Source organism: Nocardia sp. Root136 (assembly GCF_001427185.1).
Classification (GTDB): Bacteria; Actinomycetota; Actinomycetes; order Mycobacteriales; family Mycobacteriaceae; genus Nocardia; species Nocardia salmonicida.
Window position 1 is genome coordinate 1 of record NZ_LMFE01000014.1, and the last position, 115343, is coordinate 115343.

General features: G+C 67.8%; 111 protein-coding genes (1 of these 111 running past the window's edge). 48 read left to right on the forward strand and 63 right to left on the reverse strand.

Annotated elements, in window-relative coordinates:
• Positions 1-440 precede the first annotated feature (440 nt).
• From tyrS to ASD42_RS32315, 7 genes are all read right to left on the reverse strand, one after another.
• Positions 441-1727 carry a tyrosine--tRNA ligase gene (tyrS, locus tag ASD42_RS32285; RefSeq protein ID WP_056824249.1) on the reverse strand — a complete coding sequence of 429 codons (1287 nt, stop codon included), beginning with the start codon at positions 1725-1727 and terminating at the stop codon, positions 441-443.
• Between the two features lie 28 nt (positions 1728-1755).
• The gene (locus tag ASD42_RS32290) at positions 1756-2604 is read right to left on the reverse strand and encodes an alpha/beta hydrolase (RefSeq protein ID WP_056824253.1); all 849 of its coding nucleotides are present in this window, start codon (positions 2602-2604) and stop codon (positions 1756-1758) included.
• Between the two features lie 204 nt (positions 2605-2808).
• Positions 2809-3231: a DoxX family protein gene (locus tag ASD42_RS32295; protein ID WP_056824812.1), complete on the reverse strand. Its 423-nt coding sequence runs from the start codon at positions 3229-3231 to the stop codon at positions 2809-2811.
• Positions 3232-3338: 107 nt separating this feature from the next.
• Entirely contained in the window at positions 3339-3953 is a 615-nt protein-coding gene (locus ASD42_RS32300; protein WP_056824815.1) for a DNA-3-methyladenine glycosylase, read from the reverse strand.
• Between the two features lie 74 nt (positions 3954-4027).
• Complete coding sequence (locus ASD42_RS32305; protein ID WP_056824256.1) at positions 4028-4906, reverse strand: RNA polymerase sigma-70 factor; 879 nt, start codon at positions 4904-4906, stop codon at positions 4028-4030.
• A gap of 14 nt (positions 4907-4920) precedes the next feature.
• Positions 4921-6099 carry an NAD(P)/FAD-dependent oxidoreductase gene (locus tag ASD42_RS32310; protein ID WP_056824259.1) on the reverse strand — a complete coding sequence of 393 codons (1179 nt, stop codon included), beginning with the start codon at positions 6097-6099 and terminating at the stop codon, positions 4921-4923.
• Positions 6100-6189: 90 nt separating this feature from the next.
• Complete coding sequence (locus tag ASD42_RS32315) at positions 6190-6747, reverse strand: TetR/AcrR family transcriptional regulator (RefSeq protein ID WP_056824261.1); 558 nt, start codon at positions 6745-6747, stop codon at positions 6190-6192.
• Positions 6748-6842: 95 nt separating this feature from the next.
• On the opposite strand from ASD42_RS32315, the gene ASD42_RS32320 reads away from it, so the two are divergent.
• From ASD42_RS32320 to ASD42_RS32340, 5 genes are all read left to right on the forward strand, one after another.
• A complete protein-coding gene (locus tag ASD42_RS32320; protein ID WP_056824266.1) occupies positions 6843-7733 on the forward strand; it encodes an oxidoreductase in 891 nt (296 codons plus the stop codon).
• A 91-nt stretch (positions 7734-7824) separates the two neighbouring features.
• On the forward strand, positions 7825-9336 hold the full coding sequence (locus ASD42_RS32325; RefSeq protein ID WP_056824270.1) for a multicopper oxidase family protein: 1512 nt from the start codon (positions 7825-7827) through the stop codon (positions 9334-9336).
• 72 nt (positions 9337-9408) lie between these two features.
• Positions 9409-10143 (forward strand): ABC transporter ATP-binding protein, encoded by a 735-nt coding sequence (locus ASD42_RS32330; protein WP_056824273.1) that lies wholly within the window; start codon positions 9409-9411, stop codon positions 10141-10143.
• Positions 10140-10901: an ABC transporter permease gene (locus ASD42_RS32335; RefSeq protein ID WP_056824277.1), complete on the forward strand. Its 762-nt coding sequence runs from the start codon at positions 10140-10142 to the stop codon at positions 10899-10901. Before ASD42_RS32330 ends, ASD42_RS32335 begins: the two co-directional genes overlap by 4 nt.
• Positions 10902-10936: 35 nt before the next feature.
• On the forward strand, positions 10937-11572 hold the full coding sequence (locus ASD42_RS32340) for a TetR/AcrR family transcriptional regulator (protein WP_056824279.1): 636 nt from the start codon (positions 10937-10939) through the stop codon (positions 11570-11572).
• An 89-nt stretch (positions 11573-11661) separates the two neighbouring features.
• Here the strand turns inward: ASD42_RS32340 and ASD42_RS32345 are convergent, their stop codons facing one another.
• From ASD42_RS32345 to ASD42_RS32355, 3 genes are read right to left on the reverse strand one after another with little or no spacing between them, the layout of a single operon-like run.
• Positions 11662-11886 carry a Trm112 family protein gene (locus tag ASD42_RS32345; RefSeq protein ID WP_056824282.1) on the reverse strand — a complete coding sequence of 75 codons (225 nt, stop codon included), beginning with the start codon at positions 11884-11886 and terminating at the stop codon, positions 11662-11664.
• A gap of 9 nt (positions 11887-11895) precedes the next feature.
• Positions 11896-12333, reverse strand: a complete 438-nt coding sequence (locus tag ASD42_RS32350; protein ID WP_056824284.1) for a GtrA family protein — start codon at positions 12331-12333, stop codon at positions 11896-11898.
• Complete coding sequence (locus tag ASD42_RS32355) at positions 12330-14573, reverse strand: hypothetical protein (RefSeq protein ID WP_056824288.1); 2244 nt, start codon at positions 14571-14573, stop codon at positions 12330-12332. Before ASD42_RS32355 ends, ASD42_RS32350 begins: the two co-directional genes overlap by 4 nt.
• Positions 14574-14833: 260 nt before the next feature.
• On the opposite strand from ASD42_RS32355, the gene ASD42_RS32360 reads away from it, so the two are divergent.
• A complete protein-coding gene (locus ASD42_RS32360; protein ID WP_200950555.1) occupies positions 14834-15874 on the forward strand; it encodes a glycosyltransferase in 1041 nt (346 codons plus the stop codon).
• Positions 15871-17007 carry a dTDP-4-amino-4,6-dideoxygalactose transaminase gene (rffA, locus tag ASD42_RS32365; RefSeq protein WP_056824291.1) on the forward strand — a complete coding sequence of 379 codons (1137 nt, stop codon included), beginning with the start codon at positions 15871-15873 and terminating at the stop codon, positions 17005-17007. Before ASD42_RS32360 ends, rffA begins: the two co-directional genes overlap by 4 nt.
• A gap of 90 nt (positions 17008-17097) precedes the next feature.
• Here rffA and ASD42_RS32370 read toward each other — a convergent pair whose 3' ends face one another.
• Positions 17098-20055: an AMP-binding protein gene (locus ASD42_RS32370; protein WP_056824294.1), complete on the reverse strand. Its 2958-nt coding sequence runs from the start codon at positions 20053-20055 to the stop codon at positions 17098-17100.
• 613 nt (positions 20056-20668) lie between these two features.
• On the opposite strand from ASD42_RS32370, the gene idi reads away from it, so the two are divergent.
• Both idi and ASD42_RS32380 read left to right on the forward strand, forming a co-directional pair.
• A complete protein-coding gene (gene idi, locus ASD42_RS32375; protein ID WP_235569911.1) occupies positions 20669-21229 on the forward strand; it encodes an isopentenyl-diphosphate Delta-isomerase in 561 nt (186 codons plus the stop codon).
• Between the two features lie 186 nt (positions 21230-21415).
• On the forward strand, positions 21416-21769 hold the full coding sequence (locus tag ASD42_RS32380) for a hypothetical protein (protein WP_056824299.1): 354 nt from the start codon (positions 21416-21418) through the stop codon (positions 21767-21769).
• A gap of 8 nt (positions 21770-21777) precedes the next feature.
• On the opposite strand, the gene ASD42_RS32385 is transcribed toward ASD42_RS32380, so the two are convergent.
• From ASD42_RS32385 to ASD42_RS32395, 3 genes are all read right to left on the reverse strand, one after another.
• The gene (locus ASD42_RS32385; protein WP_056824300.1) at positions 21778-22506 is read right to left on the reverse strand and encodes an aspartate/glutamate racemase family protein; all 729 of its coding nucleotides are present in this window, start codon (positions 22504-22506) and stop codon (positions 21778-21780) included.
• On the reverse strand, positions 22506-23993 hold the full coding sequence (locus tag ASD42_RS32390) for an NCS1 family nucleobase:cation symporter-1 (RefSeq protein ID WP_056824303.1): 1488 nt from the start codon (positions 23991-23993) through the stop codon (positions 22506-22508). Before ASD42_RS32390 ends, ASD42_RS32385 begins: the two co-directional genes overlap by 1 nt.
• Before the next feature lie 84 nt (positions 23994-24077).
• Entirely contained in the window at positions 24078-24800 is a 723-nt protein-coding gene (locus ASD42_RS32395; RefSeq protein ID WP_056824307.1) for a GntR family transcriptional regulator, read from the reverse strand.
• A gap of 106 nt (positions 24801-24906) precedes the next feature.
• Here ASD42_RS32395 and ASD42_RS32400 point away from each other — a divergent pair, with 106 nt between their 5' ends.
• Both ASD42_RS32400 and ilvA read left to right on the forward strand, forming a co-directional pair.
• Positions 24907-26085: a serine hydrolase domain-containing protein gene (locus ASD42_RS32400; protein ID WP_056824310.1), complete on the forward strand. Its 1179-nt coding sequence runs from the start codon at positions 24907-24909 to the stop codon at positions 26083-26085.
• Between the two features lie 60 nt (positions 26086-26145).
• Complete coding sequence (gene ilvA, locus ASD42_RS32405; RefSeq protein ID WP_056824312.1) at positions 26146-27369, forward strand: threonine ammonia-lyase; 1224 nt, start codon at positions 26146-26148, stop codon at positions 27367-27369.
• A gap of 41 nt (positions 27370-27410) precedes the next feature.
• Here ilvA and ASD42_RS32410 read toward each other — a convergent pair whose 3' ends face one another.
• Positions 27411-28034, reverse strand: coding sequence for a TetR-like C-terminal domain-containing protein (locus tag ASD42_RS32410; protein ID WP_056824315.1), 624 nt, complete (start codon positions 28032-28034; stop codon positions 27411-27413).
• Between the two features lie 49 nt (positions 28035-28083).
• Here ASD42_RS32410 and ASD42_RS32415 point away from each other — a divergent pair, with 49 nt between their 5' ends.
• Genes ASD42_RS32415 through ASD42_RS32425 form a run of 3 tightly spaced genes read left to right on the forward strand, consistent with a single transcriptional unit; the run spans position 28084 to position 32568 of the window.
• The gene (locus ASD42_RS32415; protein WP_056824317.1) at positions 28084-29199 is read left to right on the forward strand and encodes a hypothetical protein; all 1116 of its coding nucleotides are present in this window, start codon (positions 28084-28086) and stop codon (positions 29197-29199) included.
• 10 nt (positions 29200-29209) lie between these two features.
• Positions 29210-30202, forward strand: coding sequence for a TIGR03617 family F420-dependent LLM class oxidoreductase (locus ASD42_RS32420; RefSeq protein ID WP_056824319.1), 993 nt, complete (start codon positions 29210-29212; stop codon positions 30200-30202).
• Positions 30193-32568, forward strand: a complete 2376-nt coding sequence (locus ASD42_RS32425) for a PEP/pyruvate-binding domain-containing protein (protein WP_056824322.1) — start codon at positions 30193-30195, stop codon at positions 32566-32568. The genes ASD42_RS32420 and ASD42_RS32425 overlap by 10 nt, the downstream gene beginning before the upstream one ends.
• A 22-nt stretch (positions 32569-32590) precedes the next feature.
• Here ASD42_RS32425 and argH read toward each other — a convergent pair whose 3' ends face one another.
• Positions 32591-34009 carry an argininosuccinate lyase gene (gene argH, locus ASD42_RS32430; protein WP_056824324.1) on the reverse strand — a complete coding sequence of 473 codons (1419 nt, stop codon included), beginning with the start codon at positions 34007-34009 and terminating at the stop codon, positions 32591-32593.
• Positions 34010-34115: 106 nt separating this feature from the next.
• Positions 34116-35318: an argininosuccinate synthase gene (locus tag ASD42_RS32435; protein WP_056824327.1), complete on the reverse strand. Its 1203-nt coding sequence runs from the start codon at positions 35316-35318 to the stop codon at positions 34116-34118.
• A gap of 271 nt (positions 35319-35589) precedes the next feature.
• Here ASD42_RS32435 and ASD42_RS35025 point away from each other — a divergent pair, with 271 nt between their 5' ends.
• The 5 genes from ASD42_RS35025 (at position 35590) to ASD42_RS32440 (ending at position 36997) form a co-directional block, all read left to right on the forward strand.
• A complete protein-coding gene (locus ASD42_RS35025; protein ID WP_165610251.1) occupies positions 35590-35730 on the forward strand; it encodes a hypothetical protein in 141 nt (46 codons plus the stop codon).
• Between the two features lie 30 nt (positions 35731-35760).
• Complete coding sequence (locus tag ASD42_RS35660) at positions 35761-35892, forward strand: hypothetical protein (protein WP_255284563.1); 132 nt, start codon at positions 35761-35763, stop codon at positions 35890-35892.
• A gap of 62 nt (positions 35893-35954) precedes the next feature.
• Positions 35955-36110, forward strand: coding sequence for a hypothetical protein (locus ASD42_RS34720; protein ID WP_156677664.1), 156 nt, complete (start codon positions 35955-35957; stop codon positions 36108-36110).
• A gap of 66 nt (positions 36111-36176) precedes the next feature.
• Positions 36177-36350, forward strand: coding sequence for a hypothetical protein (locus ASD42_RS35555; RefSeq protein WP_235569912.1), 174 nt, complete (start codon positions 36177-36179; stop codon positions 36348-36350).
• Positions 36311-36997 carry an aldose epimerase family protein gene (locus tag ASD42_RS32440; RefSeq protein ID WP_235569913.1) on the forward strand — a complete coding sequence of 229 codons (687 nt, stop codon included), beginning with the start codon at positions 36311-36313 and terminating at the stop codon, positions 36995-36997. Before ASD42_RS35555 ends, ASD42_RS32440 begins: the two co-directional genes overlap by 40 nt.
• A gap of 53 nt (positions 36998-37050) precedes the next feature.
• On the opposite strand, the gene ASD42_RS32445 is transcribed toward ASD42_RS32440, so the two are convergent.
• Positions 37051-38466 (reverse strand): MFS transporter, encoded by a 1416-nt coding sequence (locus ASD42_RS32445; RefSeq protein ID WP_056824332.1) that lies wholly within the window; start codon positions 38464-38466, stop codon positions 37051-37053.
• Between the two features lie 126 nt (positions 38467-38592).
• Here ASD42_RS32445 and ASD42_RS32450 point away from each other — a divergent pair, with 126 nt between their 5' ends.
• On the forward strand, positions 38593-39156 hold the full coding sequence (locus tag ASD42_RS32450) for a TetR/AcrR family transcriptional regulator (RefSeq protein ID WP_235569914.1): 564 nt from the start codon (positions 38593-38595) through the stop codon (positions 39154-39156).
• Between the two features lie 6 nt (positions 39157-39162).
• On the opposite strand, the gene ASD42_RS32455 is transcribed toward ASD42_RS32450, so the two are convergent.
• From ASD42_RS32455 to ASD42_RS32490, 8 genes are all read right to left on the reverse strand, one after another.
• On the reverse strand, positions 39163-39666 hold the full coding sequence (locus tag ASD42_RS32455) for an arginine repressor (protein ID WP_056824335.1): 504 nt from the start codon (positions 39664-39666) through the stop codon (positions 39163-39165).
• 114 nt (positions 39667-39780) lie between these two features.
• Positions 39781-40713 (reverse strand): ornithine carbamoyltransferase, encoded by a 933-nt coding sequence (gene argF / locus ASD42_RS32460; protein ID WP_056824336.1) that lies wholly within the window; start codon positions 40711-40713, stop codon positions 39781-39783.
• Positions 40710-41912: an acetylornithine transaminase gene (locus tag ASD42_RS32465; protein ID WP_056824339.1), complete on the reverse strand. Its 1203-nt coding sequence runs from the start codon at positions 41910-41912 to the stop codon at positions 40710-40712. The genes argF and ASD42_RS32465 overlap by 4 nt, the downstream gene beginning before the upstream one ends.
• On the reverse strand, positions 41909-42823 hold the full coding sequence (gene argB, locus ASD42_RS32470) for an acetylglutamate kinase (protein ID WP_056824340.1): 915 nt from the start codon (positions 42821-42823) through the stop codon (positions 41909-41911). The genes ASD42_RS32465 and argB overlap by 4 nt, the downstream gene beginning before the upstream one ends.
• On the reverse strand, positions 42820-44046 hold the full coding sequence (argJ, locus tag ASD42_RS32475) for a bifunctional glutamate N-acetyltransferase/amino-acid acetyltransferase ArgJ (RefSeq protein WP_056824343.1): 1227 nt from the start codon (positions 44044-44046) through the stop codon (positions 42820-42822). Before argJ ends, argB begins: the two co-directional genes overlap by 4 nt.
• Positions 44043-45101 (reverse strand): N-acetyl-gamma-glutamyl-phosphate reductase, encoded by a 1059-nt coding sequence (gene argC, locus ASD42_RS32480; RefSeq protein ID WP_056824352.1) that lies wholly within the window; start codon positions 45099-45101, stop codon positions 44043-44045. Before argC ends, argJ begins: the two co-directional genes overlap by 4 nt.
• A 27-nt stretch (positions 45102-45128) precedes the next feature.
• Complete coding sequence (locus tag ASD42_RS32485; protein WP_056824355.1) at positions 45129-46352, reverse strand: cation:proton antiporter; 1224 nt, start codon at positions 46350-46352, stop codon at positions 45129-45131.
• Between the two features lie 94 nt (positions 46353-46446).
• Entirely contained in the window at positions 46447-46935 is a 489-nt protein-coding gene (locus ASD42_RS32490) for a pyridoxamine 5'-phosphate oxidase family protein (protein ID WP_056824358.1), read from the reverse strand.
• Positions 46936-46998: 63 nt separating this feature from the next.
• On the opposite strand from ASD42_RS32490, the gene ASD42_RS32495 reads away from it, so the two are divergent.
• Positions 46999-47985 carry a helix-turn-helix transcriptional regulator gene (locus ASD42_RS32495; RefSeq protein ID WP_056824361.1) on the forward strand — a complete coding sequence of 329 codons (987 nt, stop codon included), beginning with the start codon at positions 46999-47001 and terminating at the stop codon, positions 47983-47985.
• Here ASD42_RS32495 and ASD42_RS32500 read toward each other — a convergent pair.
• Positions 47980-48375, reverse strand: a complete 396-nt coding sequence (locus ASD42_RS32500; RefSeq protein WP_056824363.1) for a MerR family transcriptional regulator — start codon at positions 48373-48375, stop codon at positions 47980-47982. The two genes, ASD42_RS32495 and ASD42_RS32500, sit on opposite strands and share 6 nt — an antisense overlap.
• 47 nt (positions 48376-48422) lie before the next feature.
• On the opposite strand from ASD42_RS32500, the gene ASD42_RS32505 reads away from it, so the two are divergent.
• Positions 48423-49409 carry an MBL fold metallo-hydrolase gene (locus tag ASD42_RS32505; protein ID WP_056824367.1) on the forward strand — a complete coding sequence of 329 codons (987 nt, stop codon included), beginning with the start codon at positions 48423-48425 and terminating at the stop codon, positions 49407-49409.
• A 31-nt stretch (positions 49410-49440) separates the two neighbouring features.
• Here ASD42_RS32505 and ASD42_RS32510 read toward each other — a convergent pair whose 3' ends face one another.
• Positions 49441-50538: an FAD-dependent monooxygenase gene (locus ASD42_RS32510; RefSeq protein ID WP_056824370.1), complete on the reverse strand. Its 1098-nt coding sequence runs from the start codon at positions 50536-50538 to the stop codon at positions 49441-49443.
• 99 nt (positions 50539-50637) lie between these two features.
• Here ASD42_RS32510 and ASD42_RS32515 point away from each other — a divergent pair, with 99 nt between their 5' ends.
• A complete protein-coding gene (locus tag ASD42_RS32515; protein WP_056824373.1) occupies positions 50638-51186 on the forward strand; it encodes a TetR/AcrR family transcriptional regulator in 549 nt (182 codons plus the stop codon).
• A 78-nt stretch (positions 51187-51264) separates the two neighbouring features.
• On the opposite strand, the gene ASD42_RS32520 is transcribed toward ASD42_RS32515, so the two are convergent.
• The 4 genes from ASD42_RS32520 to ASD42_RS32535 are packed head-to-tail and all read right to left on the reverse strand — an operon-like array spanning position 51265 to position 56257.
• Positions 51265-52692, reverse strand: coding sequence for a GntP family permease (locus tag ASD42_RS32520; RefSeq protein ID WP_056824375.1), 1428 nt, complete (start codon positions 52690-52692; stop codon positions 51265-51267).
• An 11-nt stretch (positions 52693-52703) separates the two neighbouring features.
• Positions 52704-53345 (reverse strand): bifunctional 4-hydroxy-2-oxoglutarate aldolase/2-dehydro-3-deoxy-phosphogluconate aldolase, encoded by a 642-nt coding sequence (locus ASD42_RS32525; protein WP_084787393.1) that lies wholly within the window; start codon positions 53343-53345, stop codon positions 52704-52706.
• A complete protein-coding gene (locus ASD42_RS32530) occupies positions 53342-54955 on the reverse strand; it encodes an N-acyl-D-amino-acid deacylase family protein (RefSeq protein ID WP_056824825.1) in 1614 nt (537 codons plus the stop codon). Before ASD42_RS32530 ends, ASD42_RS32525 begins: the two co-directional genes overlap by 4 nt.
• 9 nt (positions 54956-54964) lie before the next feature.
• Positions 54965-56257 (reverse strand): amino acid deaminase, encoded by a 1293-nt coding sequence (locus ASD42_RS32535; protein WP_442938710.1) that lies wholly within the window; start codon positions 56255-56257, stop codon positions 54965-54967.
• A 158-nt stretch (positions 56258-56415) separates the two neighbouring features.
• Between ASD42_RS32535 and ASD42_RS32540 the strand changes: the two genes are divergently transcribed.
• From ASD42_RS32540 to ASD42_RS35030, 4 genes are all read left to right on the forward strand, one after another.
• A complete protein-coding gene (locus ASD42_RS32540) occupies positions 56416-57450 on the forward strand; it encodes a sugar kinase (protein WP_200950552.1) in 1035 nt (344 codons plus the stop codon).
• Positions 57447-58217: an IclR family transcriptional regulator gene (locus ASD42_RS32545; RefSeq protein ID WP_056824382.1), complete on the forward strand. Its 771-nt coding sequence runs from the start codon at positions 57447-57449 to the stop codon at positions 58215-58217. The genes ASD42_RS32540 and ASD42_RS32545 overlap by 4 nt, the downstream gene beginning before the upstream one ends.
• Before the next feature lie 5 nt (positions 58218-58222).
• On the forward strand, positions 58223-58630 hold the full coding sequence (locus tag ASD42_RS32550) for a RidA family protein (RefSeq protein ID WP_056824385.1): 408 nt from the start codon (positions 58223-58225) through the stop codon (positions 58628-58630).
• 105 nt (positions 58631-58735) lie between these two features.
• Positions 58736-58903, forward strand: coding sequence for a hypothetical protein (locus tag ASD42_RS35030; protein ID WP_165610252.1), 168 nt, complete (start codon positions 58736-58738; stop codon positions 58901-58903).
• 3 nt (positions 58904-58906) lie between these two features.
• On the opposite strand, the gene ppc is transcribed toward ASD42_RS35030, so the two are convergent.
• The 4 genes from ppc to ASD42_RS32570 all read right to left on the reverse strand — a co-directional run bounded on the left by ppc (position 58907) and on the right by ASD42_RS32570 (position 63921).
• Complete coding sequence (ppc, locus tag ASD42_RS32555) at positions 58907-61678, reverse strand: phosphoenolpyruvate carboxylase (RefSeq protein WP_056824386.1); 2772 nt, start codon at positions 61676-61678, stop codon at positions 58907-58909.
• Positions 61679-61744: 66 nt separating this feature from the next.
• Entirely contained in the window at positions 61745-62167 is a 423-nt protein-coding gene (locus ASD42_RS32560) for a VOC family protein (RefSeq protein WP_056824389.1), read from the reverse strand.
• A gap of 74 nt (positions 62168-62241) precedes the next feature.
• Positions 62242-62799 (reverse strand): sugar O-acetyltransferase, encoded by a 558-nt coding sequence (locus ASD42_RS32565; protein WP_056824392.1) that lies wholly within the window; start codon positions 62797-62799, stop codon positions 62242-62244.
• A 54-nt stretch (positions 62800-62853) separates the two neighbouring features.
• Positions 62854-63921: an ABC transporter substrate-binding protein gene (locus ASD42_RS32570; RefSeq protein ID WP_056824394.1), complete on the reverse strand. Its 1068-nt coding sequence runs from the start codon at positions 63919-63921 to the stop codon at positions 62854-62856.
• An 83-nt stretch (positions 63922-64004) separates the two neighbouring features.
• Here ASD42_RS32570 and ASD42_RS32575 point away from each other — a divergent pair, with 83 nt between their 5' ends.
• The 7 genes from ASD42_RS32575 to ASD42_RS32605 all read left to right on the forward strand — a co-directional run bounded on the left by ASD42_RS32575 (position 64005) and on the right by ASD42_RS32605 (position 71289).
• Positions 64005-65036 carry a FecCD family ABC transporter permease gene (locus ASD42_RS32575; protein ID WP_131816698.1) on the forward strand — a complete coding sequence of 344 codons (1032 nt, stop codon included), beginning with the start codon at positions 64005-64007 and terminating at the stop codon, positions 65034-65036.
• Positions 65033-66115, forward strand: a complete 1083-nt coding sequence (locus ASD42_RS32580) for a FecCD family ABC transporter permease (RefSeq protein ID WP_056824399.1) — start codon at positions 65033-65035, stop codon at positions 66113-66115. Before ASD42_RS32575 ends, ASD42_RS32580 begins: the two co-directional genes overlap by 4 nt.
• Positions 66115-66924, forward strand: coding sequence for an ABC transporter ATP-binding protein (locus ASD42_RS32585; protein ID WP_056824403.1), 810 nt, complete (start codon positions 66115-66117; stop codon positions 66922-66924). The genes ASD42_RS32580 and ASD42_RS32585 overlap by 1 nt, the downstream gene beginning before the upstream one ends.
• A 16-nt stretch (positions 66925-66940) precedes the next feature.
• Positions 66941-67582, forward strand: a complete 642-nt coding sequence (locus ASD42_RS32590; protein WP_056824405.1) for a TetR/AcrR family transcriptional regulator — start codon at positions 66941-66943, stop codon at positions 67580-67582.
• 79 nt (positions 67583-67661) lie between these two features.
• Positions 67662-69041: a lipase family protein gene (locus ASD42_RS32595; RefSeq protein WP_056824408.1), complete on the forward strand. Its 1380-nt coding sequence runs from the start codon at positions 67662-67664 to the stop codon at positions 69039-69041.
• Positions 69042-69136: 95 nt separating this feature from the next.
• Entirely contained in the window at positions 69137-69763 is a 627-nt protein-coding gene (locus ASD42_RS32600; protein ID WP_056824411.1) for a hypothetical protein, read from the forward strand.
• A gap of 56 nt (positions 69764-69819) precedes the next feature.
• On the forward strand, positions 69820-71289 hold the full coding sequence (locus ASD42_RS32605; protein ID WP_156677665.1) for a hypothetical protein: 1470 nt from the start codon (positions 69820-69822) through the stop codon (positions 71287-71289).
• Positions 71290-71307: 18 nt separating this feature from the next.
• On the opposite strand, the gene ASD42_RS32610 is transcribed toward ASD42_RS32605, so the two are convergent.
• From ASD42_RS32610 to pheS, 10 genes are all read right to left on the reverse strand, one after another.
• A complete protein-coding gene (locus ASD42_RS32610) occupies positions 71308-71874 on the reverse strand; it encodes a GTP-binding protein (RefSeq protein WP_056824418.1) in 567 nt (188 codons plus the stop codon).
• Between the two features lie 10 nt (positions 71875-71884).
• Entirely contained in the window at positions 71885-72325 is a 441-nt protein-coding gene (locus tag ASD42_RS32615) for a DUF742 domain-containing protein (protein ID WP_056824421.1), read from the reverse strand.
• Positions 72322-72750: a roadblock/LC7 domain-containing protein gene (locus tag ASD42_RS32620; protein WP_056824424.1), complete on the reverse strand. Its 429-nt coding sequence runs from the start codon at positions 72748-72750 to the stop codon at positions 72322-72324. Before ASD42_RS32620 ends, ASD42_RS32615 begins: the two co-directional genes overlap by 4 nt.
• Before the next feature lie 27 nt (positions 72751-72777).
• On the reverse strand, positions 72778-75576 hold the full coding sequence (locus tag ASD42_RS32625; RefSeq protein ID WP_056824427.1) for a sensor histidine kinase: 2799 nt from the start codon (positions 75574-75576) through the stop codon (positions 72778-72780).
• A gap of 376 nt (positions 75577-75952) precedes the next feature.
• Positions 75953-76978, reverse strand: coding sequence for a hypothetical protein (locus ASD42_RS32630; protein WP_056824431.1), 1026 nt, complete (start codon positions 76976-76978; stop codon positions 75953-75955).
• A gap of 45 nt (positions 76979-77023) precedes the next feature.
• Positions 77024-77524, reverse strand: coding sequence for a PspA/IM30 family protein (locus ASD42_RS32635; protein ID WP_056824434.1), 501 nt, complete (start codon positions 77522-77524; stop codon positions 77024-77026).
• Between the two features lie 39 nt (positions 77525-77563).
• Positions 77564-78322 (reverse strand): alpha/beta hydrolase, encoded by a 759-nt coding sequence (locus ASD42_RS32640; protein WP_235569916.1) that lies wholly within the window; start codon positions 78320-78322, stop codon positions 77564-77566.
• A complete protein-coding gene (locus ASD42_RS32645; protein WP_063893797.1) occupies positions 78319-79674 on the reverse strand; it encodes a TerD family protein in 1356 nt (451 codons plus the stop codon). The genes ASD42_RS32640 and ASD42_RS32645 overlap by 4 nt, the downstream gene beginning before the upstream one ends.
• A 131-nt stretch (positions 79675-79805) precedes the next feature.
• Positions 79806-82307, reverse strand: coding sequence for a phenylalanine--tRNA ligase subunit beta (gene pheT / locus ASD42_RS32650; protein ID WP_056824440.1), 2502 nt, complete (start codon positions 82305-82307; stop codon positions 79806-79808).
• 19 nt (positions 82308-82326) lie between these two features.
• A complete protein-coding gene (gene pheS, locus ASD42_RS32655; RefSeq protein ID WP_056824833.1) occupies positions 82327-83388 on the reverse strand; it encodes a phenylalanine--tRNA ligase subunit alpha in 1062 nt (353 codons plus the stop codon).
• A 900-nt stretch (positions 83389-84288) separates the two neighbouring features.
• Between pheS and ASD42_RS32660 the strand changes: the two genes are divergently transcribed.
• Positions 84289-84621 (forward strand): hypothetical protein, encoded by a 333-nt coding sequence (locus ASD42_RS32660; protein ID WP_200950553.1) that lies wholly within the window; start codon positions 84289-84291, stop codon positions 84619-84621.
• Here the strand turns inward: ASD42_RS32660 and ASD42_RS32665 are convergent.
• Positions 84600-86033 carry a DHA2 family efflux MFS transporter permease subunit gene (locus tag ASD42_RS32665; protein ID WP_056824443.1) on the reverse strand — a complete coding sequence of 478 codons (1434 nt, stop codon included), beginning with the start codon at positions 86031-86033 and terminating at the stop codon, positions 84600-84602. The genes ASD42_RS32660 and ASD42_RS32665 overlap by 22 nt on opposite strands.
• Before the next feature lie 102 nt (positions 86034-86135).
• Between ASD42_RS32665 and ASD42_RS32670 the strand changes: the two genes are divergently transcribed.
• Positions 86136-86708 (forward strand): TetR/AcrR family transcriptional regulator, encoded by a 573-nt coding sequence (locus ASD42_RS32670; RefSeq protein WP_056824445.1) that lies wholly within the window; start codon positions 86136-86138, stop codon positions 86706-86708.
• 39 nt (positions 86709-86747) lie between these two features.
• Here ASD42_RS32670 and ASD42_RS32675 read toward each other — a convergent pair whose 3' ends face one another.
• From ASD42_RS32675 to infC, 5 genes are all read right to left on the reverse strand, one after another.
• Positions 86748-87338, reverse strand: a complete 591-nt coding sequence (locus tag ASD42_RS32675; protein WP_056824448.1) for a DUF1707 SHOCT-like domain-containing protein — start codon at positions 87336-87338, stop codon at positions 86748-86750.
• A gap of 92 nt (positions 87339-87430) precedes the next feature.
• Positions 87431-88228 carry a TrmH family RNA methyltransferase gene (locus ASD42_RS32680; RefSeq protein ID WP_056824452.1) on the reverse strand — a complete coding sequence of 266 codons (798 nt, stop codon included), beginning with the start codon at positions 88226-88228 and terminating at the stop codon, positions 87431-87433.
• 35 nt (positions 88229-88263) lie between these two features.
• A complete protein-coding gene (gene rplT, locus ASD42_RS32685; RefSeq protein WP_019046423.1) occupies positions 88264-88650 on the reverse strand; it encodes a 50S ribosomal protein L20 in 387 nt (128 codons plus the stop codon).
• 115 nt (positions 88651-88765) lie between these two features.
• Positions 88766-88963, reverse strand: a complete 198-nt coding sequence (gene rpmI, locus ASD42_RS32690) for a 50S ribosomal protein L35 (RefSeq protein WP_056824456.1) — start codon at positions 88961-88963, stop codon at positions 88766-88768.
• Positions 88964-88992: 29 nt separating this feature from the next.
• A complete protein-coding gene (gene infC / locus ASD42_RS32695; protein ID WP_056824840.1) occupies positions 88993-89724 on the reverse strand; it encodes a translation initiation factor IF-3 in 732 nt (243 codons plus the stop codon).
• Positions 89725-90059: 335 nt separating this feature from the next.
• Between infC and ASD42_RS32700 the strand changes: the two genes are divergently transcribed.
• Positions 90060-90401, forward strand: coding sequence for a DUF1844 domain-containing protein (locus tag ASD42_RS32700; protein ID WP_056824843.1), 342 nt, complete (start codon positions 90060-90062; stop codon positions 90399-90401).
• 464 nt (positions 90402-90865) lie between these two features.
• Here the strand turns inward: ASD42_RS32700 and uvrA are convergent, their stop codons facing one another.
• Positions 90866-93856, reverse strand: a complete 2991-nt coding sequence (gene uvrA, locus ASD42_RS32705) for an excinuclease ABC subunit UvrA (protein ID WP_056824459.1) — start codon at positions 93854-93856, stop codon at positions 90866-90868.
• A gap of 320 nt (positions 93857-94176) precedes the next feature.
• Between uvrA and ASD42_RS32710 the strand changes: the two genes are divergently transcribed.
• Complete coding sequence (locus tag ASD42_RS32710; protein ID WP_056824462.1) at positions 94177-94809, forward strand: response regulator transcription factor; 633 nt, start codon at positions 94177-94179, stop codon at positions 94807-94809.
• Between the two features lie 4 nt (positions 94810-94813).
• On the opposite strand, the gene ASD42_RS32715 is transcribed toward ASD42_RS32710, so the two are convergent.
• On the reverse strand, positions 94814-95596 hold the full coding sequence (locus ASD42_RS32715; protein ID WP_056824467.1) for a sigma 54 modulation/S30EA ribosomal C-terminal domain-containing protein: 783 nt from the start codon (positions 95594-95596) through the stop codon (positions 94814-94816).
• 139 nt (positions 95597-95735) lie between these two features.
• On the opposite strand from ASD42_RS32715, the gene ASD42_RS32720 reads away from it, so the two are divergent.
• Positions 95736-97559 carry a sensor histidine kinase gene (locus tag ASD42_RS32720; protein WP_056824470.1) on the forward strand — a complete coding sequence of 608 codons (1824 nt, stop codon included), beginning with the start codon at positions 95736-95738 and terminating at the stop codon, positions 97557-97559.
• Between the two features lies 1 nt (position 97560).
• Here ASD42_RS32720 and ASD42_RS32725 read toward each other — a convergent pair whose 3' ends face one another.
• Positions 97561-98754 carry a beta-ketoacyl synthase N-terminal-like domain-containing protein gene (locus tag ASD42_RS32725; RefSeq protein ID WP_327154022.1) on the reverse strand — a complete coding sequence of 398 codons (1194 nt, stop codon included), beginning with the start codon at positions 98752-98754 and terminating at the stop codon, positions 97561-97563.
• 48 nt (positions 98755-98802) lie between these two features.
• Between ASD42_RS32725 and ASD42_RS32730 the strand changes: the two genes are divergently transcribed.
• The 3 genes from ASD42_RS32730 to ASD42_RS32740 are packed head-to-tail and all read left to right on the forward strand — an operon-like array spanning position 98803 to position 102858.
• Positions 98803-100179: a diguanylate cyclase domain-containing protein gene (locus tag ASD42_RS32730; protein ID WP_235569918.1), complete on the forward strand. Its 1377-nt coding sequence runs from the start codon at positions 98803-98805 to the stop codon at positions 100177-100179.
• Positions 100180-100192: 13 nt separating this feature from the next.
• Positions 100193-100528, forward strand: coding sequence for an antibiotic biosynthesis monooxygenase family protein (locus tag ASD42_RS32735; protein WP_056824476.1), 336 nt, complete (start codon positions 100193-100195; stop codon positions 100526-100528).
• 44 nt (positions 100529-100572) lie between these two features.
• On the forward strand, positions 100573-102858 hold the full coding sequence (locus ASD42_RS32740) for a HelD family protein (RefSeq protein ID WP_056824479.1): 2286 nt from the start codon (positions 100573-100575) through the stop codon (positions 102856-102858).
• A gap of 19 nt (positions 102859-102877) precedes the next feature.
• Here the strand turns inward: ASD42_RS32740 and ASD42_RS32745 are convergent, their stop codons facing one another.
• Positions 102878-103534, reverse strand: a complete 657-nt coding sequence (locus tag ASD42_RS32745; RefSeq protein WP_056824482.1) for a TetR/AcrR family transcriptional regulator — start codon at positions 103532-103534, stop codon at positions 102878-102880.
• A 66-nt stretch (positions 103535-103600) separates the two neighbouring features.
• On the opposite strand from ASD42_RS32745, the gene ASD42_RS32750 reads away from it, so the two are divergent.
• Complete coding sequence (locus ASD42_RS32750) at positions 103601-105037, forward strand: MFS transporter (RefSeq protein WP_056824486.1); 1437 nt, start codon at positions 103601-103603, stop codon at positions 105035-105037.
• A gap of 11 nt (positions 105038-105048) precedes the next feature.
• Entirely contained in the window at positions 105049-105429 is a 381-nt protein-coding gene (locus tag ASD42_RS32755; RefSeq protein ID WP_056824489.1) for a cupin domain-containing protein, read from the forward strand.
• A gap of 77 nt (positions 105430-105506) precedes the next feature.
• On the opposite strand, the gene ASD42_RS32760 is transcribed toward ASD42_RS32755, so the two are convergent.
• The 3 genes from ASD42_RS32760 to ASD42_RS32770 form a co-directional block, all read right to left on the reverse strand.
• Entirely contained in the window at positions 105507-105959 is a 453-nt protein-coding gene (locus ASD42_RS32760; protein WP_056824493.1) for a universal stress protein, read from the reverse strand.
• Between the two features lie 268 nt (positions 105960-106227).
• On the reverse strand, positions 106228-106659 hold the full coding sequence (locus ASD42_RS32765) for a hypothetical protein (protein ID WP_056824496.1): 432 nt from the start codon (positions 106657-106659) through the stop codon (positions 106228-106230).
• A 129-nt stretch (positions 106660-106788) separates the two neighbouring features.
• Positions 106789-107628 carry a helix-turn-helix domain-containing protein gene (locus ASD42_RS32770; RefSeq protein WP_056824499.1) on the reverse strand — a complete coding sequence of 280 codons (840 nt, stop codon included), beginning with the start codon at positions 107626-107628 and terminating at the stop codon, positions 106789-106791.
• A 62-nt stretch (positions 107629-107690) separates the two neighbouring features.
• Here ASD42_RS32770 and ASD42_RS32775 point away from each other — a divergent pair, with 62 nt between their 5' ends.
• A complete protein-coding gene (locus ASD42_RS32775; protein ID WP_056824502.1) occupies positions 107691-108158 on the forward strand; it encodes a VOC family protein in 468 nt (155 codons plus the stop codon).
• A gap of 33 nt (positions 108159-108191) precedes the next feature.
• Here the strand turns inward: ASD42_RS32775 and uvrB are convergent, their stop codons facing one another.
• On the reverse strand, positions 108192-110372 hold the full coding sequence (gene uvrB, locus ASD42_RS32780; protein WP_056824505.1) for an excinuclease ABC subunit UvrB: 2181 nt from the start codon (positions 110370-110372) through the stop codon (positions 108192-108194).
• A 372-nt stretch (positions 110373-110744) separates the two neighbouring features.
• Between uvrB and ASD42_RS32790 the strand changes: the two genes are divergently transcribed.
• Together ASD42_RS32790 and ASD42_RS32795 are read left to right on the forward strand one after the other, a co-directional pair.
• A complete protein-coding gene (locus tag ASD42_RS32790; RefSeq protein WP_056824849.1) occupies positions 110745-111365 on the forward strand; it encodes a DUF402 domain-containing protein in 621 nt (206 codons plus the stop codon).
• A 46-nt stretch (positions 111366-111411) separates the two neighbouring features.
• Positions 111412-111963 carry a DUF402 domain-containing protein gene (locus ASD42_RS32795; protein ID WP_056824512.1) on the forward strand — a complete coding sequence of 184 codons (552 nt, stop codon included), beginning with the start codon at positions 111412-111414 and terminating at the stop codon, positions 111961-111963.
• Between the two features lie 27 nt (positions 111964-111990).
• Here the strand turns inward: ASD42_RS32795 and ASD42_RS32800 are convergent, their stop codons facing one another.
• Positions 111991-112422 carry a hypothetical protein gene (locus ASD42_RS32800; protein WP_056824515.1) on the reverse strand — a complete coding sequence of 144 codons (432 nt, stop codon included), beginning with the start codon at positions 112420-112422 and terminating at the stop codon, positions 111991-111993.
• A 120-nt stretch (positions 112423-112542) separates the two neighbouring features.
• On the reverse strand, positions 112543-113745 hold the full coding sequence (coaE, locus tag ASD42_RS32805) for a dephospho-CoA kinase (RefSeq protein ID WP_056824517.1): 1203 nt from the start codon (positions 113743-113745) through the stop codon (positions 112543-112545).
• 149 nt (positions 113746-113894) lie between these two features.
• Between coaE and ASD42_RS32810 the strand changes: the two genes are divergently transcribed.
• Positions 113895-114110, forward strand: coding sequence for a hypothetical protein (locus ASD42_RS32810; RefSeq protein WP_056824852.1), 216 nt, complete (start codon positions 113895-113897; stop codon positions 114108-114110).
• 37 nt (positions 114111-114147) lie between these two features.
• Here the strand turns inward: ASD42_RS32810 and ASD42_RS32815 are convergent, their stop codons facing one another.
• Positions 114148-115343 carry the 3' portion of a phospholipase C gene (locus ASD42_RS32815; protein ID WP_056824520.1) on the reverse strand. It continues 346 nt past the right edge of the window, so only the last 1196 of its 1542 coding nucleotides appear in the window; its start codon lies off the right edge, out of view; the stop codon is at positions 114148-114150.

Genomic DNA, 115343 nt, shown 5'->3' on the forward strand with positions numbered 1-115343 from the left:
CCTCCCACGACCGGGGGGTACATGAAAGATTGGAACCAATAATAATTATTGGCACTGACATTCATCGACACACTATTGAGTTCTCAAAGAACACACGCACAAACAGAATAACCGGATCTTTCCGGATCTTCCGAAGGGCAACTGTTCCAGCCTAACCTCACGTCCAGACGATGTCAATCGTAAGCCTGGTCACAAGATCTTCAGCTCTGTCAGGCGCTTTCCCCGTACTACCGCGTTTTCCCTTGGCCCGCCAGCCTCTCGGGCTAGCGTCTCGGCTCCGGGTTGGTGTCCGTGTCGCTCTGACTTCCAATAAGTTACGCGCCGGATAACGCCGCGTCAAATCGCCTGGACAACACCGGATCTCCGCAGGTCACGGCGGTGCGCTCAGCCGCTGCGCCGGCCTGAATCACACGCATGTGACTCAGGCCTCCGCAACGACGTCAGGCTATCCGATGCACGCCCGCCATGTTCTTCTTTCCGCGCCGCAGCACCAGCCACTCACCGTGCAGGTAGTCGGCATCGGACGGAGTCCATTCGACGTCGCTCACCCGCTGGTTGTTCACCGACGCGCCGCCTTCGTTGACCACCCGGCGGGCCGCTCCCTTGCTCTCGCACAGGCCCGACGCGACGAGCAGGTCGACGATCGTGTTCGGTTCACCGGGCACGACCTCGGCCACCTTGCCGTCCACCGCGGTTTCGCGCAGCGCCGCACCGAGCGTGGACAGCGGAAGTTCACCCAGCTCACCGCGACCGAACAGCGCCCCGCTGGCCAGTTCCACCGCGCGGGTCTCGTCCGCGCCGTGCACCAACGTGGTCATCTCCGCGGCCAGGCGCTTCTGTGCCTCGCGGGCGAACGGACGTTCCACCGTCGCCTGCTCGAGTTCGTCGAGTTCTTCGCGACTCAGGAAGGTGAACCAGCGCAGGTAGCGCACGACGTCGGCGTCGGCGGTGTTCACGAAGTACTGGTACCAGGCGTAGGGGCTGGTCAGTTCGGGGTCGAGCCACAGGCTGCCGCCACCGGTGGACTTGCCGAACTTCTTGCCGTCGGCCGAGGTCACCAGCGGCACGGTGAGCGCGTGCACATGCGCGCCGTCGACTCGCCGGTTCAGCTCCACGCCGGCGATGATGTTGCCCCACTGATCGGAGCCACCGACCTGCAACGTGCAGCCGTGCTCGCGCCGCAACTGCAGGTAGTCGTTGGCCTGCAGCAGCATGTAGCTGAACTCGGTGTAGGAGATGCCGTCGCCTTCGAGCCGCCGCTTGACGGTGTCGCGGGCGAGCATGACGTTCACCGAGAAGTGCTTGCCGATATCGCGCAGGAAGTCGACGGTCGACAGCGGGCCCGTCCAGTCCATGTTGTTGACGATGACCGCCCCGGTCGGCGATTCGTCGAGGTCGACGAAACGCTCGAGCTGGCCCCTGATCCGCTGTGCCCACTCGGCCACGGTGTCGGTCGAGTTCATGGTGCGTTCGCCCACGTCACGCGGGTCGCCGATCATTCCGGTCGCGCCGCCGGCGAGCACGATCGGCCGATGCCCGGCCAGCTGGAAGCGCTTGAGCGCGAGCAGCGGGACGAGGTGGCCGGCGTGCAGGCTGGCGGCGGTCGGATCGAAGCCGGCATAGAGCGTCAGGGGTGCGGCGGCCGCGGCAGCGCGCAGCTCGTCCAGGTCGGTGGACTGCGCGATCAGGCCGCGCCAGGTCAGTTCGTCGAAGATGTCGCCGGTCACGCTGACCTATCTTTCCGCATGCGGTTCGTCAGTCGCGTGCGCGGGTGATCCAGGCGAGCAGATCCGCTTCGACCTCGTCGCGGTTGGTTTCGTTGAGGACTTCGTGGCGGGCGTCCGGGTAGACCTGATAGGTGAGGTCGTTCAGGCCCGCGCCGCGGTAACGCTGCACGAGCAGGTCGGACAGGCGCAGCTTGTTGTTGAGCGGGTCCTTCTCGCCCACCATCACATAGATCGGCAGGTCGGTGCGTACCGTGCTCGGGTTCGACAACCGAGTCTGGGCGTTGGCCGCGAGCAGACCCATATTGGTGTCGTCGATGGCGAAACCGCACCAGGGGTCGGCGTTGTAGGCGTCGACCTGGGCTTCGTCGCGGCTGATCCAGTCGGCCTCGGTGCGGGTGGGCTGGAATTCGGCGTTGAAGAATCCGATCAGGTCACCGCCGGCGGCCGCGATCTCGCCGAACAGCCCGTCGACGGCGGTCGTGCCGCTCAGGACGACCTCGTCGACGAGGTCGGAGTGGTCGAGGAGGTACTGCTGCACGGCGAACGAGCCGAGGCTGTGGCCGATCAGGGTGACGGGCAGGCCGGGGTGGCGTTCGCGCAGGATCTCGGTGAGCGCGACCTCGTCGGCGACGAGCAGGTTCCAGCCGTCGGGGCCGAGGTCACCGGGGACCGTGCCCATGCTGAGACCGTGGCCACGGTGATCGTCGGCGTAGACGGCGAATCCGAGGCCGGCGAGTCGTTCGGCGAGATGACCGTAACGGTCGGAGTGCTCGCCCATGCCGTGCGCGATCTGCACGACGCCACGCGGCTCGGCATCCGTGGGGAGCCAGCTCCGCACATGGATGGCGGTGCCGTCGATGCTGGGGAAAGTGAACACGGGCGCTCCTGCTCGTACGGTCTTTCGACGTGGTCTTCGATCGTCGCATTCCGGTCCGATTCGCCCAATTGGGTTCGCCGACGAGATCGGCGGGGTGATCTTGGCTCCGCGGCCGAAGCGCCTCGTCGGCCGACACTCCTCGGCACGCCGACGATCGCCGGAACCCCCCGGGCTCCGGCGATCGTCAGCGTGTCGAGTCGCAGATCAGCGCACCAGCGCGGTGATGGTGGCGCGACGTTCGTAGGCGATCCAGGCGAAGATCGCGGCGAGCACCAGCGGGAAGATTCCCATCGCGGGCTTGTCGGCGATGAAGGCCTGCGTCGCGGCGGCGAGCACGGTGAGCACGGACAGTCCGGCGGCGGCCAGACCACTGAGTCGCGGCACCATCAGGCCGATACCGCCCGCTACCTCGACGACTCCGATGAAGATCAGCAGCCCGAGGGGGATGGTCAGATTCTCGGGGGCGTTCTCCATCAAGGTGTTCGGGATGACGAGCTTCGGACCGCCCGAAGCGATGATGAAGAACAGGCCGAGCACTACCTGCAAGGTCCACAGGACGCGGTTGCGGATCTTGCCGGGCTGGTAGGCGGCGTCGGAGAAGTTCGCGGAAGGGGTTGCGGTGGTCATTTCGTGTCCTTCGGGTCGGTCGCGCTCGGTCGGTAGCGCGTTCACCAGATAAGACGGACCATCGCCCGCGAACTCATCGCTGTCGGCAAAGGATTTTCCGCACGCTGCTACGTCCTCGGTTCGGGCGCGCGTGGGCTGCGCCGATAGACCGAGACGGCGGGCGAGGCCGCAAGCCAGAACCGCCATGGCACCTCGGCCGCGACGCTGACCCCGACGCGCGGACCGGACGCGATATCTTCTTGTGGCACAGGTGGTTTCAGTTCGAGGTGCAGGGCGGAGAAGGGGTCGAACAGTTCGGTTCCGTAGTCGGACATGCTGACGCCGAGTGCGCTGCCGACATTGCCCGGCCCCCTCGCCAGATCGGTGTCCTTGCGGGCAGCGGGCCTGCGCTCGCGCGCGAGATCGATGCCGTCGACCACTTCTGCCGCTCGAACGAGCACCGCACCGGCCTCACCGTCGTAGCCACCGGTCACGTTCACACACAGGTGAATTCCGTACGAGCGATAGACGTAGAGCCGCCCGGCCGGGCCGAACATCACCGCGTTGCGCGCCGTGGGGCCCGGCCAGGAGTGCGCGGCCGGATCGGGCCACGGACCGTCGGGGTCGCTGCCGTAGGCCTCGACTTCCACGATGCGCAGCGCCACCGGACCCGACGTCAGGATGGCGCCGAGCAGCCGGTGCGCGGCGGCGGGCGGATCGACGGCCAGTTCCTGGGCGGACACGATCTTCATTCTCGCTCGCACCTCGGTGCCCCGTGGCGGCCGGGTCAGGCAACGGCGAACCGGCAAAGGATTTGTCAGCCGAGCAGGTCGGTGCCGCGATACAGACCTGCCAGTTTGCCGGGGTTGACCTGGAACCGCAGGTGCTGGATGTGGCCGTCGACCAGGTCGAAAGTGAAGGCGGCGCCGGGGTTTCCGGCGAAGGAGGCCAGTGCGCCGAGCTCGCCGTTGATGTCGGCCGCGGTGAGTTCGAAGCCCGCGGACGACGGTTTCGCGAGGACGCCGAGGATCCAGCGGGCGACATGGTCGGGACCGTGCAGCGGGCGGCGCGCGGCGGTGACCACGCCGCCGCCGTCGGACCAACACGTGACATCGGGGGCGAGCAGGTCCATCAGGGCGTTGAGGTCACCACCGGCGCAGGCTGCCATGAATTGTGCGGTGACCTGGGCGCGAGCGGTCTTGTCGGTATCGAATCGTGGGCGGCGCGACTGGACGTGGCTCTTCGCGCGGTGCGCGATCTGGCGCACACTAGCCTCGGGACGGTTCAAGGCTTCGGCGATTTCGGCATGCGAGTAGCCGAACACTTCGCGCAGCAGGAACACCGCGCGTTCGACGGGGGTGAGGGTTTCCAGCACGACGAGCATGGCGGTGGAGACGGTATCGGCCAATTCGGTGTCCTCGGCGATATCGGGCGATGTCAGCACCGGCTCGGGAAGCCAGGGGCCGACATAGCTTTCGCGGGTCGCGCGGGCGGAGGTGAGCCGGTTGAGCGAGAGATTGGTGACCGTGCGGACCAGGTAAGCCCTGGGGTGGGCGACCGCGGTGCGGTCGGTGTCGTTCCACTTGAGCCAGGTGTCCTGCAGGACGTCCTCGGCGTCGGTGACGGTGCCGAGCATGCGATAGGCCGTCGCGAACAACAGGCGACGGTGTTCGAGGAACGGATCCTGGTCGGCCACGGCGTCAACCTACTTCACGCGGCGGCGCGGGTTGCGCTACCGCCCTTGGACAATTGCACGTTCATGGTCATCTTCTTGCTGGCCTTGAAGGTCGGCACGGGGCTGCTGCTGACCATCTCCTTGTAGGTGCGCGCGGCCCAGCCGGTCAGGTAGAGGCGGCGTGGGCTGTCGTCGGCCTTGGTGAACTGGATGACCGCGTCGCGGCGGCCCAGGCTGACGGGCTGGTGGAAGTAGCCGAAACGGAACGGACGAATCCTCTTGCCGCGCAGTTCGGCGGCGATCACGTCGGCGGTGTAGGCGGCGGTGGGCAGCCCGCTCTGGCAGGTGCCGTGTACCCGACCCCAGGCCTGGCGGACGGCGGCGGCGTCACCGATCGCGTGAATCGTGGGGTGCGACACCGACTTCAGTGTGGGGTCGACGACGATCAGTCCACGCGAGTCGGTCTCGATGCCCGCCTCGGTGGCCAGCGGCGAGACCCGCACACCCGTGGTCCAGAGGATGAGGTCGGCGCCGATCACTGTGCCGTCTGCGAGCTCGACCGCGTCAGGCTGCACTTCGGCAACACGCACGCCGATCTCGCGGACGACGCCGAGCCGATCCAGTGTCTTGTTCAGATGCGTGCGGGCCTTGTCGCCCATCATCGCCCCCGGCTCGCCCGAGCTGATCAGCGTGACGCGCAGACCGGGGTGGCTTTCCGCGATCTCGGCGGCGGCTTCGATGCCGGTGAGACCGCCACCGCAGACGGCGACGGAACCGCCCTCGGCCGCGAGAGTGGCCAGCTCGCCTGCGAATTCGTGGGCTCGGCGCGGGTCGTCGAGGGTCATGGCGTGCTCGGCGACGCCGGGCACGAGAGTCGTCTCGGCGGTGCTGCCGAGGGCGTAGACCAGTTCGTCGTAGGCGAGTTCGCCGGCGCCGTCGACCTGGACGCGCTGGGCGGCGGGGTCGATCGCGGTGACCCGGCCCTGGACGAATTCGATGCCGGTACCGTCGAGGATTTCCGGGATGTCGTGATGCGCGAGTTCCTGACCCGCGGCGATCTGGTGCATCCGCAGCCGCTCGGTGAAGCGGGCCGACGGGTTGACCAGCGTGATCGCCACATCCAGCTTCCTGGTACGCCGCGCCAGGCGGATCGCGGCCAGCATGCCGGTGTAGCCGGCGCCGAGAACAACGATGCGGTGCGTGGTGGTGGTCATTGCGGTGCTCCTTGTCGATGGGATGTGCATAGGACAAGTGAGCCGCGACCAACGTGACAGGCTTTTATGTGACCTGCATCACATCACTCTTTACGGCGGCGTGAGCGCCCTTCGCATCAGAATCAGCCACCGCCGCCGCTCCGCCTCCGGCATCGGCTCGACCGGCGCGGCACTCAGCAGCAGTACGACATCATCGGCGGTGACGTCGGGATACAACGCGCCGTCACCATGCGCCGCGGCGACCAACCGCTCGACTGCCGCCCGGCCGCGCCGCTGGATCTCACGCAACGACTCGTCGGCGACTCCCGTGACGGCGAGCCGGAACAGCCGCTCCTGGCGCAGGTCGATCACGACGCGTCGAAACAGTGCGACGAGCGCGTCGAGGCCCGAACTCGTGCCGTTCTCGACAGCTTCGAGTACGGCATCCAATGACTCGCCGACACCGTCGACAAGATCGGCAGCGATTGCCTCGATCAGGTCCTTCTTGGCCGGGAAGTGCCGATACAGGGTGCCGACCGCGACGTCCGCCGCCGCGGCAATCTGATCCATGCCGACCTCGGGCCCGCGCGCGGCGACGAGTTCGCGTGCGGCGGTGAGGATCGCCTGACGATTACGCAGCGCGTCCACGCGCAGGGGTTGACCGTTCATCTCGCCGCCATCCTCGCAGATCCAGTCTTGCGAATAACATGAACCACTGGTTCACTTTAACCTGAACCAGGCATTCACCTTTAGGAGTGAGTCGATTGAACAGATGGACCGAAGCAGATATCCCTGATCTGACCGGCAGAGTCGCCGTCGTCACCGGCGCCAATACCGGCCTCGGCTTCGAAACGGCTCGCGCGCTTGCCGAACACGGCGCCCGCGTCGTCCTGGCGTGCCGCGACCGGAGCCGGGCCGAGGACGCGGCCCGGCGAATTACCGAGCGGTCACCCGGAACCTCGATCGACTGCGTTGAACTCGATCTGGCCGACCTGTCTTCGGTCCGCGCCGCGGCCGCGACGATCCGCAGCCGATTCGACCGTATCGATCTGTTGATCAACAACGCGGGCGTCACGGGGTTGACCGGTCGCACCGAGGACGGGTTCGAGATCCAGTTCGGCATCAATCATCTGGGCCATTTCGCCCTCACCGGGCTGCTCATCGACCGCATCGTCGCGGCTGCCGCGGCGCGAGTCGTCACCGTCAGCAGCATCGGCCACCGGTTCGGCCGGATCGACGCCGCCGACCCGGCCGCAACGACCGGAAATTCCTATGCCAAGTCGAAACTGGCGAACCTGATGTTCACCTACGAACTCGACCGCAGGCTCGCGGGCACCCCGGCCGAAGCGCTCGCCGCCCATCCTGGTGGCGCCAGCACCGAGGTCTTCCGCTACTCGCCCGCCGCGTTCCGGCTACCGAATCTGGCGATCGCTCGTCTGTTCGGCCGCACGCCCGCCATGGGCGCGCTGCCGACGCTGCGCGCCGCCACCGATCCTGCCGCGTCGGGCGGCCAATACTACGGCCCGTCAGGTCTTTTCGAGATCGGCGGATTCCCGGGACAGGCCGAGGCCGCCGAGCGTGCGCACCAGCGCGACAGCCAGGCTCGGTTGTGGGCGGTATCCGAAGAACTGACCGGCGTCGCATTCGAAACCTGAACCGACCTCGGCCACTCGGGGGTAGTTCCCAGGGTGAAGATGGGGGCGCTTCCCGATGTGCGGCGAGGGTCCGGATTCCTATCGTCGGAGCATGTCTTCTCGTGCTCGCCCGCGACGCATTCTGCTCGGTGTCGCCGTTGTCGCCCTCGCCCTGATCACCGCGATCGCAGGCGCGGTGAGCTGGACGTGGGCCTCCGCCGATATCTCCACCGTGGGGACGACAGAATTCACTCGGCCACTGGTCATTCCACCGCTGGCCGAGTCGACCGTCGACGCCGACGGCACCCGGACGTTCTCGCTCGATATGCAATCCGGGACAACCACCTTCGAGCCCGGCCGCGCCACCGAGACCTGGGGTTTCAACGGCAGCTATCTCGGCCCGACACTGCGCGCGGCCCGCGGCGAGCGCGTGCGGGTCCAGGTGCGCAACCAGTTGCCCGAGGCCTCGACAGTGCACTGGCACGGCATGCATCTACCCGCCGCCATGGACGGCGGACCGCACCAGATGGTCGATCCCGGCGCGTCGTGGACGCCGGAATGGACTGTCGCCCAACCTGCTTCGACCCTCTGGTACCACCCACACCCACACGGCGCGACCGAGGATCACGTGCGCCGCGGCCTGGCGGGGATGTTCCTGATCGACGACGTGCCGAGCGCGGAGCTGCCGCTGCCGAGCACCTACGGCATCGACGACATCCCGGTGATCGTGCAGGACATGCGCCTGCGCGGCCGCCGCCTCGACGGCGCGCACGCGATCTTCCGCGATACCGGGTTCCTCGGCGATCGCACCATGGTCAACGGCACCCTGTCTCCCTATCAGGAGGTCGGCGACGAATCGGTGCGGCTGCGCCTGCTCAATGCCTCGACCGCGCGGATCTACACCTTCGCCTTCGACGACGCCCGCCCGTTCGCCACGATCGGCTCCGACGGCGGCCTGCTCGAACAGCCCGTCACGCTGGATCGCATCCGTCTCTCCCCCGGTGAACGCGCGGAGATCGTGGTTCGGATGTCGCCCGGCGAACGCACCGTGTTGCGGAGCGAGAAGCTCGAGGCGGGCCTCGGCTTCTGGTCGAACCGGTTCTCCGGTGGCGACGACACCTTCGATGTCCTCGAACTGCGCGCCGCCGCCACCTTGCGGCCCTCCCCCGCGCTGCCGGATGCCCTGGTGCCGCCGTCGATTCCCGACGGCGCGGACTCGGTCGTGCAACGTCGATTCGACCTCACCCTCGGCGGCATCAACGGCGAGCGCATGGACATGAGCCGCATCGACACCACCGTCACCCGGGGCACCACCGAGACCTGGGTCGTGCACAACATCGACGGGATGGCACACAACTTTCACGTCCACGATGTGCAGTTCCGGGTGCTCGCCTACGACGGCGCCCCGCCCCCACCCGAGCTGACCGGCCCCAAGGACACGATTTTCCTGCCACCGAATACGGCCGCGACCCTGGCTCTGCGCTTCGACGGACCGGCCGATCCGACGACGCCGTACATGTATCACTGCCACCTCCTGTGGCACGAAGATGTCGGAATGATGGGCCAGTTCACGGTCGTCGAACCTGGTCAGCAGGCCGAAACACCCCCGGGACACGCCCACTGACCTTGCCACATCGACACCGTCGCGCTAAATTCATCACGTAGTGAATTCAACACTCGATGAATTGAGGCGACCATGTCGCACACCGCACCGCCACCGATGGTCGTCCAGGTCGCGGGCCTGACCGTTCAGCGCGGAAAACGTCCCGTCCTCCGCGGCCTGACCCTGGACATCCCGCGCGGCTCGATCACCGGCTTGCTCGGTCCTTCCGGCTGCGGGAAGACCACCCTGCTGCGCAGCATCGTGGGAACGCAGCTGGTGGAGTCGGGCACTGTCACCGTGCTCGGGGAGCCCGCGGGCAGCGCTGGGTTACGTCGTCGGGTCGGCTATGTCACCCAGGCGCCGAGCATCTACGCCGACATCAGCGTCCGCGACAACGTGGCCTACTACGCCGCGCTCTACGGGCGCGGCCGGGACGACACCGAATCCGCGCTCGGCGCAGTCGGTTTGGCCGATCACGCCGATCAGCTCGGCGATCAGCTCTCGGGCGGGCAGAAGACCAGGGCGTCGCTGGCGTGCGCGCTCGTCGGCAAGCCCGAGCTGCTCGTACTCGACGAACCGACGGTGGGCCTGGATCCGGTGTTGCGCGTGGAGTTGTGGAAGCAGTTCCGCGAATTGGCCGCGGCGGGAACGACTTTGCTGGTGTCGAGTCATGTGATGGACGAGGCCGAACACTGCGACAAGCTGCTGCTGATGCGCGACGGCGAACTGCTGGCCCAGCTCAGCCCCGACGAACTGCGCGAGCGCACCGACGAACAGAACCTCGAGGCCGCTTTCCTGACCTTGATCACGATGGGAGAGCACCGATGACCACCCTGCGCCCCTACACCGCGACCACCGGCCGGATTCTGCGACAACTGCGCAACGATCACCGCACCGTGGCGATGATCCTGGTGGTTCCCGCCCTGCTCATGACGCTGTTGTACTTCATCTATCAGGACGCGCCGCGCGCGCCGCACTCCCCGCTCACGATGTTCGACCGGGTGGGTATCACCATGCTCGGGATCCTGCCGTTCATCGTGATGTTCCTGATCACCGCGATCGCGATGCAGCGCGAACGCACATCGGGCACCCTCGAACGGCTGCTCACCACTCCCCTGAGCAAGCTCGATCTGCTCGCCGGGTACGGCAGCGCGTTCTCCCTGGCCGCGGGCGCACAGGCCGCGGTCGCCTGCGTGGTCGCGTTCTGGCTGCTCGGGCTCGATGCCGCGGGCAGCCCCGGTTGGGTCATGCTGATCGCGATGGTCGACGCGGTCTGCGGGGTCGGGCTCGGACTGCTGGCGAGCGCCTTCGCGCGCACCGAGTTCCAGGCCGTGCAGTTCATGCCGGTGATCGTCGCGCCGCAGATCTTCCTGTGCGGGCTGTTGGTTCCGCGCGACCGGCTACCCGAATGGCTGGAGGCGATCAGCAATGTGATGCCGTTGAGTTACGCGGTGGACGCGCTGCAGCAGGTGTCGGTGCACGCCGAGCCGACGGCCGCGATGTGGCGCGATACCGCCGTCGTCGCCGGGTTCGCGGTGGTGGCACTCGGCCTCGCCGCGGCTACTCTGCGTCGACGCACCCCCTAGCGACCGAGGCCAGGCAACGACGAGAGGAGCACCCCATGAGTGACGGCGAATCCGGTTCCGGCACAGCGAAATCCGGTCGCACGGGGCGCAGGCCGGGCAATGCCGACACCAGGCTGGCGATTCTCGACGCGGCGCGGGTGCGGTTCGCGGGCACCGGGTTCGACAAGACATCCATCCGCGCGATCGCGGCCGATGCCGATGTCGACCCGGCCCTGGTGCATCACTATTTCGGCAACAAGCAGCAACTGTTCGCCGCCGCGGTGGACTTCCCGGTCGACCCGGACACGACGCTGCTCGCGGTCGACGCCGCACCGCTCGACGAGCTCGGGCAGACGATCGTGCGCGCGGTCGTCACGGTGTGGGACTCCCCCGCCGGACCTGGCATCGTCGCCATGGTGCGCAGCATTTTCGCGGGCGGCGATCAGAATCTCGCACGCTCGTTCCTGCTCCAGGTGGTGCTGGAACGGGTCCGCGTGCGCATCGCGACCCCAGCTGACGACGGACGCGCCAGAGTCTCGCTGGCCGCGGCCCAGATGGTGGGGGTGCTGACCGCCCGCAAGATCATCGCACTGGAACCGCTGGCCTCGATGCCGATCGATCTCGTGGTCGATGCTGTCGGCCCGGTTATCCAGCGCTATCTGACAGGCGATATCGACACCGGCAGTTGGTGAAACAGCGCGAGCTCACCGTCACCTCGCCGACCGCCGGAGTCCACGACCGCAGCATCGCCGCGTAGTGGGGCGGCTACCGGATGGGCCGGTCAGGATTCGGCGACGAAGAATTCATGTTCGGCGGCGGTGACGTCGCGGGCCTCGTCGATCAGCAGCACCGGGATGCCGTTGTCGATCGGGTAGGCCCGACGCAGCCGGGGGTTGTAGAGCACACTCACATCGGCTTCGGTGCGCACCAGCTGCAGCGGGCCCTTGTCCTGGGGGCAGGCCAGCAGGCCGAGCAGGGTTGCGTCGATGGTGGATTCGTGCGCCATGTGCCTAACCTACCGCGCCCGTCGGAACGAGATGTAGCGGTGTCCGAAGAAGCTGAGCACCGCGACCAGACCCATGACGATCACCGAGGCCGGCGCGGCGGGGAACCCGAGGCCGGTGACCGCCAGTTCCACCAGGATCACGTTGAGCAGCAGACCACCCAGGTTCACCCCGCAGAAGGCCAGAAAGTCCCGGGCGAGGTGGCCCTGCACGCGAAACACCAGGGTGCGGTGCAGGACGAAGGCCACGATCGTGCTCACCGCGTACGCGGCGACGACGGCCAGACCGGGCCTGCCGTCGCCGAGCACGTGCAGCCAGAACACGACGAGTGCCATGCCGAGCAGGGTGTTGAACCCGCCGACGATCGCGAACGCCAGCTCCTGCCGTTTCACGACGCGCAGCAGCGGACCCGGTGTCTCGAGCACGCCGCCCGCCGCCTCGACAGTCATCGCACCGCGTCCGCGAGCGCGGTGTCGTCGTCGGCGATCGACTCCGCCGCCGGGGCCTGCTGCTCCTGCTCGTCGTCGGGCTTGCGGCCACGCACATACAGCCACTGGAACACCGCGAGGCCGAGCAGTCCGAGGCCGATCGCGGCGCCGCCGATCTTCCAGCCCGGCGGACGCCAGGTCAGCTCGAGGTCGCCGTTGCGGGTCCCGGCCGGGATGTCGACGGCGACGAAACTCTTCGCGACGACCTTGAACGGGATGTCCTTGCCGTCGAGGCTCACCCGGTATCCCGGCCAGCCCAGACGCGCGAACACCACACGCCCGCCTGTCTCGGAGCTCACGGTGACGCGGCTGGTCGTATCGCTTTCCGAGGTCGAGACCGCGGTGGCGTTCTCGACCGCCGAGATCCGGCCGTTGCGGGTGGAGATCAGCCCGTCCTCGCGTTCGAGGACCGAGATGTAGTTCTCGTGGCCGGGGTAGTCGACCCACTTCCAGCCCGCCGGGGCCGGTTCCGTGCGCGCGGCCGGGTAGAGCGCGCGTTGCAGCACCACTCGGTCGATGTTCATCAGATCGACAACCGTTTTGCCCGTCGACGGCTCGACCGCGAACGCGCGGCGGTAGGCGTCGGGGCACACGCTGGTGTCCCAGCGCATGCAGAGCATGTCGCCGAACCAGAAGTGGCCGTTGGGGGTGTACCCGCTGACGTAGGTGCGCTCGATGTCCTTGGCGTAGTTGCCGAACACCAGCGAGCCGTAGGCGCCGTCGAGGGTGCGCTCCCCCGGCTGGATCAGTGCGCGATCGCCCAGCTGCAGCGTGGTCCCCGCGAATTCGGGGAACGCCGCGCGCGCCGCGGCCCGATCGCTGGGCAGATTCCAGCTCATCGGCGTCGGCTGCGCCCGCTCCACCTGGACGTAGGCGATCGGCGACACCGCGATGATCGCGAGCGCGACGGCCGCCGAGATCCCCTTGTTCACCGCCAGCCACACCAGCGCGGCCCCGAGCGCGGCAATGGCCAGCGCGGCGATCACATGCGCGATCCAGTTGTGTGGGTCGGCCGAGAACGACCGCACCCACAGCAAGCCGATCAGTACTGCCGCCGCGATCCCCCGCGCACGCCAGTCCTTGAACGTCGCGAACCGCCCGAGCAGCACGCACACCAGCAGCAGCAGACCGAGCGCCACCATCGGCAGCACCCGGGCGGGCCAGCGCAGCGGGCCGATCGTGCCGGGGCCTGCCGTCCACATCAGCGCCGCGATCGCGAACAGCGCGATCCCGCTGAGCTCGCGCCAGGCCGCGCGCGCCTTGCCCCAGTCGATGAAGGCCAGTGCCGGAATCAGGAACCAGGCGATGTAGACCACCGGCAGCGGCTGCACGTAACCCCACCACGAGGTGAAGGCGGGCAGCGTCGAGGGCAGGCTCGCGTTCAGTGATTCCGACCAGGGCACGGTGAGGAACTGGTCGTTGTTGATCTGGGCGGTGCCACGCCAGGTGACCTTCGCCGACAGCATGCTGGGCAGATACGTGGCCGCTCCCGCCAGCGCCGCCAGCCCTGCCACGGTCAGCAGTTTCAGCGACGGACGCCAGGTCCGCTGGTAGATCAGCTCACCGATCGCGACCGCGCCGATCATCAGACCGGCTTCGACCGCCGGGAAGATGTACTGCACCGAGATCGCCAGGTAGAGGTAGACGAACACCGGGATCGGACCGCCGCGACCGCGCGAGTACCGAACCCCCGACGCCCACGCGTGCACCATCCACGCGGTGCCGGTGAACGCCGTCATCCAGCTGGCCTCGTCGAAGAACAGCAGCCACCCGGTGAACGAGATCGAGACGCCGGCCAGCGCCGCCCACTGCACACGCGAGCCGTAGGCCAGGCAGATCCGGTAGACACCGAGGCCGAGGATGATCGCGAAGATCAACTTCACCACGGTCGCGTACAGCACCAGATTGTCGACCGAGGGCGCGATCAGATCGATCAGCAGCTGCGGCGGATTCAGCAGCCCGGCTTCCTCGATCGCGTAGTTTCCGGCCATCCAGTGCTCGGGCACCATCACCGGCAGATCACCGTTGCGAAGCCGGTTTCCGAGCATCACCCACAGCGGGACGTACTGGGATTCGGTGTCGTCGGTATAGAAATGCCGAACGTTGGCGAGGAGAACCGCCCCATAGCCCGCGATCACTCCGAGGGAGGTGATCAGGCCCCAGATATAGACGGAACGACGGGACGGGGTTCTACTTTCCACCACGAGGACCAGACCCTACAGGCACACGCCCGCACCGGCACCGTCGCACAGCGGGATCGCTTCCACCGAGGTGTCACGCCGCAGTGTTAAAGTGCCCACACCTGAGGGTCTCTGCTCCCGTTGGTTCTCGGCCGAGAACCGCGCGGCCACGGCCGCCGAAATTACCGAAAGTGTCCGCGATGCCGATTCCGTCCGCACCCTTGTCCAGGCCCGACACCGTGGTGCGTGCGGGCGCGCCCGATCGCAACGGGTCGAGCCCGGTGCACTCGGTGTCGGTGGTCGTTCCGGTGTACCGGGGTGAGGACACGATCGCCGCGCTGGTCGCCGAGTTGGACCGGCTGACGGGCCCGAGCACGACGGCAGCGGGCGCCCGGTTCGCCGTCGAGGAGATCATCCTCGTCCACGACAACGGTCCCGACCGCTCCGATGTCGTCCTGCAGGAACTCGAGGGCTCCTTCCCGCAGGTGCGCGCGGTCTGGCTGAGCCGCAATTTCGGTCAGGACGCGGCGACGATCGCCGGTATGGCGGCGGCGCAGGGCGACTGGATCGTCACGATGGACGAGGACGGTCAGCACGACCCCGCGTTCATCGCGGACTTCCTCGACGCGGCGCTGGCCTCGCGCGCGGACCTGGTCTATTCGAAGCCGTCCAACACCCGCCCGCACGGCTTCCTGCGCAATCTCACCTCACGCGGCGCCAAAGTGGTCCTCGCGACGGTGTTCGCGTTCCCGGATTCGACACGCTTCGAGAGCTTCCGGCTGATCCGCGGTGACATCGGTCGCCAGCTCGCCGAGGTCGCGGCCAACGGTGTGTACCTCGACGTGGCGCTCACCTGGGTCGTCGGCAATACGGTGTCGGTGCCGGTGGTGCTGCGCGCCGAAGGCCGTGAGGAGTCCGGCTACAACTATCGCCGCCTGTTCTCGCTGTTCTGGAAGATGGTGCTGTGCAGCGGCACTCGCGGCCTCCGGCTGGTGAGCATGCTCGGGGTCACCCTCGCGCTGGCCGGGGTGATCATGGCCGGGGTGGTCATCGTGCAGGCGCTCACCCAGGACAACCACGATCCCGAGGGTTGGGCCTCGATCATCGTGGTGATGCTGCTGTGCTCGGGCGCGATGCTGTTCTCGCTCGGACTGATCGCCGAGTATCTCGGTGTCGCACTGCACATCCTGGTCGGCAAGCCGCTCTACCTGACGGTGCAAACCCCGACACCGCGCCCGGATACGATGCATGTGCCGGCCGTGAACCATCTAGTCGACGCCGTGGTACCGGCAGCCGCGACGGAGAAGGGCCACCGCGAGTGAGCGACCGCATCATCTTCAGCAGGCCGTTCCGCGCTGCCGCTGAACGCCCCAATCTGATGACCGTGCTCGATTCCGATCACAGTCATGGCGACGGTCAATTCACCAAGTCGGCGACCGCGAAGATCAAGGCCATCACCGGCGCCGACCACGCGCTGCTCACCACCTCGTGCACGCACGCACTCGAATTGGGCGCGCTGCTGCTCGAGCTCGGCCCCGACGACGAGGTGATCGTCCCCAGTTTCGCGTTCACCTCCGCGGCCACCTCGATGGCATTGCGTGGTTCCACCTGTGTGTTCGTCGACATCGACGAGTCCACCGGCAATATCGACCCCGCCGCCGCGGCCGCCGCGATCACCGACCGCACCAAGGCCATCGTGGTGATGCACTACGGCGGTGTCGCCGCCGACATGGAACCGCTGCTCGCGCTGGCCGCCCAGCACGGCGTCGCGATCATCGAGGACAACGCGCACGGCCTCGGTGGCACCTGGCGTGGCAGGCAACTCGGCACGATCGGCACCCTCGGCACGCAGAGTTTCCACGACACCAAGAACGTGCACTGCGGCGAGGGCGGCGCGCTGCTGCTCTCGGACGAGATCCTGATGGGTCGCGCCGAGATCATGCGGGAGAAGGGCACCGACCGCGCTCGCTTCCTGCGCGGTCAGGTCGACAAGTACTCCTGGCAGGACATCGGTTCGAGCTACCTGCCCAGCGAACTCAACGCCGCCGTGCTCGACGCCCAGCTGGCCGAGTTCGACACCATCCAGGCCAACCGTCACCGTGTGTGGAACACCTACGCGGCCGCGCTGCCCGAGTGGGCCGCGCGCAACGACGTGCGCCCGATGACGGTGCCCGCCGACGCGGGCCATACCGCGCACCTGTTCTACCTGCGCATGCCCACCGAGGACAGCCGCGACGGCATCATCGCCCACCTCGCCGAACGCGGCATCGTCGCGCCGTTCCACTACATTCCGCTGGACTCGAGCCCGGCCGGCCTCAAGTACGGCCGCACCCCGGTGCCGTGCACGCGCTCGGCGAACTTCTCGGCGACGATCGTGCGACTGCCGCTGTGGCCGTTGCTCAGCGAGGCCCAGCTCGGTCGGGTCGTCGACGCGGTCACCGAATACCGGGTGTAGCCCTCTCTACGAACAAGGCCGCCCGGTTGCGCCGGGCGGCCTTTGTCGTGCAACGGACCGCGGCCGGGACACCCCCGCCGCGGTCGCCGGTCAGCTCCCGCCGAACAGCACCGCCGCGACCGCGTCGGTGAGCACCTCGTAGGTCTCGGTTTCCCGGTTGTAGATCCAGGTGCCCGGGCCCGCCTCGGGCAGACCCGCGGCCTGGACCGCCGACGCCGAGGGGCGGAAGCTGGCGCTACGCGGGATCTCGTCGACGACGTAGACCAGGTCGGGACGCTGGGAACCCTCCAGCCCGCGCATCGCCTCGGTGACATCGCCCGGTTCGATCCGGAACCCGTGACGCACGCTCAGCGCGGCTGCGGCGATGACCCCCGCCGCGGTCTTCAGCCCGAACGCGACCTCCATGTCGACCGGGGTGATGTCGTTGAGCATGTCCACGATCGGCTGGGTGAACACCGGGCCGCGTGCGGTGCGGATCACCGTGTCGCGCCGGTCGACCAGCCAGTAGTCACCGTCGCTGTCGCGCCGGAACAGATTCTCCGTCGGCCACCAGGCGTCACCGGCCCGGAATACGCCGCGCAGGCCGCCGTCGGAGATGTCGCCACCGTCGACGGCCTTGCCGAGCAGCAGGCCGGGTTCGTTGTCGGCGCAGCGGCGCGCGAATCCGTCGTCGCCGACGAGGATCTGTTCGCTGATCGGGTCGTAGGCGACCAGTTCCACGCGCGCGGTGCCGGGCACGGGCCTGCCTTTGGAGCCGATCTTGGCGCCGGTGACATTCGCCAGCACCACGTCACCGTCGATCGAGGCGTAGAACTCGAGCACCCTGGCCGGGACGAACTGTTCGACCGTGCGCCGCCAGAGTCCAGCGGGCATACCGGAGCCGATGAACAAGCGGATCGGGTGGTTGTGGCCCGCGGGGAAGACCTTGGCGTCGAGCAGATCGCGCAGCATGGTCCAGGTGTAGGTGACGACCGTGACGCCGTAGCGATGCACCTCTTCGGCGAAGCGGTTCGGGTCCATGTCCACCGGCCTGGCCAGCGCGATCCGGCTGCCACCAGCGATCGCCCCACCGAGACTCACCAACAGCCCCGACGAATGATGCAGTGGCGCAAGGCAGTACACGGTGTCGCGACGGTCGAGATCGGCCGCGCTCGCGGTGCCGAACGCCGAGAGCGCCCAGCGATGGTTGGTGATGTACTTCGCCTCGAGGCGGTCGCCGGAGCCGAGCACGAGCACGAACGCGAGTTCGCGCGCCAGACCCGGGTTCGGCCGGTACCACGCGGGCACCCTGACCTTCGCCGGGTCGATCTGCTCCAGGTCGACCACCCGGTCACTGGTGGCCACCGCGAGCGAACGACTGTCGCCGCCGCCGAGCACGAGCACCCTGGCAGCGGTCGCGGCGGCCGAGCGCAGGTTCTCCGGGTCGGTGACCAGCGTCTGCACGCCGGTCAGCTCGATGGCGCGGTCGAGTTCGGCGCCGGGCGCGAGCAACACCGCGACAGCGCCGATCCGCGACAGCGCGGCCACCGAGGCCAGCGCACTCGGTCGCGTCTCCATCATCACGCCGACCCGCATCGCGGGCCGGATGCCGACGGAGATCAGGCCGCGCACCACATTGTCGACGCGCTCCTCGACCGCGGCATTGGTGTGCACCCGGTCGTCGAAGAGCACCAGGTCCTTCTGCGGCGCGCGGGAGGCGTGCTCGCTGAGCAGTTTGCCGAGCGAGATACGGGTGTGCGGCTGGATCATCCCGAGCCGCGTCAGCCGAGGCAGCGCCCGCGCCGCCTCGCCCGCCATCTCGATCGATCCGCGAATCGTGTTGCCCGCGATGCCTTCCAGCGCCTTACCGACGCCCGCGCCCGCCTCGGCCAGCCCGGCAGCGGTGTGCACCATCCGGGTGGCGGCGGTGCGCGGCGCGTTGCTCGCGACGTGTTCCTGCATGGGCACGATCTGCTCGGGCAACGTGCCGTTGCCGTCCATCCAGGTGATCCAGTCGCGCACCATCGGCCACGTGTGATTGGTGGCCGTCGAACCGGCGACGAGCCCGAAATGGCCTGCCACCAAGCTGGCTTCGTACACCTCGGCATTGGGCGCGGCCCGCACGATGCCACGCACGGCGGCGGGCTGACCGATGTCGTCGACCTCGCCGACGAACGCGAGAATCGGGCACTTCAGCTCGGCGAGCGACACCGGATGGTCGCGAATCACGAAGCCGCCCAGCATCATCCGGTTGTGGGCGACGAACTGTTTGAGCAGATCGGCCACAGCCGGACCCGAATATCCCACCCAGCCCTCACTGTTGAGGAAGCGGCGCTGACGTTCCTTGGGCAGCAACGCTTCCCGATCGTGCAGTTGCAGCAGGAAGTCGATGCGCGACTTGGCGGTCTTCACCGGATCGAGCATCTGGAAACCGATGCGCACCATCGATTCGGTGATCGGCAGCCGGTGCATCACGTGGTCGGCGAGGAAATCGGCGACTTCGGAAACCAGACCGTAGGGCAGGCCGAACGGCATCCCGTTGACGATGTCGACGGGGCTACCGAAGGTGACGATGGAGGCCACGCCCTTGCCGTAGCGATAGGCGGTGGTCTGGTAGGCGAACATGCCGCCCTGGGAGTACCCCATCAGGTGCACCTGCGCGCCGGTGGCCTCACAGACGGAGTCGATGGCGGAGTTCACCGCGAGTACGTGGTCGGCCAGGTCGCGTTCCCAGCCGCCTTCCTCGGTCGCGGGTGAGCCGAAATCGATGACCCAGCAGTCGATTCCGCTGGCATGCAGGATGCCGACCGCGCCGCCTTCGGCGTTGACGTCCCAGATGTCGGCGTTCACCATCAACGGCGGCACCAGCAGCGCCACCGGACGGCCCGGCGTCGAATCGTCGGGGAAGTAGTGCCGTAGCCGATACATGCGGCGACGCTCGACGACCTCGAAGGGCGAGGACTCGACATCGTGTGACAATCCGCCGAAGCGGATCACCTCCAGCCCGTTCTGCGCGGTAGCCAGCAACCGCTGCACCGAACCGACCACACCTTTTGGACTGATATCCACCGTTCCCACCTGGCCTTACCTGCTTATAGTGACACATCTCACACACCCCGATGTGCTCACATGAGCTAACCACACCAGACCTCTATTATGTGTCGGCTGTGACAGGCCGCATGTTCCAGCGATTCGAATCACATGCCCCGCTCAACGGCCGATCACGCTGCGGTCACAACTCTCGAACGGTTCGCCGTCACACCCGCGATCGCCCCGAAACGGATGACCCAGGCGACCGGAGCCGACTCGTCACGTCGATCAGCCGGCCACCGCCGTGCCCGCAATCGCTTCCCACACAACGGATCTCCCGGTCATCACTATATTTTACCGAATACCCGACGTGCGGCCACTTCGAGCACCTACCATCGTTGACGTCCGGAACGTACTGACACGCATCAGATTTCGTGCAACACCGTTTCACCAGCCCGGTTTCCGCGCAGGACCATTCGCTTCGCACTGTTACCCACCCTTCAGCCTGTCGCGCACCCCTCGCGAACAGGCCGATCGGCCGTGCCGCTCCCCAGGTGAGGACACATGCCATGACCGTTGAGCAGCCCTGTATCACCGGGTACAGAGAGGGCAGCTTCCAGTACCCGATGATCGTCGCCGATAAGGTGGCCAGGTGACCGAACAGCTCGCCGACCCGTCGACCGACCGTGAAGCAATGCCTGTGGAGTTGGTCGACGACGCGGGTGTGGCGATCGGAGCGTGCTCGGTGGCCGATGCTCATCGGCCACCGGGCACGCTCCACCGCGCCTTCTCCGTGCTGCTGTTCGACCGGCACGGGCACGTCCTGCTCCAGCAACGCGCAGCAGTGAAGACCAGGTTCCCGCTGCAGTGGGCCAACACCTGCTGTGGGCATCCGACGCCGGGTCAGGCGGTGACGGAGGCGGCCGCGATCCGGTTGCGCGAGGAGTTCGGGATGGCGGCCGAGCTCACCGAGGTCGGTGCGTTCACCTACCGTGCCGGCGACGAGACGACCGGCCGCGTCGAATACGAATACGACCACGTCCTGATCGGTGTCGTCGGCGATCCGGCCCCGCGGCCGGACCCGGCCGAGATCGCTCACTGGGCGTGGATCGCTCCGCAGGCCGTGCGTGCCGATCTGGCGGAGAACCCCGGCAAGTTCACGCCGTGGCTGGCGCAGGTGCTCGAGATCGCCGGACAGGCCCACCACCCCTGACCGGGCCCGTCCGTGCGATCTTTTTTCGTTCCGTTCTCCATAGCGGTCGACCGGATAGATGCGCATATCTATATCAGTCGATGTTTCTGATTCCTTGGCTAACTCACAGGCTCACCACAGTCCGTGAACAGGCCGTCCGACAAAGCTGAACATCGAACGGTCCGCACGACGGCGAGTGAGGTAACGATGGTCGAGGTCGAGATCAACGACGACACGGTGACAGTCAATGTGCTCGGTGGGCATCGCCTACTCGCCCTACGCCAGCAGGTCGTGATCGACCGCGCCGCGATCACCGAGATCGTCAGCGCCGAAGTGGACCTTCGACCCCCGTGGGTCCGTGCCCCCGGCACCTTCATTCCCGGCGTGATCGCCGCGGGCGTCTACCGCGGCAAAGGCCGCAAAGAGTTCTGGGACACCACTTTCGGCGGCAGCGCGGTGCGCATCGACCTGGACGGGCCCGATTTCACCCGCCTGGTGGTCGACGTCGACGATCTCGACGCGGTGCTGAACGCACTGGCCACCGAGACCGCCGGCGTCTGAAGCGGCCTTCACGAACCGAAGGATTCCAGCAGACCCACGTAGTTCTTCGCGGGCGGTGTCGCGAACTCTCCCCTACCCGACTTGCGCAGTCCCATCGTCAACAGCGACTGCACGGTCAACGTCGCCGCCGCGACACCGTCGATCACCGGCACCCCGATCTCGTCGCGGATGTGCGCGCACAGATCAGCCATTCCCGCGCACCCGAGCACCACAGCGTCGGACCCGTCCTGCGCGACGGCCACCCGACACGCCTCGGTGACGATCTTGCGCGCGTCCGGGTCGGTATCGAGTGCGAGTACCGGTATCTCACACGCGTGAATCCCCCGGCAGAACCTCTGCATCCCATAGTGTTGCGCCAGATCCGCCGCCCGCCCGATGGTGCGGTCGAGCGTCGTGACGACACTGAATCCGCGACCCAGGTGACTCGCGGTGCGCATGGCCGCCTCCGCGATCCCGATCACCGGTCCCGCCGCCAGTTCCCGTGCCGCGTCCAATCCCGGATCACCGAAGCAGGCGATGACATACCCGTCCACGCCGTCGGCCTCGCCCTGCCGGATCGCGGCGAGCAGGCCGGGCACACTCATCGCTTCGTCGTAGTGGCTCTCGATCGAGGCGGGCCCGATCTCGGAGGTGACCGCGTCGAGCAGTGTGCCCCGGCCCGCGACGGCCAGCGCACACTGCTCGATCGTGTCGGTCATCGCCCGCGTGGTGTTCGGGTTGACGACCCTGATGCGCATCAGACACCGACCTCCTCGGCAGCGGCCGCGCGCCTGGCGCCGGTCAGCAGGTAGTAGACGACGAAGCCGATGCCGCAGCCGATGAACCAGCTGTACTGGGCGGCGGTGTGCATGCCGGGCAGGCTGTTGGCCAGCACCGGGAACACCGCGACAGCGGCGGCGACGGCGGTCGCGATGATCGCGGCCGGGTGGTAACCCTTCGTGTAGTAATAGGTCCCGGTCTCCGACATCGTGAACAGATCGTCGACGATCACCTTCTGTTTGCGCACCAGGTAGTAATCGCAGATCAGTACCCCGAACAGCGGGCCGATGAAGGCGCCGAGCACCTCGAGGGTGTAGTGGATGACGTCGGGATTGTTGTACAGATTCCAGGGCGTGATCAGCACCGAACCGACCGCCGCGATCATGCCGCCCGCCCGCCAGCTGATCCGCTGCGGACTCACGTTCGAGAAATCGAAAGCCGGTGAGATGAAGTTGGCGACGATATTGATCCCGATGGTGGCGATGGTGAAGGTGAGTGCGCCGAGCACGATCGCGAAGGTGGAATCGATCTCGGCGACGGTGGCGACCGGATCGGTGATGAGTTCGCCGTACACCGGCAAGGTCAGCGAGGCGGTGACCACGACCAGTACCGAGAAGACCAGGAAATTCACCGGGAGCCCGAGGAAGTTGCCTTTCTTCACCGCGGCGAAGCTCTTGCCGTATCGAGAGAAGTCGCCGAAGTTGAGCATCGGACCCGAGAAATACGACACGACGAGCGCGATCGCGCCGAGCATCACCGGCACCGACGCCCAGCCGGTGTATTTCACATCGCCGAGGTTCAGATCGATGGCACTCCAGCCCGCCTTCGCGATGAGGTAGCCGCAGAGCAGGAACATGACGACATACACAGCGGGACCGCAGAAGTCGATGAACTTGCGGATCGATTCCATGCCGCGCCAGAACACGCACGCCTGCACCACCCACAGCAGCAGGAAGCTGCCCCAGCCAAGGGCCGACAGGCCGAGGAACCCGTAGTCGGCGGTGACGGCGTAGGGCGCCAGCCCCGGAAACAGTTTCACCAGAACGACATCCAAGGCCGCCGACGCGAGGAACGTCTGAATGCCGTACCAGGCCACCGCGATCAACCCACGGATGATCGCGGGGACGTTGGCGCCGAGCACGCCGAACGCGCTGCGGCAGATCACCGGATAGGGCACGCCGGTCATCTGACTCGGTTTCGCCACCAGATTGCAGAAGAAATACACGATGGTGATGCCGAGGAGCAACGCGGCGAGCACCTGCCAACTCGCCAGACCGAGCGCGAAAAGGCTTCCCGCCGTGACATATCCACCCACGCTGTGCACGTCCGACATCCAGAACGCGAAGATGTTGTAAGTGCCCCAATTCTGCTTGCGCAGCGGCGCCAGATCATCGTTGGTCAGCCGCGGATCATAAGTGGGAGGTTCGCCGGCGAGAACCGCCGAGGACGTAATGGTGTCGGTCATGATCGTTCCCGTCCGAAAGGGTACATCTGCTGAACTGACGGTAAGTATCAGCAGTTGCCCTGCGGTTTCCCGGGAATTTCGCGCCTATTGCACCGAAGATATATCTTCCGGCGCGAGCAGTCCGGTATCGGTCGGCAGGGTCGCGACCACCTTTTCCAGCCTCCGGTGGTGCTCCTCAGCGGCCACGAGGAGGCGGTCGATATCGCGCGCGAGGAACGCGTCGAGCATGGCGATATGGTCGATGTGCAGGCGCTCGCGGTCGAGCCGGTCGATATGGACCATCGACTGCACCGGCTCGGTGACATTCCACGCGGCTTCGAGCATGTGCAGCAGCCGGAACATCCGTGACGGCCGCGTCAGCGCCACATGGAAGCTGCGGGACTGCCGCTGGTATGCCTCGGGATCGTCGTCGAGGATGGCGCGTTCGAGGAGGTCGTTCACCGCGAGCAGGTGCGCGCGTTCGGGCTCGTCGGCGTGCATCGCGGCCGCGGCGAGCGACGCCGTCTCCAAAGTGTCACGCACGATGTACATTTCGCGCAGTTCACGGGCGGTGAGCTGGGCCACCTGGTAACCGCGCTGCGGGCGGTGGGTGACCAGCCCCTCCCCGATCAGCGTCTTGAGCGCCTCACGGACCGGGATATGACTCACCCCGAACAGCTCGGCGACTTCACGCAGCGGGATCACGGTGCACGGCGGTACGGCGCCGTCGAGGATCACCCGGCGCAGTTCGCCGAGGATCACTTGCGGTCGGCCTGGCTCATCGACCACAAGCCTTGCGAGCAGCGCCGATCGTCGTCTCGAGGACATGCGAACATGCTATGGCCGGTGTATTGCGCGCGGGCTGCCCGATGTGACAGTTGGGAAACGATCACCGTACCGACCGGTCCCCAGTGTGCGATGGCATGCTCGGGTGATGGGAGTTACCACAACACAGTCGGTGGATCGCCGTTTCGTCCGCTTGGTCGCCGTCTTCGACCATCTGTTCCGCAAGCCCGCACACGGCGGTGGCGCGCTGTGTGTCTATCTGCACGGCGAGCCGGTGGTGGATGTGTGGGCGGGCTATGCGAGTCCGGGTGTGCCGTGGACGGCGGAGTCGGTCGCGTTGGGTTTCTCCACCGGAAAAGGCGTGGCCTCCACAGTGATCCACCAGTTGGCCGATCGCGGGCAGCTCGACTACGACAGTCCCGTCGCCGAGTACTGGCCGGAGTTCGCCGCCGCGGGCAAGGCCGACATCACCGTGCGCGATGTGCTCACCCACCGCGCGGGCCTGCACCGTCTGCGCGGTCTGCTGCCCGGCCCGATCGAGAGTTTCCTCGATGACGAAGCCGTCACCGCCGCCTTGGCCGCGGCCGCTCCCGACCCTCGACACCGGATCACCAGCGGCTATCACGGCATCAGCTACGGGCACTTGGCCGCCGAGATCGTCCAGCGGGTCACCGGCCGCGATTTCGTCGATGTGGTGCGCACCGAGCTCGCCGAACCCCTCGACGCCGAAGAACTCTGGTTCCGGGTGCCGCACGACCAGCGCCACCGCATCGCCACCACCTTCCCGCGCCTGCGCGCCGCGGGCATGGACTGGGACACCGGCTCCGACCTGCTCACCCGCACCCGCTTCAGCGCCGCCGCCGAAACCACCCCGCGCGGTTTCGCCGACCTGATCGTCGATGCGCGCGTGCACGATTCGGTGATGCCCGGGGTGAACGGCGTCTTCTCCGCGCGCGCCCTGGCTCGCCTCTACGCCGCCCTCGCCAACGGCGGCGAGCTCGAGGGCACCCGCATCCTGTCCCCCGACTCGATTCCCCGCTTCGCCACCCGCCAGGTCTTCACCCCCGACTATGTGCTGGCGTTTCGTATCCCGTGGGCCCTCGGCTTCCACGGCGTTCCCATGAAACCCTCCAAGGCCGACCCCATCTCCGCCTTCGGCCATTTCGGCCTCGGCGGCTCCGGCGCCTTCGCCGACCCCGAGACCGGCCTGTCCCTGGCCTTCGTCACCAACCGTCTCGGCGGCAGACTCACCCCGCTGGGTGATGCCCGCCTCACCCGCCTCGGCACCATCGCGCACAACATCGCTAAGACCGAACTAGCCACCTGACACTGCCCGGTCCCGAGCCGGGCCCGGAACCTACGCCTCGTACCGGTCGGGCCTGGCACTATGTGGCGGATGGAGACCGTTGGGCTGGGGCGGATCGAGGAAGCCGCGCGACTGCTGGAGCCGGTGATCCGGCGGACGCCGATCGTGGGGTCGCGGGTGTTGTCGGAGCGGGCGGGCACGCAGGTGCTGCTCAAATGCGAGAACTTGCAGCGAACCGGGTCGTTCAAGCCACGCGGGGCCTACAACCGGATCGCGCATCTTCCCGCGGCGGATCGGGCGCGGGGTGTGGTGGCGGCCAGCGCGGGCAATCACGCGCAAGGGGTGGCATGGGCGGCGAGCGAGCTCGGGATCGCCTCGACGGTGTTCATGCCGGTCGGGGCCTCGCTGCCGAAGCTGGTCGCTACGCGCGCCTATGGCGCCGACGTGCATCTGGTGGGTGACACGATCGATGAATCCTTGATCGCCGCACAGGAATTCGCCGATCGGACCGGCGCGACCCTGATCCATCCCTTCGACCATCCCGACATCGTCGCCGGTCAGGCGACGGTCGCGCTGGAGATTCTCGCGCAGGTTCCCGATGTGGGCACGGTCGTCGTGCCGACCGGTGGCGGTGGGCTGCTCGCGGGCGTCGCGGTGGCCTTGCACGCGTTGGCGCCGAATGTCCGGGTGATCGGCGTGCAGGCGGCCGAGGCGGCGGCGTGGCCGGATTCGCTGGCGGCGGGCCGACCGGTTCGAGTGCCGCGGATGTCGACGATGGCCGACGGTATCGCGGTCGGGCTACCCGGCGCGGTGCCGTTCGTCCATGTCGCCGAGCTGGTGTCCGAGATCGTCACCGTCGACGAGGACGCCCTGTCGAGAGCCCTGCTGCTCTGCCTCGAACGGGCCAAACTCGTCGTCGAGCCCGCGGGTGCGGCGGGCGTCGCCGCCTTGCTCGCGTCCGCGCTCCAGGATCTGCCCGGCCCGGTGGTGACCATCTTGTCGGGCGGAAATATCGACCCGCTGTTGCTCACCCGCGTGATCGGCCACGGCCTCAGCGCCGCGGGCCGCTACCTGGCCATGCACGTCACGATCGATGACCGACCGGGAGCCCTGTCCGCGCTGCTCGCCGTGGTCGGGCGGGCGGGCGCGAGCGTGGTGGACGTCGTGCACTCACGGACGGGTCCGTGGCTGGCCGTCGACGAGGTCGAGGTGTCACTCACCGTGGAAACCCGAGGTGTCGCACACCGCGACGACGTCCTGGACGCCCTGCGTGCCGCCGGTTTCCGCGTCCACGCGGAGCTCTAGGAACCCGGCCCCACCGAGTTTCCGGCAACCACGAGCGCACGCTAGACGCGGCCCTCGGACGCCCGGTCCGGAGGCCAGCGGTCGGTGATCAACTCGGTCATCTGGTCCACCCAGGTGTCGTCGAGGGCGGCGTCGTGGCGGATGAGGATGCGGAAGATCGCGGTGCCCGCTACGACTTCGGCGAGCATGGGGAGTTGATCATCGGCGCGGCGTTCGTGGCCGAAGCGGGATTCGAAGGCGGCGAGGTCGCCTGCCAGTCGGTCGATCATCATTGTGTGCACTTCGGGGGCGGCGACGGTGTCGGCGATCAATCCCGGTAGCGCCGAGCGCACCTCGGGGCTGTCGAACATTTTGCGGACCGTCTCGACCAGCGCCCGGATGTCCGCGCGGATATCGCCGCCCGAAACATCCGGTGGCGCGATGACTTCGGCGGACAGCACGGCCTCGTGGACGAGCTGCGCCTTGTTCGACCAGCGCCGGTAGATGGCGGCCGTGGTTGTTCCGGCGCGCGCGGCGATCGCCGACAGCGACAGCGCGGGGTAACCCGTGTCGAGAATCAGCTCCCTGGTGGCCGCGATGATCGCGGCATCGATCCGGCTGTCGCGTGGGCGCCCCGGGGGGGATGGCGCAGACCTCTTGCCTTCGCTCTCGCCTTCTGTTGTCATGATCACAGCATAATTCCAATACGGCACGCATCATATTTGAGGACGACCTGTGAATCTGAGCCCGCTCGACGAGTACCCGCTGCATCAGGTGGCGGCGCCCCTCACCTGGCCGGGCGCCTCCGATCGGAACTTCTACGATCGGTCCTACTTCAACGTGCTCGACCGGGACGGACGCTTCATGGCGCTCACCGGGATCGGCTATTACCCGCGCCTCGGGGTCAAGGACGCCTACTTCGTCGTCCGCCGGGGTGACACCCAGACCGCGGTGCGGCTGAGCGACGCCATCGACGACGACCGCCTGCACCAACACGTCAACGGCTACCGGATCGAGGTCGTCGAACCCTTGCAGGAGCTACGCCTGACCTTGGCCGAGACCGAGGGCATCGCCGCGGATCTGACCTGGCGCGGGCTGTTCCCCGCCGCGCTGGAGCGGCCGCACGAGATGCTGACCGAGCGGCGAGTGACGTTGCAGGCGTGCCGCTTCGCCCAGGTCGGTACATGGGAGGGCTGGATCGAGGTCGACGGCGAGCGGTTGACGGTCGAGCACGACACCAGTGTGGCGAGCCGTGATCGCTCGTGGGGCATCCGCCCGATCGGCGCGCCCGAACCCGCCGGTCGCCCGGATGCCGCGTTCCGCGGCATGTGGTGGCTCTATCTGCCGCTCGCGTTCGACGACTACCAGCTGTTCCTGATCCTGCAGGAGGATCCCGATGGTCACCGCAGCCTTTACGACTGCACCCGCCGCTGGCGCGACGGTCGCGTCGAGCAGCTCGACGGTGTGCGTGCGACCATCCACTACCGGCCCGGAACGCGGATCCCGACGGGCGCGCACGTCGAGTTCATGAACCGGGCGGGTGATCGGATCGAACTCGACGTCGAATCGAGGTTGTTCGCGCCCATCGCGTTCGGCTCCGGTTACGGCGGCGACTCCTCGTGGGCACACGGCACCTGGAAGGACGGACCGTTCGCGGAACGGGTCAGCTACGACATGACGGATCCGGAGGTCATGGCCAGAGCGCCGTTCAGTCTCATCGACCACGTGGGCCGGGCGGTGTGCACGGAAGCCGACGGGCAGACGCGCGAGGGCGCGGGCCTGTTCGAGCACGGCGTGATCGGACCGCACTATCCGTCGGGTTTCTCCGACTGGACCGACGTGGCGAAATAGGCACGGTGCCATGAAGATCATGACAGCGCTCTACGGGCCGACGGATGCGGTCGAACGCGCGACCGTGCTCCGGGAGGCAGGCGCATCCGGGGTATTCACCTTCGAAGGACCGTTCGACGTGTTCACGCCGCTGGTGCTCGCATCGGCGGTGAAGGGGCTCGACGTGATGTCCAACGTCGCGATCGCGCTGCCCCGCAATCCGATTCAGCTGGCACACCAGGCCAACGATCTGCAACTGCTCACCGAGGGGCGGTTCATCCTGGGTCTGGGCACGCAGGTGCGCGCGCAGATCGAGAAGCGCTACGGGGCCGAGTTCGACCGCCCGGTCGCGCGGATGAAGGAAATGGTGGGGGCGTTGCGCGCGATCTTCGCCACCTGGAACGACGGTGCGCGACTGGACTTTCGCGGTGAGTACTACCGACACACCCTGATGACGCCGACCTTCGTCCCGGGGCCGAACCCGTACGGTCCGCCACCGATCTATCTCGGTGCGCTCGGGCCGCGGTTGACCCGAGCCACCGCGGAGGTGGCCGACGGTCTGCTGGTGATGCCGTTCGGGACGAAACGGTTCCTGCACGAGACCACGTTGCCTGCCGTGCGGGCCGGTCTGTCGGCCGCCGGACGCTCCGAGGACGACTTCGAGGTCGTGCCGGAGATCATCGTCTCGGTCGGTGACGACCACGCCTCGACCCGGATGCTGTTGGCGTTCTACGGTTCCACCCCGGCCTACCGGCCGGTGCTCGACGCCCACGGCTGGGGTGATCTGCAGCCGGAACTCAACGCGATGTCCAAGCAGGGACGGTGGCGGGAGATGGCCGCCCTGATCGACGACGACATCCTCCACACCATCGCCGCGTGCGGCACTCCGGCCGAGGTGGCCGCGCATATTCGCGATCGGGTCGACGGTGTGTCGGACCGGCTCTGCCTCTATCAGCCGGGGCCCATCGCCGTCGACGCGCTCGCCGAGATCGTGGACGCACTGAAAGGATCCACATGTCGCTGACAACGATCGAATTCGACCAGGTCGTCGACGACAGCTACGGCGGCAAGGCGGCCGGGCTGGCCGAGCTGCGCCGTCTCGGACTCGCGGTGCCGGTCGGCTTCGTCATCGCCGACGCTTCCGCACAGGACGGCATCGACGCTGTGACGGAGCGGTTCTCGGAGCTGACCGCCGGCGCGACTTCCGTGGCGGTCCGGTCTTCCGCGGTCGGGGAGGACGGAGACGACCAGTCCTTCGCCGGCCAGTACGACACCGTGCTCGGTGTCGACTCCGTCGATGCCTTCGCCGCGGCCGTGCGCGAGTGCGCCGCGTCCGTCCATTCCCGGCGAGTCGCGTCCTATAGCGAAAAAGCTCCCGCCACTATGCATCTGGTGGTGCAGCAGATGGTCGACGCGCGTGCCGCGGGCGTGGTGTTCACCGCGGATCCGGCAACCGGCCGACGCGACCTCATGGTGATCGACGCCATCGCGGGACTCGGCGAAGCGCTCGTCGACGGTACGGCATCGTCGGACCACATCGTCCTCGATTCCCACGGCGATACCGCCGTGTGCGAGGTCGGCGCGGTCCCCGTCTTGTCGCCGGCGGAGATCGCGGAGATTCGGTCCGACGCGCTGCGCGCAGCGCGGCACTGGGGCAGGCCGATGGACCTCGAGTGGGCGATCGACCGCTCCGGCACACTGTGGTGGCTGCAGGCTCGACCGATCACCACCCTGCCCGGTGACCTCAACGAGATGGATTCGCCGCTCGCGGGCGCCGACCACGTGTACACACGCTGCAACATCGGCGAGATGATGCCGGGGGCCTTCTGCCCGTTGACCGCCTCGGTGTCCGGTTATGCCATCGACTACGCGATGCAGATGACGCAGGTGGTGGCGCGGGCGCAGCCGAGGTACGAGCGGCCGTGGCTGCAGGTCGGCTATTTCTACGGGCACATGTTCCTGAACCTGACCGAGGGCACGGCGCTGAGCTCGGGCCTGCTCGGCAACTCGTTGGAGCAGTTCTCCACATCGATCTGCGGCCGGGTCGTCGAGGAACTGAAGGCCGAACCGCCGAAACCGTTCGCCCGCAGACTCGTCAACACGATCCGACTGACCACGCACGCGTTGTCCGCCGGGCCTGCGATCCGCCGTCTGGACGACAAGATCGCCGGATTCCGGATCCCGACCGGCGACGACCCGCGAGAAATACTGCGCCAGTTGGAGTTCGGTGTCGACGAGTATTGCGACGTCACGCTGACTCATGTGCGGTCCTCGTCCCGCGCGGCTGTCGCGGCCAACATTCTCGAGGGCGTGCTGACAAAACAGGCGGTCGAGAACGGACTCGACGCGGACGAGGGTCGTGCCGAGGCCACCCGGCTGATGGCCGGCGCGTCCGATGTCGAGAGCGCGCTCATGGTGGAGGAGCTCGACGCGGTGGTGCGAACCATCGCCGCCGATCATGCGGCTGCCGAGAGGTTTCTCGCGGCGGAGCCGGCCGACGCGGTGATCGAGCTGCGGACGGCGAGTAACCCCGGCGGCGAGGCGTTGCGACAGTTCTCGGCTCGGCACGGTCACCGCGGGTACCGCGAGCTGTGCATGCGCGATCCGTCCTGGGCCGAGGACCCCGGCGGGCTGGGAGCGATGATGCAGGTCATGCTGCGCTCCGCACTGGATCCGGCCCACCGCGCACCGCTGCCCGCGCCCGAGAGGACGCCCGGATCGGCGACCATCAGGTTTCTCGCCCGGCTGGCGCAGGGCGGCGCCCGAGGACGCGAGAAGACGAAGTCGAAGATGGCGCTGATGGCGCACGCGCTGAAGCTGGGCTACCGCCACCTGGGAGCGGTGCTGGCCGAGTCGGGGCGACTGCCCGATGCCGACCTCGTCTTCTTCTTCGACCGTGCCGAGTTGGCTCGCGTCGTCGGCACCGATGACATCGCCGCACTCGTGCAGTGCGCGCTGCAGCGCCGAGAAGCACTGGCGTACCAGAACTCTCTCGAGTTCGACGACGTGTCGGTGGGCAGGCCCGCCCCGCTGCTCGCCCCGCCGCCGCACGCGATCACCGACGACCAGATCGTGGGCAGGCCCGCGAGCCGAGGCAGCGTCGAAGGCGTTGTGCGCGTGGCGAAGTCGATCGTCGACGCGCGAGAAGTGCGGCCCGGCGAGATCCTGGTCGCCCCGGTCACCGACGTGGGGTGGACGCCGTACTTCACCGTCATCGGCGCGCTGGTCACCGACATCGGCAGCTCGGTATCGCACGGCGCTGTGGTGGCGCGCGAATACGGTCTCCCGTGCGTGGTCAACACCTTGGTGGCCACGAAGGTGCTGCGCACCGGAGACCGGGTCCGGGTAGACGGGGACCGAGGTCTGGTCACCCGACTCGGACCGCCCTGATGCCAGGCCCGCGACCTGGCGATCAGCTCAACCAGGCGCGGGCATCCTCGGCGGTCTTGCGGACCTCGTCGAGCTGTTCGGCCACACGCACACCGGCGGTGCCACCACGCGCGTTACGCGAAGCGATCGAGCCCTGAACCGTGAGCACCTCGCGCACACCGGCGGTGAGCGCGGGGTCGACGGCGGCGAACTCTTCATCGGTCAGCTCGTCGAGACCGACACCGCGCGCCTCGGCGACGCGCACGCACGCACCGGCCGCCTCGTGGGCGACCCGGAACGGAACACCTTGGCGCACCATCCATTCCGCGATATCGGTGGCGAGGGTGAACCCGGCGGGTGCGAGTTCGGCCATGCGGTCGGTGTGGAAGGTCAGGGTGCCGACCAGACCCGCGATAGCGGGCAGGAGGAGTTCGAGCTGGGCCACCGAATCGAACAGGGGCTCTTTGTCCTCCTGCAGGTCCCGGTTGTAGGCCAGCGGTTGGGCTTTCAGCGTGGCGAGCAGGCCGGTCAGGTTACCGATCAGGCGGCCCGCCTTGCCGCGGGTGAGCTCCGAGACATCCGGGTTCTTCTTCTGCGGCATGATCGACGAACCGGTGGACCAGGCGTCGGCCAGGGTCACGTAGCCGAATTCCGGTGTGCTCCAGATGATGACCTCTTCGGCCATCCGGCTCAAATCGACACCGATCATGGCCAGCACGAACGCGGCCTCGGCGGCGAAGTCACGCGAGGAGGTGGCGTCGATCGAATTGGCCGCGGAGGCGGTGAAATCCAGTTCGGCGGCGATCTGCTCGGGGTCGAGGCCGAGCGAGGAACCGGCCAGCGCACCCGAACCGTACGGCGAGATGGCGGCGCGCTTGTCGAAATCACGCAGACGTTCCAGATCACGCAGCAGCGGATGCGCGTGGGCGAGCAGGTGATGCGCGAGGAGCACCGGCTGGGCGGCCTGCAGGTGGGTCTTGCCCGGCATCACGGCGTCGGGGTGCGCGGCGGCCTGGGCGACGAGGGCGTCGACCACGTCGAGCACACCGGCGGCGACGCGACGCACACCGTCACGCAGCCACATCCGGAACAGGGTCGCCACCTGGTCGTTGCGCGAACGACCGGCCCGCAGTCGACCGCCGAGTTCGGTACCGACCCGCTCGATCAGCCCGCGCTCGAGTGCGCCGTGCACGTCCTCGTCGGAGTCGGCGGGGCCGTAGGCGCCCGAGGCGACATCGGCGGCGAGCGCGTCCAGACCGGCCAGCATGGCGGGCAGGTCGTCGTCGGCGAGCAGTCCGGCCTTGTGCAGTACACGGGCATGCGCCTTGGAGGCGCGGATGTCATAGGGGGCCAGCACCCAGTCGAAGTGGGTCGACTTACTCAACGCCGCCATCGCTTCGGCCGGGCCGGAAGCGAATCGCCCACCCCAGAGCGCACCTTCGTTGGTTCCACTGTGGGTCATAGTCGATGTCTCCTCCGGGTCGGGATGGCGGGCATGGATGATGACGGCACCGGCCGATCCGTGGGGACCGGCCGGTGTCGAGACTACGAGGGTGACTCTGCGCCTGTTACTTCTGGTTCAGGTCGCGGCGGGCGGCGACCTTCGAGGACAGGCCGTGGATCTGGACGAAGCCCTTGGCCAGGGACTGGTCGAAGGTGTCGCCCTCGTCGTAGGTGGCCAGGTTGAAGTCGTAGAGCGACTGCTCGGAGCGACGGCCGTTGACCACCGCGGACCCACCGTGCAGCACCATCCGGATCTCGCCGGTGACGGTCTGCTGGGTGTCGGAGATGAAGGCGTCGAGCGCGCGCTTGAGCGGGGAGTACCACAGGCCGTCGTAGGCCAGCTCGCCCCAGCGCTGCTCGACCTGCCGCTTGTAGCGGGCCAGCTCACGCTCGACGGTGACGGCTTCGAGGGCCTGGTGCGCGGTGATCAGCGCGATGGCGCCCGGCGCCTCGTAGATCTCGCGGCTCTTGATGCCGACGAGCCGGTCCTCGACCATGTCGAGACGGCCCACACCCTGACGACCGGCGCGGGTGTTCATCTCCTCGATGGCCTGCAACACGGAGACCGGGCGGCCGTCGATGGCGACCGGCACACCCTTCTCGAAGGTGATGATGACCTCGTCGGGCGCCTCGAAGTTCACCGTCGGGTCGGCGGTGTAGTCGTAGACGTCCTTGGTGGGCGCGTTCCACAGGTCCTCGAGGAACCCGGTCTCGACCGCGCGGCCCCACACGTTCTGGTCGATGGAGAACGGCGACTTCTTGGTGACGTTGATCGGCAGGCTGTTCTGCTCGGCGAAGGCGATGGCCTTCTCGCGGGTCCAGGCGTAGTCACGGACCGGGGCGATGACCTCGAGGTCGGGCGCGAGCGCACCGATGCCGACCTCGAAGCGGACCTGGTCGTTGCCCTTGCCGGTGCAGCCGTGCGAGACGGTGGTGGCATTGTGGAACTTCGCGGCCTCGACGAGGTGCTTGACGATCAGCGGACGGCTGATGGCCGAGACGAGCGGGTACTGGCCCATGTACATGGCGTTGGCCTGGATGGTGGGCAGGCAGTACTCGTCGGCGAACTCGTCGCGCGCGTCGACCACGATGGCCTCCACGGCGCCGCAGTCCAGTGCGCGCTGTCGGATCGCGCTCATGTCCTCGCCGCCCTGGCCCAGGTCGATGGCCACGGCCACCACCTCGGAACCGGTCTCCTTCGCGATCCAGCTGATGGCGACGGAGGTGTCAAGCCCACCGGAGTAGGCGAGTACGACGCGATCGGACATGTCTGTTGTGCTCCTCGAAGTCTGGTACGTAAAAAGGCCTGCCCTGAGCAGTATGTATGCTCCGGCCGCCGGGCGGCTCACGCCGTTGCTACAAATGATTATGCATGATGATGCAATCTCATTCATAACCGGGGGGTACGGCCTCGGGCCGACTATCGCGAAATAGCCGATCACCTGCGACGACACCACCGCCACCCTAGGCGAGTACGCTCAGCTATGAGACGCTGGTCACAGCAGATAGCCATTGGGTCGGGACCGAAGGAGAGCCATCATGCAGTCGCTACGTGATTTCGCCGAGGCCAACTACGACCTGATCGGAACGGTTGTCATCGGACTCGGGAACCTCGGCCTGACGGTGGCCAAGGCCGTCATCGACCTCGGCACTCCCCTGCTCCAAGGATTCTTCGCCTGACTCACCGACCTCGAATCCAGGGAGCACATCATGGATGAAGTCCTGCAGTTCCTCTCCGACAACTACGAGGCAGGCGCCGCCCTAGGCCTCTATGTCGGCCGCGCCGTCTTCGAGATCACCGCCCCACTGACCCTGCTGATCCTGAACTTCCTCAACTCCTGACACCTCACCTGTGGCACTCTGGGAGAGCATTATTCGGCTCGCCACACGTGAGGACGAACAAGATGCTCCACTACATCGCGCAGGAATTCTCGACCCTCGGCAACGGTGTTCTCGATGTCGGCAGAGCAGTCGTCGAGCTGGTCCAGGACATCATCGACATCGCTGTTCCGAACAACCGCGGTGGCGGCGCGGGCGGTGGGCAGTACCCGTTCAACTGACGGCGCATCCCCGCTTACGGCGTGAGTTGCCGCTGACGGCAGCACCGCGCGGCTAGTGTGCGAATCATGACCGACGATGTTCGGCTCGACGCAGGTTCCGCAGGTCTCACGATCGCCCCCGGCGACGGCGGCGCGATCCACAGCTCACCGTCGACGGCACCGAACTGCTCCGACAGGATCCGGGCACCGGCTGTTTCGTCATGGCGCCGTGGGCCGGTCGGCTCGGCGACGGCGAACTGACGGTCGGCGACCACACGTATCAGATGCCGATCAACAACCCGCCGCACAGCATTCACGGCACCGCCCGCGACGGAGCGTGGGAGGTGGTCACGGCCTCGCCGACCGAGGCGACGATCAGCCATCGTCTCAGCGATCCGTGGCCGTTCGCGGGCACGGTCACCCAGACGTTCACTCTCACCGACACCGGCCTCACCCTGGCGATGCGCATCGCCACCGACCACGACGCCTTCCCCGCCCAGGGCGGCTGGCATCCGTGGTTCCTGCGCGAAGTCCCGCCCGCGACCGGGCCGGTGCGGCTCGATTTCGACCCGGCATGGCAGTACGAACGCGGCGACGACTACCTGCCCACCGGCCGCAAGATCGCGCCGACACCGCCACCGTGGGACGACTGCTTCGGCATGCCCAACGGCGTTCTTGCCCGCCTCACCTGGCCCGATTTCCTGGAGTTCACCATCACCAGCCCGGTCCACGACGTGGTCGTCTGGACACTGCCGGAACAATCCCTGTCGGTAGAGGCCCAGTCCGGCCCACCCAACGGCCTGAAAACCGAACCACGGATGGTCACGCCCGACTCGCCACTCGATGTCCGCGTCGACTGGACATGGCAACGCCTGTCGCGGAACCGAACGACTCCGCAGCCCGAGTAGCCCGGCCCCACAGCCGATTACGGTGAATCCGTCTCGGCACAGGTCGCATGCGCTCACTGCGGCGAGCGGACGCTGCGGAAGGTGAGTGCGACCAGGAAGGTCAGGGCGGCGATGACGGCGGCTGCCGCGAAGGCGGCGGTCATGCCGCCGACCAGGGCATGGGTCGGTGAACCGCCCGCGTCGCGTGCGGCGGTGCCGAAGATCGTCACCAGGATGGCCAAGCCCAGCGCGCCGCCGGTCTGCTGCATGGTCTGCAGGGCGCCGCCCGCCGCGCCCGCCTCGTCGGGTGAGACCGTGGACATGATGATCACGTTCAGCGGTGAGAACGCCAGCCCGATACCGCAGCCCATCGCGACCATCGCCACGAACAGCAGTGGGAAATAGCCGGAGTTCTCCGACAGCCGGGTCAGCAGTACGAGTCCGATGACCATCGCGACAGAGCCGGTGAGCGTCACCGGCTTCGGGCCCCATCGCGCCAGTAGCCGCGGGATCAGCCGGATAATGGTGAACATCAGCACCGCCGTCGGCAGAAACGCGAAACCCGTTGCCAGCGAGCTCATTCCCAGCACATCCTGCAGATATTGCGTGAGGAAGAAGAACATCGACATGCCTGCCATCGGCCCGAGGAACATGTTCAGATAGGCGGCGGCGCGGTTACGATCGGCGAACAGGTGCAGGGGCAGAAGTGGTTGTGGCGCACGCAGTTCGATCGCGATGAAGGCCGCCAGCAAGGCCACCCCGACCGCGAGCCAGATGTCGGTGCCCGCCGCGCCCCACCCGTGCGAGGCGGCACTGATGAAACCGTAGACCAGGGCGGCCACGCCCGCGGTCGCAGTCACCGCGCCCGGCAGGTCGAGCCGGGCGGCGCGACGTGGCAAGTCGGGCAGGTACCGCAGTGCGAGTACCGCGATGACCAGGCCGAACGGCACATTGATGAACAGCACCGAGCGCCAGCCGAACCATTCGGTGAGCAACCCGCCGACGATCAAGCCGATCGCGAATCCGGCGCTGGACATCCCGGAGAACAGGGCGAGCACCCGGATTCGAGCCTTGGGCTCGGTGAACGTAGTGGTCAGCAGCGCAAGGGTATTCGGCCCGGCCATGGCGCCACCGATGCCCTGGAGCACGCGGGCCGCGAGCAACCACCCGGCCGACGGCGCCAGGCCACCGGCCAGCGAGGCCACGGTGAACAGCACCACGCCCGCGATGAACATGGTGCGCCTGCCGAACAGGTCGCCCGCACGTCCGCCGAGCAGCAACAGGCCGCCGAAGACGAGCGTGTAGGAGTTCATCACCCAGGACAGGCCGGTCGCGCTGAACTCCAGGTCGGTCCTGATGTGCGGCAGCGCCACATTCATCACGGTGATGTCGAGAATGATCATGAGCTGACAGGTCAGCAGGGTGACCAGGACGATCCGTGGCCGAACGCGTTCGACCCGGTCGATTTCGGAGAGTGTGGGGGTAGTCAAGAACGCTCCATCAACAAGGAACTCAAACGGAGAGAGTCTCCGTTTATGACAGAGTTAGCATAGGGAGAAAGTCTCCGGTTCCGCAAGACTAAACGGAGACTTCATCCGTTTCCAGTGGAGGATCTCGTGGACGCACCGTCGCGGCCGATGCGCGCCGACGCACGCCGCAATTACGAGCGCATCGTCGACTGCGCCCGCGACGCGTTCGCCGAGCACGGCACCGACGCACCGCTGGACGACATCGCGCGGCGCGCGGGGGTCGGACCCGGAACGCTGTATCGCCACTTCCCGAATCGCACCACGCTGATGGAAGCGGTGTATCGCGCCAATATCGAGACACTCGCCGCACGGGCAGGCGAACTACGTCGAACGCACGCCCCCCTCGACGCGTTCGACGCCTGGTTCGGCGAACTCGTCACCTACATTCTCGAAAAGCACGGCCTGGCAACCACTCTCAAAGCCGCCATCGACCGAACCTCGGGCACTTTCGCCGCCTGCTCCGCCCTGCTGGCCGAGGCCGCGGGTTCCGTGCTGATCCCGGTACAGGAGACAGGTGAGATCCGCCCCGAGGTGAGTCCCCGCGACATCCTGCGCCTCGGCCACGGCATCGGCGCGGGCTGCCAGGCCGCCGCCGAGTCCGCCCCGCTGCTCACCGACGTGGCGCTTGCGGGCCTGCGCGCCCAGCGCTGATCGCGCTCAGGCCAGGTCTTCGATCTTCGCCGCCAGTTCGGCGCCGGTGAGCGGCTCGCGAGCGATGACGGCGATGGTGTCGTCGCCGGCGATCGTGCCGACGATGTAGGGCAGGGCGGCGCGGTCGAGGGCGCTGGCCAGGAAGTGGGCGGCGCCGGGCGGGGTGCGCAGGACGGCGAGGTTGCCGCTGGCGTCGGTGGAGACGAGCAGGTCGCCGAGGAGCTTGGACAGGCGGCCGGTGCCGCCGGTGACCCCGCGCACGGGGCTGCCGTCCTCGGGAACGATGTAGACGCCCGCGCCGCCGTCGGCCGCGCGCAGTTTCACCGCACCCAGTTCGTCGAGGTCACGCGACAGGGTGGCCTGGGTGGTTTCGATGCCCTCGGCCGACAGTAGAGCGGCGAGCTCGGTCTGACTACGGACCGAATGCGAGGTCAGCAGTTCGATGATGCGGGACTGGCGGCCGGCGCGGGTGCGGGCGATGGCGGGCGAGCCCTTCTCGGGTGCGCTCATGCCTGCGCCTCGCTGTCGCTCGGCTCCGGTATGACCGCACGGGCGGCTGTGTTTTCCGGCCGCTCGCTGCGCTCGCTCATCGCCCGGCCCCCACGCCGGCCCCGGTTCGCGGTCTCACGCGGCGGCTTTCGCGAGCAGCCACACCAGCAGCGCCTTCTGGGCGTGCAGGCGGTTCTCGGCTTCGTCCCAGACCACGCTGTGTTCGCCGTCGAGCACTTCGTCGGTGATCTCCTCGCCGCGGTGCGCCGGAAGACAGTGCAGCACAATCGCTTCCGAAGCGGCGTGGGCGAGCAGCTCGGTGTTGAGTTGGAACGGACGGAACGGGCCGACGCGGTCGAGACCGTCGTTCTCTTGACCCATGGAGGTCCAGGTGTCGGTGACGAGCACGTCCGCGCCGGTCGCGCCGACCACCGGGTCACCCGTGACCGACACGGTCGCACCGGTTTCCGCGGCCCGCTTGGCGGCGGCGTCCAGGATCCACGGCAGCGGTTCGAAGCCCGCGGGCGCGGCCACGGTCACGTTCATGCCCGCCGTCACGCCACCGAGCAACAGCGAGTGCGCCATATTGTTGGCGCCGTCGCCGAAGTAGGTGAGGTTCAGCCCGGCGAGCGAACCCTTGCGCTCGCTGATCGTCTGCAGATCGGCGAGCACCTGGCAGGGGTGGAACTCGTTGGACAGCGCGTTCACCACGGGAACCGTTGCGGTGACAGCCATCTCGTCGAGGCGGGCCTGTTCGAAGGTCCGCCACACGATGGCGTCGACGTAGCGCGAGAGCACGCTGCCGGTGTCACCGAGGGTTTCCTCACGACCCAGCTGGGTGTCGCGGCCGTCGACGACCACCGCGTGCCCGCCGAGCTGCGCGATGCCGAGCTCGAACGAGAAGCGGGTGCGGGTGGAGTTCTTCTCGAAGATCACGCCGACCCCGCGCGGGCCGTCCAGCGGCCGGTGCAGGAAGGGGTCCTTCTTCAATGCGGCGGCGATGGCGAGGATCTCGGCCTGTTCGGCCTGGGTCACATCGTCGTCGCGCAAGAAATGACGCAGGGTCACTTGGTCGCTCCCTTAGCATCGGCGGCGGCCTTGTCGAGGATCTCGGGCAGGTCGGCGACGAAATTATCGGCCTGGGTTTCGGTGAGCACCAGGGGCGGCGCCAACCGGATCACGTCGGGCTTGGCGGGGTTCAGCAGGTAGCCGGCCTCGCGCGCCCGTTCGTCGACATAGGCGGAGATGTTGTTCTTCAGCACGATGCCGATGAGCAGACCCGCACCACGCACGTGGTCGATCTCCGGATGCTCGAGCAACGCGATCCCGTCGCTGAGCTTCTTGCCCACCCACTCCACGTGGGTCAGCAGGTTGTCGGAGTCGATCGTGCGCAACACGGCCAGAGCCGCCGCGGCACAGACGGGATTGCCGCCGAAGGTTGTGCCGTGCAGACCCGGCGTGAGCAGTTCGGCGGCCCGGCCCTGGGCCAGCACGGCACCGATCGGCAGCCCGCCACCGAGGCCCTTGGCCAGGGTGATCGCGTCGGGCACGATGCCCGCCGCCTGGTGCGCGAAAAACGTTCCGGTGCGCCCGATTCCGGTTTGCACCTCGTCGAGGATCAGCAGCGCCCCGGCCCGCGAGGTGATCTCGCGCGCCTTGGCCAGGTAGTCGAACGGCGGGACGACCACACCGCTCTCCCCCATCATGGGCTCGAGGAAGACCGCGGCGGTGTCGGAATCGACCACGGCTTCGAGCGCGGCGGCGTCACCGTAGGGCACGTGCACGACGCCGGGCGGCATCGGCTCGAACGGCGTCCGCTTGGCCGGCTGACCGGTCAGGGCGAGCGCGCCCATGGTGCGTCCGTGGAACGCCTCCTCGGCGGCGACGATCTTGGACCGTCCGGTGAGCCGCGCGATCTTGAACGCGGCCTCGTTGGCCTCGGTGCCGGAGTTGCAGAAGAACGCCTTGCCCTCACCGTCGCCGAAGTGGGCCAGCAGCTTCTCGGCCAGCTCGATCACGGGCTCGCTGGCGTACAGGTTCGACACGTGGCCGAGCGTGCCCAGTTGCTGGGTGACCGCTTCCAGGATGGCGGGGTGGGCGTGGCCGAGGCTGTTGACCGCGATGCCACCGAGGAAGTCGATGTAGCGCTTGCCGTCGGCGTCGTAGACCACCGCACCGGCGCCGCGCACCAGCGCGACCTTCGGGGTGCCGTAGTTGTCCATCATCGCGGCCGACCACCGCTGCTGCAGCTTCTCTACTTCGCTCATGATTGCGTTCCATCCGGCGACCCGGCGGGGGTCACCATGGTTCCGATTCCTTCTCCGGTGAACAGTTCCAGTAGTACCGAATGCGGCACGCGCCCGTCGATCACGTGGGCACTGGGGACCCCGCCGAGCACGGCGCGCAAGCACGCTTCCATCTTCGGCACCATGCCCGCATCCAGGCGCGGCAGCAACTTCGCCAACGCGTCGGTGTCGATCTGGCTGGTCAGCGAGGAGCGGTCCGGCCAGTCGGTGTAGAGGCCCTCGACGTCGGTGAGCACGACGAGCTTCTCCGCGCCGATGCCCTCGGCCAGTGCGGCGGCGGCGGTGTCGGCATTGATGTTGTGCACCACGCCGTCGGCGTCGGGGGCAATGGTGGAGACCACCGGGATGCGGCCCGCGTCGATCAGGTCGAGCACGGCGCCGGGGTTGACCTCGGTGACGTCGCCGACCAGGCCGATGTCGGTGGCGACGCCCTCGACGGCGACGGTGCGCCGAGTGGCGGTGAACAGGTGCGCGTCCTCACCGGAGATGCCGACCGCGTACGGGCCGTACGCGTTGATCAGCCCGACGAGCTCACGGCCGACCTGACCGAACAGCACCATCCGCACCACGTCCATCACCTCGGGGGTGGTGACGCGGAAGCCGCCGCGGAATTCGCCTGCCATACCGAGCCTTTTCAGCATGGCGTTGATCTGCGGGCCACCGCCGTGCACGACCACGGGATGTACGCCGACGGTGCGCAGGAACGCCATGTCGGCGGCGAAGGCGGCCTTGAGTTCGTCGTCGACCATGGCGTTCCCGCCGTACTTCACGACCACGATCTTGTCGCGGAACTTCTGCAGCCACGGCAACGCGTCGGCGAGCACGTGCGCTTTGTCCAGCGCCGAAAGATTTAGCACCGCACTGCTACTCATGAGCTGTACGCCGAGTTCTCTTCGACGTAGGCGTGCGAGAGGTCGGTGGTGCGCACCATCGCGGTGCCCTCGCCCACATTCAGCTCGATCAGCACGTCGATGTCTTCGCCGGACAGGTCGACCTCGCGGGCGCCGGGCGCGCCGACACTGTCGACGCAGACCGGATTGCCGTTGAACGACACCGCGATCCGGTTCGGATCGAGGGTCACCGGCGCGATGCCGACGGCGGCGAGCACGCGACCCCAGTTCGGGTCGGAGCCGAACAACGCGGTCTTGACCAGACTGTCGCGGGCGACCGCGCGGGCGACGGTGAGCGCCTCGTCCTCGGAGACCGCGCCGGCGACGGTGACCTGGACCCGCTTGGTGACGCCCTCGGCATCGGCCATCAGCTGCGCGGCCAGGTCGTCACACACGGTGAACACCGCGGCGTCGAGATCCTCCTGCGAGGGCGCGACGCCGCTGGCACCGTTGGCCAGCAGCAGCACGGTGTCGTTGGTGGAGCAGGAGCCGTCGACATCGAGCCGGTCGAAGGTGTACTTCGTGGCCTTGCGCAGCGCGGAGTCGAGCTGGTCGGGCGTGGCGACGGCGTCGGTGGTGAGCACGACGAGCATGGTGGCCAGCGACGGCGCGAGCATGCCAGCGCCCTTGGCCATCCCACCGACATTCCACTTGTCCTCGCTGTGGAACGCCGACTCCTTCGGCACGGTGTCGGTGGTCATGATGGCGTGGGCGGCATCGGAGCCACCCGACATGCCGCCGCCCATCTCGTGCACGATCTCGGTGATACCGGGGACGAGCTTGTCCATCGGCAGGCGGTCACCGATGAGACCGGTGGAACAGACCGCGATCTCGCCCGCGCCGGTCTCGGTGCCCCAATTGCTCAGTGCCGCGGCGAGTTCCTCGGCGGTCTTGTGGGTGTCCTGGAAGCCGCCGTGGCCGGTGCAGGCGTTCGCGCCACCGGAGTTCAGGATCACCGCGCGCACGTGACCGGTCTTGAGTACCTGCTGCGACCACAGCACCGGCGCGGCCTTGACCTGGTTGCTGGTGAACACACCGGCGGCCGAGTACTCGGGGCCCTCGTTGAGTACCAGTGCGAGGTCCGGCTTGCCGCTGGCCTTGATACCGGCCGCGATGCCCGCCGCGCGGAAGCCGAGCGGGGCGGTGACGCCCTGGGTGTGGATCAGTTTGCCGTGGTCCGGGGTCTGCGGATCAGGGGTCGTCACGGTGCCACTCCTACGGTGGAAAGTCCTGCGGTCTCGTCGAATCCGACGGCCAGATTCATCGATTGCACCGCGGCGCCCGCGGTGCCCTTGGTCAAGTTGTCGATCGCGCCGATCACCACGAGCAGACCCGCGTCGACATCGACGGTCACCTGCAGGGTGATAGCGTTGGAGCCGAGTACCGAACCGGTCTGCGGCAGTACGCCTTCGGGCAGCAGGTGCACGAACGGTTCGTCGGCATAGGCTTTTTCGTAGACGGCGCGCGCCTGCGCGGCATCGACCTTCACCGGGGCGGTGCAGGTGGCGAGGATGCCGCGCGGCATCGGCGCCAGCACCGGGGTGAACGACACCGAGACATCCACGCCGCCCGCGGCTTTCAGGTTCTGCGCGATCTCTGGAGTGTGCCGGTGCGCGCCCGCGATGCCGTAGGCCCGCACGCTGCCCATCACCTCGGAACCGAGCAGACCGACGTCGAGTTTGCGACCGGCACCCGAAGTGCCACTCACCGCAACGACATTCACGGCGGGTTCGATGATCCCGGCGGCGATCGCCGGGGCCAGCGCCACACTGGACACGGTCGGATAGCAGCCGGGCACCGCGATCCGGCGAGCGCCGGTGAGCTTCGCCCGTCCACCGGGCAGTTCGGGCAGACCATAGGGCCAGCTGCCCGCATGGGGGCTGCCGTAGTACTTCTCCCAGGCAGCGGCGTCGGTGAGCCGGTAGTCGGCGCCGCAGTCGATGATGATCGTCTCGTCGGACAGGGCGGCCGCGATGGCGCCGGACTGGCCGTGCGGGAGGCCGAGGAACACGATGTCGTGACCGGCCAGGATTTCGGGGGTGGTCTCGTCGAGGATCCGGTCGGCCAGCGGCAGCAGGTGCGGCTGGAGGGCGCCCAGTGCGGTGCCCGCGTTGGAACCGGCGGTCAGCGCCCCGATCTCGAGGCGCCCGGCTCGGTATTCGGGATGTCCGAGCAGTAGACGCAACACTTCGCCACCGGCGTATCCACTCGCACCGGCAACCGCCACCCGCAACACGGGTCCTCCCGACGAATCAACCATGTGATGATTATGCACGACTATGCAAGCTCATTCATGAGCGGGTGTGACCGACTTCGCCTCCGACGCTCCGATCAGGCGCGCTACCAGCGGAAACACCAGAACGGTCGTCGCGCCCGCCGCGACCAGGATCGAGGCGACATCAGCGGTCAGCAGCCCTGCCTGGGTGGCTACCTGGGTCACCGCGACGATGATCGGCAGGCCCGTCGCGGCATAGAGGGCCAATTCGACCCGCTCGCGTCCGGTCACCAGGTTGTCCCCGCGCGGCATGAATCGCTCGCTCAGCCAGACGGGCACGCCGCGAGCGATCGCGATGGTGACCACGAACCACAACCACAGCCCCGGATTCCGACCGACCGCCGCGACATCGATGCCCATCCCCGACACCACGAAGAACACCGGGATCAGCAACCCGTACCCGATGGCCTCCAGCGACGAGTCCACATCCGGGTGTCCCGCCGCGATGAGCCGTCGCAGGATCATGCCCGCGGCGAAGGCGCCGAGCACCACATCCAGATCGAATTCCTCGGCGACCACCATCAGCACCAACAGCAGCAGCACCACCCCACGCACCGGCAGCTGCGAGGTACCGCCCCCCAGTTTGCCCAGCGCGGCGCCGAGATCGGGCATGCGGTCGAGCATTCGCAACGGCACGAATCCGACGACAAGGGCCGCCACCGCGAACATCAAGACGATCACCACCGCGCTACCGGGATTTCTACTGGTGAGCAGCACCGACATCGCCACGATCGGCCCCAGCTCACCCACGGCGCCGTGCGTCATCACCGCGCGCCCCAGTGGCGAGTCGACGATTCCGGACTGCTTCAGGATCGGCAGCAGGGTGCCGAGAGCGGTGGAGGTCAACGCGATAGCGACCGCGACACGCGTGCCGGTCGACTTGTCCGCCGCCACCACGACGATCGCGAACGCGAACAGCAGGCACACGATCCACACGATCCACGCTGTGTGCCCCGATCGGCCACGCAACAACCGCGGATCGAGCTCGTAGCCCGCCAGCAGGAACAGCATCCCCAGTCCCAACTCGCTGACCAGGTCGACGCCGCCCGCGCTACTCGCCCACCCGAGCACATGCGGCCCGATCACCGCCCCGGCCACCAGCAGGATCACCACATCCGGCAGGTACCCGCGCACCAGCCGCGACAGCAGCGGCGCGGCCACCGCGATGAGCGCGATCCAGAACATCGAGACGATCGGCGAGGGATCGCCGACACCAGCGGAAGCGAGCAGATCCATGCAGGTCATCGTGGCACAGCGCCACCGCCGATCCGCGAAACCGCGCGCGGTCGATCCTCACCCCACTCACTGCACCAGGCAGCCTTCGATCAGCTCATTTGTGGACGATCGTTTCGCCCGCACCGGGTTTCCAGACGGTGATGTCGAGGCGGTCGTCGATGACTTCGACCGTCGAGGCGCCGGTGAGGTCGGCGATGTAGAAGTGGTCGAACTTCTCGCCGCGGATGTCGAAACCGCTGTCGTCGAAAAGCTTTTGGGCGAAGCGGGCGTGGACGGTTTCATCCTGGAGGTCGGTGACGGTGCCGAAGAGTTTCGCGTCGCCGTCGGAGACCATGGTGTCGACGGTGGCGGTGTGCAGGCAGAAGCGCGGGTCGCGAGCGAGGTCGTCGAATTTTCGGGTGTTCGGCATGCCCGCCAGGACGAGCATGCCTTCGAAGATCACCGGTTCGATCGGGCTGATTCGTGGCGAACCGTCGGCACGCAGGGTGGCGAGCATGCACAGCTTGCCGGTGGCCTGGTGCCGACGCGAGAACAGGGCGGCGACGCTCGGTGCTTCTTCGGTGAACTGTCTCCACGTGGTCATATCTCGTACGGTACGACCAAACCTTGACATCTTGTGTCAGGTTTTGCGGCTAGTCTCGGGAATATGCGGGCGAGCAGGTTGGTGCAGTTACTGCTGCTGTTGCAAGCGGGCGGCGGGGCGACCGCGAGTGAGTTGGCACGGAAGCTCGAGGTCTCGGTGCGCACGGTGTATAGGGACGTGGAGGCGCTGTCGGAGGCGGGCGTTCCGGTGTACAGCGAACCGGGGCGCGGTGGCGGCGTGCGGTTGATCGACGGCTACCGAACCCGACTCACCGGCCTCACCTCCGACGAAGCCGACGCCGTATTGCTCGCCGGCCTCCCCGGCGCCGCCGCCGACCTCGGCCTCGGCACCGTGCTGGCCACCGCCCAGCTGAAGATGCTCGCCGCTCTCCCGCCGGAACTGCGCGGCCGGGCCACCCGCATCGCCGAACGCGTCCACATCGACATGCCCGGCTGGTTCGCGCGCCCCGACGACACCCCCACGCTCGCCACCGTTGCCGACGCCCTCTGGCACGACCGCCGCCTCGCGATCACCTACCACCGCCGCGACCGCACGGTGGAACGAACCCTCGACCCGCTCGGCCTGGTCATGAAGGCAGGCACCTGGTACCTGATCGCCCGCGAGCACTCCGACATCCGCTCGTACCGGGCGAGCCGGATCGCCACAGCCGAACCGACAGGCGAATCCTTCACCCGCCCCACCGATTTCGACCTCGCGACGCACTGGCAGGACTCGGCCGAGCAGTTCGCACGATCGATGCTGCGCGTCAGCGCCCACTGCCGGATCGCCACCGCACACCTGAGCCTGCTGCGTCTGATGAACGACCCGGCCGCGGTGCGCGAGGCCCTCGCCTCCGCGGGCCCACCCGACGCCGACGGCTGGGCCGAGATCACGATTCCCGCCGAGTCCTACGAGGTCCTCGCCCACGCCTTACTCCCCTTGGGACAGCACGTCGAAGTCCTCGACCCACCCGAACTCCGCGCGACCATGACCACCACTGCCGCCGCCATGCTCGCGCGCTACCACCGGTCGCCGCCGGCTCACCTATGAGCCGCCCCGGCTGAACTCGACGCAGTCCGGGCACTCGTCCACGATCGGGTGGGTGCAGCGCAGGACATGGGCGAGAAAGTCGATGGTTCGGGTGAGGTCGTCGACGCGAGTGCGCAATTCGGCCTGTTTGTCCGCGAAGACCGCCACGCGACGGGTGCGAGAGCGGACCGCGAACAGATCTTTGATCTCGGCTAGCGACAGCCCGGCTCGCTGGCAGAGCTGGACGAGACGGGCTCGGACGATCAGGTCGCCGCCGTAGATCCGTTGTCCGCCGGGCGCGCGGGGTGGAACGAGAACGCCCACGTCTTCCCAGTGGCGCAGGACGTGGGTGGCGACACCCAGCTCGGCGGCGACATCGCCGATGCGGCGCGACTCGGCGGTATTCGACACATTCGCCCCTTTACTTCAGGTCGACCTGAAGTTTTAGCGTAGTTCGCATGGGACACAACGACAATCGGACGCAGTTGATCGACCCGGTCGCGTCGCCGGACCTGTGGCGGTGTTGCCGGTCGGTGGGGTCGGCGGTGACCGGCGCCCTGCGACCACGCCGACCCGACCACAGGTTCCTGACCTCGCTGCCCGACAACGGCCTCCCCCGCGGCACGACGACGGTCGAGCTGACGGTTCTGGCGCAGAATGCCAAGCGGGTACCGACGGCGGCCGTCGTCGAAGGCGTGTTCGCCCCGCGCCGGATCGAATCCGCGATGACGGCCTTCGTCGTCCGGCATCCGACGGCAACCTTTCTCGTCGACCCCGGCATCTGCGTCGATGTTCAGGACCAGGCGGTGGCCGAGCTTCCCCGCGTTCTGCGAGTCGCGGTGACACCACCGAGTGACATCATCGATATCCGAGACTCTCTGCACCGCAGCGGAATCGCCGCCCATGACATCGACTTCGCCCTACCGACGCATCTGCATTGGGACCATGTCGCCGGGCTCCTCGATCTCCCCGAGTTGCCACTGCGGCTGCACCGGCCCGAGCACGACTGGGTGATGGAGGGTCCGGTGGCACCGGTCGGCGGCGTGCGGCGAGCTGTTCGCGACAGACCTCTCGATGTCTACGAGCTCGACGGCCCGCCTGTTCTCACCTTCTCCCGCAGCCACGACCTGTTCGGAGACGGCGCCGTGGTGCTCGTCGACCTGTCCGGCCACACGCCGGGCAGCGTCGGCTTGCTCTTGCGCACCGAGCGCGGCCCGGTCCTGCTCGCGGGCGACGCGATCTGGCACAACCTCCAGGTCGAGGAGCTGCGACAGAAGTCGGGCTATCCGGGCATGCTGGCCGACAACGACCGCACCGAGACGTGGCGAACCGTCCACCGCCTGCACGCGATCCGCGGCGCCGTCCGCATCATTCCCAGTCACGACCATCAGGCGGCGTGCGCGTGGACACAGGACCCACACACCTCCCGATCGAGCCAGATCTGAGGCAGTCGGGTTCGCCGACAACGACCGCGGCTCAACAGGTCCAGTCGAGAATCTCTGTCATGGCACGGAGCTGGGCCGATGTGGGAGTCAGGCGCAGTGCCGTGTTGCGGAGGGCTACCAGTGGCCGCGCGGACAGCTGACCGACGATGCCGATCCGGGCGGAGCGCTCGGTGATCATCTCGGTCCGGGGGCGACGTTCTCGGTCGTAGCGAGCGAGGCCGTCGGGCTCGCCTGCCAGCCGGCCGAGGACCACCGCGTCTTCGAGGGCTTGGCAGCCACCCTGGCCGAGGTTCGGCGTCATCGCGTGGGCGGCGTCGCCGAGCAGGGCGATGCTGCCCGCCGTGAAAGTCGGCAGCGCGGGGAGGTCGTAGATATCGTTGTGCAGCACCGTGTCCGGGTCGGCGGCGGCGAGCAGGGTCGGGATCGGATGGTGCCAGTTCTGGAAGAGATCGCGGACTTCGGCGAGGCTGCCGGTGGCGTTCTCGACGGCGTTGTAGACCGCGAAGCAGTAGACGCGGCCGTCCGCGAGCGGAGCCATACCGAAACGTGCGCCCCGACCCCAGGTTTCACCGAATTCGGTGAGCGCCTCGTCGATGTCGACCACCGCGCGCCAGGCGGTATAGCCGGCGTAGCGCGGTGCGACGTCGCCGCAGACGGCACGCCGGACGACGCTGTGGATCCCGTCGGCACCGACGACCAGATCAGCCGAGGAAGTGCCCGCGGAGTGGACCACCGTCCCGTCGGTGGTCACTTCGCGAACCGTGACGCCGGTGCGCACCATGCCTTCATCGAGCGCCGCGCGCAGAATGTCCAACAGCCGGGCACGGTGGATCACGATCGGAGCTCCGAAACGCTCGCGCAGTGTCGCCACGTCGGTGCGTGAGAGCCATCGCCCACGGTCGTCTCGAATTCCGGCCGACACCTCCGCCATTCCCTGCGCACGGACCGTGTCACCAACACCCAGAGCATCCAGCGCGCGTAAGGCGTTGGACCACAGGGAAATCCCGGATCCCACCTCCGCGACCTCCGGCGCTCGCTCCAACACCTCGACAGACCAGCCCCTCCCCGCAAGCGCGAGCGCCGCGGCCATGCCGCCGATTCCGCCACCGACGACGATTGCTGTGGACATCGCACACTCCCTCGTTCAGGTACCTCCGTGACCGTACTACGGCTGTAGTGACCAACACTACGAATGTAGTGCGATTCACTACGGGCGTAGTATCGGCGCGTGTCTACCAAACGTGAACAGGTCCTCGACGCCGCTATCGAGGTACTGGGCACCGGCGGGTCGCGTGCGCTGACTCACCGCGCGGTCGACCGGGCCGCCGACCTGCCGCCGGGTTCGACATCGAACTATTTCCGTACTCGCGAGGCGCTGCTCTGCGGTCTCGCCGAACGCCTCGAACAACGCGATCACGCCGACTGGGAGACGCTGAACCGCGCACTCGGCCCCGCTACCGTCGAGCACCTCATCGACGGTCTCGCCCTGTTCGTCACTCATGCGACAACCACCGACCGCATCCGCACGCAGGCACGCCTGGCCCTGTTCGGCGAGTCGCAGACGATGCCCGCGCTCTCCGAATCACTGCATCGTGGGCACCAGCGCCTGCGGGCCTGGGCGGTCGAGATGGCCGCTGCTGTCGGTGTGGCCGCGGCCGATGCCGGCATCCTCGTCGACTACCTCGACGGCGCGGTCGTCCACCGGCTGACCGGCGCGGAGGACGGCAAGGACCCCCGCGAAGCGTTCGCCCGGCTCACGCGGGCGCTACTCGACTGATCGACGCCGACCGGTCGAGTAGCGCCCGGCATTCCCCGACTTTCGTCCAGGCGGAAACCCCGGCTCGGTGAACAGTGGTCAGACGATCGAGAACAGCAAGGCCGCGACCGCGAAACTCACCACGGACAGAATGGTTTCCAGGACCGTCCAGGTCTGCAGCGTCTGTTTGACGGTCATGTTGAAGTACTTCGCGATGATCCAGAAGCCACCGTCGTTCACGTGGCTGAGGATGATCGAGCCCGCCGCGATCGCCATGGCGATCAACGCGATCGACATCTGCGAGTACCCCTGCTCGGCGACCAGCGGGGCGACGATGCCGCCCGTGGTGACGATGGCGACCGTCGCCGAACCCTGCGCGATCCGCAGACCGCAGCTGATCAGGTAGGCGAGCACGATGATCGGCAGACCGGCCGCCGACATCGTGTCGGCCAGCGCCGTGCCGATGCCGGTGGCCGAGATGACCTTGCCGAAGAAGGCGCCCGCACCGACCACCAGCAGCACCATGCCGACCGGTTTGAGCGATTCGGCGGTGATGGTGCTCAGTTCCTGCACCGTCGAACCACGCCGGATCCCGAGCAGATAGAACGCGACGAGCACGGTGATGAGCAGTGCGACCGCGGGGGTACCGAAGAAGGTGAGCACCTGCAGCAGCGCCGAATCCGCGTCGAGGAGCTGGTAGCCGAAGGTGGCGCCAAGGATCAAGACCAGCGGGATCGCGATGATGCCACCGATCAACCCGACCGAGGGCGGCGACTTCGTGATCACCGCGGTCCCGCCCGAACCTTCAGCAAGCTCCGGCTCGGGCTCCAACCGCACGAACTCCTCCGGCACCGAAACCTGCACGCGCTGACCGATATAGGAGCCCCAGACGATGCCCGCGGCGAGGAAACCCGGGATGCCGCAGACGAAGCCCATGAGGATCAGCCAGCCCAGGCTCACCCCGAGCAGCCCACCGAGCGCGACGGGACCGGGATGCGGCGGCAGGAACGCGTGCGTCATCGACAGACCCGCGAGCATCGGCATGGCGTAGAGGACCAGCGATCGCCCACCACGCTTGGCCGCGACGTAGACCAGCGGCGCGAGCACGAAGATGCCGATATCGAAGAACACGGGGATACCGAAGATGAGGCCGAGCAGGCCCATCGCGACGGGAGCACCCTTCTCGCCGAACATCTTCAGCAGCTTGTCGGTGAGCACGTCGGCGCCACCGGATCTTTCGAGGATCGCGCCGAGTACGGTGCCCAGACCGATGATCACCGCGATGTGGCCGAGGATGCCGCCGAAGCCTGTTTCCAGCAGTGACTCACCGGCTTTCAGCGGTGTTCCGACGATCTGGGAGATCGGTAGTCCGGCGGCCAGCGCCAGCAGCAGTCCGGTCAACAGCAGCGCGATGAACGGCTCCAGTTTGACCTTGATGATGGCGATGAGTAGCACAGCGATCGCGAGACCGCACAGCACCAGCAACCCGGGGGTGGTGGTGCGCAACCAGTCGATGGTGGCGCCCATGGAAGAACCTCTCAATCAAGCGAATGAACGAAATGCGCGGCTTTGGAGCCGATGTGGGACCAGCGCGCGGCCTCGACGTCGGACGGGGCCACCACGTCGGTGCCCGCGGTGACGGCGATCGCGCCCGCTCGGAGGAAGTCGCGGGCGTTGTGCGAATTGACGCCGCCGGAGGGGATCAGGAACATGTGCGGAAACGGGCCGAGCAGATCTTTGACGTACTGCGGGCCGAGCGCGCGAGCCGGGAAGATCTTCACTGCGGCTGCCCCCATCTCCGCCGCGGCGAGGACCTCCGACGGCGTGAACGCACCCATGATCACCGGAATCGAGTGCGCTACAGCCACTTCCGCGACTTCCGGACGCAGCGCGGGTGTCACCAGGAACCGGGCACCGACCTCGATGGCCACTTCGGCCTGCTCGCGAGTGGTCACGGTGCCGACGCCGATCACGGCGTCGGTGACCGCGGTGGCCTTGCTAATCGCGTCGAGCACCCCGAGGGTGGTGAAGGTCAGTTCGACCGCCCGCAGCCCGGCGCCCGCGAGCGCCGCGGCGAGCGCGGCCGGGTCGGGGATATCAGGGGCGCGGACCACCGTGAGGGCCCGGTCCGCGCGGATCACGTCCATGGCCTCCGACGACGAGCTGAGCATCGGGTTCATCGCGTTTCCTCCTTCGTGGTGTCCAGACGCAGGGCGCGTCCGGCGCGCACGCCCGTGGCGGTGCCGTTCTCCAGCGCGAATTCGCCGTTGACCAGCACGTGCTCGATACCGCGTGCCTGCTGTTGGGGATGGTCGAAGGTCGCCGTGTCGTGGATCGTCGCCGGATCGAAGACGACCAGGTCGGCGGCGTAGCCGGCTCGGATCAGGCCGCGGTCGGCCAGGCGCAGTCGCGCGGCCGGTCGGCCGGTGAGGTGGTGCACGCAGTCCTCGAGGCCGAGAACGCCCAGCTCCCGGACGTAACGCGACAGGTAGCGCGGAAAGGTGCCCCAGGCGCGTGGGTGAGGTCGGGCGCCGACGAGCAGACCGTCGCTGCCGCCCATGTGGCCGGGGTCGACCATGATGGCGCGCACGTTCTCCTCGTGGCCGACGTGCTGCAGGATCGTGGTGGCGAGCTGGTCGCGGCGCAGCAGGTCGAAGAACACTGCCACCGGGGCGATGCCGCGCTCGGCCGCGATCTCGGCGACCGTACGGCCCACCACGTCCGACAACGCGTCGTCGCCGACGCCGCTGATCTGGATGGTCTCCCATTCGACGGTGACGCCGTGGCAGCCGTCCGAGCCGTTGACGTCGACATCGGCGGTGATCCTGGCACGCTCGGCCGGATCGTCGAGTCGAGCCAGTGCGGCGTCGGGGCCGCCCGACATCGCCCAGCTGGGCAGCAACGCCGACAGAGTGGTCGAGCCGGGCAGATAGGGATAGGTGTCGAGGGTGATGTCGCAGCCGTCGGCGCGGGCCGCGGCCAGCATCGCGAGGAAGTCCGGTGCGCGGCCACGGTTCACGCCGAAGTTCATGGTGGCGTGGGTCAGGTGCAGCGCGCAGCCGGTGGCCTTCGCCAGGCCGATCATCTCCGCGTATGCCTCGAGCGCGCCCGCGCCGTAGGAGCGGGTGTGCGGCGCGTAGAAGCCGCCGTAGGAGGCGACCACCGCGCACAGCGCGGCGAGTTCGCCTGTGTCGGCATACATTCCGGGCGTGTAGGTGAGTCCGCTGGACATGCCGACCGCGCCCTGGTCGAAGCCCTCGGCCAGCAGCGCGCACATCCGATCGATCTCGGCGGTGGTGGCGACACGCTGTTCGCTGCCGACCACGAGCATGCGCAGGGTGCCCTGCGGGACGAGGTAGGCGGCGTTGGGCGTGATGCCCTGGTCGAGGCGGTCCAGGTATTGCGCGACGGTGCGCCAGCTGAAATCGAAGTCCGCCGGGTTGCCGTTCCAGCCCGCGATCTGCTTGCGCACCACCGCGAGCGTGGCCTCGTCGATGGGTGCGTAGGACAGCCCGTCCTGGCCGATCACCTCGGTGGTGACCCCCTGGGTGATCTTCGGGAAGTGGTCGGGATGGGTGAGCAGATACAGGTCGGAATGCGCGTGCATGTCGATGAATCCGGGCGTGAGGACCGAACCAGGTCGCACCGCGACGACTCTCGCGTCGGCTTCGATGGTGCCCGGTGGCGCGACCTCGGCGATGCGGCCCTCGCGGACCAGCACGTCGCCGCGGGTGCGTGGGCCGCCGGTGCCGTCGACGATGTCGATGTCACGGAAGATCAAGTGCGTCATGGTCATCCGTCAGAAGTAGGTGCGGATCAGGTCGACCACGCGCGGGTCGGGCACGTCGGCGCTGTCGATCACCGGGATGCGGCGCCACTTGTCGAACGCGGTGCAGGGGTGCGAGAGACCGAGCCGCACGACGGAGCCGACCGGCAGATCGGCCGGATCCGCGCCGGGCATGCGCAGGAAGGTGTGCTGATCGTTCAGCGCGGTGACCACCGCGTTCGGCGGGAGCGCGCCGCCGATGACCTGCTGGGGCACCGGCAGGCCTTCATCGAAAGGGAAATCGCGTTTGCCGCCGTCGAGCAGGGCCAGTTCCGGTTCCGGTCGCGAAACCACCCGAGCCCAGCCGTGCATCGCCGAACGCAGGCCGGGTTCCTTCGCGGGCGCGGCGAGTGGGGAGATCCCCGCGTAGAAGCCGTCGTCGTGCACGAGGTAGGCGCCGCTGCGCAGGACCACGGTGGTCGCCACGCCGCGCGCACCCTCGGGATCGGCCAGTCCGGCGAGTTCGTCGACCACGAGTTCGGGGTAGGCGCTGCCGCCGGCGGTGACGACCGCCGAACCCGAATAGGCGCCCGCCGCAGCGAGTTCGGTGTGCAGCGCGGCCAGTTCGCCGAGGTAGCCGCGCACGGCCGCGACGCCCTCGGTGCTGCGATCGTGGGCCAGTGCGCCCTCGTAGCCCGCGACACCGGCCAGGCTCAACCGCTCACTCGCGCCGACTGCAGCGGCGACCGCGCACGCTTGGGCACGGGTGCGCGCGCCGGTGCGGCCGTGCGGTCCGCCCAGTTCGACCAGCACCCGCACGCGCGGCCCAGGGGCCGTATCGCGCAGGATCTTGTCCATCAGTTCGACGGTGGCGACGCCGTCTACCCAGCAGTACAACTCGAAGTCGGGATTCCGCGCCGATTCCGCTGCGGCCCAAGCCAATCCGACCGGGTCGATCAGCGTATTGGCAAGCATGATCCGGCCGACGCCGAACGAGCGCGCGAGCTGGGCCTGCCACGCGGTGGCCAGCGTGATCCCCCACGACCCGGCCACGAGTTGCTCGCGCCATAGCCGCGGCGCCATCGTCGTCTTGCCGTGCGGGGCGAGCGCGACGCCAGCGCCGGTGGTCCACTCGGCCATGAGGTCGCGGTTCGCGTCGAGCCTGCCGCGGTCGAGGGTGAGCAACGGCGTCTGCCACTGATCCAGACGCGGTGCACCGTCGAGGTATTCGCGCACGGTGCTCCCCCACGCCGCGGGCGGCGCGCTCTTGTCCTGGGGTCCGAGCACCTCGTCGGCGAGGGCGTCGACGACGTCGTTGTCGATGATCACAGCATCCCTTTCTCCTCGATCGAACCCGGGGTGGCGGCTCGATCGATCATGTCGGATCAACATTGCGCAATATGCAACGGTGGTTGCGCTGAGCGTTTCTGCTCGTTATTGTGCATCCCGAGCGCAGTGACCGCAAGCACGAAAGGGCGAACGAGGTGACCCAGGCAACAACCACTCGGCCCAGGGCGGTCACCGTCGGCGAGGGACTGGCCGTGCTGATCGCGGGCGCGGGGCCCCTGGAACAGTCCGCGCGGTTCGAGCGCGGAGCAGGCGGCGCGGAGGCCAATGTGGCCGTGGTGCTGGCCCAGCTCGACGTGTCGGCGGCGTGGCTCTCACGGGTCGGCGACGACGGATTCGGGCGATACCTCGTTGCCGAACTCGCCGCGCAGGGGGTGGACGTCGAGTCGGTCGCCGTCGATCCGACGCGGCCGACCGGTCTCTACGTCAAGGAACGCGGTGCGGGCTCCGGCGCGGCCAACGACCTGGGCGCCGACGCCAGCCGGATGCACTACTACCGCACGGGTTCGGCCGCCAGCGCGCTGTCCACCGCCGACCTCGCGGCCCAGGTGTCGCTACTCGACAGCGCCGATCTCGTGCACTTCACCGGCATCACCCCGGCGCTGTCGGAGTCGGCGACCGAGCTCACCCGCGCCCTGCTCGCCCGGCCACGGCACGGACTGGTCAGCTTCGACCTGAATTACCGTCCGGCGGTGTGGGGTTCGCGCGTCGACGAGGCCGCCGACGAACTCGGCGCGCACATTCGCGGCGCCGACGTGGCGTTCCTCGGCGCCGACGAGGCCGAGGAGATCTTCGGCACCGGCGACCCGGCCGCCTTGCGCGCGTTGTTCCCCGAGCCCGCCCAGCTGATCGTCAAGAACGACAAGCACACCGTCACCGGCTTCGACGGCGAGTTCTCGATCGAGGCGCCCGCGCTTTCCCTGGCGATCACCGAACGCATCGGCGCCGGTGACGCCTTCGCCGGCGGCTACCTCGCCGCCCTGCTGCACGGCGCGGACCTCCGCACGCGCCTGCGGTACGGCCATCTGTGCGCGGCGGCGGCGCTCACCGCGACCGGCGATGCGGCGAAACTGCCACCGCCGGAGGATATTCAGCGCCTCGCGCTGCTCCCGGACGATATCTGGGCCACGCTGCGCTATCCGGCGGCTCTGGATGAAACGATCAGCGCATGAGTCAAAGCGTGTCGCGGGCCCTGTCCATTCTCATCGCCCTCGGCGAGAGCTCGCAGTCCCTCGACGAGCTGGCAGTCCGGCTCGGCGTCCACAAGTCGACAGTGCTGCGGCTCCTGCAGACCATGCAGGCCGATCGGTTCGTCGTGCGCGACAACGCGCACCGCTACTCGCTCGGCACCCGGATGTTCGAATTGGCCAGTCGCGCATTGGAGAACCGTGATGTGCGCACTGTCGCCCGCCCGCACCTGAGCGCGCTGGGCGCGGCCACCGGGCAGACCGTGCACCTGGCCGCCTACGAATCCGGCGACGCTGTCTACATCGACAAGGTCGACGCCGAGCAGGCGGTGCGGATGTACTCGCGCATCGGCAGGCCCGCGCCGCTACACTGCACCGCCGTCGGCAAGGTGCTCGTCGCCGCGCTGCCCCGCAGCGAATGGCCCGCGGTGGCAGCGCGATTGGACTTCCACCCGTTCACCACCCGCACCCTGCGGACCCCCGAGCAGTATCTGGCCGAGCTGAATCTCGTTGCCGCGCAGGGGTTCGCCGAAGACCACGAGGAACACGAGAGCTTCGTCAACTGCATCGGCGTCGGCGTGCGCGACGGGATCGGTTCCGTTGTCGCCGCCGTGTCGGTCTCGGTTCCCGACGTGCTGCTCGACCACGATCAAGTGCTGGCACTGTTGCCGCAGGTCAGGGCGACGGCCGACGCCATCTCCACCGAACTCGGTTGGGACCCCCGCCGAGACGTCACCGCGAGGAAAGGCTGAACCCCATGTCCGACAAGACCCCCGTGCGCACCTCCGACGCCCCGGCACCCGCCCACACCTTCTCCCAGGGCGTGCGCAAGGGCCCGTTCGTCCAGGTGTCCGGTCAGGGCCCGGTGGATCCCGAGACCAACGAGTACCTGCATCAGGGTGATGTCGCTGCCCAGACCACCCGCACCCTGATGAACGTCAAGGCGATCATCGACGCCTCCGGCGCCACCTTCGACGACGTGATGATGCTGCGGGTCTACCTCACCAAACGTGAGGACTTCGCGATCATGAACGAGGCGTACGGCGAGTTCGTCACCAAGCACACCAGCAACGGCGTACTGCCCTCGCGCACCACCGTTTTCACCGGCCTGCCCCGCGCGGAGATGCTGGTCGAGATCGACGCGATCGCCGTCGTAACCGACTGAGCCACGGCGATTCCCACCATGTCATGGACGCCGTCGGTGCGTGCGTGTTGTGATGGGGCGCCCCCACACGGGGGTGTTCACCCCGTTCTACCCGAGGATCAGCCTATGTTCGCCAAGTTCGCCCGCCCGCTCGCCGTTGCCGGCCTCGCCCTGTCCGTGACCGCGATCGGCGCCGGAACCGCCTCGGCCGCCCCCGCGCAGCCGGTCGTCGGCTCGGTGTCGATCTGCACCGGCATCCCGGTCGGACCGTTCACCATCAGCGTCTGCCTCTGAGTGTTATCCCGAGTTGCGCAGGGCGGTGGCCAGGCCGTTCATGGTGAGCAGGATGCCCCGCTTCACCAGTTCGGAATCGTCACCGCCGCGCAGCCGGGCCAGCAGGTCGACCTGGAGCTGGTTCAGCGGCTCCAGGTAGGGGAAGCGGTTGTGGATCGATTCGGCCAGTGACGGGTTGTCGCTGAGGAGTTCGGTGTGGCCGGTGACCGCCAGGTACATGCGGATGGTGCGGGCGTGTTCGTCGGCGATCATCGCGAAGATGTCGGCGCGCAGGGTTTTGTCGGTGACGAGCTCGGCGTAGCGCGCGGCGATGTCGAGGTCGCTCTTGGCCATCACCTGGGCCAGGTTCGACAGCACGGTATTGAAGAACGGCCAGCGCTGATAGAGGTCGCTGAGGCGCGCGAGACGGGCCGGGTCGTCGCCGACCCAGTCTTCGAGGGCGGTGCCGGTGCCGTACCAGCCGGGCAGCATGACCCTGGCCTGACTCCAGGCCATCACCCACGGGATGGCGCGCAGGTCCGAGACCGAGTTGGTGGGTTTGCGGGAGGCGGGGCGACTGCCGATATTGAGGTCGCCGACCTCGGCGACCGGAGTGGATTCGCGGAAGTACTCGACGAAGCCCGGGGTGTCGTGCACCAAGTTCGCGTAGGCGGCGCGCGCGCGGGCGGCGAGGTCGTCGAGCAGTTCGTAGGCCGGTTCGGCGTCGTCGCCGAGGCCCTCCACATCCAGGAGCGTCGATTCGAGCGTACCCGCGATCAGCGATTCCAGATTGCGATGTGCCGCACCGGATTCAGAGTACTTCGCGGCGATCACCTCGCCCTGCTCGGTCAGTCGCAGCGATCCGCGCACCGCGCCCGCGGGCTGCGCCAGGATGGCGTCGTAGCTGCGGCCGCCACCGCGACCGACGGTGCCGCCGCGACCGTGGAACAGCCGCAACCGGATTCCCGCTTGCCTCGCCACCTCCACCAGGTCGAGTTCGGCGCGGTAGAGGGCCCAGTTCGCGGCGAGGTATCCGCCGTCCTTGTTGGAATCGGAGTAGCCGAGCATCACTTCCTGGCGCATGCCCGCCGCCTCGACCAACTCGCGATAGACCGGAACCTCCAGCACCGCGGCCAGCGTCGCCGCACCGGCGCTCAGGTCCTCGATGGTTTCGAACAGCGGGACGATGCCGACGGGACAGCTGGGCGCGGTGTCGGAGCCGCCCGGATCGAGAATGCCCGCTTCCTTCAGCAGCAACGCCGCCTCGAGCATGTCGCTGACCGAGGTGCACATGCTGATGATGTAGTTCGGGATGGCGGCGGCGCCGAAGGTATCGATGACCTCCTTGGCGGCGCCCAACACCCCGAGCTCCTTGGTGGCGAGCTCGCTCAGCTGCGCGTTCGGCCCGAGAAGCGGTCGGCGCGTGCGCAATTCGGCGGCCAGCAACTCCACGCGCTCGGCCTCGGACAGGCTCGGATAGTCGGGGTGCACACCCGACCATGCCAGCAGTTCGGTGACGACCTGTTCGTGCACCTCGGAGTTCTGGCGCATATCCAGGCCCTGCAGGTGGAAACCGAAGGTCTCGATGGCGTGGCGCAGGGCGGCGAGGCGGTCGTCGGCGAGCAGTCCGTCGCCGCTGGCGCGCATGGACTCGTCGATCGCGTCGAGGTCGTCGAGGACGGCTTGGGGTGTCGGATACGGGGCGGCGCCGGCATCGAGGCCCTGCTCGGGCAGTTCGCCCAGTGCCTGCTCGGCGGTGGCACTGAGTCGACCCCGAATAGCGTGCAGCGCACGGCGATACGGTTCGTCGGCGAACAGGCCGGGGTCGGGATATCCCGCGGCCGAGAGCTCCGCCACCAGGGGCGACACCTGCACCAGCCGCGCCGATTGCGACAGGGTCTTCTCTAGTTCGACCAGTTCGTCCAGGTACCGGCCGAAAACGTAGGCGGCGGCCTGTTCGGCTGCCGTGTGCACGACGTCCGCTGTGACGAACGGGTTTCCGTCGCGGTCGCCGCCGATCCACGATCCGGGCCGCAGGATCGGGCGCGGCAGGAGCTCCTTCTCGGGCCAGCGCGCCCGCAGTGCGGCCCGCACCTGCGCGTTGATCGCGGGGATCACATCGTAGAGAGTCAGGTCGTAGTAGCGCAGCCCGACGGAGATCTCGTCCTGGATCCGCAAGCGCGCCAACCGGATCAGCGCCGTGCGCCACAGGGTGAGCACTTCGCGCCGGATCCGCAGTTCGGATTCGTCGAGACCGGACTCCCCGGGCTCGAGGCGGCGACGAAGGCGCATGAGCTCGGTGATCTTGGACTGCACGTCGAAGACGGTGCGCCTGCGGGTTTCGGTCGGATGCGCCGTGATCACCGGGGAGACGAGCGCGTCGGTGAGCAGGTCGGCCACCACCGAACCGTCGAGTCCGGCGGCGTCGAGCTTGTCGTAGGTGGCGGCCAGCGAGGAATCCTGCGGCGGCTCACCCGCCGCCACGTGCGCGGCGCGGCGGCGATCACGTTGGATGTCCTCGGCCAGATTGGCCAGCAGCACGAAGTAGCTGAACGCCCGGATCAGCGGAATCGCGACCTCGGTGGGGGTGCCGTCGAGCATATCGGCGACTGCGCTGCGCTCGACCTCCTCGCGGCGCACCCGGAACGCCTCGATCCGGACGCGCTCGATCAGGTCGAACACCTCGGGACCCTCGTGGTCACGGATGGTGTCGCCCAGGATGCCGCCGAGGAAGCGGATGTCCTCGCGCAGCGGCCGGGTTGCTTCGGGTTCCATCTCGATTCGCGATTCGCCCATGGTCAGACAGTATTGCCGCGGGCCCGCGGGCGCGACCCGACGCCGCACCCGCCCCGCATGTCGCGCTCAACCGCGGTGGCGGGCGGTGAAGCGGATCTGGTTGCCCCACGGGTCACGGAACGCGCAATCGCGGCCGTATTGCTGATTCACGATCTCCTGCGCGACCTCTGCCCCGGCGTCGCGAATCCGGGCGAAGGTGCCGTCGACGTCGTCGGTGGCGAAGATGATCGTGGATTGGGCGCCGCCGTCGATGCGCGCCTGCGCGGCCGCCCGGTAGGCGGCGTCGGGGGCCATCTCCGGGACCTCGAGCACGAATTCCAGGTTCTTCTGGTCGACCGGACCGACCGTCAGCCAGCGCGTGTTGTCGCCGAACGGCATGTCGGTGCGGACCTGAAGGCCGATCAGGTCCCGATAGAAGGTGAGAGCCTCGTCCTGATTGCCCACGAGCAGCATGACGTGGGTGAGGGAGAGATCTTCGCCGTGGCGCATACGGTCTCCTCTGGTCGGGCACGGATGGGCGCGCCGACGTCATCGGCGCCTGCCGTCCAGAGTAGCCAGCAAACCTAGAGTTGCCGGATCACCCGCGCCGGATTTCCCGCCGCGAACACCCGGTCCGGCAGATCGCGGGTCACAACGCTGCCCGCGCCGACCACCACATCGTCCCCGATCGTCACGCCGGGGCACACGATCACCCCGCCGCCGAACCACGCGTTGTCACCGATCCGGATCGGCGCCGCGGATTCCCACCGCTGCCTGCGCTTTTCGTGATCCTCCATCGGATGCAGCGCGGTGAGCAGTTGGCAGCGCGGCCCGATCGAACAGTCGTTCCCGATGGTGATCGGCGCGCAATCGAGCAGGATCGCGTCGTAGTTGAGAAAGCTGTTCGCCCCGATCTCGATCAGGTAGCCGTAGTCGCACTGGAACCGCGGCATGATCCAGGACCCCTCCCCCAGCTTGCCGAGGAGATCGCCCAGCAACTCGGTCCGCCGCCCGGTCTCGTCGGGCCCGGTGCGGTTGAACTCGTCGCACAATCGTTGCGCCCGTTGCCGTTCGGCCACGAGTTCTGGATCGTTGTCCCGATACAGCTCCCCGGCCAGCATCCGCTGCTTCTGTTCGCCCACCCCGCCGAGTGTAGGGGTGGGCGAACAGGGCCCGAGTGCGCTGCTTGCGGCGATTTACTTCGCCGGGTCGACCCCGAAGGTCTTCGCGATGTCGTCGAGCACCGCGTGCGCGCCGGTGAGGCCGACCGAGGTCAGCCAGACCAGGTCGTCGACCGGAGTGACCTTGCCCCGCAGCTGATTCCACAGCGGGTTGGCCGCGGCGGCCGCCTTGCGCTGGGCGGCGGCGTCCTCGCCGTTGCTGGTGAGGAAGATGTAGTCGGCGTCGGCGTCGAGGAGACGCTCCGGGCTCAGGGTGATCGAGAAGTCGTTCTTCGGATCGTCGGACTTGTCGAGCTGGTTCAGGCCGGTGTCGGCGAAGATGTCGCCGACGAAGCTGACCCGCTGCATCAGCCGGTCCTCCTTGGGCAGGAAGCGCAGCAGCGACACGGTGGGCGCGTTGCCGCCGTTCTTCTCCTTGATCGCCGCGCCGATCTTGGCGGCACGATCCTGGTAGGCCGCGAGCTTGGCCTCGGCGAGGTTCTCCTTGTCGACCGCCTTGGCGAGCAGCAGGAGATTTTCCTTCCAGGTGGCGCCGGTGGTCTGACTGAACACGACCGGGACCGTGCCCGATCCGAGCTTGATGCCCTTGAACTGCTCGTACTGCTTCTCGTGACGCACCTTCGCCGACACGATCAGATCCGGTCGGGCGCCTACCAGCTTCTCGATATCGGGGGTCTGTAAGTTGCCGATGTTCACCGCTCGCCCGCCGCAGGTCTGGGCGGCCGCGCCGAGGAACGCGGGCAACTTCTCGCCCATGGACTGGTACGTCGTGTACGCGACCACTTCGGTGTTCAGCACCAGCGCGGCGTCGACGAACGTCTGGTCGAGGGCGGCGATCCGAACCGGTCGGGTGGTGATGGTGGCCGGGTCGACCACCGTGCCGACATTCGTGCCCGCCTTGTCCTTGACCGCCCCTGCCTCGATGGTCCGCGGGTAGGCCCCGCCGTCGAGGTTGCTCGCGGTATCGCAATCGCTACCGGCGGCGCCGGTGGCCGACCGGTCCTGTCCACACCCGGACAGGCTCAGTACGGCGGCGGCGACTGCCGCGGCGGCGGCGAGCCGACGGCTCAGTGGGGTCTTCATCGAGGTCTCCCGAGTGGTTCAGAGTTCTTTAGGGTTGCTAACCTAGCGAAGCCTTACCTAATTACCAACTATGAAGAGGGATAGTGCCCGCATCGCCGCCCGGAGTCGTGTTCGCCAACACGCGGACTCGCCGGTTGCTACTCATCGCCGGACTCTTGGCCGCGGTCTTCGCGGCCGTTCTGCTCAGTTTGGCCATCGGTTCGAAATTCATTGCTCCCCTTGATGTTCTGCACGCGCTCGGCGGCACGACCGACACCGAGACCGGCGCCATCGTCAACGGCCTTCGCCTGCCGCGCACCCTGCTCGGCGTCCTCGCCGGTCTCGCGCTCGGCATCGCGGGGGCGGTGATCCAGGGGCACACCAGAAACCCCCTGGCCGATCCGGCATTGCTCGGCATCACCCAGGGCGCGGCTCTCGGCATCGTCCTCGCAGTGATGATCGGCGGCATCTCGAGCCTGTTCGGTTACGTGTGGTTCGGCTTCGCCGGTGCGCTGATCGCCACCATCACCGTGTTCGTCATCGGCGCGACGGGCCGAGGCGGACCCACGCCGGTGACCCTCGCCTTGGCCGGCGCCGCCGTCAGCTACCTGTTGCAGGGCCTGATCTCGGCGGTGGTGCTGTTCGACACCGACGTCACCGACATCTATCGCTTCTGGAAGGCCGGTTCGCTGGTCGGGTCCAACCTCGACGTGCTCGGCAAGGCGACACCGTTCGTCCTCGTCGGGATCGTCCTCGCCCTGGCCAACACCTCCGCGCTCAACGCGCTGGGCCTCGGCGAGGACACCGCCCGCGCACTCGGCCATCGCGTCTTCCTGGCGCGCAGTGTCGGCATCGGCTCGATCGTGCTGTTGACCGGTGCGGTCGTGGCGATCGCCGGGCCGTTGGGCTTCGTCGGGCTCGTCGTTCCGCACCTGGCGCGTGGCATCACCGGGCCCGACTACCGCTGGCTGGTGCCCGTCGCCGGGCTGCTCGGCGTGGTCATGGTGCTGGTCGCCGACATCGCGGGGCGGCTGGTCCTGGACAAGGGCGAACTGCCCGCGGGCATCATGCTCGCCTTCGTCGGCGTCCCGTTCTTCATCGTGCTGGTCCGCCGCCGAAAGCTGGTGAGCATATGAGTACGGTCCGGGCGGTCCGGCTGGGACCAGTGTCATGGCAACTGCGACTACGCACGACGGCGGTCCTGTTGCTCGGACTCGCGATACTCGCCGCCGCGGCCTGCGTCGCGCTCGCGCTGGGCACCTACACCATGCCCGACGGAGGCCCGGTCACGCCGTGGGACGTGCTCGCGGTGCTCACCGGTGGTGGCGACGACGGCCTCGCCTATGTGGTGTGGGATCTGCGGCTGCCCCGGATTCTCACCGGCGCGCTGGTCGGCGCGGCACTCGCGTTGTCCGGCGCGATCACCCAGGGTATCGCCCGAAACCCGTTGTCCAGTCCCGATATTCTCGGCGTCACCGCGGGCTCTAGCGTGGCCGCGGTCGCGGTGATCGCCCTGTCCGGCAGCCGCGGCCAGATCAGCGGCGCCGCCGCCGAGATCGGGGTGCCCGTTGCGTCGATGCTGGGCGGATTGCTCGCCGCGCTGTGCGTTTTCGTGCTGGCCTGGCGAGGCGGGATCGAAGGCTATCGACTCGTGCTCGTCGGCCTCGGCGCCGGTTCGCTGCTCTCGAGCGTGACCTTCTGGCTGCTCAGCGTCGGCGACGTCGATGTCGCGACGCGCGCGGTGACCTGGCTGACCGGCAGCCTCAACGGCAGCAGCTGGATCCAGGTGACACCGGTGGCGATCGCCTTGGCGGTGCTGGTGCCGGTGGTGCTCGCGGGAACCCACCTGCTCGGCGCGCTGCACTTCGGCGACGACACCGCCCGCTCGCTCGGCGTGCGGCTCAACGCTGCCCGCCTGACGTTGCTGGTCCTGGCGGTGCTGCTCGCCGGAGTCGCCACCGCCTCGGCGGGCGCCATCATCTTCGTCGCGCTCGCGGTGCCGCAGGTGGCGCTGCGCCTGACCGGTTCGGCGCAACCCCCGCTGCTCACCTCGGTGGTGCTCGGCGCGGCCTTCACTGTCGCCGCCGATCTCGTCGCCCGCACCCTGCTGCCCGCAGGCGAACTCCCCGTCGGGGTGATCACCGCCGTTCTCGGCGCGCCCTATCTGATCTATCTGTTGATGCGGCGCAACCGTGCCGGGAAAGCGGGCGCGTGATGACCGTTCGGCTACAGGCCAGCGAGCTGACCCTCGGCTACGGACCGACCACAGTCGTCGACGGTCTCGACCTGGATATCACCGGTGGCACCGTCACCGCGGTGATCGGACCCAACGGATGCGGCAAATCCACGCTTCTGCGCGCGATGGCGCGGCTGATGCGCCCCACCGGTGGCCACGTCCAGCTGGACGGCAAGCGGATCGACCGCATGTCGACCAAGGAAGTGGCGCGCGTGCTCGGCATCCTGCCCCAATCACCGCTCGCCCCCGAAGGTCTCACGGTCGCCGACCTGGTCGCGCGCGGCAGACATCCGCACCAGCGCTGGTACCGCCAGTGGTCCGACGACGACGAATCCGCCATCAACGAAGCCCTGACCTGGACCGACATGGTCGAGTTCGCCGATCGCTCACTCGACGAGTTGTCCGGCGGACAACGCCAGCGCGCGTGGATCTCGATGGCGCTGGCCCAGAACACCGACCTGCTGCTGCTCGACGAACCCACGACCTTCCTCGACCTCGCCCACCAGATCGAGGTTCTCGACCTGGTCCGGCGCCTGCACGCCGACGCGGGCCGGACGGTGGTGATGGTGCTGCACGACTTGAATCTGGCGGCGCGCTACGCCCATCGGCTGGTCGCGATGCGCGCGGGCCGGGTGGTTGCCGCGGGAACGCCGGCCGAAGTTCTCACCGAGGAAGTGGTGGCGGAGGTCTTCGGGCTACGCGCGAAGGTGATCGAGGACCCGGTCACCGGGACCCCGCTGGTGGTCCCGATCGGACCCGTCGACACCGATATCTCGCCCGAACGCTGAACAGTAGGGTCATGGGGTGACATCTGGGCGGACACGACACAACTACACCGGCACCTCGGTGGCCGAACGACAGGTCGAGCGCCGGGCGCTGTTCATCGACGCGGGACTGACCGTGTTCGCGGAGAAGTCGTACGCCAACAGTTCGCTGACCGATGTGTGCGCGGTCGCGGGGTTGTCGCGTCGACAGTTCTACGAACAGTTCGCCGGGCGCGAGGAACTACTCGTCGCGGTGTACGACGCTGTGCAGGACAAGGCGGGGGCTGCGGTGGCCGAGGCGCTGGCGGCGGCGGAATCCGACGATGTGCGCGCACTCATCGATGCGGCGGTGCGGGCGTACGCGAAGGCGATCACCGACGACATCCGTTGCGCCAAAGTCGCTTTCGTCGACATCGTCGGGGTGAGTCCCGAGATCGAGAAGTACCGGGCGCAGGTCAGGGATCGTTGGGGCGAGGTGGTCGCCGCGATCGCGGCCGGGCGCGACGGGGTACGGATGCCGCCCGGCGGATGGCGGGTGCCGATGGCGGCGTTCATCGGCGCCGTGAACGGCGCCGTGCACCAATGGAGCCTGGACGACCCTCGACCGCCCGTCGACGAACTGGTCGATGTCTTCTCCACCATCCTGAACAGCCTGATCTCGGCGGCACCTGCCGGCAGCTGATTGCGATCCACGCCACACTCATGTCATAGTTGCCGCAATTGAGACGAAGGAGTCTCAATAGATGTGAGGACTGTGCGCGATGAGATCTCCCTTCGTTCAGCGATGGCTCGCCCTTGCCACCGGCTTGCTCGCGGCGGCAACAGTGGTGACAGCCGGGCCGGTATCGGCCGAGCCGGCCGCCCCGCCGCCCCCGCCGGTGATTCCGCTGCCGCCCGAATTGGATCCGGGCTTCTACCTGCCGCCCGCCGACGTCGTGGCGGCGACGGCGCCGGGCGCGATCATCGCGGTCCGACAGGTTCGGATCGCCGATTTCGGCCTGCTGCCGATCGATGTCGACGCCTGGCAGGTGTCCTACCGATCCAACAACAGCCGTGACGAGGCGATCCCCGCGGTCGCCACCCTGATCAAACCGCGCGGGCAGGCGCCCTCGCCGCGCAAGCTGCTGTCGGTGCAGCTGGCCGAGGACTCGACCGCGGGCTACTGCGCGCCGTCCTATGCGCTGCAACATCTTTCGGTGGCCGCGGTGGCGGGCCAGATCGTGGTGCCCGCCGAATTCCTGTTCGCGCAAGCGGCGCTGTCGCAGGGCTGGGCCGTGGTCGTACCAGACCATCAGGGTCCGAACTCGGCCTACGCGGCCGGACCGCTGGCAGGCCGGATCACCCTCGACGGCATTCGCGCGGCGACCGGCTTCGCCCCGCTCGAGACGGGACCGACCGCGCCGGTGGGGCTCTACGGCTACTCCGGCGGTTCCATCGCGACCGGCCATGCCGCCGAACTGCGCAGCACCTACGCACCCGAACTGAACATCGTCGGCGCGGCCGAAGGCGGCGTCGGCGCCGATCTCAGTGCCGCGCTGAGCATGGCGAACAACCAGCTCACCTCGGGTCTCGTCTTCGCCGCCGTTCTCGGGCTCACCCGCGAGTACCCCGATTTCGCCGCCTATCTCGACGAGCGGCTCGACCCACTCGGCAAAGCGCTGACCGCGATCAAATCCCCACTGTGCGTGCAGTATCAGTCGGCACTGCTGCCGTTCCTGAATCTGACCGGCATGATCGGCTCCGACGGCAATCCCCTCGATGATCCGCCGGTCGCGGCCATGATCGCCGACACCCGCATGGGCAAGTCGGTCCCCGATATGCCGCTGTTCATCTGGCATTCCGCCTGGGACGAGATCCTGCCGCTCGCCGCCACCGACACCCTGGTCGACACCTACTGCCGTACACCGAACACGTCGCTGACCTACACCCGCGACCATGCCAGCGAACACATCGTCGCGGAAGTGGTCGGCGGTCCGGCCGCGCTGATCTGGCTCCGCGACCGTCTCGACGGCATTGCGGCCCCCACCGGCTGCACCATCTCCGACGCGGGCACCATGGCCGCCACCCCCGGCGCCATGGATTTCCTCGGCGACTCGCTCGCCGCGAAGTTCGCTTCCCTGTTCGGCATGCCGCTCGGGTAGCCGCTGACTCGTCAACTCGGCGATACACATTGACGTTTGATGTTGATTTGTATCATACTCGCCGAGTTCGTCGATCATGAGCAGGAGGTGCCCCGTTGACCGACAACGCCCGGGCCGCGCTGGAGATTCTTCGCGATGCGAGCCAATTCAAGTGGTATGTCATTCCGCTGTTGCTGTTGGTCATCTACATCTACGCGGTCGAGGTCGAGCGGCGTAATTGGAATGTGCTGTTCGCCGGGCTCGCGCTGTGGGGCATGGACTGGTTCAACGAGATCTGGAACGCGCTGGTCTTCCACTTCACCGAGCGGGCGCCGGTCTGGGCGGCGAGCGGACCGACGGCCTATCAGATCCTGATCGGGCTGAATATCGAGATCTGCTTCATGTTCGCGATCATGGGAATCGCGGCGGCGAAGATGTTACCGCCCAAGGAGACCCGGATCTTCGGATTGCCGAACCGACCGGTGCTGATCGCGCTCAACTCGATCGCGGCGGTGGGTGTGGAGGTACTGCTGAACAAGGCGGGAGTCCTCACCTGGGATTGGTCGTGGTGGCAGCCGAGCTTCCCGTTCCTGATCTGGATCATCGGGTACGTGCCGTTCTTCGCGGTCTGCTTCTTCGTGCACGATCTGCCGAGCGTGCGAAGCAAGGCGCTCTTGGTCGGCACGATCTTCGGGATCGACGCGATCGCCCTCATCGGTTTCGGCGCGGCGGGGTGGCTGTGAGGCGCGGGCTCCGGCGTTCCGCGTTGATCGCGGCGGCCGGACTGGTATTCGCCGGAATGACAACACAATCGGCGGTTGTCGCCGATCCGGGGTGTCTGCCGGTGGGTACCGTCGGCACGCCGGAAGTGACAGTCGACGAATCCACCGCCGGACTGGCGGCTTTCACCCCGGCGACGGTCGCGCTCCCCGAGCAGGTGCACCTGCGCACCACCACCGAGTCGTTCAACCGGCGCTGGACGTTCGCCGCCCGCGACGGTCAGGTCTACGTGAAAGAGGCTGCCGCTCTCGGTGGTTGGCGCACCGTCGCGCTGCCGGGCTGTCTGGCAGGCACGATCGCCGGTGTCTCCGCCGACGACGACGAAGTGATGATGATCGACCGCGACGGCCGGTTCATCACGATGGATCACGCGCTCAGCGCCCCCGCGGCGTGGAATTGGAGCAGCCGCTACGGCACTCCGCTGTGGACCGGCCCCGGCAACACCTTGCCGCCCGGCGCGTCTACCTGGTCGTGGTCGGTGCTCTCGCCCAACGAAGATCACCGGTGGACCGATACCGCGGGCAACGAGCACCCGGTCGGCGGCGCGAAGGTGTCGCATGTGTTCGCGCTGACCCATGGTGGTCAGCGGATCCAGTACGTCGACCCGTGGCTGCCGGTGGATCACAGCTACGAGATGGGTACTCCGCTCGGTGGGCGGTTCCAGGCCGTCGCGTTGTCCACCAGCGCGTCGACCTCGATGGTGGTCAACCGGTACGGCGACTTCTACACGCGCCTCTACGATTTCGACATCTCCGGCGCGGACAAGGTCTTCTTCCGCTACTCCTACGAAGACCAGCGCGGCCTGCCCGAAGCGCCGGACATGCTCTCCGAGCGCATCGACCCCCGCTTCGCGGCCATCCAGTTGCCCGCACCGGACTGGATCGCGCAGCCGAAGGTGCCCGGCGAGATCACCGACCGCATCTCCGTTCACCGGACCGGGCCCGGCTCGGCGGCGCGGGAGTTGCGCGTCGAAGGTCGCGCCGGTGGCAGGACCGGGTTCTGGCACAAGATGCTCACCGACGAGTCGTGGACCTTCGTCGCCGCCGATCAACCGCTCTCCGGTGCGGTGCTGGAGAACTCGCCGGTGAACCGCGCGCAGGAGACGCTCGGTCCCGTGTCGCCCTACGACTACCAGGGCGTCTCGTCCCAGGGGTGGACCGCGCGGATCCAGTCCTTCGATCCGGCTGTCTCCCCCACACCGCTGCGGCTCGAATTCGGTGACGGGAGCGGGCTCGACATCGTGCTGCACACCGTCGACGGCTTACGGCAGACGCCGCAGCAGCCCGGGATCACCGGTCAGCCGCGGTTCTTCGATGGGACCGTCGAGGTGTCGCAGGAACTGCTGGCCACGCTGGATACGCAGCCGCCCGCCATCCGTGACTTCGTGCGGAACACGTTGGGCGGGCACAGGTTCACCGATACCTCGGTCGATGTCACCGACGCGCGGTTCCATCTGGCCCTGACGGATCTCACCCTGACTCGGCGCTGATCACCGCCCGGGGTGTGCTCAGCTCACCTCCCGGTGGCGGGGTTGGACGCGGTGCAGCAGGACCTGCTCGAGGAGCGCGACGAGGACATCGCGCACGGAGTCGCGGTCGCGGGCATCGCAGTCCAGCACCGGGATCCAGTCGTCGAGGCCGAGGGCTTCGCGGACCTCGTCGAGGTCGAAGCGGGTGGCGTCGGCGAAGCGGTTGACCACCACGACGAAGGGCGTGTGGTGTTCTTCGAAGTAGTCCAGGACCGGATAGCAGTCCTCTACCCGCCCGGTGTCGACGACGATGACCGCGCCGAGGGCGCCGTCGACCAGGTCATCCCACAGGAACACGAACCGGTCCTGGCCGGGCGTCCCGAACAGGTAGAGGATCAGGGATTGCTCGAGGGTGATGCGGCCGAAGTCCAAAGCCACTGTGGTCGCGGTCTTTTCGGCGCGATGACCGGGATCGTCGATGCCGAGGGAGACCTCGGTCATCGAGGCCTCGGTGACCAGCGGCTCGATCTCGGAGATGGCGCCGATGAAGGTGGTCTTCCCGACGCCGAAGCCGCCGCTGACCACGATCTTCACCGAGGACGGCATTGCTGGTGCCTTAAAGTGCGCGGACAAGGTCGCGGATCCTCTCGATGGCGGCGGTCGACAGTTCGGGCGCGTCACGGACGGTGACATGTCCCGCCGCTGCCAGATCGCTGACGATCACCTTGGCGATGCCGATCGGAACCCGCAGGGCGGCCCCGATTTCGGCGATGGAATGCGGCGTCAGGCACAGCTGCACAACGGTGCGCTCCTCGAACCGCAGCGGCGCCGACAGCGCGGACGGCGGCGCCTGGACAAGGGTTTCGATGCGCAGGCCGTCCAGCACCGGAACGGTGCGGCCCGCGGTGAGCACGAACGGGCGAACGAAGCGGTCGTCGACATCGTCGTGTGCGGTGGGGGTCACCGGCACCGATGGCAGGGGGCCACGCCAGCCCGTGGGCCGGCTCATCGGGATCATGCGCGGGTCGGGCAACCGCGGGAGATCGGGATCTCTCATCTGCGCAACGACTCTCGCAATTCGCTGATCAGCAGCGGGTCGAGCAGTGATCCGGCGCGTTCGGCGAGAACGGCCATCTCGTAGCCGACCAGGCCGACATCGCAGCCGCCGTCGGCGATCACGCCGAGGCAGCTGCCGTCGCCCAGTGCCGACACCAGCAGGAAGCCGCGCTTCATCTCGATCATGATCAGCTTCAGACCGTCGAAATCGTAACTGCGCGAGGCACTGCGGGCGAGGCTGGACAGACCGGACACCATCGCGGCGAGCCGGTCGGCGCCGGTGCGGTCGAGGCCGTCCGACATCGCGATCAGCAATCCGTCGGAGGAGACGGCGACGGTGTCGCGTACGCCGTCGGTGTTGCGGACGAAATTGCCGAGCAGCCAGTTGAAGGTGTGCGGATCAGTGGTCGGTAGGTGGGTGGTCACCGGGTCTCCTTGGGTCTGGTCCGATCGTCAGCGGGTGGGATCGAGTGGGGTGGCGGCAGATTCGGTCTCGCCGCCGCGTTCGTGGCCGGTGCGGAACGAGGAGAGCATGCTGCGGGTCTGGTCGGGGGTCCGTTCGGCAACCGGGGGACGGGCCTGCTCGGCAGCCGGATCGCGGCGGGGCCGCTCCGGTGCGCCGGTGACCTTGGTGCGTTTGCTGCGTTTGACCAGGCCGTTGCGTGTGCGTTCGACGGCGGCGGCACCGGCGGGTAGCTCACGCGGCGGCTCTACCGTCGAGCCGTTGTGGCCTCGGGCTGCTCCCTCGGAAAGCTCCGGAATCACCGCGCTGTAGCGATCGTCGGCCGACGATCCGTTACGGACCGCACCGTCGCGCGGTGAGTGCGCGGACTCTGGTGTGCTGCTGAGGAATTGCGCGTAGACAGAGCCGTTGGACGAATGGTTCGCCGAGGTCTGACCGTTGCCACTGCTCGGTCCGAATTCCACGGTGCGGCTGTGCCGAGATCGGCCGTTGGTGCCGGACCACGTGGTGCCGTCGCCGGGGATGGCGTGGGAGGAGCCCGAACCTGCCACACCGGCGGGGATCTCGTGGTGTCGTGGCGTCGTCGAGCCGACCGTGACACCATTGCGGGCCTGCCCTACCGAGTGGCCTGCGGCATCGCCACGCCCGGCGATCGCCACCGTGCTCTTGCCGGTGGCGACCGCACCGTTGCGCGTCGGTGTCGACTCGTACACCCCGGCACCGGACGAATGCCCGTCCGTCACGACGGTGGCATCGCGCTCCAGCGCCACGAGGTCCGCCGAGCCCGTGCCCACTCCGGAGCCTCGGGTGGCGCCGTTTCTCGACTCTGCTGTCTGCCCGGCCTTTTCGTCGGCTAGCAGCGATGGCGGGAGGAGCAAGCGGGCGACGATGCCGCTGACCGGCGACGTGTTCAGTTCCACGTCGATGCCGAGGCGACCCGCCAGCCGACCGACTACGTAATGGCCGAGGTAGCGGGTGGAGGCGACGATGAAGTCCTGCTCCCCGCGCAGCCGGGCGTTGGCTTCGGCGAGTTGTTCGGCGGGCATGCCGACGCCGTGGTCGACAACGGCGAGCAGGTAGCCGCCCGCGACCTTGCGGCCGTACACCTCGACCTCGAGATCGGGCGGGGAGAAGGCCAGCCCGTTCTCGATGAGTTCGGCCAGAATGTGGGCCAGTTCGCTGACAACGGCGCCGGTCACCGCGATGTCGTCGATCCGGCGCAGCACCACCCGCCGGTAGTCGTCGACCTCGGACAGTCCTGCCCGGATCACGTCGGTGAGCGCGATCGGTTCGGCCCACCGGCGCGGGCTGGCCTCGCCGACCAACACCAGCAGGCTTTCGGCGTTGCGCCGCATACGGGTGGCCAGGTGGTCGAGTTCGAACAGGTTCGACAGTGCTTTCGGGTCGAGTTCCTCGCGCTCGAACTCGCTGATCAATCCCAGCTGACGCCGCACCAGGTTCTGATTGCGGCGGGCCAGGTTCGCCATCGATTCGGTGGTGTTGCGCCGCACCAGCGCCTGCTCGGAGGCGAGGTCGAACGCGGTGGTCTGCACCCGATCCAAAGCGCTCGCGACAGCGGCGATCTCGACGCTCGCACCGCGCGGCGTGCGCACCGGCGCGGGCGGATCGGGATGGGCGTCGGCGGCGCTGTGCCAGGCCTCGATCACCTCGGGCAGTCGCGTGGAGGCGACATCATCGGCCTCGGTGGCCAACCGGGCCAAGGGGCGGACGATAGCCCTGATGCTGGCGAGGACGAGCGCGAACTCGGCCGCGATCGCCAACAGCGCGGCCGCGGCGAAAGCGGCGAGCATCAGCGCGGCGTCCAGACGGAGTTTCTCCGCCCGCACGCCGACGTCGTCGCCGATGACCTGCTGCACGGTTCGCTGTTCGTCGATGACCGCGGTCATCTGTGCCCACCACACGGCCGGGTCGATCGGTTGGATCAGCGGTCCCAGCGTCGAGGCGATCGCGATGTTCTCCGATTCGGTTGCCCGCATGGCGTTCTCACTCGCGAGCACCGCGTCGAGACGAGCCTGCTGGGCGGGCGTCGCGTCGTGGCCGAAGGCGGTGAGCGCGGCATTGCGGGCCGCCCGGATGTCGAGGAACTGAACGTACTCCCCCGACGCGAATTCCCCGGCGGCGAAGACGCCGTTGAGGAACCCGCGCTCACGGGCCGTGAATTCCTTCGCGTCGCCGAGGGCGTAGAGCGCTTGCAGGCCGTGCCGGACGGCCGGGTCACGCGCCTGGTCCAGACCGAGCGAGAGACGGTTCAGCGCGTCGATGCCGTCGGTGTAGAACTGGAACGCCGCCTGCCGGGTGACATTACGATTGTCGACCTGGGAACGGATCCCGGGCAGCCCCGCCAGATGGCCCAGCGCCGAGCGCACCTCCCCCGCACCTGGCGGGTCGCCCACGACGGCGTTCACCAGGGCGCGCAGGGCGGCGTCGGTGCCCGCGCGCTGGTCGGTGACGGGTTGACGCAGGCGCTGATCACCGCCGAGCAAACCGTTGCTCAGACCTCGCTCGCGCTGCACCTGCTGCACGAGGTCCTGCGCGGCCAGTGCGACCGCCACGGCGTCCACGGTTTCCCCGCTGCGACGGTAAGCGCTGACCTGGGTCGACATGGTCAGCCCGAGCAGCGCGAGCACCAACACCAGCGACACCACCAGGATCCGGGCGAGCTGACCGGAGATGGTGCGCGGCCGGATCAGCGCGGCGCCGGGCCGCTGCCCTCTAGCGCCGCCGTCCGATCGGGTTCCGGTCGGGTTCGGCCGGGAACGTGCACGCACACCTACTCCTTTGCAATGCCACCGCAACGTCGGTCACGGTGGCCTACGGAAAGTCAGGTGCAAACTTGCACTCCGCGCGGTGCGCGGTCAATGCGGAACGGTGTAAAGCAGCAATTCGTGCGCTGATCTAAACATGCCGGAAATTCAGCGGGCTTTGTGTAGCCGAATGCTCACAGTCGTATCGGCAGCGAGTTGGCCGACCGGTTCACTGCCGGATACATACCGGCCACCAGAGATCGTGACGCGCAACACATTTGGCGCGGCCGATCAGAAGGCGCAATTCAGTGCCGACTCTATACCGGTTGCGACGATGCCATGCAAATCGAGAAGCGAAGTCGTGTCGATCAATTCGCATTGCCGAACGGTATTCGTGGAATTACTCGCCGCCGAGAATTCCCAGCACCTGATCCGAGTAGAAGAACGGCTCCAGGCGTTCCCTGATCAGCCCGGCCAGCACCCCGTTGCGCTTGGCGGACTCGATGACGGCCGGACCGTAGCGCAGGATCTCGGCACTGATGTCGTCGGCGTCGAGGCCGAGTTCGGGCAGCATCGCCGAGAGGGTGTGGTTGCCGTACCTGGTGTAGAACACCTCGACGCACTCGCGCACGAGCAGGCCGAAGTACTCCTTCTCCCTGGTCGTCACCGCGATCTCGTAGCAAATCTGGACCAGCTCGTTGAGGTCCTTCTGGGTGAGGTATTCACGCAGGCCCGCGACGGGCTCGTCGGCGTGCAGATCCCAGAATTCCATCGCGGCCGAGTGCACCGGGGCGTCACGCAGCATGTCGCGGATCGCGTTGTTGGTGCGCTTGAGCGCGAACAGCGCGCCCTTGCCCGCGAGGTCACCGACGAAAGTGCTGTCGGCCGCGACCTTCTTGGCCCGATTGGCCGCGGTCTGACCCAGCGACATCAGCGAGGAGACGCCCGGAATCTTCTCGGCGCGTTCACGATTGGCCTGCATGAAGTCGCCGATCAGCTTGTCGACGAAACGCGAGGCCACGGTGGCGACGAGCGGGCTCTCGGTGAGCCGGTCCAGGATCCGCTCCTGGGCCTGGTGCATGCCGAAGATCTTCTCCAGCAGCGCTTCCACCGGTTCGCGGTCTACGACGTCGCCGAGGGTGTATTCGGTGTTCGACGCGATGTGGTCGTAGATGGCGTCGGAGAAGATGCCGACGGTATCGGCGATCACGGGGCTGCCGCCGATGCGGTCGAACACCGTGGCCACCGTCTGTTCGCCCTGCTCGAGGGAGACCACGTCGCCGAACCGAATCGTCTCACCGACGGCCAGCACGGCGGCCACGTCCCGGGCGATCACCTCGGCAAACCGGTCACCGGTCACCTCGGCGAGCAGGAATTCCACCTGCGCGTCGAGCAGTCGGTCGGCAATCTGGCGCGCCTGCGTCATTTGTGTCCACCCATCACGGTCGTTGCTGGAGGGGAGGACGCGTGGCTACTTGTCGCCGGAATCGTTGCCCTGCACCGATTTCCGGATCTGATCCAGCCGCTCACGCGCGGCCTTTTCCCGCGCCTCCCACTGTTCGTCGACGCTGCGACCCGCGGGAGTCTGCCGGTCGAGCTCGTCCATTCCCTGCGCGGTGCCGAAACGCTGCTCGACCTTATCCCGAACCGAGTCGAATGTCGGCACTCCGGAAGTGGAATATCCGCCGGTGGCGGTAGGTGCGCCGGTCACCGGCAGTCCGGACGGTACCGGCGGTACCGGGATCGCGCCTCCTACCTGCCCGGATGCGACGGGCACCACATCCGCGTCGACGACGTCGGTGTCCAGAGTCACAGGTGATCCGGTATCAACATGACCGATTTCGGCCTGGGCCAGTGCGGCGGCGACCGCGACGAGCCCGGGACGTCCGGCGACCGCGGCGCGCAGCACCGAAACCAGCTCGTGGTCGGGTAGCGCGGCCATCCGGCCGAGGAGTTCGCTCGTTTCGCTCATACCGCCAGGCTACGCAGCATCAGCGACCGCCGACCAGCGTTATCGCGCCGCCCAGTCGGCGATGATCTCGGCCCACTCGGCGCCGAGCGTGTCGATCACATCGTTGTGACCCGCGCCGGGGACCACGATCAGGTGTTTCGGGTCCTGTGCCGCCGCGTACAGGCGTTCGGCGTGGCGCAGTGGCAGGAGTTCGTCGCGGTCGCCGTGCATCATCAGCACCGGGACGCGCAGGTTCGCGATGCGCCGCAGGCTCGGATACGCGTTCGGGATCAGCGGGGCGGGCAGGAACGGGTAGACCGAGCGCGCGGCGGCGCGCATGCCGCTGAACGTCGACATGAGGATCATGCCCGCGGGCGGATATTCGCCCGCCAGTTCGAGCAGTACCCCGCCGCCGAGGGATTTGCCCAGGTAGTAGACCCGATCGGGATCGACTTCCGGTTGGTCGAGCAAGGCTTGGCGGGCGGCTCTGGCGTCGAGGTAGGTGCCGTGTTCGCTCGGGGTACCCGTGCTGCGGCCGAAGCCGCGGTAGTCGAACGCCAGGACGTCGAAACCGGCTTCGACCAGCAGCGCGATAATCGAGACGCGGTCGCCGATGGTGCCCGCGTTGCCGTGCGCGTAGAGGATGTGGCCGCGCGGGCGCTCGGCGCGCACGAACCAGCCGTGCACCTCGATGCCGTCGGCGGTGCGCATGGTCAGATCGCGGTAGTCCAGACCCAGTGCCGCCGGGGTCCGGGCGAGGTGTTTCTCGGGGTGGTAGACCAGCGCGTTGAGGACGCGTGTCGCGGGGTGGCGGATCACTTGCCGCGACCCGCCTGGAAACCGAAGTCCCAGTGGTAGAGGCGGGCGATCTCCACGACGCCACCACCCGGTTGACCGGCGGGCGGTCGGACGAAGGCGCCTTCGCGACGTACCACGAACTCGCCGTTGACGTTCTCCAGTACGAACAGCACCGCGTCGCGGGAGTTGTCGGTGCAGCCGTCGAGCGTCATCTCGATGGGCGCGGAATTCACCGTGTTCAAAGTGACGGTCGCGTGCACATTGCGGAAATCGCTGGCACCGTCGTAGATCGAGGCGAACACGAGGATGCGCCGGATGAACTGGGTGCAGTCGAGGTTCACCGACAGGTTCTCGCCGGTGATGCTGGCGCCGGTGCGGTCGTCCTGGTCGAGGTGGATGAACGGCGGTTCGTAGAGGGCGCCGAAGCGGCGGTCGAGGGCTCGCACGGAACCGATGGCGCCGTTGACCAGTTCGAAGAAGCAGCACAGGTCGAGGTCGATGTTCTTGCCGCGGAGTTTGCCGAAGAGACGGCCGGTGGCCGCCATCGAGGTCCAGTTGAGATTCACGCGCATGACGCCGCCGGTGGCGCCGTGTTTGGTCAGGGAGACGCTGGGAGCTTCCTTGGTGAGGGAAACTTTCGCCAGGTTCACCGGCGGTGTCGCGGGCTGGGCGAAGGGAGGGTTGTGCTGGGCCGCCGGATTGAACGGCTGCGGCGGTTGGGGTGTGGGCTGCTGCGGACGATTCGGCGGGGGCGCGGGGATGAACGGCTGGGTCGGCGGGGTCGGGATCGATTGCTGCTGAGGCGGCGGGGCGAACGGCAGGCCAGGGGGCGGCGGCGGGGCCGGCTGCTGCGGGGCCGCGTCGTCGACGGAGATGCCGAAATCGGTAGCGAGCCCGGCCAATCCGCTGTCATACCCCTGACCGACGGCGCGGAATTTCCACGCACCCTGGCGTCGGTACAGCTCACCGAGCACAAAGGCGGTTTCGGTGGTCGCCCCGCTGCTGTCGAAGCGCGCGACCTCGGCACCGTTCGCGGCATCGATCACCCGGATGTAGAGCCCACGGAACTGCCCGAACGTTCCCCCGTCGGCAGAGGCGGCGAGCACGATCGTCTCGACCTGCGGCTCGACCTGCCCGAGATTCACCGACAGGGCGTCGACAACGGTCTGCCCCTGCTGTTTTCCTTCGTACCGAACGGCCCCCGAAGGATGCACGGCCTGGTTGTAGAACACGAAGTCGTCATCGGAGCGCACCTTCGCCCCGGCGAGCAACAACGCGGAGGCATCGGCATCGGGCACGCCCTGCCCGGACTGCCAACCCAATTCGACGCGGACCGCGGAGGCAGGCACCGCAACGTTGGCGCCTTTCATCATCGACACACCGCCCAACCTATCCCGCGCCGGACCCGTCGCCCCTACTCCCCCGCATTCCGGCGCGAGGGACTATCACACCACGACGAAGGCCGCCCGGTGGAACCGGACGGCCTTCGGGTGTCGAGTGCGGATCAGCCGCGCAGTTCGGCGCCGACCGCGGTGGTGGCCGAGGCGACGGCGGCGTCGCGGGCGGCGCTCGCCTCGTCTTCGGTGAGGGTGCGGTCGGGGGCACGGAAGCGCAGGGCGTAGGTGAGGGATTTGCGGCCCTCACCTGCCTGGGCGCCTTCGTAGACGTCGAACAGGGCGATGCTTTCGAGCAGGTCGCCACCGCCGGTGCGGAGCGCGGTTTCCACCTGCGCGGCGGGGACGGTCTTCTCGACGCTGATCGACACGTCCTGCAGGACGGCGGGGAAGGCCGAGATCGCCGGGGCGGGCAGGGACTCGTTCAGCGGCAGGGCGTCGAGATCGACTTCCAGCGCGCAGGTGCGCGGCGGCAGACCGGCACGCTCCAGGACGGCCGGATGCAGTTCGCCCGCGTGACCGACGACGACACCGTCGACGAGCAGTTCGGCGCAGCGGCCGGGATGCCACGGCAGGTAGTTGGCGGATCGGCGTTCGATGACGATTCCGGCCGCGTCGGCGATGTCGTCGACCAGCGCGAAGGCGTCGGCGGCCTCGGCCGCACGGCCCGGCCCCCACGGCCCACGAGGGTCGTGCTTGCCGCTGAGCACTGCGGCCACGTGCACCGGCTGGGCCGGCAGCGAGGCTTTGAGCTCGGCGATCTGCTCGTCGGTGGGACGACGATCCACCGGCAGCGCCTCGACCGAGTGGGTCTGCGCGCCGGGCCGTACCACCTGGGCGATGCCGTAGATGGTCAGGTCGCGTGCGCCTCGGGAGATATTGCGGATGGCCACTTCCAGCAGTCCCGGCAGCAACGTGGTCGCCAGTTCGGGGCGGTCGCTGTCGAGGGGGTTCAGCACGCGAGTGGTGTTGCGACGCGGGTCGTCGGCGTCCAGACCCCACACCTCGAACACCCCACCGGGCAGGAAGGCGGGCGGCGGCACCTCGACGGCGCCGGCGAACGCCAGTGCCCGGCTCACCGCGCGGCGACGCTGCTGGTGCGCGGTCAGACCGCGGCCGCCGGGTGCGGTCGGCAGGATGGACGGGATCTGCTCGAGCCCCTCCAGCCGCAGGACCTCTTCGACCAGGTCGGCGGGCTGGGTGAGGTCGGGGCGCCAGCTCGGCGGGGTCACCAGCAGCTGGGTCTTGCCCGCGTCGTTGACCTCGATCTCGACGCCGGCGCCGATCTGGGCCAGCCTGCGCACGGAGGTGCCCGCCGGGTAGGTGACGCCGGCGACGCGGTCGGGCAGGTCGATGTCCATCGCGATCGGCGCGACCGGCTCCAGGGGCACCCGGATGTCGGTGAGCGCGGATTCGATGGTGCCGCCGGTGATGTCAGCGAGCAGGGTCGCGGCGCGGTCGAGCGCGGCGATATTGATCTCGGGATCGACGACCCGTTCGTACCGCTTGCCCGCCTCCGAGGAGAGCTTGTGGCGGCGCGAGGTCCGGTACACCCGCAGCGGGTTCCAGACGGCGGCTTCCAGGACCACATCGGTGGTCTCCGGCCCGACCTCGGTGCTCGCACCGCCCATGACACCGGCGAGGGAGATGACGCCGGAATCATCGGCGATCACCACGTCCTCGGCGTCGAGGGTGCGCTCGGTGTCGTCGAGAGTGCGCAGGGTCTCGCCCTTGTGCGCCGAGCGAACGACCAAGCCGCCGTGCAGCTTCGCCGCATCGAAGGCGTGCAGCGGCTGACCGAGCTCGAGCATCACATAGTTGGTGACGTCGACGGCCGGGGAGATCGGACGCATGCCCGACAGCATCAGCCTGCGCTGCAACCACAGCGGGCTCACCGCGTTCGGGTCGATCCCGGTGACGCGGCGCGCGCCGAAGCGGGTGCAGTCCGAATCGTCGTCCAGGCGCACCGCCCAGGCGAGCGCTTCGGCCTCGGGCAGCGTGCGCACGGCCGGGTCGGCGTATTCGAGGTCGAAGCCGCAGGCCAGTTCGCGGGCCAGCCCGCGCACCGAGAAGCAGTAGCCGCGATCGGGAGTGATGTTGAGTTCGATGATGGTGTCATCGGTGCCGAGCAGCACGTTCGCGTCGTCACCCGGCTGCGCGGAACCCGGCTCGAGCACCAGGATGCCGTCGTGATCCTTGCCGATGCCGAGTTCGGCGACCGAGCAGATCATGCCGTTGGAGGTGTGCCCGTAGGTCTTGCGCGAGGAGATCTTGAACCCGCCGGGCAGCTCACCGCCGGGCAGCACGACCACGACGAGGTCGCCGACCGCGAAATTGCGTGCGCCACAGACGATTTCCTGCAACTCGGGGTTGCCGACATCGACCTTGCAGAAGCGGATCGGCTTCTTGAACTCGGTGAGCTCGGTGATCTCGGCGACGCGACCGACGACCAGCGGCTTGTCGATGTCACCGCCGATCGGCTCGAGCTTGTCGACCTCTTCGACTTCCAAACCCACCCGGACGAAGCCCGCGTCGAGCTCTTCCGCCGACACCGACCACTCGGGGGTGGTGCGCTGCAGGATCTCGGTCAGCCAGGACTGTGCTACTCGCACTTGACGTTTCGCTCTCTCTCTAAGACCGGATACCGAAGGGCAGGGTGAACCGCACGTCACCCTCGACGATGTCGCGCATGTCGGCGATCGTGGTCTGGAACTGCAGGGTGCGTTCCATGCCCATGCCGAACGCGAACCCGGAATACACCTCGGGGTCGATGCCGCTGGCGATCAGGACCTTCGGGTTGACCATGCCGCAGCCGCCCCACTCGATCCAGCCCGCGCCGCCCTTCTTGTTCGGGAACCACACGTCGACCTCGGCCGACGGCTCGGTGAAGGGGAAGTAGTTCGGGCGCATGCGAGTACGGGTCTCGGGGCCGAACATGGCCTGCGCGAACGCGTCCAGGACACCGCGCAGGTGCGCCATGGTCAGGCCCTTGTCGATCGCCAGACCCTCCACCTGGGAGAACACCGGGGTGTGGGTGGCGTCGAGCTCGTCGGTGCGGAAGGTGCGACCGGGGCACGCGACATAGATCGGCAACTCACGCTCGAGCATGGACCGCACCTGCACCGGGGAGGTGTGCGTGCGCAGCACCTGGCGCGAACCCTCCGGGGCGATGTGGAAGGTGTCCTGCATGGTGCGCGCCGGGTGATCGGGCAGGAAGTTCAGCGCGTCGAAGTTGAAGTGCTCGGTCTCCACCTCGGGACCCTCGGCGACCTCCCAGCCCATCCCGACGAAGAAGTCGGCGATCTGCTCGGAGATGACGGTGATCGGGTGCCGGGCGCCGACGGGCTGACGCCGGGCGGGCAGCGTGACGTCGATCTTCTCGGAGATGAGCACCGCCTGATCGCGCTCTGCCAAGAGCGCTGCACGGCGCGCCTCGAACGCGTCCGACACCCGCTTACGCGCGAGGTTAACCCGCTTACCGGCCTCGGCCTTCTCCTCCTTGGACACACTGCCCAGCCCACGCTGCGCGAGCGCGATCGGCGACTTGCCGCCGATGAAGTCGGTCTTGGCGACCGCCAGCGCGTCCAGATCAGCCGCCGCGGCAAACGCCTTCTCGGCCTCCGCCGCCGCTGCCGCGAGTGCCTCCTCGGTCAAAGAGGCGTTTTGCTCGACTCCACTGTTGTCGTCGGCCACGATCTTCTCGACTCTCCCCTGGGGATCGGTTCGCGGGCGCGTCATTGCCATCCCGCATCGGTGCTGCGTAAATCCTATGGGATGGGGTTCCCGCGATTCATCCGGATTACTCGCGAGCCGATCGTCGCTGGTCCACGGGTCCGAGTGCGGACCGACCAGTCCAGGTCAGGACGATGATCGACTGACTCGCGCTCGGGGCTCCTGACCGCCACGCCGCCGAACTGACGCGCCCATCCGTGGACGCGCACTCTGCCCGCCGGCGAATGGGCGACTCGGTCGATAGCCGTCGAGCCCACGGACCCCGATGGTTTCCGCACCGGCTCCCAGCAGGTCGACGACGAGCAGTTCTCGGCCGAGTCGGCGGAGTAGCCGAAACCCCGCTCCGACATCGTGTTGCTCACCCGCCCTAAGGGCGGGAGTTCCGTGCGGCCTGTGGCAACCGGCGCGAAATCGACTGTTTCTCAGAGCAATCGGAAAGCGATCGGAATCAGAGGGAACCGAATGGGTTCGGGGCGCGTCCAAATGATCAAACACACCAGCGTGTTCGACTCGAGAACAGGACGACTCGATGGCTGAACAGACCTGCGATCCAACGCCGCCGCAGGGGCGGCGTACCGCTCCTGGGAGCGGTCTTGCGTTGTGTGGCTTCGGGATACGGCCCGCGGGGCGACATTCGTCTCCGCGCGTGGAGAGTTTGTGTGCGCGTCGTCCCGAACGGCGCGAGGCCGCCCCGGAGCAGGGGCAGCACCCGGATGGTGTCGGGTGACGGGGATCGGCGACCGTCGGGGCGGATCGCCTGCCGGTTCGGCCTATGTTCGGTTCCAAGGTGCCCGGCCCAATCGGCACGGTCGCTATCCAGGCGTGTTCGGGCTGGTCAACGGGTTGTGGATGGAGGGACAGTTGAGCGCCGAGGAGGTCCGGTTCCGGCGCTCGGGCAATGATTGGTTCAGTGAGAATCTGACGAATCCGAGCGAGGTGGATCCGCGCGTGTACGACCGCGACCTGCATCCGGGGGCGGCCTCGTGGTTCAAGTCGAGCGCGGTGTCGATGATCGAGCGCGTCGGTGGCTATCTCGCGATTCTCGACGCCCACGGGATCGAGTGGGAGCGGCGGGAGTCCGATTCGCCGGGAACCATCATCTATGACGATGCCCAGCAGGTGGTCGTTCAGCCGAACCGCAGTCGGCCGGGGCAGCCGACTGCGGTCGGTGGCTATTCCGCGGGCTTGCTGTGACGCGGAAGGAAAACCGCTACCACCGCGGCGAAGGCGACTAGAGCGGCGCCGACCCACACGGCGGGAACCAGCCCGTCGACGTAGGACTGGGGGTCGGTGTAGGAGCCGTAGGAGGCGAACACCGAGGCCAGGACGGCGATGCCCATGGCCACGCCCACTTCGCGGACGGTGCTGCTGATGCCCGATGCCATGCCCTGGTCAGCGGGGGAAGCGCTGGCCATGACGATGGTGGACGAGGGGGCGAAGGTGAGACCCATGCCGATGCCGCCGAGGACGAACGGGGCGACGAACGCGAGGTAGGGGACGTCGGCGGTGGTGATCATCGCCATCCAGGCAAGCGACACTGCCAAACAGAGCTGGCCGATCGCGATGAGCGTGCGGGCGCCGACACGGTCGACGATCAGGCCGGCCAGTGGCGCGACGACCATCGGAACCATCGTCCACGGCATCGTGCGGATGCCCGATTCCAGCGGCGAGTAGCCCTGCACCACCTGGAAGAACTGAGCGAGCAGGAAGATCGAGCCGAAGACGCCGGACGAGAAGCCGAAGGACACGATGAAGCTCAGGCTCAGGCCGCGGGATCTGAACATGCGCAGCGGGAGCATCGGGTCGGTGACGTAGGTTTCCCAGGCGACGAACGCCACGAGCAGCGCGACGCCGCCGATCAGGGCGGTGAGCACCTGCGGTGCGGTCCAGCCGTCGTCGGCACCGTGGATGACACCCCACACGAGCGCGAGCACGCCACCGGCCGAGAGCAGCACGCCCAGGTAGTCGAGTTTCCGTGCGGCGCCTCGTGATTCAGCGAGCATACGCGCGGCGAACGGCAGCGCCAGCAGACCGATCGGAACATTGAGCCAGAAGATCCACTGCCAGTTCAGACCGTCGACCACCGCACCACCGACAACCGGCCCGACCGCGACACCCAGACCGGCGATGCCGCCCCAGATGCCGATCGCGGCGCTGCGCATCGTCGCGGGCACCGCGGCGGCGAGCAAGGTGAGCGACAACGGCATCACAGCCGCACCACCGACGCCCTGCACCGCACGGGCCGCGATCAACATCCATGGTTCGGTCGCCAGCGCGCACGCGCCGGAAGCGACGACGAAGATGCCGATACCGGCCAGGAACACCCGGCGGCGGCCGATCCGGTCACCGAGGGCCGAAGCCGACAGCAGCAGCGCGGCGAAGGACAACGTGTACGCGTTGATGAACCACTGCAGGTCCGAAAGCGAGGCTCCGAGTTCCGCTTTGATCACCGGCAGGGCGTTCGTCACGACGAGGTTGTCCAACGTGACCATGAACATCGGAATGCCGACAGCGGCGATGACCGCGCCGAGCGGTTTGTTCTTCGCCCCGGAGACCGGCGGCACTTCGGCGGCGTGCGCGTCGCCGGATTCGAGTGTTTGCGTCATGCCCAGCCCTTAGTTGTTATTGACTGATAACTACACTGTCCATGGTTATGCATCGACTGATAACATGTCAAGAGGCAGACGAACGAGGAGGCACTGGCGCCCATGACGAGAACCCGGATGACCGCGACCGAGCGCAGCGCCCAGGTGCTCGAAGCCGCGATCCACGCCTTCGCCGAAACTGGTTATGCCGCAACGAAGACCGATGAGATCGCCCGGCGGGCGGGAGTTTCGCAGCCCTATGTGATCCGCCTGTTCGGGACCAAGCAGCAGCTGTTCATCGCCTGCATGCTCGAGGTGTGCACCCGCATCGAGCAGGTGTTCCGCGACGCCGAGATCGCCCCGGACGCCGACACCGCGCAGGCATTGCACTCCCTCGGCAACGGCTTCGACATCTTCCTGAAAGAACGCGAACTCCCCCTCATCCTGCTGCACGGCGCCGCCGCCAGCGCGGATCCGGCGATCGGCGACCACATGCGAGAACGGTTCGGGCGCATCTATCGCCTGATCGGCGAACTCACCGGCGCCGATACCTCGGAATCGCGCCACTTCGTCGCCACCGGCATGCTGCTCACCATCATGACGGCGATGCAGGTCGCGGGCAGCGACGCGATCCCACTCCCCTGGGCCACCGAAATCCTCGCCGACCTGGGCGGCGCTATCGCGCCATCATCCTGACTCCTCCGCACCCCGCGATACGACGGGGCGTCGGGCCGTCTACTTCTGGCCGCTTTCCAGCTCCCGGATTCGTTTCGCGGCCTCCGCCAGCCGCTTCTTCCTTGCCTCGTTGTCGGTCTTCTTCAGATCCTCATAGACCTTTTCGTCGGAATCGCTGAACCGCAGGATCATTCGCGGAATGCTCAGCGTGATGATCAGCGACGGCCACACGATCCAGGCGTAGTCCCACCCGACGATCACCTGCAGCACGAGAAAACCGATCAGGGTGATACCGACGATGATCCAGTCGATCGAGGCGATCGTGTCACCGCGGGCACGCAGGGCGGAGAGTTCGGCTGCCGCGGTGGAGACCACGACCGGTCCATCGCCGCTTTTCGTCACGGTGTCGTCGGCAGCGGGCACTGCGAGCAACCGCCCGTCTACCCTGGTCAGCGGCACGCCGCCGGGCAACCCGCGGAACGGTTCGGTGAGTGTTGCCAAGGTGCGGGCTGCGGCGACGGTGCCCGAGCGGTCGTAGAATTCGGCGACGTCGAGCCGCCCGTCGGCGAAATGCTTGCCGAGCACGTCGAGCGCGTGCGTCCGTTCACCGTCGCTGAGACGCAGTCCGTCGGGATCGGGAGTCGCGGTCATAGCGGCACTTCCTCGGTAGCGCAGGACATCGTTAATCGAGTCTAGTGCCGCATCTACCCCTGCGCGATCGATACCGAGCGCGGCCCTTGGCCCTACTTCGCGTGCTGGACGCGTGCGCTCGCGTAGAGGCAGATAGCCGCTGCCGCAGCCAGATTCAGGCTTTCGGCGCGGCCGTGGATGGGAATGCGGATGCGGTGATCGGCGCGGGCGGCGACGGCGGGGTCGAGGCCGTGGGCCTCGTTGCCGAAGAGCCAGGCGACCGGTCCGCTGAGGATGTCGTCGGCGGCGTCGAGATCGACCTCGCCGGTGGCGGCGGTCGCGAGGATCGTCACGCCGGCGGCGGAGATCGCGTCGAGCGTCGCGGTGATATCGCGGCTGCGGGCCACGGGGACGTGGAACAGGCTGCCCGCGCTGGCGCGCACGCATTTGCCGTTGTGCGGGTCGACGGTCTCGCCCGTCAGCACCACACCGTCGGCGCCGACGGCATCGGCGACCCGGATCAGGGTGCCCGCGTTGCCGGGTTCGGCGATCTCGACAGGGACGGCCAGCATGCGCGGGCCACGGTCGAGGATCTCGCCGAGCGGCACGTCGACGAGTTCGCACACCGCGACAAGGCCGGGCGCGGTGACGGTTTCGCCGAGATGTTCGGCGGCGCGATCGCTGACCAGGGTGGTGCGGACGCCGTCGGCGGCGGCACCGGCGATCAGCGCGTTCTCCCGACCGGCGGCCGCGAGCGAATAGAAGATCTCCCGGACGCGACCGGTCTCCAGGGCGGCGGACACGGCGTTGGCGCCCTCGGCGAGGAACAGGCCGGACTTGCGGCGCTGGGCCGCGCGCTGGAGCTTGACAGCGGAAACGACCCGCGGGTTGCGCTCGGAGAGCGCGTCCACGGGTCGTTCCGACAGATCGCTATGTGTTGTCAAGCTCAGGCAGCGGTGGCCGGGGCGTTGACGTCGGCCGGCAGTGCGGCCTTGGCGACAGCCACCAGGCCGGCGAAGGCCTCGGCGTCGGAGACCGCGAGCTCGGCGAGGATCTTGCGGTCCACCTCGACACCAGCGGCCTTGAGGCCCTGGATGAAGCGGTTGTAGGTGATGTCGTTCAGACGCGCGGCGGCGTTGATACGAGCAATCCACAGCTTGCGGAAGTCACCCTTGCGCGCCTTGCGGTCACGGTAGGCGTAGGTCAGCGAGTGGAGCTGCTGTTCCTTGGCCTTGCGGTACAGGCGCGAACGCTGGCCCCGGTAGCCCTTGGAGGCCTCGAGGATGGAACGGCGCTTCTTCTGAGCGTTGACGGCCCTTTTGACGCGTGCCACTTTGGTAGTCCTTGATCATCTGGGGGCGCGGCGGCGCCCGAATTCGGTAGTTGTCGGCGTCCGGTTATCCCGGCCGCGGAATCGTCGGGTTGCGACGGTCGAGCTGACCCGAAGGTCAGGCGAGACCGAGCAGCCGCTTCACGCGGGGGACGTCGACGGAAGCGACGGACTCCGTGCCTTCCAGACGACGAGTCCGGCGAGAGGACTTGTGCTCCAGGAGGTGGCGACGGTTCGCCTGCTCGCGAAGCAGCTTGCCCCGGCCGGTCACCTTGAATCGCTTCTTGGCGCCGCTGTGGGTCTTGTTCTTCGGCATGGATTCCTCTATCTAGTCGTTGAAATCGTTTACTGCGGGTCGGCCGGCGCAGCCTGCTCGGCAGGCGCGGCCTGCTCGACCGGTGCGGCCGTCTCGACCAGCGCGGCCGGTTCGGCACTGGCGGGACCGGTCGGCAGCGGCTGACGTGTCGCCGCCGGCGCCGAGGAGTCCTGCTGGGCCTTCACCCGCGTCTTCGCGCCCTTGTGAGGAGCGAGGACCATGGTCATGTTGCGGCCGTCCTGCTTGGCCGAGGTCTCGACGAACCCGAGATCGGCCACGTCGGAGCCCAGACGCTGGAGCAACCGGAAGCCGAGTTCGGGACGCGACTGCTCACGACCGCGGAACATGATCGTGACCTTGACCTTGGACCCGGCTTCGAGGAAGCGAACGACGTTGCGCTTCTTGGTCTCGTAGTCGTGGTCGTCGATCTTCGGACGGAGCTTCTGCTCCTTGATCACGGTCTGGACCTGGTTCTTACGGGACTCGCGCGCCTTCTGCGCGGTCTCGTACTTGAACTTGCCGTAGTCCATGATCTTGCAGACCGGCGGACGGGCATCGGGTGCTACCTCGACGAGGTCGAGGTCGGCTTCGAGCGCGACGCGTAGTGCATCTTCAACACGCACGATCCCAACCTGTTCGCCGCCGGGTCCGATGAGACGAACCTCGGGAACACGGATGCGATCGTTGATGCGGGTCTCAGTGCTGATGGGGCCTCCTAGGTCAAGCGGTGTCGTCTTAACGACCGCACGCAATAACTGCAACCCCTGTTTCAACACGAAAGCCCCGGTGCGGTATTTCTCCGCCACGGGGCCCGATGTCGACCGATCGCCCACAGCCGAAACCCTCACAGGCTCGGTTGTCGACCCCCGCGTGCCAGGCACACGGGAAACCCACCACAATGAGCGGGTGACCGGGACCGTTTATCCGAACGATTGCTCGCCGGTAACGGTGGGAGTCGGGCTCCACTTATCTGCCCCACGGATGCATGACACATCCAGGGGCGGTCGTCAGCGAAGAGCTTAGCATGGCGTTGGGCTATGACCGAATCGCACCTGGCGCGAGCATCCGGAATCCGGCTCGCTATAGCCTGATCAGCATGACTGACGAGCTCGATCCTCCTGTGCGCGACCTGGCCGACATCCCCGCCGTCGAGGTGATCAGCCGGGCCGCCGTGATGCTGATGAGCTCGGCCGCGGAGAAGCTGGGCCTGGCCGAGGAGACCCCGGATTCGGGTGCGGGCGTCGACCTCGACGAGGCGCGCCGGGTGATCACCGCGCTGGCCGGGCTGGTCACCGCGTCGGTGGAGTATCTCGGCCCGCACGCGGGTCCGATCCGCGAGGGCCTGCAGGCGCTGCAGCGCGCGTTCCGCGAGGCGTCGTCGGTGCCGGACGCGCCGGGGATGGGGCCGGGCGAGAAGTACACCGGCCCGGTGCACTGAAAGTTCTGTCAACGAAAAGATCCGCCGACGCAGAGCGTCGGCGGATCTTTTCTGTGCTGCGAACGAACGTCGCGACTCAGACCACGGGGGTCGGAGTGGGGCCACCGGGGGTGACCGACACCGCCGATCCGGAGGAGATCATATTGGCGAGTGCGGCGAGCAGGGCTGCGCTTCCGGTATCCATTACAGGCGTTCCTTTCGATCCAGGTCAGACGGTCGGCTTGGTGGGCTCGTAAGCCAACGATGACCCGCCGGCGAGGAAACCGAGAATCTGGGCGATGAGCGCCGTGGTGGCTTCATCCATGAGGACGTTCCTTTCGAACTACACGACGATCGAGCCGTCGACAAACCGCTACGACCCGGCATTCCGGGGACGGTGAGGCGAATGTTACCTACGACTGTTTCACTTCGTGGTGCTTTCGGAAAGTCCCTTCCGGGATGTCTCGAAAGGAAGGTAGCCCGGTTCAGCGCAGCGCGGCCGCCTTTCGGGCCAACCGCTTGGCCGCGGCCGTCTCCGCCGGTGCCTTCTTGGCCGCGGGGCCGGCTTTCTCGGCAGCCTTCTTCGGCGCGGTCTTCTTCGCGGCGGGCTTCTTCGGTGCGGGCGCGGCCAGTACCTCCTTGAGGAACTGGCCGGTGTAGCTGTCCGACGCCGCGGCGATGTCTTCGGGAGTGCCGGTGGCGACCACGGTGCCGCCGCCGGAACCACCCTCGGGGCCCATGTCGACGACCCAGTCGGCGGTCTTGATGACATCGAGGTTGTGCTCGATGACGATCACCGTGTTGCCCTTGTCGACCAGCCCGTTGATCACCTTGAGCAGCTTGCGGATGTCCTCGAAGTGCAGCCCCGTGGTCGGCTCGTCGAGGATGTAGACAGTGCGCCCCATGGACCGCTTCTGCAGTTCGGCGGCCAGTTTCACGCGCTGGGCCTCACCGCCGGACAGGGTCGGCGCGCTCTGGCCGAGGCGCACATAACCCAGGCCGACCTCGACGAGGGTCTTGAGGTAGCGGTGGATCGAGGTGATTGCCTCGAAGAAGTCGGCGGCCTCGTCGATCGGCATGTCGAGGACCTCGGCGATGGTCTTGCCCTTGTAGTGCACCTCGAGGGTTTCCCGGTTGTAGCGGGCGCCGTGGCAGACCTCACAGGGGACGTAGACGTCCGGGAGGAAGTTCATCTCGATCTTGAGCGTGCCGTCGCCCGAGCAGGCCTCGCAGCGTCCGCCCTTGACGTTGAACGAGAACCGGCCGGGTTGATAGCCGCGCACCTTCGCCTCGGTGGTGGAGGCGAACAAGGTGCGGATCTTGTCGAAGACGCCGGTGTAGGTGGCCGGATTCGAGCGGGGGGTACGACCGATCGGCGACTGGTCGACCTGCACCAGCTTGTCGAGGTTGTCGAGACCGTTGATCCTGGTGTGCCTGCCCGGCACCTGGCGGGCGCCGTTGAGTTTGTTGGCCAGCACGGTGGCCAAGATGTCGTTGACCAGGGTCGACTTGCCCGAGCCCGAGACACCGGTGACCGCGGTGAGCACACCCAGCGGGAACGCTACGTCGACATTCTGCAGATTGTGCTCGGTGGCGCCGACGACGGTGAGCCTGCGCTTCTTGTCGATCGCGCGGCGCACCAGCGGCAGCTCGATCTGCTCGCGGCCCGAAAGGTAAGCGCCGGTGAGGGATTCGGGCACGTCGAGCAATTCGGCGTACGTGCCGCTGTGCACCACCCGGCCACCGTGTTCGCCGGCGAGCGGGCCGATGTCGACCACCCAGTCCGACGCGCGGATGGTGTCCTCGTCGTGCTCGACGACGATCAGGGTGTTGCCCAGCTTCTTCAAGCGCAGCAGCGTCTCTATGAGCCTGCGGTTGTCGCGCTGATGCAGGCCGATCGAGGGCTCGTCGAGAACATAGAGGACACCGACCAGGCCCGAACCGATCTGGGTGGCCAGCCGGATGCGCTGGGCCTCACCACCGGACAGGGTCGCGGCGGCGCGCGAGAGCGTCAGATATTCCAGGCCGACATCGAGCAGGAAGCCGAGCCTGGCCTGGATCTCCTTGAGCACCTGACCGGCGATCGCGGTCTCGCGCTCCCCCAGCGTGAGCGAGTTCAGGAAGTGCGCGCAGTCGCCGATGGACAGCTCGCTGACCTCGGCGATCGACTTGTCGGTGCCGTCGGCGGCCAGCGTGACGGCCAGGATCTCCGGGCGCAGTCGTGAACCGTTGCAGACCGGGCACGCCACATCGCGCATGTAGCCGTCGTAGTGCTCTTTCATCTGCTCGGACTCGGTGTTCTCCATGCGCCGCTGCAGGAACGGCATCACGCCTTCGAAATCGGCGTAGTAGGAGCGCTTGCGGCCGTAGCGGTTGGTGTAGGCCACGTGTACCTGGTCGGAACTGCCTTCCAGCACGGCCTTGCGTGCCTTCGCGGGCAGATCGCGCCACGGGGTGTCCATGGAGAAGCCGACCGCTTCGGCCAGGCCGGAGAGCAATCGGTTGAAGTACTCGGCGGTCTGCCCGCGCGACCACGGGGCGATCGCGCCGTCGGCCAGGCTCAGGTCCGGATCGGGCACCACGAGTTCCGGGTCGACTTCCTTGCGGATGCCGAGGCCCGTGCAGTCGGGGCAGGCGCCGTAGGGCGAGTTGAAGGAGAACGAGCGCGGCTCGAGGTCTTCGATGTCGAGGGGGTGGCCGTTGGGGCAGGCGAGGCGCTCGGAGAAGCGGCGCTCGCGGTCGTGCGCGTGCTCGTCGCGGTCGACGAAATCGAGCACGACGATGCCGTCGGCCAGCCGCAGCGCGGTCTCGATCGAGTCGGTGAGGCGCTGCTTGGAGGCGGCCTTCACCGAGAGGCGGTCGATGACCACCTCGACGTCGTGCTTCTCCTGCTTCTTCAGCTTCGGCGGATCGGTGAGCGGATACACCACACCGTCGACCCGCACGCGCGAGTAACCCTGGGTCTTGAGCTGGTCGAACAGGTCGACGAACTCACCCTTGCGGGTGCGCACCACCGGCGCGAGCACCTGGAACTTGAGGCCGTCGTCCATGGCGAGCACCTGGTCGACGATCTGCTGCGGGCTCTGCTTGGCGATCAGCTCGTGACACACCGGGCAGTGCGGCGTGCCCGCGCGGGCGTAGAGCAAGCGCAGGTAGTCGTAGACCTCGGTGATGGTGCCGACCGTTGACCGCGGGTTGCGGTTGGTCGACTTCTGGTCGATCGACACCGCGGGCGAGAGGCCCTCGATGAAGTCGACATCCGGCTTGTCCATCTGACCGAGGAACTGTCGCGCGTAGGCCGACAGCGATTCGACGTAGCGGCGCTGCCCCTCGGCGAAGATCGTGTCGAACGCCAGGCTCGACTTCCCGGAACCGGACAGACCTGTGAACACGATCAGGCTGTCGCGCGGCAAATCCAGGTCTACACCTTTCAGGTTGTGTTCCCGAGCTCCGCGCACAGTGAGGCGTTCCGCCACCTGGTGAATCCCTTCTCCATCGTCATCCGCCGATCGGACATAATCCCCCGCCGACAATGCTAGGCGGGGGGTCCGACAGGTTTGGCTGGAGCGCTGGTGCGCTCGCGTTCGCGGCCCCGTCGGTCCCGCCGATCAGGCACCGTCGCTTGCTCCCTCGTCGCCTCGCAACGACACCTGATCGACAGGACGGCCGTTGCGCGGCGAACCCTCCTCGAGGTCGGGTCGTTGTCGTCGAGTTTCGGCTCTACGCCCACGATTTCGGCGATGCGGATTATGTTTGACTACAGGTGGGGATCGTTCGACATGATGAAGGAGCCGGCGTGCTCGAGGTATTTCTGGTCGACGACCACGAGATCGTGCGGCGAGGATTGATCGACCTGCTCGAGGGTGATCCAGAACTCACTGTGATCGGTCAGGCAGGCGGCGTCGCCGAGGCGATGGTGCGCATCCGCGAGGCCCGCCCCGACGTCGCGGTCCTCGACGTGCGGTTACCCGACGGCAACGGCATCGAACTGTGCCGCAACCTGCTCGCGGAGTTCGACGACCTGCACTGCCTGATCCTGACCTCGTTCTCCGACGAGCACGCCATGCTCGACGCCATCCTGGCCGGCGCCAGCGGCTATGTGGTGAAGAACATCGACGGGATGAAACTGGCCGACGCGATCAAACAGGTGGGCGCTGGCCACTCGCTGCTCGATACCCGAGCGGCCGACGCGTTGCGCGCCCGGCTGCGCCGCAGCGCCGAACCCTCCGGGCCACTGGCCGGGCTCACCGACCAGGAACGCCGACTACTCGAACTGCTCGGCGAGGGCCTGACCAACCGGCAGATCGCCGCGCGCATGTTCCTCGCGGAGAAAACGGTCAAGAACTACGTGTCGCGGCTGCTGGCGAAACTGGGTGTGGAGCGCCGCACCCAGGCCGCCGTCCTGGCGACGAAACTGCGCGAGCCGTGACGGCTCAGGACGGGACGACGATGGTCAGGTCCCCGTCGTAGCGCCGGTAGAGCAGGTTCCCGCGGCCGGAGTGGCTGTCGGTGAAGAACAGGTAGGGCAGCCCGGCGGCGCACAACGCGTCGGAGGCTTCGTCCTCGGCGAAGATGGGAGCCGCGTCCTGAACCACCCGCACCGGCATCGCGCTCGCGGTCAGCGGCAGCTCGGCCGACGCGTCCGCCGCGGCGGTGTGCCGCTGCCTCGCCAGCGCGACGCCGTGCGGGTCCGCCCAGGTGACGATGGCGTCCTCGCCGGTGTCGGCGTCGGTGAACAGATAGGCGTCGTAGTCCATCGCGTCCAGGACGGTGCTGGCTTCCAACGGGGTGCCGGTCATCAGGGCACAGTCCTTGCGGCGGATGATCGGCCGCGTCTCGGTGATCTGGGCCAGCGGGCGACGGGCCGGATCGGGCCACGCGCCGCGCGCTTCCTTGCCCGCGCGCCGGGCGAGCTGGCGGTCGAGCCGTTCGGCGGCGAAGGTGACCGCGAAACCGCCGGGCCCGGTGACCTGGACGCGGGTGAAGGTGTCGTTGGTACGGATGTTGGCCTGCACCAGAGTCGGCTCGTCATAGCCCTGCGGCGCGGTGACGCGCACCCTGGCCGGACTGTCGAGGTGGTGCCTGCGCATCACGCGGGTGATGGCGCGAACAGCACGGGTGACATCCTGGGCCGGCACTTCGCCGCGGGTGGTCACGGCGAGCTCCGGGTCCGCGGCGGTCGTCCAGTGCTGGGTGCTCGACAACGAATTCATCATGTGCCCCACTTCTCGATCCCAATTCCCGGTGCCCAATGCCACCACTACCGCCGGTGCGAGTGAAGGGCCGAAAGTCCCCTCATTGCGGACTAGACTTCGAATGGACTCACTCGAGGAGCTGCGAAGACGGGGTACTGCGATGGCGAACGACGGTCGGGGCGGCCGCTATTCGGCTGACCAGACGGTGTCGCGGCAGATGTTGCGCAGCCTGATCGGCGAGGTCGCCGATCGGGTCGAAGTGATGATCGGTTCGCGCGATCGGATGGACGGCCTCGTCGAGGCCATGCTCACGGTCACCGCTGGTCTGGACCTGGACGAAACCCTGCGCACCATCGTGCGGACCGCGATGAACCTCGTCGACGCCCGCTACGGCGCGCTGGCGGTGCGCGGCCACGATCAGCAGGTCGCGCAGTTCATCGACGAGGGCATGCCGGATCAGATCCGCGACCGGATCGCGCGATTACCCGCGGGCCACGGCGTACTCGGCGCGGTGTTCGCACACAAGGCGCCGCTGCGGCTGGCCGATCTCACCCAGCACGAATCCTCGATCGGTTTTCCGGCGGGACATCCGCCGATGCACACGTTTCTCGGTGTGCCCGTACGCATTCGGGACGAAGTCTTCGGCAGCCTCTATCTCACCGAGAAGTCCGATGGACAGCCGTTCACCGAAGAAGACGAAGTCCTGGTCCTGGCGCTGGCGGCCGCGGCGGGGATCGCGGTCGACAACGCGCGGCTCTACGAGCAGGCACGCACCAGGCAGGCGTGGATCGAGGCCACCCGCGATATCGCGACGGAATTCCTGGCCGGTACCGAATCCGACCGGGTGCTCGGCCATGTGGTCGATCACGCGCGCGGGCTGACCGGATCGCATCAAGCGTTCCTCGCCTCGGTGCCGGTGCCGGACGAATTACCGGGCGAAATCAGCGAATTGGTGGTCACGCAGTGGACCGGCCCCGACGCGGGCCAGGACTGGCAGACCATTCCGATCGCGGGGACGGTGGTGGGCGACGCGTTCAGCAGGCGGACGCCACTGCGCTTCGACGATGTGTCGAAGGTGACGCTCGGCGTCGAGTTCCCCGTGGCCGAACTGCCCGGCGCCGGACCGGCTCTCGTGCTGCCGCTGTGCACGCCCGATGCCACCCTCGGCGTCCTGGTGACATTCCGGCCGCCGGGTTTCGCACCGTATTCCGACGAGATGCTCGAGCTGACGGCGGCATTCTGTGATCAGGCCGCGCTGGCGGTGCGGCTGGCCGACGCGCAGCAGCGAATGCGCGAACTCGACCTCGTCGCCGACCGCGATCGGATCGCGCGCGACCTGCACGATCATGTGATCCAGCGACTGTTCGCGATCGGCCTCACCGTGCAGGCGACCATGCCCAAAGCGGTGGTTCCCGAAGTGCGGCAACGGCTTTCGACGGTGATCATGGATCTGCAAGAAGTGGTCCAGGAGATCCGCACCTCCATCTTCGATCTGCACGCGGGCAGTTCCGGCCACAGTGAGGGACTGCAGCAGCGCCTCGAGGTCGCGATCCGGCGCCAGACCGCCGACATCGCCCTGCGCGCGACGATCCAGGTGTCGGGCCCGCTGTCGGTGCTCGACCCGCAGCTGGCCGACCACGCCGAGGCGGTGGTGCGCGAGGCGGTGAGCAACGCGGTGCGCCATTCCGGCGCCGACACCGTCGCCATCGTGATCGAGGTGGCCGACGATCTGGTGATCACGGTGTCCGACAACGGCTGGGGCATCCCCGCCCACGTCATCCGCAGCGGGCTGCGCAATCTCGAACAACGCGCGCAGGAGGCGGCCGGGAACTTCGAGATCGGTCCGGCCGAGCGCCCCGACGCCGACGGCAATCACCCCGAGATGCCGGGCACGCAGCTGCGCTGGGCGGTGCCACTGCCCCAGGACGCGCCGACGACCGGCGGGTTCGCCCTCGCGGCCGGACCCGAGACAGGCGAGGACTGAGTCAGGCGGGGGCCAGGATCACGGCGGCGTTGTTGCCGCCCATTCCCATCGACAGCTTCACCGTGGGGCCGTCGATCAGCGGGGTCGGGCCGTTGAGCAGTCGCGGGTGCGCGGGCGCCACGATCGGCGCCGACGCGGCGATGCCACGCTCATAGGACAGTGCGATCGTGGCGACCTCGATCGCCGCGCACGCGCCCTGGCTGTGCCCGGTGAGTGGTTTGAGCGCGGCGATGGCGGGCCGGTCGTCGAAGACGGTGGTCATCACGTCGCGTTCGGCAGCGTCGCATTGCCTGGTACCGGTGCCGTGCGCGTTGTAGTACGCCACGTCGGCGGCCTCGATCCCGGCGTCGGCCAGTGCGCGCTGGACGCAGGCGATGATCTGGGCGTGGCCGGGATCGACCGAGACGACATGGAAGGCATCGTTGGTCATCGCGCCGCCGAGTAGCCGCGCGTAGGGCAGCTCGACCGCGTCGGTGAGCAGCAGCGCCACCGACGCCTCGGCCATGGTGAAACCGAGCGAACCCTCCTGGAAGGGCCTGCAGGCGGTGAACGGTTCGGCATCGGCGATCGCGGCGCCGAGGCCGACGAAATGCTCGAGCATGTCCGGGGTGGCCGAGAGGTCGGTTGTGACACACAGCACATCGTCGACCAGACCCGCGTCACGCCACATCTTCGCCGTCAGCAGGGCGACAGTGCCCGAACTGCACGCCGCCGACACGTTCATCGCGGGCCCGTGGAAGCCGAACTCCTGCATCACCACCGAAATGGGTGTGGACGGCAGCAGCCGCAGGTAATCGCGCGAGCGCCGATGGCCGTCGTCACGACGGTAGAAATCGCGCCAGTCGGCGACATCGCCCAGGGTGAACGCGTGAATGAGGCCCACCGTGCGGCCTTCGCGGCGCCAGCCACGAGCCTGCGCGTCGTCGATCGCCTCGGCGGCCGCGGCGTAGACGGCACGCCCGAACAGGCCGGTTCCGTGCGCCGCGTCACCGCCGTCGGGTATCCGCCCGACCCAAGCATGCTGATCGCGTCCCGGCCCGTAACCGGGGTACAAACGGGCGGCCGGTTTTCCCCCCATCAATCCCTGCCACAGTAGTTCGCGACCCCACCCGTAACTCGAGACGACACCGATGCCCGCGAGCGACATAGAATCGGTGCGGTGGGTCATGCCGCCCGTGAGCACATCCGGTGTCACATCGCTCCTCGCGGATTTTCATGAAGGATCACCAGACTAGTCCGGGTTATGCCGTTCGCAGACCAGGCCGAGATCGGGGGTTTCGCAGTGGGAGAAGGAAGGACCGACGCGGCGAGCGCCGAGCAGCTCGCGCAGCGCTACCGGTCGCTGGTCGAACACACTCCCGATGCCATCTGCGTGCACGAGTCCGGGACGATCGTCTATGTCAATCCGGCCATGGTGCGCCTGCTCGGCGCCCGCTCGGCCGACGACGTGATCGGCTTGTCGATCACCGTGTTCGTCCACCCCGATTCCGTGGCGGCCATGCTCGACCGGATCGACCAGCTCACCGCCGAGGGTTCGGCATCGCCGCCCGCCGATATGGACCTCGTCCGGGTGGACGGGCGGACGGTCCCGGTCCAGACGGTGTCGGTCCTGACCGTGTGGCAGGGCGAACCGGCCTACCAGGTGGTGGTGCACGACCTCACCGCACAGCGGGCGGCCGAGGCGTCGGCGCGGCGGGCGGAAGCGTATTTCACGACCGTGGTGTCCCAGCTCGAGGAAGGCGTACTCGTCGTCGATCGTCGGGGTCGCCTGGAGTCGATCAACCCCGCGGGCAAACGCATATTCGGCATCGCCGACTCCGAGGAGGTCATCGGGCGGCTCTTCGGTGATCTGCCGATGAAGATGGTCGACAGCGCCGGGCAGCCGTTGCCGCCGGGCAAGCATCCGATGGCGCATACCCTCGCGACCGGCGAGGTAGTCACCCAGTTCGTCTTCGGTGTCGAGCGCGCCGACGGACACCAGGTATGGGTGTCGTGCAACTGTCGCTTGCTCAACCCGGAAAGTCCGGATTCCTCCGGGGTGTCCTCGTTCTCCGACATCACCGCGTATCGGGCCAGCAGGCGCCAGCTCGAGTTCCAGGCCACCCACGACGCACTGACCGGGCTCGCCAATCGTTCCCTGATCCTGTCGCAGCTGGCCTCGGCGCTGGCACACGAGGGCGGCAGCATGGTCACCACGGTGCTGTTCATCGATCTCGACGGATTCAAGGCGATCAACGACACCCTCGGCCACGCCATCGGTGACACGGTGCTGCAGATCGTCGCCCAGCGGCTGCAACAGGCACTGCGCAGCGAGGACCTGGTCGGACGACTCGGCGGCGACGAATTCCTGGTGCTGCTGGCAGGCCATCCGCAGCGCGCCGATCTGCCCGCACTGGTGGAGCGGCTGCGCGTCACGATGTCGGACCCGATCATCGCCAGCGGTCACCGCCTCGAGGTGAGCGCCTCGGTCGGCATCACCGAGCTCGGCCCACACGAGAACCGCACGCCCGAGGCCGTGCTGCACGACGCCGACCTGGCGATGTACCGCGACAAGCCGTCGGCACATCGTGAGCTCGGTCTCGGTCAGAATCGACGCTCGAACAACACCCACGCCTCCTGACAGACTGGTCGGCGTGATCGTCGAACACGTGCTGCTCCCCGTGCGCCCCGGTGCCGCCGCCGCTTTCGAGGCGGCCTTCGCGCAGGCGTCTCCGATCATCGCGGGAATGCCCGGTTTCGGCGGGTTGTCGTTGTCGCGCTGCGTCGAGCGGCCCGACGCCTATTTGCTGCTGGTGCGGTGGGAACAGTTGACCGACCACACCGTGGGATTCCGTGAGTCGCCGGAATATCAGCGCTGGCGTGCGCTGTTGCACCACTTCTACGAGCCTTTCCCGGTGGTCGAACACTTCACCCCGGTCCTCGGTGACGAAGTCTTCCCGGTCGCGGCGGCCACGCCGGCGGACACGTAGACTCGACAACTCTGTTCTCAACGCGGTGACAAAGGAGTCCTGTTTTGCCCGACCGCCTCGCCGACGTCTCCCCCGCCGCGGACAACCGCGAGATCGAACAGGAGCAGCAGTACCTCTCGGTGCTCTACGACCGGCTCGACGCCATGCGCGAGTACGCGCAGAACCGGCTCAAGACCGTGCTGCTGGAAGCCGGCGGCACGCCGCAGGCGCGCAGTGAGCGCGAGTCGTTCACCCAGCTCTACAACGAGGATCTGTCCAAATACGACGCCGCCGAGCACGGCCTGTGCTTCGGCCGGATCGATCTCGAGGGCACCGAGGACGAGGCGCGCTACATCGGCAGGCTCGGCATCCTCGACGAGGACAACGACTACGAGCCGCTGCTGCTCGACTGGCGAGCTCCGCTGGCCCGCCCGTTCTACCTGGCCACCACCGCCAACCCCGAAGACGTCACCCGCCGCAGGCACATCCGCTCGCGCAATCGCGCGGTGACCGCGATCAACGACGAATACCTCGATCTCGATGCCGCCCGACGCGACGGTGTGGTCGGCACCGACGACGGTGTCGGCGGCGAGAGCGCGCTGTTGACGGCGCTCAACGCCGCGCGCACCGGGCACATGAACGACATCGTCGAGACGATCCAGAGCGAGCAGGACGCGATCATCCGCTCCGAGCACAAGAGCGTGCTCGTGGTGCAGGGTGGGCCGGGTACCGGCAAGACCGCGGTCGCGCTGCACCGCGCGGCGTTTTTGCTCTACACCTACCGTCAGCAGCTGGCCAAGAGCGGCGTGCTGATCATCGGCCCGAACGCCACCTTCCTCGACTACATCGGTCAGGTGCTGCCCTCACTCGGTGAGACCGGCGTGCTGCTGTCGACCATCGGCGACCTGTATCCGGGAGTGAAGGCGGTGCGCGAGGATTCGCTGCGCGCCGGAGAGATCAAGGGCTCCCTCGACATGCTCGAGGTACTCAAGCAGGCGGTGCGCGACCGTCAGGAAGTGCCGTCAGAGCCGGTTCGCCTCGCTTTCGACGGCTATCCGGTGATGCTGGATCGCAAGATCGCGACCAGGGCGCGCGGGCGGGCCCGATCCTCGCGGCGCCCGCACAACCTGGCCAGGCCGATCTTCGCGTCGTCGGTGATCGACGCGCTCACCGATCAGCTCGCCGCGACCATGGGCGCCGATCTGTCCGGCGGCACGAGCCTGCTCAGTTCCGCCGACCTCAGCGAAATCGGCGACGAGATGCGCGCCGACCCGCACGTGCAGGCCGCGATCAGCGCGCTGTGGCCGGTGCTGTCGCCCCAGGACGTGCTCGCGGACCTGCTCGCCGACCCGGCCCGCCTCGACCGCGCGGCCAAGACGCTGAGCGCGCAGGATCGCGCCGAGTTGGTGCGTTCCGACGACGGCATGTTCGGCGCGGCCGACGCCCCGCTGCTCGACGAGCTGGCCGAACTACTCGGCGTCGACGACACCGAGGAACGCGAACGCTCGCGTCGCCGATGGCGGGCCCAGATCGAGGAGGCCCAGGACGCCCTCGACATCCTCACCGGTTCCGCACCACAGGACATCGAGGACGAACTCGATCCCGAGATCCTGATGGCCTACGACCTCATCGACGCCTCCCAGCTGGCTCAGCGCCAGGAATTCGGCAACCGGCAGACCACCGCCGAACGCGCCGCGGGCGACCGGACCTGGACCTACGGTCACGTGATCGTCGACGAGGCGCAGGAGCTCTCGGAGATGGCGTGGCGAATGGTGATGCGCCGCATCCCGAATCGCTGGATCACCGTCGTCGGCGATGTCGCCCAGACCGGCGATCCGGCGGGTGCGTCGTCGTGGCAGCGGGTACTGGAACCCTATGTGGCACAACGCTGGAAGCTCACCGAGCTCACGGTGAACTACCGCACCCCCGCCGAGATCATGGCGGTCGCGGCCGACGTGCTCGCCGCGATCGATCCGGGCACCGAGGTGCCGCGTTCGGTTCGCGAGACCGGCAATCCCCCACGCGCCTACCGGGTGCCGCCCGCCGACGTCGTGGGCGAGGTCGCACGATTGCTCGAAGCCGAGCACGGTCCTGGCACCGCCGCGGTCCTCGCGCCCGCGGCCTGGGTTCCCGAATTGTCTGCGCTGGCAGGCGAATCCGTTCAGGTGCTCACCGTGCACGACGCGAAGGGCCTCGAGTTCGACCGTGTGTACCTGGTGGAGCCGCAGGCGATCCTGGACGAGTCCCCGCGCGGACTCAACGACCTGTATGTCGCGCTGACCCGCGCGACCCAGCGGCTGGCCGTGGTGCACACCGAGCAGCTTCCCGAGGTGCTGTCCTCCCTGGGCTAGGTGTCACGACCGGAGCGCGTCACGCGAGCAAGCCGGTGACCAGCGCCTCCAGGCCGGCGGCGTAGGTGCTGTCGGCGTCGAATTCGGTCCAGCGGGAACCGATCTCGGCCAACCGGGGCAGTTGCTCGGGGTCGAGGTTCGCGAAGACCTCGGCCCGGTAGGTCGGCCCTTCCTCGGCGCGCCGCACCGCCCGGCCGGTGACGATCAGCTCGCCCGCCGTGTAATGCCAGATGGTGCGATACGCGGCCACCGCGCGCTCGAGGGGAAGGCCCGCGGTGATCGCCGCGTCGATGATGGTCTCGGGAAACCACAGCGCCGAGCGGCCGAGCAGGTCGCCGTCGGCGAGCACGTCGACGATCCAGGAGTGGGCCGCGAGGGCGTCGCGCATCGCGGTGGCGGCCACCAGGATTCGCTGCCGCGGGTCGTCCGGGAGCTCGGGCCAGGCGATCGCGTCGGCGTAGTCGTCGAGGAGCAGGCGCAGCAGGTCCTGCTTGTCGCGGACGTGGTGGTAGAGCGCCATCGGCGTGCAGCCGAGTTCGGTGGCGAGCCTGCGCATCGTCAGCTTCTCGACGCCGTCGGCGGCGATCACCCGGTGCGCCGCCGCGACGATGTCCGCGCGGGACATGCGCGCGGGTCTGCCGGTGCGCGCTGGTTGATCCGACTGCGAGGTGGGCATGGTCCCATCTTGCCCATGCGAAGCCGGGGTATGGACAAGGGGCCGCGGCGGAGTTAGTTTTTATACGTGTATAAAAACACTTCGCCTCCTCGTCCCGGCACCGCGCTGACCGCGGTCGCCATCGCACAGTTCGTGATCGCCCTCGATATGGCGGTCGTGAATGTGGCGCTTCCGTCGATCGGCGACGCGCTCGGCTTCGCACCGCTCGACCTGGCCTGGGTGGTGCACATCTACGCCCTGACCTTCGGCGGTTTCCTGCTGCTCGGCGGCAAGGCGTGTGACCTGTACGGGCGGCGCAGGCTGTTCGCGGGCGGACTGCTCGTCTTCGCGATCGCTTCGCTCGCAGGCGGATTCGCGCAGGAGCCATGGCAACTGGTGGCCGCGCGCGCCGCGCAGGGCATCGGGGCCGCGGCCATCGCACCGGCCGCACTCGCCACGCTCACCACGACCTTTCCCGAAGGGCCCGCCCGCGTCCGAGCGCTCGGCGTCTGGGGTGGGGTCAACGCCGCGGGTGGCGCGCTCGGCGTGCTCGTCGGCGGACTACTCACCGAGTACGCGAATTGGCGCTGGGTGATGCTGGTCAATATCCCGATCGTCGCGATCGCGCTGCTCGCCTTGGGCTGGGGCGTACCCGCCGACGCACCGACGGGTACGCGGGCCCCGCTCGATATCGTCGGCGCGGTGCTGGCGACGGGCGGTATCGGACTACTCGTCACCGGCGTGATCCGCACCGATCACTACGGCTGGGCCGCTCCCGAGACAGGCGTGACCCTCGCCGTAGCGGCAGCGCTCCTCGCGGGTTTTTTCGTGGTCGAGACACGCTCGGCGAATCCGCTGTTGCGGCTGGGTCTTTTCACCAACCGCTGGGTGAGCGGTGCCGACCTGTTCGTCTTCTGCGCCGCCGCGGGCCAGTTCTCGGCCTTCTATCTGGTGTCGCTGTATATGCAGCAGGTGCTGCACATGAGCGCGGGAGCCACCGGGGCCGCTTTCATCCCGTTCTCGCTGTGCGTCATCGTGGGCACCCTCGCCGCGACCCGAATGGCCGTCCACTTCTCCCCCAAGCCATTGCTGGTCGGGGGCGGTCTCCTCGCCGCCCTCGGCATCAGCTGGTTCGCACTGATCAGCCCCGACGGCGGATTCCTCACCGATGTCCTCGGCCCGTCGATCGTCGGCGGCTTCGGGCTCGGACTCTGCCTCGCCCCCGTCGCGGTGGCAGCCGTCAGCGGCGTGACACCCGAAGAAGCCGGGATGGCCTCCGGCGCCTTCAACAGCGCCCGCCAACTCGGCGGCAGCGTCGGCGTCGCCGTACTGGCCACCCTCGCGGCGGGTCGTACCGGCGCGAGCGCCGATCCGGTCGCGCTCAACAACGGCTACGCCTTCGCGTTGGCGATCGCCGCTGTGCTGTTCGCCGCCGCCGCGCTTGTCGCGGCCACCGTTCTACCCACCCGGCTCGACCGCTTCGAAAACCCGGTCCGCGAGGACATTCCCGCAATGACCCCGTGAAAGGAACTCCGATGACACCCATCGATCTGTTCGCCCGCGCCCTGCACTTCCAGCCGGAGGGCGCGGTGCGATCGGGCCCGCGCCGGATGGCCGCCGAGTCGGGCGGCTGGCAACTGGCCACCTTCCATGTCGACACCGACGCCGACGTCCACGCCGACCAGTGGGAGATGCACCCATCCAGCGAGGAAGCGGTGTGCTGCCTCGCCGGTTCGCTGCGGCTCTACCTGCGACCGGAAAGTCCGGGCGAGGCGGAAACCGCGGTGCGACTCACGGCGGGTACCGCGTTCCTCGTGCCGCGCAACCGCTGGCACAGAATCGAACTCGACGAGCCGTCCGACATCATGTCGATCGGGCTGCGCGGCGGTACCCGGCAGGAGCCCGTCGCAGGCTGACCGGTGGCTACCACCGAAAAAAGGTCGAGGGCGCCGGTTTCCCGGCGCCCTCGACCTTGTGCGGTACCAACTGTGAACTAGCGGACGGTGTGCACGATCAGCACGTCCGAACGGGACTTGCGGGCTACGTCCGAGGGGACGGAGCCGAGCAGGCGCCCGGTGAGGGTGTTCAGACCTCGGTTGCCGACGACGAGCAGGTCCGCGTCCACCTCGTTGACGAGGTCGAGCAGCGAATCCACCGGCTCACCGACGATCGCGCGATCGACGATGTTCTTCGCACCGGCGGCCGCGGCCTTCTCCCGGGCGACAAGCAGGATCTCGTTGGTCGGGGCCGAGCCACGGACCTGGTAGGCCTCGTCCTTGAGCACATCGGCGGCAGCGGCGACGTCGCGATCGTCGGTCGGGAAGAAGGCGCAGGCCAGCACGAGAGTTGCCCCAGCGTCCCCGGCGAGCGCCGCGGCCTTCTCCACCGCCACGTACGACGAATCCGAGCCATCAGTACCGACGACAATGGTCCGGTAGGCGGTCATCTCTCCTCCAACTTGGTCGGTGCCAGCACCGAACCACTCGGGAATCGAGCGTCAGCGCGGCAATTGGCTCGACCCTAACGCCAAATCAGGCCGATTTATCAGAAATCGCAACAGATCACACCGGGAGTGTTGACGCCACTACCCGTGGTCACGGTGGCCTTCGCGACAGTGGAGAAGATCGACCTGCGGCAATAAGAGCGCAGGTCGAAGAAATTGTGGCCTATCACAACACAATCAACACCGCAGTGCGCCTGGGACTTTGATCACATCAGCCGAAGAAACTCGGGAGCCCGCAGGCGGCGCTTCCGGTACCGGTATTCGGGGCGACGGTCACCGAGGCGGGGGTGAGCCACCAGGACCGGTTATAACTGTCGACCTTCGCCGTCACCTCGTGCGCGCCGGCGGCAGTAGGACGCCACGAGGTCTTGGTCTGGCCGATCGTCGGGACCTCGACGGTGCCGATCACCACGCCGTTGTCGTAGAAGGTCACCGGCGCGCCGGTATTGCCGGAGCTGTAGCCGACGACGTTGACCGCGACCAGGGTGTAGGAACAGCCGACCTGCGGATCGGAGCTCGATACGCTGACCCATTGGCCGTCCGAGATATCGGCGTGCGCGCCCGGTGCGAGCAAGGCCGTGGCGGCCAATGTGGTCGCGAGAGCGGCGCCGAGGCGCGAGGTCCGTTCGAAAGATGTTGTCACTGTTGATGTCCTGACTTCTCCACGCAGCAACTGCCGCTGCGAATGCGCAGACACTATCGACGAACGCCGCCGTCTTTAGTTGGAATGCCAATATTTCAGACCCCCGACTTCTGGGGTCTGTACGCACGATCACCGCGCGGCGGGGACCACGCTCACCGCCTGTGCGCTGCGGGCGTATTCCATCGGCGACATCCCGATCTCGGCGGTGAATTCGCGACTGAAATGCGCCTGGTCGAAATAGCCGAGCTCGGCGGCCAGTACCGCGAGATCAGGGCGGCCGCGCGCGAGCAGGTCTGCGGCGTCTTGCAATCGGAACCGGCACAGCACCCATTTCGGGCCTGCCCCGACGTAGCGGCGGAACAGCCGTTGCAGGGTGCGGATCGGGATCGCGAAACGATCGGTGACCTGGTCGACCCTGGTCAGCTCCGGATCCTCGGCCATAGCCGTGACGATGCGCGTCACCAGCGCGTAGTGCGGATCATCGGTGCGACCACGGCCCGCGAAGAATTCCTCGACGATGACCCGTCTGCGCTCGTCGGACTGTTCGGCCAGCACCCGCTCGGCCAGCCCCGCCGCCTCGGGTATCACCGCGCCCAGCGGCGCCGAATCATCGCGCAGGGCTCCCACATCCATGCCGGTGAAGGCACCGAAGCCGCCGGGGGCGAACCGGATACCGAAAGTCTCACCTTCCCCAGCGAGTTCACGCACGTATTTCGTCGTGCACACACCGTTGACGAAGCCGCCGGTGCGGGTGGTGCTGCGCTCGAAGGTGACATTCACACACGGAAACGACAGCACCTCGGCCGAATAGCTGGGCTGTCCGCGCAGATCCCAGCGCACCACCCAATACCGGTCCGCGAACTCGGCCAGCGCGGGACCTACCCTGAGCCGGTTCAGCGATCGGTGCCTGGCCTGCTCCTCGGGGTGCAGAATTCCTTTCACATCACCGGGATCCGGCGCCGCCGTCATCACCGGCCGATCTGTCGCGTTCTTACAAGACGGGCCGTCAGCGCCGGAGCAGGATCGTAGTCATGACCAATCCCGTTGCGCCCATTCCGGAGGGCTACCACTCCATCACCTGTTTCCTGGCCGTACCGGACGGAAACGCGGCCATCGACTTCTACACCGCGGTCTTCGAGGCCAAGGTGCTCAGCCGCGCCGATCAGCCCGACGGCCAGCCCGCGCACGCCGAACTGCTCATCGGTGATTCCACCCTTCAGCTCGGAATGCCCATCCCCGACAGCAACGTTCGCGCGCCGCAGGACTGGGTGCATACCTCGGTGGTGCACTACTGCCCCGATGTGGACGCGGTGATAGCCCGTGCGCTCGAACACGGTGCCCGCAGCGCCGAGGAGCCGCAGACCTTCGTCACCGGCGACCGCTTCGGTGTGGTGATCGACCCCTTCGGCCACCGCTGGGCGGTGATCACCCGCGTCGAGGACGTTTCCAAAGAAGAGGCCGACCGCCGCGTCGCCGCCTGGATGGCAGAGCAGGGTTGACGGCGTGCGCCACGGGGCTCGGCTCGGCATTGCTCAGCTGAGCCCCGCGGCGTCCATACCGCGCAGCTCCTTCTTCAGGTCGGCGATCTCGTCACGCAACCGGCCCGCCAGCTCGAACTGCAGTTCGCGGGCCGCGTTCATCATCTGCGCGGTGAGTTCGGTGACCAGGTTGGCCAATTCGGCGCGTGGCATCGACTTCACGTCGCGTTCGGCGTAGATGCCCGAGCTGACCGCCCGGCCCGGCTCGCCCTGGGCCCGCCTGCCGCGACTGGCGTTGCGACCCGAGCCGCCGACGGCCACTTCGTCGTCGGCCTCGAGATACACCTGGTCGAGGATGTCGGCGATCTTCTTGCGCAGCGGCTGCGGGTCGAGGCCGTGTTCGGTGTTGTAGGCGATCTGTTTGGCACGGCGCCGGTCGGTCTCCTCGATGGCGTGCTGCATCGAGTCGGTGATCTTGTCCGCGTACATGTGGACTTCGCCGGACACATTGCGCGCCGCGCGGCCGATGGTCTGGATGAGGCTGGTGCTCGACCGCAGGAAGCCTTCCTTGTCGGCGTCGAGGATCGCCACCAGCGATACCTCGGGCAGGTCGAGGCCCTCACGCAGCAGGTTGATGCCGACGAGCACGTCGTATTCGCCAAGACGCAGCTGCCGGAGCAGTTCCACGCGGCGCAGCGTGTCGATCTCGGAGTGCAGGTAGCGGACCTTCACGCCGAGGCCGAGCAGGTAATCGGTGAGGTCTTCGGACATTTTCTTGGTGAGCGTGGTGACCAGGACCCGCTCGTTGCGCTCCGCGCGCTCGCGGATCTCGTGCACCAGGTCGTCGATCTGGCCCTTGGTGGGCTTGACCACGACCTTCGGATCGACCAGACCGGTCGGGCGGATGACCTGCTCGACCACCTCGCCACCGACCTGCCCCAGCTCGTAGTTGCCGGGAGTCGCCGACAGATACACGGCCTGACCGATTCGCCCGGCGAACTCCTCCCAGGTCAGTGGGCGGTTGTCGACCGCCGAGGGCAACCGGAAACCGAAATCGACCAGGTTGCGCTTGCGCGACATGTCACCTTCGAACATGCCGCCGATCTGCGGCACCGTGACGTGCGATTCGTCGATCACCAGCAGGAAATCGTCGGGGAAGTAGTCGAGCAGGGTGGCCGGCGCCGAACCTGCCGGGCGCCCGTCGATGTGGCGCGAATAGTTCTCGATACCCGAGCAGAAGCCGACCTGACGGATCATCTCCAGGTCGTATTCGGTGCGCATGCGCAGCCGCTGGGCCTCGAGCAACTTGCCCTGACGCTCGAACTCCTCGAGCCGCGCGGCCAGTTCGGACTCGATGTCGCCGACCGCCCGTTCCATCCGCTCCGGCCCCGCCACGTAGTGGGTGGCCGGAAAGATGCGCGCCGAATCGACTTGGCGCACAACATCACCGGTGAGCGGATGCAGGTAGTAGAGCGCCTCGATCTCGTCACCGAAGAACTCGATGCGGATCGCCAGCTCCTCATAGGACGGGATGATCTCGACGGTGTCGCCGCGCACCCGGAACGAGCCGCGGGTGAACGCCATGTCGTTGCGGGTGTACTGCACGTCGACGAGCAGGCGCAGCAACGCGTCGCGGTCGATCTCGCCGCCGACTTCGAGCTGCACCGACCGATCCAGATACGACTGCGGGGTGCCGAGGCCGTAGATACACGACACCGACGCGACCACGACCACATCGCGACGCGAGAGCAGACTCGAGGTCGCCGAGTGCCGCAGCCGCTCGACGTCGTCGTTGATCGAGCTGTCCTTCTCGATGTAGGTGTCGGTCTGGGCGATGTACGCCTCGGGTTGGTAGTAGTCGTAGTACGAGACGAAGTACTCGACCGCGTTGTTGGGCAGCATCTCGCGCAGTTCGTTGGCGAGCTGCGCGGCGAGGGTCTTGTTCGGCGCCATCACCAGGGTGGGCCGCTGCAACTTCTCGATCAGCCACGCGGTGGTGGCCGATTTACCGGTACCGGTGGCTCCGAGCAGGACGACGTCCTTCTCCCCCGCGTTCACCCGGCGCTCGAGCTCCGCGATGGCCGCGGGCTGGTCGCCGGCGGGTGAGTACTCGCTGACCACCTCGAACCGGGCGCCCGAGCGCTCGATCGTGCCGACGGGGCGGTGTTCGGAATGGGCGATCGGGTGACCCCGCTCTTCGTACCCTTCCGTCGGGATCTCGGTTGCGAATGCCATGGACCCAGCTTAGGCACGACCACTGACACGTTTCGGCTCCGGCGAGCAGGCTCCCGTTCGCCACACCACGCGCCGCGCCGACGACCGTCGGTCACCTCGTTGTCGTTCCCGTGAACTTCTGCTCATCGATACCGTCACAGCGCTGCGCGAAGATGACGACGATCACTGGCACGCAAACCGACGGCGACTGCCATTTCCCCTGGTACAGGCGATCGCGTTCGAACGCGGCGAATGCCCGGCACTTCGCCCGATGTCCGAAAAGTCCTTTGTCCCAATGATATTCGACGAGTGCGGTCGCGAATCGAACCCGCCACACACCCCGACGCGGGCGTACCCTGAGTTGATCATCGGCACGTGGTGAAGGACAAGGCCATGAGCGTTCTGCTTCCCCTGCTCGTCGCGGCTCCAGCGGTAACCGGGTTCGCCGGTTATTTCGCCAGAGAGATACGCGGCCCGCACGCACCGCCCACTGATCCGACGCTCGTTTCACCCTCCGCCAGACCCCGGGTCGAGTACTTCGACCTCGCCGAGCTGACCAGTACCGACGCCAAGGGCTACGTCCACTCGGTCGACCGGTACGAAGTACAGCCATGGGGGGTCTACCTGGCCCGCATCCTCGACCGACCGCACGGTCGCTACGAGGAGTCGTGGATGTTGCCCGGCCACGCCGTTCGCGCCACCATCAGCCACGATCGGCCCGGCCATCACCGCAGCCACGACTACGTGCTCGACATCGTCGAGTTCGTCCAGGTCGGGCCGAAACGGTGGCGGGCCACCGACTACTTCCTCGACATCGCGGTGCGGCGCGGCCGGTCGTCGACCCTGTCCGGGTCGAGCGAACTGCTCGCCGCGCACGCCGCGGGCCATGTCGACACCGAGCACGCCGATCGGGCCTTCGAACGCGCCGCTCGTGTGCTCGACGGCTTGGCCGCCAACGACCACGATGTCGAACAGTGGCTGCGCTCCCGCGACATCACGCTGACCTGGATGTAGCCGGCGACCGGGCGAGGGTTTGCCCGCGCCGGTAGATTCTGCGCTCATGACGCAGGCATCCACCGTGCACGTGCATCCACCCAAGGTGGAGTACTTCGACGTCGCGGCCAGAACGAACACCGACCCCAAGGGCTTCGTCCGGCCGGTGGAGATCTATCGGGTGGAGCCGTGGGGCCTGTACATGGGTCGTCACTCCGATCACGCGCACTTCCACTACCTGGAATCGTGGGTGCTGCCCGATCTGTCGCTGCGGGCGTCGAAGCTCCACTACAACCCCGGCGTCGAACAGTGGCAGGACATCTATGTCGATGTCGGCGCGTTCACCAGGGAGTCGCCGACGCTGTGGCGCTCGGTCGACCACTATCTCGATCTGCTGGTGCGCACCCGACGTGACGTGCGGCTCGTCGATGTCGACGAACTGCTGGCCGCGCACACCGACGGCCTGCTCGACGCCGCGCAATGCCAGGCCGCGATCGAACACGCGACCGCCGCGATCGACGGGATCGCGGCGCACGGGTATTCCCTCGAGGATTGGCTGAGCACCTTCGAGATGACCCTGACCTGGCGCCGAAACGACGAACCGCCCGGCCCTCGGTAAGGGTCCGGGCGGTTCGCGGAGTCGGTGTCAGCCTGCCGACAGGCTCGGGAACAGATCCGCGAGGCCACCGCCGCACGACGCGCTACCGGTGCTGCCCGCCGCGCCGACAGTGACGGTGATCGTGTCACTGATCAGCAGCTGACGAGCCTCGAGCTTGTGCTGGCCCGCCGTGGTCGGCTTCCAAGTGATGCTCACCGTGCCCGACAGCAGCGACGGCGACACCGGGCTGCCCGGGATATCCACCCCGTTGTCGGTGAACTTCACCGAGGTCAGCCGGTCGACCTCGACGCTAGCGGTCAACTTGTAGCTGCAACCGACCTTGTGGTCGGTTCCGGCCACGGCGAGATTGCCGACCCAGGCCGAGGCCTGCGGAGCGGCCAGCACGAGGCTGGCGGCCACGGCGCCGAGGGCGGTGATGCCGAAGCCCGCACGGCCGAACTGACGCTGATGTGTTGTCATAGGCGCTACAACTTCCCTGTGAATCGAGTCACCCTGTAGTGACTTCGCACAATTTACACAGCGCGCTGTAGCGTGCGGACAGTTTCCGAAACATTGATGTTTAACAGATTGGTACGCGGTTCACGCGCGGGCGCGGGCCCACTCGGTGACCACCGGATAGACCGCGTCGAACCATGGTTCCTTCACCACGTAGTAGGCATCACCGGCGGCGTCATAGGTCAGATCCGCCGCCGCGAGTTCGGCCCCTCGCTTGACCGCCAGATACTCCGCCCGCGCGCTGTCGTTCGCCCGCAACCAGTCGCGCAGGTCGAGCGCGAACCGCTGGCCCAGTGAATCCTGCACGCGCAGATGGATATTGGCGGGTCGACCGGGATCGGCATTGCCGTGCAGGCGTTTTCCCCACCGGGCGAGGTCGGTGCCTTCGGGATCGCCCTCACTCGGCTTCGGATTGTCGTGCGTCACCCGAGTGGCCAGCGGGAACCCGCCCGCCGTCAGCGCGTCGGTCAGCGATTCGGCCGTGGCCATGTCGGCCACCGTCACCTGGATGTCGATGATGTCCTTGGCGGGCAGGCCGTGCACCGCGGTCGATCCGACGTGATCGATACGCACCGCCGACGCACCGCACGCCAGATGCAGCCGCGCGATGATCCTGCGCGCCTGCACGTCCCATTCCGGGTCGGTGACGAGGCGGTAGTCGGCGCGCGCGCGGACGCCCTCACGCTGATTGCGCTCGAACGGCACCAACCGTCGCGTCCACAGCTCCCGGACCTGCTCCTCGACCACCTCCGGTGCGCCGTTGTTGTCGAGCCACACATCGGCGACCGCACGGCGCTGTTCGTCGGTGGCCTGCGCGGCGATCCTGACTCGCGCGTCCGCTTCGGCCACCCCGCGGTGTTCGACCAGTCTGCGCAGCCGGGTCTCCTCCTCGGCCCCGACCACCACGACGAGCTGCATCAGCGGCGCGAGCCCGTTCTCGACGAGCAGCGGAATATCCTGCACCACAATGGCATCCGCGGGCGCGTCGCCGATCAGTTCCGCGGTGCGGGCACCGACCAGCGGGTGGGTGATGGCGTTGAGCTTGCCCCGCGACACGTCATCGGCGAAGGCGACCGCGGCCAGCGCGGGCCGGTCGAGACTGCCGTCGGGGCTCAGGATTCGCTCACCGAACTCCTCGACCAGCGCGGTCAGGCCCGGCGTGCCGGGGGCGACGACCTCGCGGGCGATCGCGTCGGAGTCGATGAGCACCGCCCCTAGCTCGACCAGTGTCCGCGCCACTGTGGATTTACCCGCTCCCATGCCTCCGGTGAGGCCGATCCGCAACATGGGCCCAGTCTCGCATCCCGACCGACGGGCCGGGGCAGGTCCCACGACACGCCCACGCGCGGAGCGGCGGGAGATCCCCGGCCGGGCGCGTCGAGTGGATTAATCTACCGCGCAGGCGAGAAGGCCGCACGACTACCGACGGGATGATCATGGGTACCAGGAACAACCGGACGGCTCGCCACCGTCTCGGCATGCCGGGCGGTGTGCACTGCATCGAATTCCCCGCCGTGGCAGCAACTCTCGCCGAATATCGACGCTCCTGGTTCAGCACCCTGCTCTCCCCCGCCAGACACAGCTTCGCCGCGATGCGCAAACGCCCCAGGATGGCCACCGGCTACTGGTCGCCCGCCGCGGCCACGAACTGATCGGTGGGCCCGGCGCAGCGCCGAGCCCACCACCGGCTCACGCCCCGATGAGACCACTCGGCGCGCGCCGGGTGCCCGGCTGTTGCGTCGGCATCGCATTCGGCGGCACCGGGTACGGCACACCCCGCCCCAGGCTGCCCGCCGCGATATTCGGACCACACTGCGCGATCGCCGCGTCGGCTTTGGGACGGGGGTCGGGCAGCACCGGTTTCGCGGCGTCCGGCGCCGCCGCGAAGTCGAACGTGGAGGTCATGTCGCCGGTGATGCCGCGTCGCCAGGCGGTCAGGTTCGGCACGTCGACACCGAATCTGGTTTCCAGCAAACGCAATTGGGACGTGTGGTCGAAGGTCTGGGATGCCACCAGCCCACCGCGACTGTACGGCGAGATCACCATGCACGGCACCCGATAACCCAGTCCGATGGGGCCGGTGATCCCGCCCGCCGCAGGCACCCGATCCAGTGGCACCGTCAGGAATTCACCCGGGGTGCCTGGCGGTGGGGTCGGCGGGGTGACGTGGTCGAAGAAGCCGCCGTTCTCGTCGTAGCTGATGATCAGCGCGGTCTTCTCCCACACCGCCGGATTCGAGGTGAGGATATCGAGGAGCTGCACGATCCCGAGCGCGCCGAAAGCCGCGGGCAGCGCGGGATGTTCGCAGTGCAGTAGCGACGGCACCACCCAGGACACCGCGGGCAGGGTGTTGCCGGCGACGTCGGCCTGGAAGTCGTTCGGATAGATCGGTGCGATACCACGGCGCGCCAGTTCGGAATTCGGGTCGGCGGCCTGAGTGAAGCAGCCCATCATGCCGTCCAGGACCATCGACGAGATGGGGCCGGCATCGCGATTGCTGTAGATCTTCCACGGAACCCCACCCTCGGACAGGTTCTCCGGGTAGGTGCGCCAGCTGTAGACGTTCTTCGGGATCAGCGTCGGCGTCTCCACCAGCGGACCGCCCGCCAGGCCGTCGGGGTCGATGCTCGCGCTCATCCAGTACAGCCGGTTGGGGTCGGTGGGACCGAGCACCGAGCAGTGGTAGTTGTCGCAGAGGGTGAATGCCTGCGCGAGCTCGGTGTGGATCGGAATGTCTTCCGGCAGGTAGTAACCCATCGCCGCGGGCGCGTTGTCGGGCCCGACCGAGGCCACCGACATCGGCATCCAGCCGTCGTTGCGCCCGTCGTTGAATGCCTTGTGCATGCCGGGCCAGGTGTGGTCGGGGTCGTTGATGCACTCCCCGT

Coding starts and splice junctions, on each gene's coding strand:
- ASD42_RS32295 (WP_056824812.1), bottom strand. CDS start 3,231: ATGACCACCGCAACCCCTTCCGCGAACTTCTCCGACGCCGCCTACCAG.
- ASD42_RS32310 (WP_056824259.1), bottom strand. CDS start 6,099: ATGACCACCACCACGCACCGCATCGTTGTTCTCGGCGCCGGCTACACC.
- ASD42_RS32315 (WP_056824261.1), bottom strand. CDS start 6,747: ATGAACGGTCAACCCCTGCGCGTGGACGCGCTGCGTAATCGTCAGGCG.
- ASD42_RS32325 (WP_056824270.1), top strand. CDS start 7,825: ATGTCTTCTCGTGCTCGCCCGCGACGCATTCTGCTCGGTGTCGCCGTT.
- ASD42_RS32330 (WP_056824273.1), top strand. CDS start 9,409: ATGTCGCACACCGCACCGCCACCGATGGTCGTCCAGGTCGCGGGCCTG.
- ASD42_RS32335 (WP_056824277.1), top strand. CDS start 10,140: ATGACCACCCTGCGCCCCTACACCGCGACCACCGGCCGGATTCTGCGA.
- ASD42_RS32340 (WP_056824279.1), top strand. CDS start 10,937: ATGAGTGACGGCGAATCCGGTTCCGGCACAGCGAAATCCGGTCGCACG.
- ASD42_RS32345 (WP_056824282.1), bottom strand. CDS start 11,886: ATGGCGCACGAATCCACCATCGACGCAACCCTGCTCGGCCTGCTGGCC.
- ASD42_RS32350 (WP_056824284.1), bottom strand. CDS start 12,333: ATGACTGTCGAGGCGGCGGGCGGCGTGCTCGAGACACCGGGTCCGCTG.
- ASD42_RS32380 (WP_056824299.1), top strand. CDS start 21,416: ATGGTCGAGGTCGAGATCAACGACGACACGGTGACAGTCAATGTGCTC.
- ASD42_RS32385 (WP_056824300.1), bottom strand. CDS start 22,506: ATGCGCATCAGGGTCGTCAACCCGAACACCACGCGGGCGATGACCGAC.
- ASD42_RS32390 (WP_056824303.1), bottom strand. CDS start 23,993: ATGACCGACACCATTACGTCCTCGGCGGTTCTCGCCGGCGAACCTCCC.
- ASD42_RS32395 (WP_056824307.1), bottom strand. CDS start 24,800: ATGTCCTCGAGACGACGATCGGCGCTGCTCGCAAGGCTTGTGGTCGAT.
- ASD42_RS32400 (WP_056824310.1), top strand. CDS start 24,907: ATGGGAGTTACCACAACACAGTCGGTGGATCGCCGTTTCGTCCGCTTG.
- ilvA (WP_056824312.1), top strand. CDS start 26,146: ATGTGGCGGATGGAGACCGTTGGGCTGGGGCGGATCGAGGAAGCCGCG.
- ASD42_RS32410 (WP_056824315.1), bottom strand. CDS start 28,034: ATGACAACAGAAGGCGAGAGCGAAGGCAAGAGGTCTGCGCCATCCCCC.
- ASD42_RS32420 (WP_056824319.1), top strand. CDS start 29,210: ATGAAGATCATGACAGCGCTCTACGGGCCGACGGATGCGGTCGAACGC.
- ASD42_RS32425 (WP_056824322.1), top strand. CDS start 30,193: ATGTCGCTGACAACGATCGAATTCGACCAGGTCGTCGACGACAGCTAC.
- argH (WP_056824324.1), bottom strand. CDS start 34,009: ATGACCCACAGTGGAACCAACGAAGGTGCGCTCTGGGGTGGGCGATTC.
- ASD42_RS32435 (WP_056824327.1), bottom strand. CDS start 35,318: ATGTCCGATCGCGTCGTACTCGCCTACTCCGGTGGGCTTGACACCTCC.
- ASD42_RS35025 (WP_165610251.1), top strand. CDS start 35,590: ATGCAGTCGCTACGTGATTTCGCCGAGGCCAACTACGACCTGATCGGA.
- ASD42_RS35660 (WP_255284563.1), top strand. CDS start 35,761: ATGGATGAAGTCCTGCAGTTCCTCTCCGACAACTACGAGGCAGGCGCC.
- ASD42_RS34720 (WP_156677664.1), top strand. CDS start 35,955: ATGCTCCACTACATCGCGCAGGAATTCTCGACCCTCGGCAACGGTGTT.
- ASD42_RS35555 (WP_235569912.1), top strand. CDS start 36,177: ATGACCGACGATGTTCGGCTCGACGCAGGTTCCGCAGGTCTCACGATC.
- ASD42_RS32440 (WP_235569913.1), top strand. CDS start 36,311: ATGGCGCCGTGGGCCGGTCGGCTCGGCGACGGCGAACTGACGGTCGGC.
- ASD42_RS32455 (WP_056824335.1), bottom strand. CDS start 39,666: ATGAGCGCACCCGAGAAGGGCTCGCCCGCCATCGCCCGCACCCGCGCC.
- ASD42_RS32465 (WP_056824339.1), bottom strand. CDS start 41,912: ATGAGCGAAGTAGAGAAGCTGCAGCAGCGGTGGTCGGCCGCGATGATG.
- argB (WP_056824340.1), bottom strand. CDS start 42,823: ATGAGTAGCAGTGCGGTGCTAAATCTTTCGGCGCTGGACAAAGCGCAC.
- argC (WP_056824352.1), bottom strand. CDS start 45,101: ATGGTTGATTCGTCGGGAGGACCCGTGTTGCGGGTGGCGGTTGCCGGT.
- ASD42_RS32485 (WP_056824355.1), bottom strand. CDS start 46,352: ATGGATCTGCTCGCTTCCGCTGGTGTCGGCGATCCCTCGCCGATCGTC.
- ASD42_RS32490 (WP_056824358.1), bottom strand. CDS start 46,935: ATGACCACGTGGAGACAGTTCACCGAAGAAGCACCGAGCGTCGCCGCC.
- ASD42_RS32495 (WP_056824361.1), top strand. CDS start 46,999: ATGCGGGCGAGCAGGTTGGTGCAGTTACTGCTGCTGTTGCAAGCGGGC.
- ASD42_RS32505 (WP_056824367.1), top strand. CDS start 48,423: ATGGGACACAACGACAATCGGACGCAGTTGATCGACCCGGTCGCGTCG.
- ASD42_RS32510 (WP_056824370.1), bottom strand. CDS start 50,538: ATGTCCACAGCAATCGTCGTCGGTGGCGGAATCGGCGGCATGGCCGCG.
- ASD42_RS32520 (WP_056824375.1), bottom strand. CDS start 52,692: ATGGGCGCCACCATCGACTGGTTGCGCACCACCACCCCCGGGTTGCTG.
- ASD42_RS32525 (WP_084787393.1), bottom strand. CDS start 53,345: ATGAACCCGATGCTCAGCTCGTCGTCGGAGGCCATGGACGTGATCCGC.
- ASD42_RS32530 (WP_056824825.1), bottom strand. CDS start 54,955: ATGACGCACTTGATCTTCCGTGACATCGACATCGTCGACGGCACCGGC.
- ASD42_RS32545 (WP_056824382.1), top strand. CDS start 57,447: ATGAGTCAAAGCGTGTCGCGGGCCCTGTCCATTCTCATCGCCCTCGGC.
- ASD42_RS32550 (WP_056824385.1), top strand. CDS start 58,223: ATGTCCGACAAGACCCCCGTGCGCACCTCCGACGCCCCGGCACCCGCC.
- ASD42_RS35030 (WP_165610252.1), top strand. CDS start 58,736: ATGTTCGCCAAGTTCGCCCGCCCGCTCGCCGTTGCCGGCCTCGCCCTG.
- ppc (WP_056824386.1), bottom strand. CDS start 61,678: ATGGGCGAATCGCGAATCGAGATGGAACCCGAAGCAACCCGGCCGCTG.
- ASD42_RS32560 (WP_056824389.1), bottom strand. CDS start 62,167: ATGCGCCACGGCGAAGATCTCTCCCTCACCCACGTCATGCTGCTCGTG.
- ASD42_RS32570 (WP_056824394.1), bottom strand. CDS start 63,921: ATGAAGACCCCACTGAGCCGTCGGCTCGCCGCCGCCGCGGCAGTCGCC.
- ASD42_RS32580 (WP_056824399.1), top strand. CDS start 65,033: ATGAGTACGGTCCGGGCGGTCCGGCTGGGACCAGTGTCATGGCAACTG.
- ASD42_RS32585 (WP_056824403.1), top strand. CDS start 66,115: ATGACCGTTCGGCTACAGGCCAGCGAGCTGACCCTCGGCTACGGACCG.
- ASD42_RS32595 (WP_056824408.1), top strand. CDS start 67,662: ATGAGATCTCCCTTCGTTCAGCGATGGCTCGCCCTTGCCACCGGCTTG.
- ASD42_RS32605 (WP_156677665.1), top strand. CDS start 69,820: ATGACAACACAATCGGCGGTTGTCGCCGATCCGGGGTGTCTGCCGGTG.
- ASD42_RS32610 (WP_056824418.1), bottom strand. CDS start 71,874: ATGCCGTCCTCGGTGAAGATCGTGGTCAGCGGCGGCTTCGGCGTCGGG.
- ASD42_RS32615 (WP_056824421.1), bottom strand. CDS start 72,325: ATGAGAGATCCCGATCTCCCGCGGTTGCCCGACCCGCGCATGATCCCG.
- ASD42_RS32630 (WP_056824431.1), bottom strand. CDS start 76,978: ATGACGCAGGCGCGCCAGATTGCCGACCGACTGCTCGACGCGCAGGTG.
- ASD42_RS32635 (WP_056824434.1), bottom strand. CDS start 77,524: ATGAGCGAAACGAGCGAACTCCTCGGCCGGATGGCCGCGCTACCCGAC.
- ASD42_RS32645 (WP_063893797.1), bottom strand. CDS start 79,674: ATGATGAAAGGCGCCAACGTTGCGGTGCCTGCCTCCGCGGTCCGCGTC.
- ASD42_RS32665 (WP_056824443.1), bottom strand. CDS start 86,033: ATGACGCAAACACTCGAATCCGGCGACGCGCACGCCGCCGAAGTGCCG.
- ASD42_RS32670 (WP_056824445.1), top strand. CDS start 86,136: ATGACGAGAACCCGGATGACCGCGACCGAGCGCAGCGCCCAGGTGCTC.
- ASD42_RS32675 (WP_056824448.1), bottom strand. CDS start 87,338: ATGACCGCGACTCCCGATCCCGACGGACTGCGTCTCAGCGACGGTGAA.
- rpmI (WP_056824456.1), bottom strand. CDS start 88,963: ATGCCGAAGAACAAGACCCACAGCGGCGCCAAGAAGCGATTCAAGGTG.
- ASD42_RS32700 (WP_056824843.1), top strand. CDS start 90,060: ATGACTGACGAGCTCGATCCTCCTGTGCGCGACCTGGCCGACATCCCC.
- ASD42_RS32715 (WP_056824467.1), bottom strand. CDS start 95,596: ATGATGAATTCGTTGTCGAGCACCCAGCACTGGACGACCGCCGCGGAC.
- ASD42_RS32720 (WP_056824470.1), top strand. CDS start 95,736: ATGGCGAACGACGGTCGGGGCGGCCGCTATTCGGCTGACCAGACGGTG.
- ASD42_RS32730 (WP_235569918.1), top strand. CDS start 98,803: ATGCCGTTCGCAGACCAGGCCGAGATCGGGGGTTTCGCAGTGGGAGAA.
- ASD42_RS32745 (WP_056824482.1), bottom strand. CDS start 103,534: ATGCCCACCTCGCAGTCGGATCAACCAGCGCGCACCGGCAGACCCGCG.
- ASD42_RS32755 (WP_056824489.1), top strand. CDS start 105,049: ATGACACCCATCGATCTGTTCGCCCGCGCCCTGCACTTCCAGCCGGAG.
- ASD42_RS32760 (WP_056824493.1), bottom strand. CDS start 105,959: ATGACCGCCTACCGGACCATTGTCGTCGGTACTGATGGCTCGGATTCG.
- ASD42_RS32770 (WP_056824499.1), bottom strand. CDS start 107,628: ATGACGGCGGCGCCGGATCCCGGTGATGTGAAAGGAATTCTGCACCCC.
- ASD42_RS32775 (WP_056824502.1), top strand. CDS start 107,691: ATGACCAATCCCGTTGCGCCCATTCCGGAGGGCTACCACTCCATCACC.
- uvrB (WP_056824505.1), bottom strand. CDS start 110,372: ATGGCATTCGCAACCGAGATCCCGACGGAAGGGTACGAAGAGCGGGGT.
- ASD42_RS32790 (WP_056824849.1), top strand. CDS start 110,745: ATGAGCGTTCTGCTTCCCCTGCTCGTCGCGGCTCCAGCGGTAACCGGG.
- ASD42_RS32795 (WP_056824512.1), top strand. CDS start 111,412: ATGACGCAGGCATCCACCGTGCACGTGCATCCACCCAAGGTGGAGTAC.
- ASD42_RS32800 (WP_056824515.1), bottom strand. CDS start 112,422: ATGACAACACATCAGCGTCAGTTCGGCCGTGCGGGCTTCGGCATCACC.
- coaE (WP_056824517.1), bottom strand. CDS start 113,745: ATGTTGCGGATCGGCCTCACCGGAGGCATGGGAGCGGGTAAATCCACA.
- ASD42_RS32810 (WP_056824852.1), top strand. CDS start 113,895: ATGGGTACCAGGAACAACCGGACGGCTCGCCACCGTCTCGGCATGCCG.